This window comes from Terriglobus albidus (genome assembly GCF_008000815.1).
Taxonomy (GTDB): Bacteria; Acidobacteriota; Terriglobia; order Terriglobales; family Acidobacteriaceae; genus Terriglobus; species Terriglobus albidus_A.
Window position 1 is genome coordinate 3,571,257 of sequence record NZ_CP042806.1, and the last position, 115,343, is coordinate 3,686,599.

86 protein-coding genes and 2 tRNA genes (2 of these 88 cut by a window edge) are annotated in these 115,343 nt (G+C 58.1%); 47 read left to right on the forward strand and 41 right to left on the reverse strand.

Annotated features, from left to right (window positions below; translation table 11 throughout):
- Positions 1-294, forward strand: the final stretch of a protein-coding gene (locus tag FTW19_RS13980) for a galactosylceramidase (protein WP_187142985.1). It extends 1,677 nt beyond the left edge of the window; the window shows 294 of its 1,971 coding nt (coding positions 1,678-1,971); its start codon lies off the left edge, out of view; its stop codon occupies positions 292-294.
- A gap of 171 nt (positions 295-465) precedes the next feature.
- On the opposite strand, the gene FTW19_RS13985 is transcribed toward FTW19_RS13980, so the two are convergent.
- The 8 genes from FTW19_RS13985 to smc form a co-directional block, all read right to left on the reverse strand.
- Positions 466-540 (reverse strand) — tRNA-Cys (locus FTW19_RS13985).
- 38 nt (positions 541-578) lie between these two features.
- Positions 579-653 (reverse strand) — tRNA-Gly (locus FTW19_RS13990).
- Between the two features lie 56 nt (positions 654-709).
- Positions 710-2,563 carry a type II secretion system protein GspD gene (locus tag FTW19_RS13995; protein WP_147648209.1) on the reverse strand — a complete coding sequence of 618 codons (1,854 nt, stop codon included), beginning with the start codon at positions 2,561-2,563 and terminating at the stop codon, positions 710-712.
- Between the two features lie 141 nt (positions 2,564-2,704).
- The gene (locus FTW19_RS14000; protein ID WP_147648210.1) at positions 2,705-2,995 is read right to left on the reverse strand and encodes a helix-turn-helix domain-containing protein; all 291 of its coding nucleotides are present in this window, start codon (positions 2,993-2,995) and stop codon (positions 2,705-2,707) included.
- Between the two features lie 30 nt (positions 2,996-3,025).
- Positions 3,026-3,559: a CvpA family protein gene (locus tag FTW19_RS14005; RefSeq protein WP_147648211.1), complete on the reverse strand. Its 534-nt coding sequence runs from the start codon at positions 3,557-3,559 to the stop codon at positions 3,026-3,028.
- A 66-nt stretch (positions 3,560-3,625) separates the two neighbouring features.
- Positions 3,626-4,519, reverse strand: a complete 894-nt coding sequence (locus FTW19_RS14010) for a phosphoribosylaminoimidazolesuccinocarboxamide synthase (protein ID WP_147648212.1) — start codon at positions 4,517-4,519, stop codon at positions 3,626-3,628.
- 67 nt (positions 4,520-4,586) lie between these two features.
- Positions 4,587-5,579 carry a YihY/virulence factor BrkB family protein gene (locus FTW19_RS14015; protein WP_187142986.1) on the reverse strand — a complete coding sequence of 331 codons (993 nt, stop codon included), beginning with the start codon at positions 5,577-5,579 and terminating at the stop codon, positions 4,587-4,589.
- 106 nt (positions 5,580-5,685) lie between these two features.
- The gene (gene smc / locus FTW19_RS14020) at positions 5,686-9,564 is read right to left on the reverse strand and encodes a chromosome segregation protein SMC (RefSeq protein ID WP_147648213.1); all 3,879 of its coding nucleotides are present in this window, start codon (positions 9,562-9,564) and stop codon (positions 5,686-5,688) included.
- 534 nt (positions 9,565-10,098) lie between these two features.
- On the opposite strand from smc, the gene FTW19_RS14025 reads away from it, so the two are divergent.
- Positions 10,099-11,424, forward strand: a complete 1,326-nt coding sequence (locus FTW19_RS14025; protein ID WP_147648214.1) for a hypothetical protein — start codon at positions 10,099-10,101, stop codon at positions 11,422-11,424.
- 79 nt (positions 11,425-11,503) lie between these two features.
- Here the strand turns inward: FTW19_RS14025 and proC are convergent, their stop codons facing one another.
- The 3 genes from proC to cutA form a co-directional block, all read right to left on the reverse strand.
- Positions 11,504-12,367: a pyrroline-5-carboxylate reductase gene (proC, locus tag FTW19_RS14030; protein WP_147648215.1), complete on the reverse strand. Its 864-nt coding sequence runs from the start codon at positions 12,365-12,367 to the stop codon at positions 11,504-11,506.
- A 12-nt stretch (positions 12,368-12,379) separates the two neighbouring features.
- Entirely contained in the window at positions 12,380-13,231 is an 852-nt protein-coding gene (locus FTW19_RS14035) for an MqnA/MqnD/SBP family protein (RefSeq protein ID WP_147648216.1), read from the reverse strand.
- Between the two features lie 381 nt (positions 13,232-13,612).
- On the reverse strand, positions 13,613-13,981 hold the full coding sequence (gene cutA / locus FTW19_RS14040; RefSeq protein WP_147648217.1) for a divalent-cation tolerance protein CutA: 369 nt from the start codon (positions 13,979-13,981) through the stop codon (positions 13,613-13,615).
- 93 nt (positions 13,982-14,074) lie between these two features.
- Between cutA and FTW19_RS14045 the strand changes: the two genes are divergently transcribed.
- The 18 genes from FTW19_RS14045 to FTW19_RS14130 all read left to right on the forward strand — a co-directional run bounded on the left by FTW19_RS14045 (position 14,075) and on the right by FTW19_RS14130 (position 35,666).
- Positions 14,075-14,425: an FtsB family cell division protein gene (locus FTW19_RS14045; RefSeq protein ID WP_147648218.1), complete on the forward strand. Its 351-nt coding sequence runs from the start codon at positions 14,075-14,077 to the stop codon at positions 14,423-14,425.
- 142 nt (positions 14,426-14,567) lie between these two features.
- The gene (locus FTW19_RS14050; protein ID WP_432445174.1) at positions 14,568-15,287 is read left to right on the forward strand and encodes a (Fe-S)-binding protein; all 720 of its coding nucleotides are present in this window, start codon (positions 14,568-14,570) and stop codon (positions 15,285-15,287) included.
- On the forward strand, positions 15,284-16,735 hold the full coding sequence (locus FTW19_RS14055; RefSeq protein WP_147648220.1) for a LutB/LldF family L-lactate oxidation iron-sulfur protein: 1,452 nt from the start codon (positions 15,284-15,286) through the stop codon (positions 16,733-16,735). Before FTW19_RS14050 ends, FTW19_RS14055 begins: the two co-directional genes overlap by 4 nt.
- Positions 16,728-17,372, forward strand: a complete 645-nt coding sequence (locus FTW19_RS14060; protein WP_147648221.1) for a LutC/YkgG family protein — start codon at positions 16,728-16,730, stop codon at positions 17,370-17,372. Before FTW19_RS14055 ends, FTW19_RS14060 begins: the two co-directional genes overlap by 8 nt.
- Before the next feature lie 477 nt (positions 17,373-17,849).
- A complete protein-coding gene (locus FTW19_RS14065) occupies positions 17,850-20,048 on the forward strand; it encodes a bifunctional rhamnulose-1-phosphate aldolase/short-chain dehydrogenase (protein ID WP_147648222.1) in 2,199 nt (732 codons plus the stop codon).
- Entirely contained in the window at positions 20,045-21,514 is a 1,470-nt protein-coding gene (locus tag FTW19_RS14070; RefSeq protein ID WP_147648223.1) for a rhamnulokinase, read from the forward strand. Before FTW19_RS14065 ends, FTW19_RS14070 begins: the two co-directional genes overlap by 4 nt.
- 155 nt (positions 21,515-21,669) lie before the next feature.
- Complete coding sequence (locus FTW19_RS14075) at positions 21,670-22,599, forward strand: alpha/beta hydrolase (protein WP_147648224.1); 930 nt, start codon at positions 21,670-21,672, stop codon at positions 22,597-22,599.
- The gene (locus FTW19_RS14080; protein WP_147648225.1) at positions 22,596-22,868 is read left to right on the forward strand and encodes a hypothetical protein; all 273 of its coding nucleotides are present in this window, start codon (positions 22,596-22,598) and stop codon (positions 22,866-22,868) included. The genes FTW19_RS14075 and FTW19_RS14080 overlap by 4 nt, the downstream gene beginning before the upstream one ends.
- 144 nt (positions 22,869-23,012) lie before the next feature.
- Entirely contained in the window at positions 23,013-24,374 is a 1,362-nt protein-coding gene (locus tag FTW19_RS14085; RefSeq protein WP_147650640.1) for an ammonium transporter, read from the forward strand.
- Positions 24,375-24,405: 31 nt separating this feature from the next.
- Complete coding sequence (locus FTW19_RS14090; RefSeq protein WP_147648226.1) at positions 24,406-24,744, forward strand: P-II family nitrogen regulator; 339 nt, start codon at positions 24,406-24,408, stop codon at positions 24,742-24,744.
- A gap of 63 nt (positions 24,745-24,807) precedes the next feature.
- The gene (glnD, locus tag FTW19_RS14095) at positions 24,808-27,429 is read left to right on the forward strand and encodes a [protein-PII] uridylyltransferase (RefSeq protein WP_147648227.1); all 2,622 of its coding nucleotides are present in this window, start codon (positions 24,808-24,810) and stop codon (positions 27,427-27,429) included.
- A gap of 16 nt (positions 27,430-27,445) precedes the next feature.
- Complete coding sequence (locus FTW19_RS14100) at positions 27,446-28,099, forward strand: hypothetical protein (RefSeq protein ID WP_147648228.1); 654 nt, start codon at positions 27,446-27,448, stop codon at positions 28,097-28,099.
- Between the two features lie 96 nt (positions 28,100-28,195).
- On the forward strand, positions 28,196-28,813 hold the full coding sequence (locus FTW19_RS14105) for an NADH-quinone oxidoreductase subunit B (RefSeq protein WP_147648229.1): 618 nt from the start codon (positions 28,196-28,198) through the stop codon (positions 28,811-28,813).
- Between the two features lie 179 nt (positions 28,814-28,992).
- Positions 28,993-30,597 carry an OmpA family protein gene (locus FTW19_RS14110; RefSeq protein ID WP_147648230.1) on the forward strand — a complete coding sequence of 535 codons (1,605 nt, stop codon included), beginning with the start codon at positions 28,993-28,995 and terminating at the stop codon, positions 30,595-30,597.
- A gap of 76 nt (positions 30,598-30,673) precedes the next feature.
- On the forward strand, positions 30,674-32,677 hold the full coding sequence (locus FTW19_RS14115) for a WD40/YVTN/BNR-like repeat-containing protein (RefSeq protein WP_246153300.1): 2,004 nt from the start codon (positions 30,674-30,676) through the stop codon (positions 32,675-32,677).
- Positions 32,678-32,713: 36 nt separating this feature from the next.
- Positions 32,714-33,865: an aminofutalosine synthase MqnE gene (mqnE, locus tag FTW19_RS14120; RefSeq protein ID WP_147648231.1), complete on the forward strand. Its 1,152-nt coding sequence runs from the start codon at positions 32,714-32,716 to the stop codon at positions 33,863-33,865.
- Between the two features lie 59 nt (positions 33,866-33,924).
- On the forward strand, positions 33,925-34,716 hold the full coding sequence (locus FTW19_RS14125) for an ABC transporter ATP-binding protein (RefSeq protein ID WP_147648232.1): 792 nt from the start codon (positions 33,925-33,927) through the stop codon (positions 34,714-34,716).
- 80 nt (positions 34,717-34,796) lie between these two features.
- On the forward strand, positions 34,797-35,666 hold the full coding sequence (locus tag FTW19_RS14130) for a hypothetical protein (protein ID WP_147648233.1): 870 nt from the start codon (positions 34,797-34,799) through the stop codon (positions 35,664-35,666).
- Positions 35,667-35,731: 65 nt separating this feature from the next.
- On the opposite strand, the gene FTW19_RS14135 is transcribed toward FTW19_RS14130, so the two are convergent.
- The 7 genes from FTW19_RS14135 to FTW19_RS14165 all read right to left on the reverse strand — a co-directional run bounded on the left by FTW19_RS14135 (position 35,732) and on the right by FTW19_RS14165 (position 42,446).
- Positions 35,732-36,331 (reverse strand): GNAT family N-acetyltransferase, encoded by a 600-nt coding sequence (locus tag FTW19_RS14135; RefSeq protein ID WP_147648234.1) that lies wholly within the window; start codon positions 36,329-36,331, stop codon positions 35,732-35,734.
- Positions 36,324-37,724 (reverse strand): argininosuccinate lyase, encoded by a 1,401-nt coding sequence (gene argH / locus FTW19_RS14140; protein ID WP_147650642.1) that lies wholly within the window; start codon positions 37,722-37,724, stop codon positions 36,324-36,326. Before argH ends, FTW19_RS14135 begins: the two co-directional genes overlap by 8 nt.
- Before the next feature lie 75 nt (positions 37,725-37,799).
- Positions 37,800-38,864 carry an ornithine carbamoyltransferase gene (argF, locus tag FTW19_RS14145; protein ID WP_147648235.1) on the reverse strand — a complete coding sequence of 355 codons (1,065 nt, stop codon included), beginning with the start codon at positions 38,862-38,864 and terminating at the stop codon, positions 37,800-37,802.
- Positions 38,857-40,107, reverse strand: coding sequence for an aspartate aminotransferase family protein (locus FTW19_RS14150; protein WP_147648236.1), 1,251 nt, complete (start codon positions 40,105-40,107; stop codon positions 38,857-38,859). The genes argF and FTW19_RS14150 overlap by 8 nt, the downstream gene beginning before the upstream one ends.
- Before the next feature lie 29 nt (positions 40,108-40,136).
- Positions 40,137-40,919 (reverse strand): acetylglutamate kinase, encoded by a 783-nt coding sequence (gene argB, locus FTW19_RS14155; RefSeq protein WP_147648237.1) that lies wholly within the window; start codon positions 40,917-40,919, stop codon positions 40,137-40,139.
- Positions 40,916-42,001 carry an N-acetyl-gamma-glutamyl-phosphate reductase gene (argC, locus tag FTW19_RS14160; protein WP_147648238.1) on the reverse strand — a complete coding sequence of 362 codons (1,086 nt, stop codon included), beginning with the start codon at positions 41,999-42,001 and terminating at the stop codon, positions 40,916-40,918. Before argC ends, argB begins: the two co-directional genes overlap by 4 nt.
- A gap of 4 nt (positions 42,002-42,005) precedes the next feature.
- Positions 42,006-42,446, reverse strand: a complete 441-nt coding sequence (locus FTW19_RS14165) for an arginine repressor (protein ID WP_147648239.1) — start codon at positions 42,444-42,446, stop codon at positions 42,006-42,008.
- Between the two features lie 340 nt (positions 42,447-42,786).
- Between FTW19_RS14165 and FTW19_RS14170 the strand changes: the two genes are divergently transcribed.
- Positions 42,787-47,259: a glutamate synthase-related protein gene (locus FTW19_RS14170; RefSeq protein WP_246153757.1), complete on the forward strand. Its 4,473-nt coding sequence runs from the start codon at positions 42,787-42,789 to the stop codon at positions 47,257-47,259.
- Between the two features lie 59 nt (positions 47,260-47,318).
- On the opposite strand, the gene FTW19_RS14175 is transcribed toward FTW19_RS14170, so the two are convergent.
- Together FTW19_RS14175 and FTW19_RS14180 are read right to left on the reverse strand one after the other, a co-directional pair.
- Positions 47,319-47,945: a class I SAM-dependent methyltransferase gene (locus FTW19_RS14175; RefSeq protein ID WP_147648241.1), complete on the reverse strand. Its 627-nt coding sequence runs from the start codon at positions 47,943-47,945 to the stop codon at positions 47,319-47,321.
- Positions 47,946-47,986: 41 nt separating this feature from the next.
- Positions 47,987-48,562, reverse strand: a complete 576-nt coding sequence (locus FTW19_RS14180) for a TetR/AcrR family transcriptional regulator (protein ID WP_147648242.1) — start codon at positions 48,560-48,562, stop codon at positions 47,987-47,989.
- A 117-nt stretch (positions 48,563-48,679) separates the two neighbouring features.
- Here FTW19_RS14180 and FTW19_RS14185 point away from each other — a divergent pair, with 117 nt between their 5' ends.
- From FTW19_RS14185 to FTW19_RS14210, 6 genes are all read left to right on the forward strand, one after another.
- Positions 48,680-49,204, forward strand: coding sequence for a hypothetical protein (locus FTW19_RS14185; protein ID WP_147648243.1), 525 nt, complete (start codon positions 48,680-48,682; stop codon positions 49,202-49,204).
- 394 nt (positions 49,205-49,598) lie between these two features.
- Positions 49,599-51,581 (forward strand): DNRLRE domain-containing protein, encoded by a 1,983-nt coding sequence (locus tag FTW19_RS26280; protein ID WP_147648244.1) that lies wholly within the window; start codon positions 49,599-49,601, stop codon positions 51,579-51,581.
- Between the two features lie 183 nt (positions 51,582-51,764).
- Complete coding sequence (locus FTW19_RS14195; RefSeq protein ID WP_147648245.1) at positions 51,765-52,304, forward strand: phage tail protein; 540 nt, start codon at positions 51,765-51,767, stop codon at positions 52,302-52,304.
- 132 nt (positions 52,305-52,436) lie between these two features.
- The gene (locus FTW19_RS14200) at positions 52,437-54,857 is read left to right on the forward strand and encodes an Ig-like domain repeat protein (protein WP_187142987.1); all 2,421 of its coding nucleotides are present in this window, start codon (positions 52,437-52,439) and stop codon (positions 54,855-54,857) included.
- A gap of 21 nt (positions 54,858-54,878) precedes the next feature.
- Positions 54,879-55,451, forward strand: coding sequence for a hypothetical protein (locus FTW19_RS14205; RefSeq protein ID WP_147648247.1), 573 nt, complete (start codon positions 54,879-54,881; stop codon positions 55,449-55,451).
- A gap of 277 nt (positions 55,452-55,728) precedes the next feature.
- Complete coding sequence (locus FTW19_RS14210; protein ID WP_147648248.1) at positions 55,729-56,130, forward strand: PEGA domain-containing protein; 402 nt, start codon at positions 55,729-55,731, stop codon at positions 56,128-56,130.
- Between the two features lie 59 nt (positions 56,131-56,189).
- On the opposite strand, the gene FTW19_RS14215 is transcribed toward FTW19_RS14210, so the two are convergent.
- Together FTW19_RS14215 and FTW19_RS14220 are read right to left on the reverse strand one after the other, a co-directional pair.
- The gene (locus FTW19_RS14215) at positions 56,190-57,911 is read right to left on the reverse strand and encodes a hypothetical protein (protein ID WP_147648249.1); all 1,722 of its coding nucleotides are present in this window, start codon (positions 57,909-57,911) and stop codon (positions 56,190-56,192) included.
- Positions 57,904-58,671 (reverse strand): ABC transporter ATP-binding protein, encoded by a 768-nt coding sequence (locus FTW19_RS14220; RefSeq protein WP_147648250.1) that lies wholly within the window; start codon positions 58,669-58,671, stop codon positions 57,904-57,906. Before FTW19_RS14220 ends, FTW19_RS14215 begins: the two co-directional genes overlap by 8 nt.
- Positions 58,672-58,761: 90 nt before the next feature.
- Between FTW19_RS14220 and FTW19_RS14225 the strand changes: the two genes are divergently transcribed.
- The gene (locus tag FTW19_RS14225) at positions 58,762-59,082 is read left to right on the forward strand and encodes a PadR family transcriptional regulator (RefSeq protein ID WP_147648251.1); all 321 of its coding nucleotides are present in this window, start codon (positions 58,762-58,764) and stop codon (positions 59,080-59,082) included.
- Entirely contained in the window at positions 59,079-60,407 is a 1,329-nt protein-coding gene (locus FTW19_RS14230) for a hypothetical protein (RefSeq protein WP_147648252.1), read from the forward strand. The genes FTW19_RS14225 and FTW19_RS14230 overlap by 4 nt, the downstream gene beginning before the upstream one ends.
- 9 nt (positions 60,408-60,416) lie before the next feature.
- On the opposite strand, the gene FTW19_RS14235 is transcribed toward FTW19_RS14230, so the two are convergent.
- Positions 60,417-62,162 (reverse strand): alkaline phosphatase D family protein, encoded by a 1,746-nt coding sequence (locus FTW19_RS14235; RefSeq protein ID WP_147648253.1) that lies wholly within the window; start codon positions 62,160-62,162, stop codon positions 60,417-60,419.
- 244 nt (positions 62,163-62,406) lie between these two features.
- Here FTW19_RS14235 and FTW19_RS14240 point away from each other — a divergent pair, with 244 nt between their 5' ends.
- Together FTW19_RS14240 and FTW19_RS14245 are read left to right on the forward strand one after the other, a co-directional pair.
- Entirely contained in the window at positions 62,407-64,974 is a 2,568-nt protein-coding gene (locus tag FTW19_RS14240; protein WP_246153301.1) for an ABC transporter permease, read from the forward strand.
- 155 nt (positions 64,975-65,129) lie between these two features.
- A complete protein-coding gene (locus FTW19_RS14245; RefSeq protein WP_147648254.1) occupies positions 65,130-65,807 on the forward strand; it encodes a hypothetical protein in 678 nt (225 codons plus the stop codon).
- A 278-nt stretch (positions 65,808-66,085) separates the two neighbouring features.
- Here the strand turns inward: FTW19_RS14245 and FTW19_RS14250 are convergent, their stop codons facing one another.
- A complete protein-coding gene (locus tag FTW19_RS14250; RefSeq protein WP_187142988.1) occupies positions 66,086-70,570 on the reverse strand; it encodes a hypothetical protein in 4,485 nt (1,494 codons plus the stop codon).
- Positions 70,571-71,044: 474 nt separating this feature from the next.
- On the opposite strand from FTW19_RS14250, the gene FTW19_RS14255 reads away from it, so the two are divergent.
- Together FTW19_RS14255 and FTW19_RS14260 are read left to right on the forward strand one after the other, a co-directional pair.
- Entirely contained in the window at positions 71,045-72,832 is a 1,788-nt protein-coding gene (locus FTW19_RS14255; protein WP_246153302.1) for an AMP-dependent synthetase/ligase, read from the forward strand.
- A 212-nt stretch (positions 72,833-73,044) separates the two neighbouring features.
- Complete coding sequence (locus FTW19_RS14260; RefSeq protein ID WP_147648256.1) at positions 73,045-73,839, forward strand: HAD family acid phosphatase; 795 nt, start codon at positions 73,045-73,047, stop codon at positions 73,837-73,839.
- A 166-nt stretch (positions 73,840-74,005) separates the two neighbouring features.
- Here the strand turns inward: FTW19_RS14260 and deoC are convergent, their stop codons facing one another.
- Complete coding sequence (deoC, locus tag FTW19_RS14265) at positions 74,006-74,770, reverse strand: deoxyribose-phosphate aldolase (protein WP_147648258.1); 765 nt, start codon at positions 74,768-74,770, stop codon at positions 74,006-74,008.
- Positions 74,771-74,916: 146 nt separating this feature from the next.
- On the opposite strand from deoC, the gene FTW19_RS14270 reads away from it, so the two are divergent.
- Positions 74,917-76,218, forward strand: coding sequence for a sugar MFS transporter (locus FTW19_RS14270; RefSeq protein WP_147648259.1), 1,302 nt, complete (start codon positions 74,917-74,919; stop codon positions 76,216-76,218).
- 115 nt (positions 76,219-76,333) lie between these two features.
- Positions 76,334-77,524 (forward strand): MFS transporter, encoded by a 1,191-nt coding sequence (locus tag FTW19_RS14275; protein ID WP_246153303.1) that lies wholly within the window; start codon positions 76,334-76,336, stop codon positions 77,522-77,524.
- Positions 77,525-77,669: 145 nt separating this feature from the next.
- Here the strand turns inward: FTW19_RS14275 and hpt are convergent, their stop codons facing one another.
- On the reverse strand, positions 77,670-78,239 hold the full coding sequence (gene hpt / locus FTW19_RS14280) for a hypoxanthine phosphoribosyltransferase (RefSeq protein ID WP_147648260.1): 570 nt from the start codon (positions 78,237-78,239) through the stop codon (positions 77,670-77,672).
- 70 nt (positions 78,240-78,309) lie between these two features.
- Between hpt and FTW19_RS14285 the strand changes: the two genes are divergently transcribed.
- Entirely contained in the window at positions 78,310-79,167 is an 858-nt protein-coding gene (locus tag FTW19_RS14285; RefSeq protein WP_147648261.1) for a prolipoprotein diacylglyceryl transferase, read from the forward strand.
- On the opposite strand, the gene FTW19_RS26285 is transcribed toward FTW19_RS14285, so the two are convergent.
- The 3 genes from FTW19_RS26285 to FTW19_RS14295 form a co-directional block, all read right to left on the reverse strand.
- Positions 79,164-79,292 (reverse strand): hypothetical protein, encoded by a 129-nt coding sequence (locus FTW19_RS26285; RefSeq protein WP_281292299.1) that lies wholly within the window; start codon positions 79,290-79,292, stop codon positions 79,164-79,166. The two genes, FTW19_RS14285 and FTW19_RS26285, sit on opposite strands and share 4 nt — an antisense overlap.
- Positions 79,293-79,335: 43 nt before the next feature.
- Positions 79,336-80,022 carry a M48 family metallopeptidase gene (locus tag FTW19_RS14290; RefSeq protein ID WP_147648262.1) on the reverse strand — a complete coding sequence of 229 codons (687 nt, stop codon included), beginning with the start codon at positions 80,020-80,022 and terminating at the stop codon, positions 79,336-79,338.
- A 122-nt stretch (positions 80,023-80,144) separates the two neighbouring features.
- Positions 80,145-80,687, reverse strand: coding sequence for a hypothetical protein (locus tag FTW19_RS14295; RefSeq protein WP_147648263.1), 543 nt, complete (start codon positions 80,685-80,687; stop codon positions 80,145-80,147).
- Positions 80,688-80,832: 145 nt separating this feature from the next.
- Between FTW19_RS14295 and FTW19_RS14300 the strand changes: the two genes are divergently transcribed.
- The gene (locus FTW19_RS14300) at positions 80,833-82,857 is read left to right on the forward strand and encodes a beta-N-acetylhexosaminidase (RefSeq protein ID WP_147648264.1); all 2,025 of its coding nucleotides are present in this window, start codon (positions 80,833-80,835) and stop codon (positions 82,855-82,857) included.
- Between the two features lie 64 nt (positions 82,858-82,921).
- On the opposite strand, the gene FTW19_RS14305 is transcribed toward FTW19_RS14300, so the two are convergent.
- From FTW19_RS14305 to FTW19_RS14320, 4 genes are all read right to left on the reverse strand, one after another.
- Entirely contained in the window at positions 82,922-83,422 is a 501-nt protein-coding gene (locus FTW19_RS14305; RefSeq protein ID WP_147648265.1) for a hypothetical protein, read from the reverse strand.
- Between the two features lie 22 nt (positions 83,423-83,444).
- Positions 83,445-84,710 carry a tetratricopeptide repeat protein gene (locus FTW19_RS14310; RefSeq protein ID WP_147648266.1) on the reverse strand — a complete coding sequence of 422 codons (1,266 nt, stop codon included), beginning with the start codon at positions 84,708-84,710 and terminating at the stop codon, positions 83,445-83,447.
- 11 nt (positions 84,711-84,721) lie between these two features.
- Complete coding sequence (uvrA, locus tag FTW19_RS14315) at positions 84,722-87,688, reverse strand: excinuclease ABC subunit UvrA (protein ID WP_147648267.1); 2,967 nt, start codon at positions 87,686-87,688, stop codon at positions 84,722-84,724.
- Between the two features lie 84 nt (positions 87,689-87,772).
- Positions 87,773-89,074, reverse strand: a complete 1,302-nt coding sequence (locus FTW19_RS14320) for an acetamidase/formamidase family protein (protein ID WP_147648268.1) — start codon at positions 89,072-89,074, stop codon at positions 87,773-87,775.
- Positions 89,075-89,234: 160 nt separating this feature from the next.
- On the opposite strand from FTW19_RS14320, the gene FTW19_RS14325 reads away from it, so the two are divergent.
- From FTW19_RS14325 to FTW19_RS14335, 3 genes are all read left to right on the forward strand, one after another.
- Positions 89,235-90,785 carry an APC family permease gene (locus tag FTW19_RS14325; RefSeq protein WP_147648269.1) on the forward strand — a complete coding sequence of 517 codons (1,551 nt, stop codon included), beginning with the start codon at positions 89,235-89,237 and terminating at the stop codon, positions 90,783-90,785.
- A gap of 50 nt (positions 90,786-90,835) precedes the next feature.
- On the forward strand, positions 90,836-91,714 hold the full coding sequence (bla, locus tag FTW19_RS14330) for a class A beta-lactamase (RefSeq protein WP_147648270.1): 879 nt from the start codon (positions 90,836-90,838) through the stop codon (positions 91,712-91,714).
- Positions 91,715-91,839: 125 nt separating this feature from the next.
- Positions 91,840-93,453: an amino acid permease gene (locus tag FTW19_RS14335; RefSeq protein ID WP_147648271.1), complete on the forward strand. Its 1,614-nt coding sequence runs from the start codon at positions 91,840-91,842 to the stop codon at positions 93,451-93,453.
- A 68-nt stretch (positions 93,454-93,521) separates the two neighbouring features.
- On the opposite strand, the gene FTW19_RS14340 is transcribed toward FTW19_RS14335, so the two are convergent.
- The gene (locus FTW19_RS14340) at positions 93,522-94,061 is read right to left on the reverse strand and encodes a DUF6982 domain-containing protein (protein WP_147648272.1); all 540 of its coding nucleotides are present in this window, start codon (positions 94,059-94,061) and stop codon (positions 93,522-93,524) included.
- A 165-nt stretch (positions 94,062-94,226) separates the two neighbouring features.
- On the opposite strand from FTW19_RS14340, the gene FTW19_RS14345 reads away from it, so the two are divergent.
- Positions 94,227-96,104: a CCA tRNA nucleotidyltransferase gene (locus tag FTW19_RS14345; RefSeq protein WP_147648273.1), complete on the forward strand. Its 1,878-nt coding sequence runs from the start codon at positions 94,227-94,229 to the stop codon at positions 96,102-96,104.
- Positions 96,105-96,248: 144 nt separating this feature from the next.
- On the opposite strand, the gene lspA is transcribed toward FTW19_RS14345, so the two are convergent.
- Entirely contained in the window at positions 96,249-96,788 is a 540-nt protein-coding gene (gene lspA, locus FTW19_RS14350; protein WP_147648274.1) for a signal peptidase II, read from the reverse strand.
- The gene (gene ileS / locus FTW19_RS14355; protein ID WP_147648275.1) at positions 96,788-99,667 is read right to left on the reverse strand and encodes an isoleucine--tRNA ligase; all 2,880 of its coding nucleotides are present in this window, start codon (positions 99,665-99,667) and stop codon (positions 96,788-96,790) included. The genes lspA and ileS overlap by 1 nt, the downstream gene beginning before the upstream one ends.
- A gap of 272 nt (positions 99,668-99,939) precedes the next feature.
- Here ileS and FTW19_RS14360 point away from each other — a divergent pair, with 272 nt between their 5' ends.
- Positions 99,940-100,926 carry an energy transducer TonB gene (locus FTW19_RS14360; RefSeq protein WP_147648276.1) on the forward strand — a complete coding sequence of 329 codons (987 nt, stop codon included), beginning with the start codon at positions 99,940-99,942 and terminating at the stop codon, positions 100,924-100,926.
- Here the strand turns inward: FTW19_RS14360 and FTW19_RS14365 are convergent.
- From FTW19_RS14365 to FTW19_RS14380, 4 genes are all read right to left on the reverse strand, one after another.
- Positions 100,813-101,706: a UdgX family uracil-DNA binding protein gene (locus tag FTW19_RS14365; protein ID WP_147648277.1), complete on the reverse strand. Its 894-nt coding sequence runs from the start codon at positions 101,704-101,706 to the stop codon at positions 100,813-100,815. The two genes, FTW19_RS14360 and FTW19_RS14365, sit on opposite strands and share 114 nt — an antisense overlap.
- Positions 101,707-101,828: 122 nt before the next feature.
- Positions 101,829-103,094, reverse strand: a complete 1,266-nt coding sequence (locus FTW19_RS14370) for a Gfo/Idh/MocA family protein (RefSeq protein ID WP_246153304.1) — start codon at positions 103,092-103,094, stop codon at positions 101,829-101,831.
- 14 nt (positions 103,095-103,108) lie between these two features.
- Positions 103,109-104,101 (reverse strand): sugar phosphate isomerase/epimerase family protein, encoded by a 993-nt coding sequence (locus FTW19_RS14375; RefSeq protein WP_246153305.1) that lies wholly within the window; start codon positions 104,099-104,101, stop codon positions 103,109-103,111.
- 24 nt (positions 104,102-104,125) lie between these two features.
- Complete coding sequence (locus tag FTW19_RS14380) at positions 104,126-105,316, reverse strand: ROK family protein (RefSeq protein WP_246153306.1); 1,191 nt, start codon at positions 105,314-105,316, stop codon at positions 104,126-104,128.
- A 291-nt stretch (positions 105,317-105,607) separates the two neighbouring features.
- Here FTW19_RS14380 and FTW19_RS14385 point away from each other — a divergent pair, with 291 nt between their 5' ends.
- The 5 genes from FTW19_RS14385 to FTW19_RS14405 all read left to right on the forward strand — a co-directional run bounded on the left by FTW19_RS14385 (position 105,608) and on the right by FTW19_RS14405 (position 113,631).
- A complete protein-coding gene (locus tag FTW19_RS14385) occupies positions 105,608-108,985 on the forward strand; it encodes a TonB-dependent receptor (protein WP_147648278.1) in 3,378 nt (1,125 codons plus the stop codon).
- 77 nt (positions 108,986-109,062) lie between these two features.
- A complete protein-coding gene (locus tag FTW19_RS14390) occupies positions 109,063-110,595 on the forward strand; it encodes a M81 family metallopeptidase (RefSeq protein ID WP_147648279.1) in 1,533 nt (510 codons plus the stop codon).
- Positions 110,596-110,643: 48 nt separating this feature from the next.
- Positions 110,644-111,621, forward strand: a complete 978-nt coding sequence (locus FTW19_RS14395; protein ID WP_147648280.1) for a Gfo/Idh/MocA family protein — start codon at positions 110,644-110,646, stop codon at positions 111,619-111,621.
- The gene (locus FTW19_RS14400; protein WP_222705460.1) at positions 111,612-112,448 is read left to right on the forward strand and encodes a sugar phosphate isomerase/epimerase family protein; all 837 of its coding nucleotides are present in this window, start codon (positions 111,612-111,614) and stop codon (positions 112,446-112,448) included. Before FTW19_RS14395 ends, FTW19_RS14400 begins: the two co-directional genes overlap by 10 nt.
- A gap of 43 nt (positions 112,449-112,491) precedes the next feature.
- On the forward strand, positions 112,492-113,631 hold the full coding sequence (locus tag FTW19_RS14405) for a sugar phosphate isomerase/epimerase family protein (protein WP_147648281.1): 1,140 nt from the start codon (positions 112,492-112,494) through the stop codon (positions 113,629-113,631).
- A 68-nt stretch (positions 113,632-113,699) separates the two neighbouring features.
- Here the strand turns inward: FTW19_RS14405 and FTW19_RS14410 are convergent, their stop codons facing one another.
- Positions 113,700-115,343 carry the 3' portion of an acido-empty-quinoprotein group A gene (locus tag FTW19_RS14410; protein ID WP_147648282.1) on the reverse strand. Its footprint extends 24 nt past the window's final position, so the window shows 1,644 of its 1,668 coding nt (coding positions 25-1,668); its start codon lies beyond the right edge, outside the window — the gene reads right to left on this strand; the stop codon is at positions 113,700-113,702.

Sequence of the window (115,343 nt, forward strand, 5' to 3'; positions counted from 1 at the left end):
GACCACAAGGCTATGTACCCAAGCGCTTACGTCTTCAAGATTGAAGCGAGTGGAAAGTGGTCGCTGCTTTCAACGCGATTCAAGAACGCTCCGATGGCACTTGCTCAGGGCCATGTCGATATCGGACAAGAGTGGCACAGGATGGAGCTGCAGTTTCAGGGGGCCTCCATCACCGCGCTCTTAGACGGGAAGCAACTTTCGGTGGTTCAAGATACCGCGCATTCTTCAGGGATGGCCGGTTTCGGGAGCGATTGGTCGAAAGTGCAATTCGACAACCTCAGAATAGGCAAGTAGGACAAAGAAGCTATGTAGATGGGCGGGGCACGGTTCCGCCGAGGCATCCTGCAACGTGCGCGATCAGGCGACTGGATGGAAGGTTATCCAGCGGATGTACGAGGAATTTTCCTGTGGGACGCTTAGCGTTGGATGGAGGATTTTCGTAAGTCGCTAAGTTGTTGGGGAGTTTGGAGGCGCGGGTCGGAATCGAACCGACGCATAAAGGTTTTGCAGACCTCTCCCTTACCACTTGGGTACCGCGCCGAATGCTGTAGGGATTGACAGCAGTGGAGGGACTTTATTGGAGCGGGAGACGGGATTTGAACCCGCGACATCTTCCTTGGCAAGGAAGCACTCTACCACTGAGCTACTCCCGCCCGTTCCAAGAACAACTATATCGATTGGGGCGAAATCAATCAAGTCCGCCCATAACTTAGTTGTTGGAAACGGTGATCGGAACCAGGGGGCCGGTATTTCCTTTGCGGCGGCTGCGAACAATGTGGGGCGTCAGCAGGATGACCAGATCGCTCTTGCTGCGTGAGCTCTGCTTGTTCGTTGTGCTGCCAAAGCCAGGTAGCTCGCTCAGCCCCGGCAGGCCGCTGACCGCGTACGCCTCCTGCTCTGACATGGCCGAGACCAGCATGATAGTGTCTCCGTCATGTGTCGTGACATCTGATGCGTACTGGCGGCTTGCGAGTACAGGGATGCCGTTCAGCGAGCTTCCAGCCAGTGCCTCGATCTTGAAGTCCATCTTGACGTGAATGTCCCCGGTCTTCTGGATGGTTGGCTCGGCCTTGAAAGTCAGCCCCAGGTCCTCATATTGAATCTGCGGAATGGCATTGCTCAGCAGATTGGACGAAGAGGAATTGGTTCCCAGATACTGCGCCAGCAGGGATGAAGCTGACGATGATGCTGTCGAAGTGAGGTCCGAATAGAGAGACGTGGCGATCGGATACCGCGTTCCCGCGCGGAAGGTTGACTGCTCTCGGTCTCGGACACGCAGCATCACGTCATCCAGTGCACGCGAGTCGGATGACGTGAAACCCAGGTTCAGTATCGGTGTGAGTCCGGCAGAAAGAACAGTGGTTGTCAGGCCTCCGCCAACGGCGAGGAACGAATTCGACAACAGGCTGGAGCTCACAACGCCCGAAGCCAACAGGTACAGCGCAATCTGCGTCGGTGTTGTCGACGAAGTGAAGATGCCGGCAGCGTAAAGCTGATTGATCAGGCTCTGGTTGGACGAGATGATGCTCTGCGCCTGTGATGCAAGGTTGTAGGCGCTAAGCTGCGTCGGAAGAATTATGCCTACATTCCGCGTACGCGAGGTGTCCAGGGAATAGACCTTCAGGTCAAAGACAACTTCGCTTCCGCCATCCAGAAGGTCGCTGAGCACGGCATTCATGGCGTTGATGGACTGCTGCGGCGCTCGTACCACTAGGTTTCCTGAATTTACCTGGACTGTCGCCAGCTTGATATCGAAGACCTGACGCACAACATTACCCAGCTCGGTCATCTGAGTGTTATTCAGGCCCGCAAGGTACACCGTTTCCTGAAAGAGATGCTCGTACTGGTCGTGATTCTCCAGGGTGTCGCCGGCGACGATGATGGTGTGTTCGTCAATGGGAACGGCGAAGGCGTGGAAGAGCTGGCCGAGGATATCGAGACAACGCTGATAGGTCAGGCCGTCGAGATCAATCTTCGTCTGCTCGCCGCTGAGGCCGTTGCCAAAGATAACGCGCAGGCCGGCCTGGTTGGCGGCTGCCATATAGGCCTCGCGCGCCCCTCCCCGCAGATGCAGGCTGATCGGAGTGTTTTTGAGGGCCAGGGAGATCGGACCGGCAAGCTGTGGCGCCGCATCGGCAGGTAAGGTGGGCACGGCCTCAACGCGCGGCGTGGTATCGAGGTTGGCGAAATGCTGCGTCACGATCGGATTGTCCGGAGCGAGGGCACGTGCCTGTTCCAGAAGACGGGATGAGTCCGTCAGGTTCCCCGAGAGCCCGGCATTGGCTGATTGTTGTACTAGCTTCGTGACACGGTGTTCCCGGGCGGTTAGCGCGGCGGCGGCATATTCAGCCTTGGAGGGATCCAGTTTGAAAGCCTTGGCGAAGGCTTTTTCGGCGGCAACCAGATCGTTCCGGTCCAGTGCCCGCGCACCTTCCAGGTAAGCATCGGCAGCCTTCCTGGCCTGTTTTGCCGAGACTGGTTTGGCAGGAGTCTGCGCACCGACGTACGACCACGCGGCACCCGCAAGCAAGACTGCGGCCACGGCGATGCGAAGATGCTTCATCGAAGAGTTAGACGCGAAAGAATGGGATTAGAGCATTTTTCCTGTCGCTCGGTATCCCGGTAAAGGAGTGTCGCGGCGTTTTCATTGCGGAAAACGCCCATGAATGCAGAAGCCCTACGCTAGACCTACAGGAAAAACGCTCTAGCGTGCGCCGACAACAACATTGAATGCCGGCCGCTCCACGTTGCGCTCACTGCGCACGGGACGGCGGAGGCCATTGCGGATGGCGTTCGAGTCCATGTTCAGCTCGGCCAGCGTACGGGAGAGCGTATTGCGGTGCATGCCCAGCTCTTCCGCAGCCTTGCACTGGTTGCCGCGATGATGCGCGAGCACTTCGAGGATGTAGCGCTTCTTGAACTCGCGCACAGCGTCGGTATAGCTGATTCCTGCATTGTGCATCTGTGCGACTAGAGTCTCAAGTTCTCGCTTCATTTCTTCCTCTTCGAAGTTACAGTCGTTCTCTTACCGATGTCGGGAGACCGTAGCGGCCTCTTTTTTGAGTTGCGAGACACCGTTCATCACGCGCTGCTGAAAATCAGTTGGCACGATGAAGGATACCCCATGCGATGCGGTTAGGAAATAGGGAGCTAGGTACGACTGGCGAAACAGGGTCGATTTGGGCAAAAAAGCCGCAACGGACATGACAATTGCCGTAACGGCCAGACAACCCCGCAGAAATCCAAAACAAGCTCCTCCCAGGCGATCAGCCATGCCAAGTCCAACGGCCTCACAGCTTTTGCGGATGGCAAAGCCGGCCAGTGTTGCCAGCAGCATGACCGCAAAGGCGATGATCAGAAATGCCGCTGTCTCAGCGGCTGGCCGTGCCGTGATCCATCGGGCCAGAAGAGCCGCGACCTGCGGATAGTACATCCCCGCCAGCACGATGCCGAGTGCGATGCCTGCCAACGAAAACAATGACCGGATGAGGCCACGCAGAAAGGCGGCAATCACCGACCAGGCAAGCAGAGCGACGATGGCATAGTCCACCGGGGTCATCACTCTTTATTTTGAGTGATACCCGGCGGATTTAGCTGTTGACTCTTTGGCTACACCTCAATTTGGCTACGCCTCAAGAGGGTTGCCGGTGATGCGTTGATACGCCTCGAGGTACTTGGCGCGGGTATTAACGATGACCTCCTCCGGCAGAGCGGGCGCGGGAGCCTGTTTGTTCCAGTGGATTGATTCCAGATAATCGCGCACGTACTGCTTATCGAAGGAGGGCTGCGCTCCGCCGGGAGAGTACAGATCGGCCGGCCAGTAACGGGAGGAGTCCGGTGTCAACACCTCGTCCGCCAGCGTGATGGCTCCGTCGATTACGCCAAATTCGAACTTGGTATCCGCCAGGATTAGCCCCTTCGATTCGGCATGAGCGGAGGCTTTGGCATAGATGGCCAAGGTCAGGTCACGCAGTTGGTTGGCAGTGTCTCGCCCGACAACCTGGATCACGTCTTCGAAAGAGATGTTTTCGTCGTGCCCCACGTTGTTCTTAGCTGCGGGAGTGAAGATCGGTTCCGGCAGCCGGTCAGACTCGCGTAGACCTTTGGGCAGTGGAATGCCGCAGATCATGCCGGTCTTCTGGTAGTCCTTCCATCCGGAACCGGAGATGTATCCGCGAACGACACACTCAACAGGGAACATCTCCGCCCGCTTTACCAGCATCGAGCGCCCCTGGAGTTGCTTGGCATATTCCGGTAATGGAGACGGATACCTGGCAACATCGGAGGTAATCAGATGGTTAGGGACGATCTCCCTCAGGTGTTCAAACCAGAAGAGAGAGAGCTGCGTCAGCACCTTCCCCTTGTCCGGAATGCCTGAGCCGAGTACATGATCGAATGCCGAGATGCGGTCGGTTGCAACGAACAGAAGTTCGCGGTCGCTGACCGCCAGAATATCGCGCACCTTACCGCGAGCAGTGAGCGGCAGAGGCAGGTCGGTTTGAAGAAGTGCTTGATGCATATGGGGAAAACATGAGTGTATCAAGTGGTTACTTCGATGCGGGAAGATACAGCTGCGTCGATCTGTCCTAGGCGGCCTCATTCCTCGGCTTAGGCGGATGGGAGAGCTGTTCCTGCGCCAGCTTGCGTTCGGCAATGGCTGCTTCCAGCTCTGAATTGAACTCCGCTCCCAGCAGGATTGTGAAGGCTGTCAGGTAAAACCACGTCAGCAGGATGATGACAGCTCCCAGAGAACCGTAGGTCACCGAGTAGTTGTTGAAGAACTGCAGATAGGTTCTCAACCCAATGGAGGCTGTCAACCAGCAGGTAATGCCGAGTGCCCCTCCGGGTGTAAGCCATCGCCAGGCCCGAGCCTTGAAGTTTGGCGCGAAGTAGTAGAGCAAGGCGATCGTCAATGCCAGAAAGGAACCGCCAGCAGCATATCCGAGAACGCGCGCCATCCAGCCCACCACAGCGTGAAGGCCAATCGTTGCGGTAAGCCAGTGACCGAGCAGGTCGCCTCCCAGCATCGATGACAAAGAGAAAGTCAGCATGATGGAGATAACGACGGTCAGCACCATGGCGGAGAGACGAGCCCGCAAATAAGATCGCGATTCCCGGATGTTGTAGACCGAATTCAAAGCGTCCTGCATGGCTGAAACACCAACGGATGCGGACCACAGTGCTGCCAGCAAGCCAACGGTGACCTTTCCGGTGGTGGAATGTGCCGTCGTCTGATCGAAGGTGTGCAGCACCAGGTCGAATGCCTCCGGCGGAATCACCTTGGCGAGATATTGCAGGATCTCCATGTAAAACCCTGTTGCGGATTTGGCCGCAATGCCGAGCAGGGAACTGGTTGCGATGAGCGCGGGGAAGACTGCAAACAGGAAGTAATACGCGAGCTGTGCCGAACGGCCTAATAAGTCATCTTTCAGGAACGATCGCGCGGTTCGTCGCAGCACAACACGCAGGCTGATGCCTTCCAGGTTCCATAGAGATCGCAGCGGAGACCGGTTGACCATGTCCCATACGTACTGCGGCGCCGAAGGACTCCTCGGCTCGGGTTGGGCATCCAGCAACATGCATCTACGTTGGATGACTGGATCGCGGCAGGGTTTGGATGGGTATTCGACCGTGCAAAACAAAGGGCCTCGTGATGGAGGCCCTTTGTCATTCTATTGATTGTATTTAGGCTGCGTTCGTCGTCCGATCCGCCCGGTTCAGGTTCACACTGACGATGCGCGAGACGCCCGGCTCCTGCATGGTAACGCCGTAGATCACGTCGGCTTCTGACATTGTGCGCTTATGGTGCGTAATCACCACAAACTGTGTATTTGCCGACATCTCGCTTACCAGCTTGGCGAAGCGGCCAACGTTGGTTTCGTCCAGAGGCGCATCGACTTCGTCCAGGATACAGAACGGCGCCGGAGCGTAGAGGAAGATGCCGACCAGCAGGGAGAACGCGGTAAGGGCCTTTTCTCCACCGGAGAGCAGCAGAATGTTCTGCAGCTTCTTGCCCGGAGGCGAAGCGATGATGTCGATACCGCTCTCGGAGATGTTGTCCGGATCGGTCAGCTTCATCATGGCCTGGCCGCCATTGAATAGTTTGGTGAACGTCGTTGAGAAGTTCTCGTTGATCTGAGCAAAGGCCTCTTCGAACTTGGTGCGCGAGACCTCGTCGATTTCCTTAATTGACTGCTGGGTGTTCTCGATCGAATCCAACAGGTCCTTACGCTGGCTTTCGAGGAAGCCGTGGCGCTGCTCGGTCTCGGCGAACTCTTCCAGGGCCATCATGTTGACCGGTCCCATGTTCTCGAGCCTCTGCTTCAGGTTGCCTGTCTCTTCACCGGCGGCGGCAAGCTCATCGCCGCCAATACGCAGCGTCAGTTCATCAGCACGCAGCTCCGCTGCTTCAACGCCGAGGTCCGCCATCGTCTGCGCTTCGAGATGTTCAATGTCAGAGCTCAGACGTGCTGCCTGTGCGGTGAGTGCACTGCGCTTTTCCCGCAGAGCATCGGTTTCGACACGCAGCGTCTTTAGCTTTTGTTCAAGCTCAGTCAGCGATGCGCGTAGCGCTGTTGCTTCGGAGGTGAGTGTCTGCTGTTCGGAGATTGCCTGCTCCCGCTGCGCTGCCAGCACGGTCTGCTGCTCGGCCAGTTGCAGATTCTCTTCTTCACGGCGCTGCTTCTCCGTGGCTCCGGAGGCAAGCTGCTGCTCCATCTGGATGAGCCGCTGCTGCTGACCGTTGAACATGCGCTGGTTCTGCTCGAAGGCCGCTGTTGCATTTCGACGGCGTTCTTCCAGGCCGGCAAGTTGTGCCGAGGCTGCGGCGGCCTCAGACTGCAACACCTCGCGGCTTAGACGCAGCTCGTCCATGCGTGCTGTGAACTCGGCGATACGGCCTTCGGCAGTGGTGCGTTCTGCCTCATACTTTGACGCCTCTTCCTGCTTGCGGCTGATCAGATCCTGCTTGGCATTGCGGGCTTCGCGATTGCGCTCGACAGAGAGCTGCCAATCCGCCAGGCGACGCTCAATACGGGCAGCTTCTGACTCCATCTGGCGCAGCGCGGCGCCTTGATTCGCAGACTCACGCTCGGCTTCGCGCCGCTCAGCCTGCTTGTGCTCCAGAAGCTGTGTCAGCTCAGTGATCTGACGGGCGAGGGTAGCCGCGTGGATCTCGGTCTGTGACAGCTCCGCCTCAAGCGCTTCCAGCTTGGTCTGAATCTCGCGCAACTCACGCTTCAGAGCCAGAGGTCCTTCGCCGCGTGGACGTCCGCCTGTGACCGTAACGTTATGGAAGGTCTCGCCGGATGGCGACAGGAAGAAGGCATCCGGATTCTGCAGCGCAAGGTCACGCGCGCTGGAAGAGTCCGGAGTGACATATCCTTCACGCAGCTTCGGCAGAACTACTTCGAGCGATTTGCCGAAACCATTCAATACGCGGATGCAGTTCTTCAACGGCACAATGCCGGAGTGTCCGGTCGTGTTCGCCGTGGACTCCATGCCCGCGGTGAAAGGGAACCGAGCCTGTGAGTCCGGCGGGTGCACCAGGAAGGTCGCACGGCCTTCAACATCCGACCGCAGCATCTGCATGCCCTGGTCGGCTGCGTCCCAGCTCTTGACGACGATATAGTTCAACTCGTCACGCAGGAACTCGTCGACGACCTGCTCATACTGGCCTTCTACTTCCAGAAAGTCCGCAAGGGTTCCGATGGGTGCAACCGCGCCGGCCGCTGCATTGTGGCGGAAGATGTTGCGGACCGTGTCCGTCGAGTAGCTGTGCTCGCGGATCAGAGCTTCCAGTGAGTTACGGCGGCCCAAAAGGGTAGCGACCTCGGCGCGGAGCTGGTCGCCGCGGCGCTTGGTCTCAGATTCTTCCGACCGCTTGCTCTCAAGCTGAATGCGTAGATCGGCGATCTCGGCTTCAAGGCGCTGCAGACGATCAGTGGCCGACTCGAACTCGATCGAGACCTGTCCGCGGCGCTGCCCCAGCGCCTCAAGCTCCTGACGGGCTGTCTCCGATTCGGCCGTCAGGCGTTCGGCCTCGCGTTCCAGGCCGGCCAGCGATTCGGCGGCTTGCGCTTCTTCGCGGTGAGCCTGAGAAGTGCGCTGCATCCACTGGATGGCCTGCTGACGGTGCGCCTCGGCTTCACGCTCCGAGGAACCTACGGCGCGCACCGCTTCCTGCGCCTCAGCTTGCTTCTGCTGCGCCAGCTCGCGGGCCCCAGCGGCCTCAGCCGTTGCAGACTCCAGGAATGACTGTGTCTCGGCACGTTCGGCGGCCAGAATCTCCATCTGCTGGCGGATTTGAGCCAGCTCCGCATTACCTGTTTCCAAGCGGGTTTCCAATTCGGAGATGCGGTCGGCGTTCGAGGAGGTGCGAGCCACCACGCGCTCCAACTCGACAGAAGTCTGGTTGGAACGGACACCCGCTTCGCGAATGGCAGCATCCAGCTCGTAGCCGCGGGCGCGGCCGGTGCTGGCTTCGGCGTCCAGGGTCTCGACTTCCGTGGCCTGGCTATCGATCGTTTCCGTCAGAGATGCGATCTGCTGCGCCGTATTCGCCTGTTCCGCGTCCATCTGCGCCAGCTTGCTTGCCAGCACAACCCGCAGCTTGGTGCGCAGTTCATCGCGCAGGGCCACATAGCGTTCTGCCTTGGCCGCCTGGCGCTTCAGGCTGGCCATCTGGCGTGTGACTTCGTCAAAGATGTCGTTGACGCGGGCAAGGTTCTGCTTGGCGGCCTCAAGGCGGAGCTCAGCCAGCCGCTTCTTGGTCTTGAAGCGGGTAACGCCGGCGGCCTCTTCGAGAATGGCGCGGCGGTCCAGCGGCTTCGAGCTCAGCAGTTGGCCGATGCGCTCCTGACCGATGATCGCGTAGTTCTCGCCGGAGAGACCGGTTCCGAGGAAGACGTCCTGGATATCTCGCAGGCGGCAGATCTTGCCGTTCATCAGGTACTCGGACTCGCCGGAGCGGAACAAACGGCGGGTGACGGTAATCTCGCCGGCGCGTACCGGAGCACGATTGAACTTACGGCGGCGGATCTTCAGAACGACATTGTTGGCCGCATCACCCTCTGGAATGCCCTCGAGCTGCTGTTGCGGATGCGCTTCACCATCGATGACCTGACCGGGCTGCGCTTCCAGCACCGCGGCTTCGGTGTCGGCGGCACGCTCCGCGCGCAGCGCAGCTTCGTCCCAGTCGCCGTTGGGCTTGATCGCCGTGCTGTCTTCCGGGTGCTCGTCTTCGATCTCGATCTCGGGCGTCTCGCCCGGCGCCAGCAAATGGCCGTCATAGACCTCGGGGTCTACCAGCGTGAGAGAGACTTCGGCCATGCCTGTCGGCTTGCGGTCGCGGGTTCCAGCGAAGATGACATCTTCCATCTTCGTTCCGCGCAGGCTCTTGGCCGACTGTTCACCCAGCACCCACGTAATGGCGTCTGAAATATTCGACTTGCCGCAACCGTTCGGGCCTACGATGGCCGCAATGCCGTTGCCGGCGAGTTGAACCTCGGTACGATCACAGAAGGACTTGAAGCCGAGGATCTGAATGCGCTTCAACTTGAGCATGGAATGGGTGCCTCCAACCGAAACAGGCCGTGAGCTTCCTTGAACATTGGACGCTCCAAAGCCTCATATCAATTGTGTGCATGCCGGGCGGCCTGAATCAACAAGGGCAACCCAAGATTTTGTGGATAAAGCGCCCGTAACCCTACAAATGGGCGTGGGGTGCAGTCAAAAGGTCCTGTTGAGGGATGAGATGGGCCGGTTCGGCGGTTTCGCCGGCCCACTTGACGCAGTTTCAGTGACAGTTTGCCGACGAGAGCCGTCTATAGGTTGTCATGGTCCCGTTACAAGGTGGTCAAACCACTGTGACGGTGCAGGATATGCTGCAGTTCTTCGCTACGTCCGGCTCTTCTCGACCTCTTGCAAGAGAGCAACGGGCTTCTTATAATCCGCATCAACCCCCTATGGCAGGGCGAAGCGGCGCAGCGCGCAATCGCTGTCGTGCAGTGAACCTCTGGTCCATCGGGAAATTCTCCCTGCTGTACCTTCATAGACATCGCACAGTAGATTTTGAGAGTACTTAGGAGCCTTATCAAAATGAAGAAGGTTTTGTTCGCCTCGTTCCTGGCGGCCGCCGCAGTCGCGGTCTCCCCTATCGCCCTGGTGGCAGCAACGGCCAACGTGGGCCAAGCCCAGGGTGGCGGCGTGCAGATGTCGCAGGAAGAGTACAACGCTTACGATGCGGCTACGAAGACTGCCGATCCGAAAGCCAAGATTGCCGCGCTGCAGGCATACCTCGACAAGTATCCGCAGAGCAGCGTGAAGGAGGGCGTACTGGAGCTCATCATGGGCGCCTACGGTCAGCTTAACGACGCTGCCGGAATGCTCTCTGCTGCCGACAAGCTACTGCAGGTCAATCCGCAGAGCCTTCGCGCCCTTACCACCGAGATGAGCCTGCACAAGACCATGGCCGATTCGAAGACTGCTCCGGACGAAAAGCAGGCGGAGCTCGACAAGGCCGCTGACGCCGCCAAGAAGGCTCTGACCGCGACCAAGGGCAAGGACATCGACCAGGCAAACTGGGATGCGATGATCAAGCAGGCTACCCCGTACCTGTACAGCGCGATCGCCTCAGCCGCCCTTAACAAGAAGGACACCGCTACCGCGATCGACAACTACAAGAAGGAACTGGCTGCCGTTCCGGTCGAGCAGACCGCGACGCCCGGACCCTTCCTGCAGGACACCTTCTTCCTCGGCCTGGCTTATCTGCAATCCACCCCGCCTGATTACGTGAACTGCACCTGGTACACCACTCGTTTCGTCGAGATCGCTCCGGAGCCTTACAAGAGCCAGTACGCTCCTACCGCCAAGTACTGCTACACCAAGTACCACGGCAAGGCTGATGGTTATGAAACCGTGCAGGCTGCCGTGAAGTCCAGCCTGATTCCTCCGGCTGATTTCAAGATCGATCCGGCTCCTTCGCCGGCTGATATCGTTGCCCAGACCATTGCGGGAACCCCGGACCTCTCGACGCTGGCTCTCAGCGACCGCGAGTTCATCCTGGCTTACGGTAAGAAGGAAGATGCCGATAAGATGTGGGCTGTGCTGCAAGGTAAGGACGTAAAGATTCCTGATGTGGTGGTTGTTGAAGCGACGGAGTCGGTCATCAAGGGTTCTGTCTCCGATGACGCTGTCCAGTCGAAGGCTGCCGACTTCACCTTCAATCTGAAGGAGCCCCTGACGAAGGTCCCTGCTGTCGGCGACAAGGTCGTCGTCGCCGGTACCTATGACTCCTACACTCAGAGCCCCGGTCAGGCCGTTCCGGTCATGATCACGATGAAGGACGCTATGGTGGACGCGCCGAAGAAGACTCCTGCGAAGCCTAAGGCTCCGGTACATCACGCCCCTGCCCGCAAGAAGTAATTGCGGTTCAGAGAAACAGAAGGGCAGCCCCTCGGGGCTGCCCTTCTCTTGTTTGTTTGAAGATGTACCTAGGCTAGATCTATCCGGCAGCGAGTTGCTTAGCGCGCTCTGTGGCCCGTTTTACGGCCTTGATGAGGGTGACCCGGAGTCCGCCCTCTTCCAGCTCCAGAATGCCGTCCACGGTGCAGCCTGCGGGGGTTGTGACCTGGTCTTTGAGCAGGGCAGGGTGGTATCCCGTCTCCAGGACCATGCGCGCAGAGCCAAAGACCGTCTGCGCGGCCAGCAGTGTGGCAACGTCACGGGGCAGGCCGACGTTTACACCGGCCTCAGCCAGCGCCTCGATGATGATGTAGACATACGCCGGGCCGGAGCCGGAGAGGCCCGTCACTGCATCCATATGCTTTTCGTCGACGATGACGGAACGACCGACAGTGTTGAAGATCTTTTGTGCCGTCACCAGTTGATCGCCGGAGACGAAGCGCCCCGGGCAAAGTGCCGTAACACCTGCAGCCAGCATGGAAGGGGTGTTGGGCATCGCACGGATAACCGGAATATGCATTCCCGCAGCCTCTTCAATTGCGCTGGTCTTTACTGAGGCAGCAAACGAGACGATCAGTTTCTGCGGCGTCAGCACGGTTTTGATCTCTTCGATCAATGTCGGAACCTGAGTCGGCTTTACGCCGAGCAGGATGATGTCGGCTGCCTTGGCGGCAGCCAGGTTGTCGGTCGTGACCTCGACCTGGAACTGGACGGAGAGCGCTTGTGCACGCTCCGCGTGTGCCACCGTGGCAATAATCTGTTCGGGGTGCAGCAGGTTGTTCTTCAGGAAGGCCTGCAGCAGAATGCCGCCCATCTTGCCGGCGCCAAGGACAGCGACCTTGATGCCGGGCAAGGATGCGGGCCCGAGTGTAGGTATTTCGATTTTCAGATCGTCGTTGAACATAGGTATGTCGTGCTAGTCGATGAAATCAACCTTGGCTTGGTGCGGAATAATGCCGCGCTCGTAGCCGAGTTCGAGCAGCTTCTTGATCGCTTCCCGTCCATCGTCTCCGTAGTTGAGGGTGCGCTCGTTCACATACATGCCAACGAAGCGGTTCGCCAGGCTGGTATCCAGATCGCGTGCAAACTGCATGGCGTACTGCAGCGCCTCTTCGCGGTTGTCGAGGGCATGCTGAATGCTGTCGCGCAGCGCCTGGGTCGTGGTCTTCATGACATCCGAACCGAGCGAGCGGCGGATCGCGTTGCCGCCAAGAGGCAACGGCAGACCGTTGGTCTCTTCACGCCACCACTGGCCGAGATCCAGAATCTTATGCAGGCCGCTGTTTCCATAGGTGAGCTGTCCTTCGTGAATAATGAGGCCCGCTTCGAATTCGCCTGCGGCTACGCGGGGAATGATCTCATCGAAGGGAATCGTTGCAGTCTCAACTTCGGGAGCGAAGAGTTTGAGTGCCAGGTAGGCAGTCGTCAGCGTGCCCGGAACGGCGATCTTCACTTTCTTGACCTCATCGGTGGTCAGCTTTTTAGGCGCCACGATCATCGGCCCGTAGCCGTCACCAACAGAGCCGCCGCAGGCCATCAGCGCATAGTTGTCCTGCAGATAGGGATAGGCGTGGAAGCTGATGGCGGTCACATCGTAAAAGGCCTCGTTCATGGCCTTCCGGTTCAGGGTCTCGATGTCCGTCAGCGTATGGCTGAACTTGTAGCCCGGCACACGAATCTTGTTCGTCGCCAGGCCATAGAACATAAATGCGTCGTCGGAATCAGGAGAGTGCGCGATGGTGATCTCGCGAATGGCGGAACTACTCATACAATCGGATGACCTCTGGAAAGGATACAGCGGTTAGTGTCTGTGGACTTGCGGATGTCGTTCAGTGTGCGGCGCGACGCTGCACGGAGCGCGGTCGCTGGTACGGATCGCTCAGGTCGCCCGCGTCATTCGATGACCACGGTCGTCCGTGCGGCTGGCGGCGCATCGGTATAACACTCTCTTTGTGTTCGATGTTCGACACGTCGTGGTGCTGTCCAAAAATATTTTCTGCGGTCAGATTCCCAGGCTTTTGACCCGCCGAAGCGGCCTTGCGGACGTGACGCGCAATAGCCCAGGACGCCCCTAGAAGAGCGCAGACGGAAAGCACGGCGACTGCAAAAAGAATCTGCATCGGACAAAGGAAAGGATACCAAAGCGCGGCTAGCCGGGCTGTGCGTTCTCCCGTAACCACGCAAGATACGCCGCACTGCCTCCCGACAGTGGCACGACCAGTAACTCCGGCAAGGAATATCCATCCGGGCGTTCGGCATGGAAGCTGGTGATTCTCTCGTCGATCCGGCTGAGATTCGTGCTGAGCGATTTGATTGTGAGTTGATACTCTTCGCCGCGTTCAATGGCGCCCTGCCAGCGATAGACCGACCGTACCGGTCCAGTGATGCTGACGCATGCAGCCAGGTTTTCGTTCACCAGGGCGTCCGCCAGCGCCTCCGCGGTCTCCCGCGTGCCGACGGTTGTCAGAACTAGAACAGGCGAAACCGGAACAGGCGAAAACAGGACAGGCTCTGTCATGCATAGGAGTATTCCACGCCCCTGTATCTACCCGGGTTCCAGGGAGAGAGTTTTGCTTGACCACAGCGATGGCCACCGATACTTCTGGAACGTATGCGGAACTCTTCCAGCCTCTGGAGCAGATTGATTGGCGCTGGCGAGCGGCTCTATAGCGGCCGCCGCAAACTTGCGACCGTCGCTGCCGTGGGATTGGCAATTTCGCTCGGGTATCACGTTATCTTCGGTCAGAATGGTCTGACCATGTACGAGCAGAAGAAGCGTGAAGCCAGGGAGCTGGATGTAGAGCTGAAGCGTCTGCAAAAGGAGAACGAGCAGATGTCTGGCCACATTGGGCGTCTGCAGAACGATCCCAGTGCAATTGAACATCAGGCAAGGGAAGAACTGCACTACACCCGACCCGGGGAAGTCATCTACACGCTGCCTGCCGCGCCTGCCAAAAAATAGTTGCTGCAAGTAAGATTGACTCGTTCCGATTGACTGGTTCCAGGACAAGACAGTGTTGGCCATCGGTGTCATTTGCACTGCATGAACCCTTGGGGCATATACCGTTGGAACAAGGAGAGGCGTTCTGCGGGTCTCACTCTTTATCACTTGTTATAACGACACGCTCTTCCCGGGAACAGGGAAGGCGGTCGTACGCGTGCTCGAGCGATTGGGGCATACGGTCGAGTTTCCTGCCGGCCAGACATGCTGCGGGCAGATGCATTGGAATACGGGCTACCAGAAGGAAGCTCTTCCACTGGTGCAGCGTTTTGTCGATCAGTTTCGTGATGCGGAAGCTGTCGTGGTGCCTTCGAGCAGTTGCGTCGCGATGATGAAAGATCACTATCCGCTGATGGCGGAGCAGATGAAGGATGAGACGCTGAAGGCAGAGCTGAAGCGGTTACTGCCGAAGGTGTGGGAGTTCTCACAGTTCCTTACGGAGTGTCTCGGTCTAAAAGATGTGGGGGCCTACTATCCGCACAAGGTCACCTATCACGCAAGCTGCCATGGTCTCCGTAATCTCGGAATCAAGGACGGTCCGATGGACCTGCTTCGCAACGTGAAGGGCCTCGAGCTTGTCGAGATCGAGAATCTTGATCGCTGCTGCGGCTTTGGAGGGACCTTCGCCATAAAAAACCCGGAGACCTCCGCCGCCATGCTGGAAGAGAAGATCAGTTCCGTGCTGGAGACGGGCGCCGAGGTCTGCACCGCATGCGACAACTCCTGCCTGATGCACATGGAGGGCTCGCTGCATCGCAAAGATGTCGGCGTGCACACCATTCATCTGGCGGAGATTCTTGCCGGCGAGGAGGCAGGACAATGAGCCGTATCCCGCTCGATCCGGCAACGTCGCCGGCCTTCCCGAAAGCGGCAAAGAAGTCTCTTGGCGACCAGCAGTTGCGCCGTAATGTTCGTCACGCTACCGATGTAATCCAGGCGAAGCGCAAGCGGATGGTGGAAGAGCGCGATGACTGGCAGGACCTACGCGAGAGCGGGAGCCAGATTCGGCAGCACACGCTTCGCTATCTGGATCAGTATCTGGAAGAGTTTGAGCGAAACTGCACCAAAGCGGGCGGTCACGTGCATTGGGCGCGCGACGGCAAAGAGGCCTGCGAGATCGTAACCCGTCTTGCGCGGGAGGCCGGTGCGAAGGAGGTCATCAAGATCAAGACGATGACCTCGGAGGAGATTCACCTCAACAATGCGCTGGAAACCGCAGGCGTTATGGCAGTTGAGACCGATCTCGCCGAACTGATTATTCAACTCGGCGAAGATCAGCCGTCGCATATTGTTGTTCCGGCACTGCATAAAAACCGGCACCAGGTCCGCGAGATCTTCAAGCAGAAGATGGGACTCAAAGACCTCGGCGATACTCCTGCCGATCTTGCTGAGGCCGCACGCTCCTATCTGCGCCATAAGTTCCTTACGGTGCCCACAGCAGTGAGCGGAGCGAACTATCTCATCGCTGAAACCGGTGGTGTCTGCATCGTCGAGAGTGAAGGCAACGGCCGCATGTGCCTTACGCTGCCGAAGACGCTGATTACCATTGCCGGCATCGACAAGGTGATTCCGCGCTTCCAGGACCTCGAGGTCTTTCTGCAGACACTCCCGCGTTCCGCCACGGGCGAGCGTATGAACCCGTACAACTCGATCTGGACAGGTGTACATGCGGGCGATGGACCGAAGAACTTCCACGTCGTCATCATGGACAACGCGCGTACCGAAGTGCTTGCCGACGAAGAGGGACGCCAGACGCTGCATTGCATCCGCTGCGGAGCATGCCAGAATGCGTGCCCGGTCTATCGTCAGACCGGCGGCCACGCCTACGGCAGTGTGTATGCAGGTCCGATCGGCGCCATCCTGACTCCTCAGTTGCAGGAATTGCACCATGCCGAGAGCCTGCCTTATGCGTCGACTCTCTGCGGCGCCTGCTATGAGGTCTGCCCGGTCAAGATCAACATTCCCGAGGTGCTGATCCACCTGCGCCACAAGGTGGTGGAGAAGCAGACCAAAGGTCTTGGCAAGCTCAATCCTGAAGCGGTTGCGATGCGTGTAATGGCCAACATCTTCCGTAGCGAAGCCCGGTTCCGCGCGGCACAGAAGTTCGGCCGTACCGCCGAGAAGCCGCTGGTGAATCGAGAAGGCTGGATCGGTTGGCTGCCCGGCATGCTGGGTGGATGGACACAGGCGCGCGACCTGCAGGCCATGCCCGAGGAGACCTTCCGCGAGTGGTGGGAGAAGCGCGACAAGAAGGAGGTCCGCAATGGCTGATGCCCGCTCTGCAATTCTTGAGAAGATCCGTGCCGTGAAACCCGCGGGCTTCGGAGACAAGGCGACTGCCTGGCAGCAGATTCCGCGCAGCTTCCTTACAGGTTCAGCGCTGGGCCGTGAGGAGATTCTGCATCTTCTGGAAGATCGCCTGCTGGACTACGAGGCAACCGTTGAGCGCTGTACTCCCGGTGAGATCGCTAGTGTTGTCAAAGCTCTCCTCGAAAAGCGCGGTAAGTCGAGGATGGCGATTCCTGACGGGATGGAGCCAGCCTGGCTGCCTGCCGAGGGCGTTGACTTCGTTGTCGATCGCGAATTGCCCTACAGCGAACTGGATCTCGTAGACGGTGTGATGACCGGCTGTACTGTCGCCGTTGCCGATACCGGCAGCATCGTTGTCCGCAACACAGCAGGGCAGGGGCGTCGCGCCATCACGCTGGTGCCGGACTATCACCTTTGCGTTGTCTTCGCGAGCTCTGTCGTGAAGACCGTGCCTGAGGCGATGCGTCTGCTGCAGACCTGGAATACTGCTCCCATTACGTTCTTTTCCGGTCCATCTGCTACAGCAGACATCGAGATGACCCGCATCAAGGGGGTCCACGGCCCTCGCTTCCTGGATGTCGTCCTGGTGCTCGACTAACGCTATCGAATAAGTAGCCGATGCCCGCTCATGCACCAGCGTGAGCGGGCATTCAAGTTTTTGCGGATTTCTGCCGCGAAGACCGGATCACAGCGTCGCTTCGAGAATTTTTTCGAAAAATCTTTTCCTCACCACTGGTTGACCAGCCGCAGGCTCGCCTCAACAGTCCATCCGGGATTTCAGGAACAATTCCTCTGTCGAAGAAATCTGCGCGTTTATCGGTCTCCGCAGCACGGATACAGAACAAACCGAAAAATACCACCGCAGCCACACTGTCACATCTCTCCGTCAGTGGTTGGACCAATTTGGGGCATTTTCCAGGCGAGGGTCCGGCGATTGCAAACCACTGGCATGACATGCTGTCGGGGATGGGTGTAGAGTGGCCCATCGCAAGGATTTACCTGTATTTTCGCGTGTAGAATCACCGTGTCGCGCCAGGCGCGCAATCCACAAAAGCGAATCGAAACAGAGGGAAAGATGTCAGGTCTAAAGTTCTTGGAAGATCGTTGGGACGACTCAATCGCGTCGAAATTGGATGAACCGGAGCTGCTCCGTTACCGCTCCAACCTGTTGGGCTCGGACCTGCGCATCACCAACTTTGGCGGTGGCAATACCAGCTCGAAAATCGACCAGGTAGACCCGCTGACCGGCCAGACGGTTAAGGTGCTGTGGGTGAAGGGATCGGGCGGTGACCTGGGCAGCATCAAACGTGCCGGCTTCGCCACGCTCTACATGGATCGCCTGCTCAGTATGGAGAAGATCTATCCCGGCGTCGCGCGCGAAGACGAGATGGTTGCAATGTACCCGCTGATCACCTTTGGCAACAATCCTGTCGCGGCCTCCATCGACACCCCGTTGCATGGTTATCTGCCTTTCCCCCACGTCGACCACCTTCATCCCGACTGGGGAATTGCTCTTGCTGCCTCGTCCAACGGCAAGGAGAAGATGGAGCAGTTCAATAAGGAGTTCGGTCACAAGCTGGCGTGGGTGCCATGGCAGCGTCCTGGCTTTGAGCTGGCCATGATGCTGAAGCGCGCGGTGGAAGCAAATCCCGGCTGCGACGGCATCATCCTTGGCGGTCACGGCCTGTTCACCTGGGGCAACACGCAGCGTGAGAGCTACCTCAACACCATCACGATCATCGATCAGATCGGCCAGTTCATCGAGAAGCACGCTGCTGCGAAGAACGTTCCGGCCTTCGGCGGAGCAACGTTCCAGACCCGTGATGATCGCGCTGACATCGCGAAGAAGATCTTCCCGGTGATCCGCGGCGCCGTTTCGCGCAAGCAGCGCTGGATCGGGACTTACTTCGACGGCACGGATGTGCTGGAGTTTGTGAACTCCTCGCAAGCCAAGAAGCTGGCTCATCTGGGTACGAGCTGCCCCGACCACTTCATCCGTACCAAGATCCGTCCCATGTATCTTGAGTGGAACCCGGCAGGCGATCCGAAAGAACTGGAAGCCCTGGTCGACTCCACGCTCGCGACCTATCGCGATGAGTATGCCGAGTACTACAAGAAGCATGCTCTGCCTGACTCGCCTGCCATGCGCGACGCCAGCCCCACGGTGGTGCTGGTTCCCGGCGTCGGTATGTTTACCTTCGGCAAGAACAAGACCGAATCCCGCCTGACCGGTGAGTTCTATACCAATGCCATCCACGTGATGCAGGGTGCGGGAGCTCTCGGTTCGGGTGTCGACTGCATCGATGTTCCGCAGGCTGGCCCAGCTGCTGGCGCCGGCGAGTTCACGGTCTATGAAAACTACGTAGCTCTGCCGCCCAGTGAGGCCTTCCGCATCGAGTACTGGGCCTTGGAAGAAGCGAAGATTCGCCGCATGCCTCCTGAGAAGGAGCTCAGCCGCCGTGTTGCTCTGGTGGTCGGTGGCGGTTCGGGTATCGGCCGCGAGGTTGCCCTGCTGGCTGCCGAGCGTGGAGCACACATCGTCGTCGCGGACCGCGATGTCGTCGGAGCCGAGAAGGTCGCTGAAGAGTGCAAGGCCATCGCCGGTAAGGAAGTCGTCACCTTCGCTTCGATCGACATTCGCGACCGCAACGCCATTCGCGCAGCTCTCGATGCCACCATCGAGAAGTTCGGTGGACTCGATATCCTGATCAACACTGCGGCGATCTTCCCGTCTTCGCCCGATGGTGTCGTCAGCGACGCACAGTGGGCTCTGACGCTGGAGATCAACGTCACAGCGAACTATCTGCTCACCGATGAGGCGCAGAAGGTCCTGGCGAAGCAGGGACTGGACGGCAGCATGGTGCTGACCAGCTCTGCCAATGCGGTTGTTGCCAAGAAGGGAACGGAAGCGTACGACGTCTCCAAGGCGGCCCTGAGCCACCTGGTGCGTGAACTTGCTGTTACCTACTCGCCGAAGATCCGAGTCAACGGCATCAGCCCCGCAACGGTAGTGAAGGGATCGACCATGTTCCCGCGTGATCGCGTGAAGGCGTCGCTCGCCAAGTACAACATCGCTTTCGAAGAGAACGAGACGGATGACGGCCTGCGCAACAAGTTGGCCGGCTTCTATGCGAAGCGCACTCTGACTCACGTGCCGATCGATCCGAAGGACTGCGCCGAGGCGATCCTCTTCCTGGCCGGTCCAAAGACCCCGGTAACCACCGGGCATCTGATCCCGGTGGATGGCGGTCTGGTGGAGGCTTATCTCCGTTGAGACGCACCGCACCTAAAACCCTTCGCCCTTCAGATACCCGCGCCCTGGTCGCCGTTGACCTTGGCGCGGGTAGCTGCAGGGTTTCTTTGCTTCGGTGGGTTGAGAACAAGCCGCAGATCTTCCTGGTGCATCGCTTTGCCAACGCGCCACGTGAGGTTAACGGCGGCCTGTTCTGGGACCTGACGATGATCGCCGAGGGGCTTGAGACCGGTCTACGCAAGGCGGCCGAGATCGCGACCGAGGGCGTCCGCGCTATTGCCGTGGACGGCTGGGCCGTCGACTACGTGCGCGTAGACACGTCGGGTAATCCCCTTGGAGATCCATACTGCTATCGCGATGAGCGGACGATCAAGTCTGAGAAGTCTGTGCATCGCCGCTGCAGTCCCGACCGCATGCGGGAGCTGACGGGCATCCAGCTCATCCGCATCAACACTCTTTACCAGCTTCATGCCGATCAACTGGCCGGCCTTCCCGAAGGCGATCAGTGGATGAATCTGCCGGAGTACTTCCTCTCGCGATGGGGTGGAGCTCGCGTTGCCGAGCTGACCAACGCCACGCACACACAACTGGTGGAGCTATACCGTCCGCAGTGGTGTCATGAGATCTTTACCGCTGTTGGTCTCGATCTTGCTTCCGCACCGAAGATCGTTCCTCCGGGATCGGACCTCGGTGAAGTACGCGGCCCGCTCGCAGAGCTACCGGCTTTCAAGGGAACCAGGCTCATAGCTCCCGGCTGCCACGACACTGCTTCGGCGATCGCGGGCATTCCTGCCTCCGGCCGTGACTGGGCCTATATCAGCTCGGGTACATGGTCACTGGTTGGTACTCTGCTGGAGCAGCCGAGGAACAGCGACGCTGTTAAGACTGATAACTTCACTAACCTCGGAGCCGTGGGAAGCCGTATCTGCTTCCATAAGAACGTCAATGGTATGTGGCTTATCGAGCAATCCATGGCGTACTGGGCAGCAGAGGGTAAGCCATGGAGTATTGCGGACCTGGTGAAGGCTGCCGAGCAGATTGGCAAGCCGGACACTTTGCTAGACGTGGATGATGAAGATCTCCTTCTGCCTGAGCGGATGCCTGAGCGTATTAATGCACAGCGTGCGAAGAAGGGATTGGCGCCTCTCGATACTTCGTCAGCAGGGGCGCCGGTCATCGCGAATCTGATCTTCTACTCGCTCGCCGCGCGATATGCCAAGGTTCTGGACCGTATCTCGCTGCACAGCGGCAAGAAGTTCAAGCGGCTGTATATTGTCGGCGGCGCAAGCCAGAATGAGTTTCTTAACCGTCTCACCGCCGAGGCTACTGGCCTCGACGTGCATCGCGGTGCGGTCGAAAGCTCAACGATCGGTAACTTCGCTGTGCAAATGGCGTGCCTGGAAGGCATGGGAGACAAGGTCACTGGTGTGTTTGCCGAGAGCGTAGTCGACTGGGCCGGCATCTTCTGTAACGCAGTGATGAAATAACCATTTCCTTCAGTGAAGCGAAGGCTGCCGCGATGGCAGCCTTTTTCTTTACATGACATCTCGCAAGATGAGATAGCTCTCAACCGCACCAACCTTTCCAGTTGCAAGACATGCATCCAAACGGGCATGGTGTAGGCGAGAGGTGATCTTCGTCGATGCTCCGTTCCGCCCTTGTGAGTTTTGTCCTGTCTGCAGCGGCCGTCTCCATACATGCTCAAACCCCTCCTCCGGCGGTTGCCTATCCTCCGGGTGGACCCGCAACTTCCACAACGGCTCCTGCCCCGATGTTGCTTTGGCCGAATGGCGCTCCTGGAGCGCAGGGAGACGCCGATGATGACAAGCCGACGCTCACGGCCTTTATTCCGGCACAGAACCCGACTAAGGCCGCGGTCGTCGTTGCTCCCGGCGGGGGGTATACGCACCTGGCGACTGAAAAAGAGGGAACCATGTTTGCGCAGTGGCTCAATGCGCAGGGGGTAGCCGCATTTGTACTGAAGTACCGCCTGGGGCCGAAGTATCACCATCCCATTGAGATTGGTGATGCGCAGCGTGCGATCCGTACCGTGCGTGCGCGTGCGACAGAATGGGGCATCGACAAAGGAAAGGTCGGCATGATGGGATCGTCCGCCGGAGGCCACCTGGCAGCCTCTACCGGAGTCTTGTTTGACGATGGCCTTGCAACCGATGACGCGATTGACCACGAGAGCAGCCGTCCCGACTTCGTCATTCTGTGCTATCCCGTTATTCGTCTGGACGCGCCCTATATGCACTCAGGTTCACGCAAGATGCTTCTTGGAGAGACTCCTGACGATGCGCTGGTCGAGAAGATGTCGTTGACCGGTCTGGTGAACTCGAAGACGCCGCCAACCTTCCTTTACACCACGACTGACGATAAGACCGTGCCGGTCATGAATAGTGTCCTGTGGTACGAGGCACTGGTAAAGGCCGGGATTCCGGTAGAGATGCATGCCTTCCAGCACGGCTCGCATGGCAGCGGCCTTGCCCAGGCAGATCCGGCACTTCGGGAGTGGCCAAACCTGTTGCTGCACTGGCTCCAGGCCAATGGATGGGCGGCTAAGCCATGACTGTTGACGAGATGATGGCCGGCCGGCCTGAGGGCCTGCCGCGAGCTCTACGTGCCTTGTGGCACGACGCTCACGGCGACTGGAATGCGGCTCATGAGGCGGCCCAGGTGGAGGAGTTTGGTGACTGCGCCTGGGTCCACGCCTATCTGCACCGCAAGGAAGGCGACGTGGGGAACGCCGGTTACTGGTATGGCCGGGCAGGGAAGCCCGTCTTTCGGGGTTCCCTTGAGGACGAATGGCGGTTTATTGCCGAGTCTCTGCTCTCGTAACCGAGAAAGCTTTTGTGGCGTCTTCACAATTGTGTAAAGTAGAGCCATCCACGGAACATCTGCATGCTTTCGGTGGGCGTCAGCCTTCGTTTGCAGAGCTTTCGGTAGCCTTCGGGCCTTAGTAGAAGAACAGGTGATATGTCCATGCGTCTTCGTAGTGTGAAAGTGTATCTAGCGGTGCTTTTGGGGCTGGTTCTGGCGACCGCTCCTGCATTTGGACAGGCAGCAAGCACTCCCAAAGTCGACTCTGGCGACAATAGCTGGATGCTGGTCAGCTCCGCTTTGGTGCTGATGATGAGCGGTCCCGGCCTTGCGCTCTTTTACGGCGGTCTGGTGCGTAAGAAGAATGTACTTGGCACATTCATGCAGACCTTCGCCATGATGGCGGTGATCACGGTTCTTTGGGCCGTGGTGATGTACTCGCTTGCTTTCGGTCATGGAAATGCCTTTATTGGCGGCTTCCAACACCTCTTTCTCAAAAACGTGGGCCTCGCGCCGAATCCGACCTACGCTGCGACGATTCCCGAGCAGACCTTCATGGTCTATCAGCTCATGTTCGCCATCATTACCCCGGCGCTCATCACCGGCGCCTTTGCAGAGCGCATGAAGTTCTCTGCCATGGTGGTCTTCAGCATTCTCTGGGCGCTCTTTGTCTACTCGCCAATGGCCCATATGGTCTGGGGTGAGGGTGGTCTGCTGAACGCAGCTCTCGGCGGTAAGTTCCCATGCCTGGACTTTGCCGGCGGCACAGTGGTGCACGTGACATCCGGTGTCTCGGCGCTGGTGACAGCTATCTATCTTGGCAAGCGCATCGGCTTCCCCAAGGAGCCTATGCCGCCGCACTCGGTGGTCCTCAGCTTTATCGGCGCCTGTCTCCTGTGGGTGGGTTGGTTCGGCTTCAACGCCGGCTCCGCTCTGGCCTCCGGTACCCTGGCAACTTCCGCCTTTGTAGCGACGCACTTTGGCGCTGCGGCTGCCGCGCTGGGCTGGCTGGCCGCGGAGTGGTTCCGTAACGGTAAGCCTTCCGCTCTGGGCGGTATCTCCGGCGCCGTTGCCGGCCTGGTTGCCATTACTCCGGCAGCTGGCTTTGTAACCCCGATGAGCGCTCTGGCCATCGGCGCTATTGCCGGTGTCTTCTGCTTCTACATGGTGGTGAAGGTAAAGACCATCTTCGGTTACGACGACTCTCTCGACGCTTTCGGCGTCCACGGCGCTGGCGGAACGCTGGGCGCCATTCTGACCGGTATCTTCGCCAACAGCTCCATCAATCCGCTGCTCGGAGCAGGGAAGGCAACGGGCTTCTTTGAGGGCAACCACACGCAGGTCCTCAACCAGGCCATTGGTGTGGGGCTGGCGTGGGGTATCTCTATCGTCGGAACTCTCATCCTGCTCTTCATTGTTGATAAGCTGATTGGTCTGCGGGTTTCGCCGGAAGATGAGGCGATTGGCCTTGACCTGTCGCAGCACGGTGAAGAGGGCTACCACGCAGAGGCTTCGGCGCACTAAGCACGCGCCGCACGGAAAAAGGACTGAAACGATGCTGAAGATTGAAGCGGTGATTCAACCCGGAAAACTGGATGCAGTAAAAGACGCTCTGGTCGAGATTGGCGTGCAGGGAATGACTATCCTGGAAGCACGCGGCCACGGCCGTCAGAAGGGCCACACGGAGTTCTATCGCGGCCGCGAATACTCCGTGGACCTGCTCCCAAAGATCAAGATCGAAACCGTTGTTGCTGACGATATTGCCGAGAAGGCAATTAACGCCATCATCGCGGCCGCCCAGACCGGCAAGATCGGCGATGGAAAGATCTTCGTCTCTCGCGTGGAAGAGGTAATCCGGATTCGTAACGAAGAACGCGGTGAGATTGCCATCTAACTCCTTCCACAACATTCCCCTCTCTTCGCTGTATGCTGGAGCTTCATACACTGCATACAGCGAATGTCTTTAAAGTCACAGCCCGCAAGTAAGGTCACATCTCCGGTGCGCGAGATTTACGGCCACCAGATGGAGATGATCCGGCAGGTCTTTGAAAAGCTGCCTGACGGATCGCGGATGGTTGCCGCCCGGTCGATTGCCGTCGACGAAGTGGTACACGCGTTATGGCAATCCACCGGCCTGGGAGATGCTGCCGCGCTGATTGCGATTGGTGGCTATGGCCGGCAGGAGCTCTATCCATGTTCAGATGTGGATCTGCTGGTGCTGCTGAATGATGCCAGGCCAACCAAGGCCCTGACCGATGGCGTACGGACGCTCTCACAGCAGATGTGGGACTGCGGTATTCGCCTGGCCCCGGTGACGCGGTCTCTGCTGGAATGCGAACGGTTCGACCCGAATAATGTCGAGTTTGCCATTTCCATGCTCGATCATCGTTTTCTTGCGGGCAGCCAGGAACTCTACGCAGCGCTCAGTGAGAGGTTATTGCCGCGTCTTCTGGCAAAGGAAAGCGGGGTGCTTCTGGCCCAACTGCAGCATATGACCGCAGAGCGCCATACTCGTTATGGCAACACGCTCTTTCATCTGGAACCCAATATCAAGGAATGTCCGGGCGGCCTTCGTGATGCGCACGTCTGCGGCTGGCTGCCACAGATTCTCAAGCTGGCGGCGGACGGCAAAGGAAAGCCCGTTCCGGAGTTTCCCATCGCGGACGATGCCGAGTTTTCTGAAGCGGTCGACTTTCTGAAGACCGTGCGGGCGTTCCTGCACTACCGTCATGACCGGGATGACAACGTTTTGGATTGGCAGGCTCAGGATGGAGCCGCGTCCGCCCGCATCGGTCTCAGCGGACGAGGGAAGGCAGATGCTGCGTACTGGATGCGGAACTATTTCCGTCATGCGCGCAGTATTGAGCGCCGTACCTTGCAACTGCTCGATGAGATTCCGCAGAAGAAGAGCCTCGCTGCGCTCGCATTGGGTCTGAAGCCCGGCGGGAGGCAGACACCCAACGGTTTTCGTGTGGAGCGGGGAATTGTCCTCATCGAGAAGGCGGAAAAGGGGATGGATCCCGCTCATGAGATGGAGACGGTGCTTGCTATCTTTGAAGCGATCGCCGCCCAGGGGCTGCGCCTCAGCCGCAATGCGGAGATGCGCCTTGCGGATGCGCTTCCGATGCTCTCTGCCAGTCTTGAAGATGGGCCCGCGTTGTGGAGGCATCTAAGCGCCATCCTGACCGGGCCATTTGCAGGCCAGGCTCTGCGCACCATGCATGCCCTGGGCATCCTGGAGCTGATGTTGCCGGAGTTTCATGGCATCGACGCTCTGGTGATTCGTGACGCCTACCATCGGTACACCGTGGATGAGCACACCTTCCTGCTGATTGATACGCTGCACGGTCTGCCGCGGGTTGTGGAAGGCCCCCTTGCGGACTGGGCGAAGAAGTTCGGGATCATTCGCGATGAAATCGAGCACACCGCACTGCTGTACCTGGCAGCACTACTGCACGATACAGGCAAAGGACGCAGCGGCGACGACCATGCGGTCGAGAGTGCGCGCATGGCGCAAAGCGTCTGCTCGCGCCTGGAGTTCGATTTGCACGAGACCGGCCTGGTCCTATCGCTCATCCAGAATCACCTGGAGATGTCGAATGCACTCCGTCGCGACATTTTTGACCAGGAGACGGTACGCATCTTTGCCTCCAAGGTGCAGACACATGAGCAGCTTCGCATGTTGATGGTCTTCACCTACGCTGACATCAATGCCGTCCATCCTGATGCCTTGACTCCATGGAAGGCCGAGAACCTATGGCGGTTGTATATGGCAACCTCCAACTATTTGGATCGCAGCGTAGATGAAGACCGCGTGGACACGAAGATGGAGCGCGAGCTCGTCCGCCGTGTTACCGCACTGCAGCCCGCTAAGGCCGAATCTATCCGCGAGTTTCTTGATGGTTTTCCCCAGCGTTACCTGCACACAAGGACTCCGGACGAGATCCGCGTGCACTTTCAGATGGCTGAGAGAGCTCAGGACGGTTCGATTCAGCTCAGTCTTCAGCAGAGCAGCGCTGACTGGGAGATAACGCTGATTGCCAAAGACCGTCCTATGCTCTTTGCGGCCATGACCGGTGCTCTCACGGGTTGGGGCATGAACATCGTCACTGCGGACGCTTTCTCTGATGCCAGCGGTATCGTCGTCGACAGTTTTCACTTTACCGATAGCTTTCGGACCCTGGAGCTCAATCCCAGCGAGCGTGAGCCATTCCTGGAAAGTGTGCGGAAAGTAGCCGGCGGGGAGATTCCTCTGGCAAAGTTTCTTGCCGGCCGTCGCCGTACCAGAAGACGAGCGCCGCTGGTCACCGTAGAGACGGCTATCAGTTTCGATGACATCGCTTCCACCCACTGCACGCTGCTGCAGGTGGTAGCCCAGGATGTCCCAGGCCTGCTTCATGCGCTCAGTGAGGCTCTGGCTACGTTTGGCTGCAGCATTGAGGTCGCATTGATCGATACCGAAGGAGATACCGCCATCGACGTGTTTTATCTGACGCACGAAGGGAGCAAGCTCAGCCAGACCGACCAGGGCAGGCTGAAGGAAACACTGCTCAAGGCGGTCAGGGATAATGCGAGCTAGGAACTTCAGTATCCTTGTGGTGTTTTATATTTCGTTAACATCCTGGGGGCAGAACCAACAGTGCAAGGTATCTACCTTTGAGGGCGAGGTCTCGTATGGCCAGACCTATCGTCATGCGATCAACCGCAATCTGGAGCTCGTACTCGACCCGTTACCTTCCGGGTGGCTATTGCGTGTGTTGCCGATAGGAAAACCTCGTCCGCAGCTTGACTATGCCGAACTTGCGACGCCCCCGTATCAGTCTGTAACACCATTAGCCGTCTCGACGGACTTCAGCTTTCGTGCTCAGGATGCCATTGCTTGGAATCCACGCAACTTCCACTTTGTTGCAGCGTCTGATGCTTTCAACAGGCTCATGATGGCTTATAACAATTACATCGGGGCTCAGGATTCTGTTTCACGTCGTTCGGCAGAAGGGCGGTTGACGTCCCTGGTGCAGCAGACGCAGTCCGGAGAACTTCGTATTCTGGACGCCAGGATCGTTGCGGGCACGGCAGATCAGGCAGGCTTGGCGGCAATGGTCGCCTCGCATCTGAGTGAAACCGCCCATTCAGTGGTAGCTACACACGGTGAACCGATTTCTCCCCTGGGGCGTATTACATGGTTTCGATTCCGAATATCGCTCTGGTTGCCGGAAAAGGACACAGGAAATACGGTGTTCTGCAGATAAAACAGGCAACATCTCGGGTTTTGCAGGCATCATGACAGATAGGGGAAGATCGTGGCAGGTTCCACATCTGCGTAATCCGTTCTATATATTGAGAGTATGAGCACTCCGGCGCAGGAAACCACGAGCAATGGCCGCCCGATGAACGGGCCCGAAAAGAATGATCGCTATCTCTTTGGCAACTTGGACAGCTTTGGCAAGAATCGCGAAAAGCTGGAAGAGGTGTCCTGGGGCTACGATCAGCCAGAGGGCGTCGTTTTAGCCTCTATGGATGCGGCCATTAACTGGGTTCGAAAGAATTCAGTGTGGCCAATGACCTTCGGTCTGGCTTGCTGCGCGATCGAGATGATGTCCATGGGCGGCTCGCGGTACGACATCGCGCGTTTTGGTGCTGAGGTCTTCCGTCCTTCACCGCGGCAAAGCGATTTGATGGTAATCGCAGGCCGCGTCTCGCAGAAGATGGCTCCCGTGATTCGCCGCTTGTATGAGCAGATGCCGGAGCCGAAGTGGGTTATCTCGATGGGCGCGTGCGCAACCTCGGGAGGCGTGTTTAACAACTATGCACTGATGCAGGGCGTAAACCAGGTCATCCCGGTCGACGTCTACGTGCCAGGGTGTCCACCCCGTCCAGAACAGCTCCTCTATGCCATCACCTTATTGCAGGAAAAGATTCAAAAGGAGAGGGGAACGTTGAAGAAAGCGTTGAACCTTGCCTGAGAAACTCGTTTTATGGGGTAAAAAAACCGTAAAACGGGGTAGTAAGTTGAGTACCGCCCGGAATTTGTAGCTGAACCGAAACGCAGGTGCGCTACACTTTTGGGGGAATTCGTAAGCCACTGAGTCTGTAAGCATTTGAGCTCAGAGCCACAACATGTAAGTATTCGCGGAGGAAATAAATGTTCGAACGCCCAGTTCGCAGTATCGGTAGACTTCTACTCGCTGCCTGCGCCGTCAGCCTTGGGGTCACCGGGCTGCAAGCGCAGACGGCTCCGGCGGCCCCGTCGGAACCCAACCCGTCGCGCGCTGATATTTTCCTGGGATACTCGTACTTCGGTACGCATAGCCCCATCAAGCCTGCCAACATCCAGTACAGCTCCATCGACCTTGGTGCGATCGGTAGCGGCGCCTATTACTTCAATAAGTATGTTGGCGGCGAGGTTGTTTTCGCGGCCCATCCAGATGGTAAGAACGATTCTCTCTACACCATCTCAGCAGGTCCGATCTTCCGTTATCCTGCTCAGAACTTTACCGTCTTCGCACACGGCCTGGTTGGTGGCGCGAAACTCGGTGGTCCGAATGGTGCTGCGGGTTACAACCCGACAAAGTGGGGCACTGCTTTGACGGCTGGCGGCGGCATGGACTATGACACGCCGTTGTTCAACCATAAGCTGGGCATCCGTCTCTTCCAGGCGGATTATCAGTACATCCATGACAACTTTGGTCCCGCCAACCCCGGCGGCGGCGTCATTGGCGGACGCGCCAATATCAGCGCCGCTCAGTTGAGCAGCGGTCTTCTGTGGCACATTGGCAGCATCATTCCGCCGCCGCCTGTGACCTACTCCTGCGTCGCGTCGCCTGCAACTGTCTTCCCGGGTGACCCCGTCACGGTGACCGGCACTGCCGCAAACCTGAACCCGAAGAAGACGGCGACCTATAGCTGGACCTCCGATGCCGGTTCTGTTTCCGGTACTTCAAGCACCGCGAACGTTGACACCAAGTCGCTGAACCCTGGCAGCTATACCGTCAAGGGTCATGTGGAAGAGGGCAAGAAGGTCGGTCAGTTCGCCGACTGCTCGGCTCCGTTCACGGTCAAGGCTTTCGAGCCGCCGACCATCAGCTGCTCGGCCAGCCCGTCCAGCGTTCGTCCGGGTGAGTCTGCGACGATCACTGCGAATGGCGTCAGCCCGCAGAACCGTCCTCTGACCTACAGCTATAGCTCGACCTCCGGTTCGGTCTCCGGCAACGGAACCTCCGCGACCCTGAGCACCGCCGGCGCTGCGCCTGGCACCGTTACCGTCACCTGCAACGTGGTTGACGATAAGGGCCAGACTGCTTCGGCGACCACCTCGGTCAGCGTTGTTGCTCCGCCGCCGCCGCCGGCTCCGAAGACCTCGAGCCTCTGCACGGTCAACTTCGAGCGCGATAAGAAGCGTCCGTCCCGTGTTGACAACGAGGGCAAGGCTTGCCTCGACGACGTCGCTCTGAACCTGCAGCGCTCGTCCGATGCCAAGGTTGCTCTGGCCGGCTCCGCTGACAGCAAGGAGAAGCATGGCGATACGGTATCTTCTGAGCGTGCTCTGAACGCCAAGGAGTACCTGGTGAAGGACAAGGGTATCGACGCTTCCCGCGTTGCCACCTACACCTCCACCACCGAAGGCAAGACCGTCACCACCACTCTGATCCCTGCCGGCGCTACCTTCAGCACCAGCGGTCTGACGGAAGTGACTGAGCCGGTCAAGCCTGCCAAGCCGGTCCGCAAGCACGCTGCCAAGAAGAAGTAACACGAACCTATAAAGGCTCAGGGCCGACTGGCGATATGCCAGTCGGCCCTTGGTCTATTTAAGCGAAAATAAGTCAATGAGAAAGTCCCTTGGCGGAGCAATCCGCGTTGCTGCACTCGCCATTCCGTTTCTGGTGTCTTCCTGGCTGCATGCTGTGACATGGTTTCCCTTCGGGCCTGATGGCGGCTCCGCCCGCGCCTTTGCTGCAGATCCGCATGATCATAAGCACGTGTATCTTGGTACAGCCATTGGATGGATGTACGACAGTCATGACGGTGGTAGGACGTGGAAGCGTCTAGCGCGCCTTGGAAAGCGTGACGATCTGGTGATCGACAATATCGTAGTCGACGCCGCAGAGCCCAATGTGCTCTATGCCGGGACATGGGTGCTCGGCAACACCGACGGTGCTTTTTATATCAGCCGTGATGCCGGTATGACCTGGGTTGAATCACCCTCGATGCATGGTCAGTCGATTCGCTCTCTTTCAGCGTCGCCATCCTCTCCCAAGACGCTAGTCGCGGGAACGCTCGATGGCATTTTTCGGAGCTCCGATGGCGGACAGAACTGGAAATTGATTAGCCCGGCTGGCAGTACCGAGATTCATGAGGTTGAGTCGATTGCGATCGATCCGAAGGATTCGAATACGATCTATGCCGGAACCTGGCATCTGCCGTGGAAGACGACTGATGGCGGTGTCAATTGGAAGAACATCAAGGACGGAATCATCGATGATTCAGACGTGTTTTCCATCATCGTCCATCCCAAGACTCCTTCGATTGTCTATGCCAGTGCATGCTCGGGTATCTACAAGAGTGACAGCGCAGGTGATCGCTTCACGAAGGTACAGGGCATTCCTTCTTCGGCCCGCCGCACGCGAGTTCTGATGCAGGATCCGAAGCATCTCGATACCGTATTTGCCGGTACGACAGAAGGGCTCTGGCGCAGCTCCGATGCTGGAGCGACATGGCGCCGCACCACGGACCCGACCACGATCGTGAACGACGTCTTCGTCGATCCAGAGAATCCGGATCACGTTTTGCTGGCGACCGACTATAGCGGCGTTCTGATGAGTGATGACGGAGGTTTCTCATTCCGTTCCGCTAATTCAGGCTTCTCCTCACGTCAGATTACGGCGTATGCCGCCGACTACATCAATCCCGCAAAGCTTTATATCGGTGTAATCAATGACAAAGACTCCGGCGGTGTTTTCGCCAGTGCCAACGGTGGCTTAACCTGGGATCAACTCAGCTCCGGCCTGAACGGATTGGATGTCCTTGCGCTGGTGCAGGCTCCGGACGGCACCATTATCGCTGGGACCTCACACGGCATTTTCCGTCTGCAGGGAGCTGTCTGGGTTCCCAGCGGAATGATCGTCGGCAATGCAGCTACAAAGCCGGCCACGACGCCTGTGCGGGCAGTAGCGGGCGCGGCTAAGACGCGGCGTCCTACGCGTCCCGTGATGGCGCGTCCTTCACGACCGAGCCGTGTTCTGGATGCCCCGGCTTCTTCCATGGTTCGGTCCGGCAACATGCTCTATGCCACAACATCTCTTGGGATATTGCAAAGCAACGATTCCGGAACAACATGGCGGATCACGTCACTTACCAGTGATGATTTCCGTTACTCCGGAGCGGCTCCAGGTGGAAACGTTGTGGTTGCCGGTCTTCATCGGATTGCATTCCTGAACCCGTCGACGCAGCAGTGGACTGAGGCGTCGGTGCCTGCCGGGCTCGCCCAGATCACCTCCATTGGTGTCGATGACAAAGGGCGTCTGTGGGCCGGTGGCCGTGAGGGAGTATTCCGCTCCAACACCGGGACGAGCTGGCAGGGACTTCCAGAGCTCCACGTGGCAGACGTCAATAGTATCTTCTACGACGGTGCGGGGAAGCGGATGCTGATCTCGGCCAACAGCTCGACGACTCTGACGTATGCTGTGAACCTCGCGGATGACCATATCGCGTTCTGGGATACGGGATGGCACCTTCGCTTTGTCCGTCCGGTAGGAGATCACCTGATTGGGGCTACCCTCTATGACGGGATCGTGGTTCAGCCTCGGATGGTTGAATCGGCAGTGAGATAACAGGCCACTGCGAGGAGGATTAGAATGGAAAGTGCGATGACAGCTACCTCAATCTCCTCGCGGCCGCGCCATGCATTTCAGACAGACGACCCACGCCTTGAGCCCATTGCGGACAAGGTCCTCTCCGGCACGCGGCTGGACTATGAGGATGGTCTCGCTCTCTACCGCAGTCCGGACATCCTGGCGGTAGGCTGGCTGGCCAACTGGGTACGCGAAAAACTGCACGGAGATGTGGCGTACTTCAACGTCAACCGGCATATCAATCCGACGAACGTCTGTGTCGCAAGCTGCCGCCTTTGTGCCTTTGGCCGCAAGAAAGATACTCCCGGCACTTACACGATGGCTCTGGAAGAAGCCTGGCAGGCTGCGGGCGCGGGTTACACCGAAGCTGTAACCGAGTTTCATATTGTCGGTGGTCTCCATCCGGATCTGCCATTTCAGTACTTCATGGATCTGGTCAGCGGCTTGAAAGAGCGCTTCCCGAAGGTGCATATCAAAGCCTTCACCATGGTTGAGGTCGCATTCCTCGCCAAGCGCGCCAAGCTCACGATTCCTGAAGTGCTGGAGCGCATGAAGGCTGCTGGTGTTGATTCCTGCCCAGGAGGCGGAGCGGAGATCTTCGCTGACCGCGTTCGTCACATCATCTGCGACCACAAGATCGATGGCTCCGAGTGGCTGGAGACCGCGCGTCTGGCCCACAAGGCTGGCCTTCGTTCCAACGCCACCATGCTCTATGGGCATATCGAGAACGAAGAGGACCGCGTCGATCATCTGTTGAAGCTACGTGCCGTGCAGGATGAGACCGCAGGCTTCCAGACCTTTATCCCACTGGCTTTCCATCCCGACAACACGCCATTGGGGCATCTGCCGCGTACGACTGGAATGCTCGACGTCAAGCAGATTGCGGTTGGCCGTCTGATGCTGGATAACTTCCCGCATATCAAGAGCTACTGGCAGATGGTGACACCGAAGATGGCCCAGATCTCGCTGCGATTTGGCGCGGACGATATCGACGGCACCGTTGTTGAAGAGAAGATCTATCACGACGCCGGCGCTACTACTCCACAGGGCATGCGCCGCGCTGAGCTGGAACGCCTGATCCGGGAGGCGGGCCGGGTTCCGTTTGAGCGAGACACCATGTACCGCGCTGTCACTCGCAGCGAAGACAGCTTCACTATCGCGGTATAACGACTTCTTCAGGCCTTATAAGCCTTTTCAGGCCTTCAGAACGATATTCTGAATGTCTGATGTGCGAAGCAAGCGTTGAGCCATTTCTCCTGTTCGAACATGTGAATGTCGCACGCGGTTCCCAGCGGGTGCTGCATGACATCAACCTCAGCATTCGTCCGGGTGAGAACGTCGTGATTCTCGGACCGAACGGCTGCGGCAAGTCCACACTCATCAAGACGATGACCTGTGAGATCTATCCGCTGGTCGAGCCCGGAATGCGTGTCCGCATCTTTGGCCGCGAACGCTGGGACCTGCAGGAGCTGCGGCGCCGGTTAGGTGTGGTCTCTCCGGAGCTGCCAGGCAAGCCAACGCTCAAGACGACCGGCTTGGACGCCGTTGTCTCCGGCTTCTTTTCAAGTTCAACCCTTTGGCCCAATCTCACTATAACGGACGAGATGCGATCCAAAGCAGAAGATGCGTTGCGCCTGGTTGAAGGCGACGTGCTGGGTGAAAAGTTGGTCGGACAGATGTCTGCCGGTCAGCAGCGTCGCGTCATGATCGCGCGTGCTCTGGTGCGCAGCAACGAGATGCTGCTTCTGGATGAGCCATCGAACGCACTGGATATCGCTGCACAGCGCAGCCTGCGATTGACGCTGCGGCGCCTGGCGCAGCGGGGAACCGGCATTCTACTCATCACGCATCACATCGAAGACATTCTGCCGGAGATCGATCGCGTCATCATGATGCGCGATGGACGCATTGTTGCGGATGGCGCAAAACGCCATCTGCTAACCGGTGAACGGCTCTCCCAGCTCTTCGATACAGAAGTCGAACTCCAGGAGCGCAACGGCTTCTACTCCATGGCCTGAGTAATCTTCGTAGCCTGGCGTACGTCTATTCACGACGTATCGTCTCTGCGCAGGGGCAAACTACTCAGGAGTTTTTGGCCATGTGTGACATTGCCCCGGATCAACAGCTTCGTATGGGAGTACTGCCTCCCGAAATTGCAGCAATTGTGCGCGCCTCCTCTCGCAGGCGGGCTGTAAAACTGATGGGTTTAGCTGGGCTTGCGGCACTTGCGGGTTGCGGCTCCGGTGGAACCGCAGCTACCACAACCTCATCCTCATCCAGCAGCAGTTCGTCTTCGTCCAGCAGCAGTTCAACAAGTTCCAGTAGTAGCAGCACGGCGACGTGTTCCCAGGGCAGCAGTACGACCCAGGGACCCTACTGGGTAGACGGTGACACAGCGACCCCGCAGCGAAGTGACATCCGTCCCGATACAGTCGGTGCGGCATCGACGAGGGGACTATCAGGTGTGCCGTTCTATATGAACTTTGCGATCTACCAGTACTCATCGAGCGGATGCACACCACTGCAGAATGCTCGTGTCGACGTATGGCATGCGGATGCTGGTGGTGTGTATTCGCAGGAAGCTTCTCAGTCGGAGACCACCGAAGATACCTCGAACGATAACTTCCTTCGTGGATATCAGCTCACGGATTCCAGCGGCGTGGTCTCCTATACGTCGATCTTTCCGGGATGGTATGGCGGTCGAACGACGCACGTGCATTTGCGCATCCGGACCTACGATTCTTCGGGTAACGTCGCGACCAACGTCACGACGCAGGTCTTCGTCGACGATGCCATCTCCAGTCTCGTGTACAGCAACTCGTCCTACTACACACGGTCGAAAACTCGTGATACCTACAACACGAACGACTCGATCTACAAAGCGTCCTTATTACTCAGCTTGAGTGGTTCCGTCAGCGCCGGGTATACCAGCAGCGTCTACGGAATCGGTCTGCCGTTTTCCAGCTGAAGGTGCTGCAGGAAAGAAAAGAGGCAGAGCATTTGCTCTGCCTCTTTTCTTTCAGATGTATGGATCTAGTGCCGTTCGCCGCTAAATGGAATCTGGATGGGAACCAGTTCTGTGTCCTGCACCCGGCTGGGACCAAGGACAGCGACACGGGGAATCGGGCCGCGCACCATGGCTACCTCATCGCAGGCGTGCAGGCGAGGGCAGTTCTGGCAATCTTTGTAGATCTTGTCCGGCAGGGCCGCGCGATCCATCGTAATGCGGAAGCCGAAGTGGAAGAAGAAGTCGGGAATCCTGGTGAAGAGACACACCGACGGGACTCCGTGATCGTCGGCCTCTTCCAGAAGGGCGCGCAGGATTCTGCCGCCTGCTCCCTGGCCTTTGGCCTCAGGCTTCACCACGATGGAACGGACTTCGGCAAGATGCGGTCCGTACAAGTGCAAAGCGCCGCAGCCAAGAAAGACGCCACTTTCGGATTCGGCGACGGTAAAATCGCGAACGTTCTCGCAGATCTCGGCATAGCTGCGGCGAAGCAACGTGCCGTCGCCGGACAGGGAATTGACGATGTCGAAGATGTTATTCGCATCCTGCAGGCGCGCTTTACGCACCTGGGCGCCGTTGACGCGCGGACGCGTCGACACGGTCGATTCACTGATCACACTAGACATGGACCTGCTCCTGCTGCGGAGTCAGGGCCGCGACCTTCTCACGGGCCAGCGCCAGCGATGCTGCCACCTGCGCAGTCGCTGTGCCGCCGATGACGTCATGGCAGTCTACGGTTGCCCGCAGTGTAATGGCGTCGTGGAAGTCCGCGCCAAACTCGTCTCCGAATTGTTTCAGCTCGTCCAAAGTCAGTTCGTTCAGCTCGCAGCCCTTATCTAAAGAATAACGGACGGCGTTACCGATCTTCTCGTGTGCTTTGCGGAAAGGAACTCCCTTATGCACCAGATAGGTGGCGGCGGCCATGGCGTTCAGGTAGCCGGCAGAGGCAGCCGTCTCCATCCGATCCAGCCGGAACTGCAGGGCGGCGGTGAAGGGAGCCATCAGGGGCAGCATTCCGCCCAGGGTGGTAGCGACCTCGAAGGTAGCCTCCTGGGTCTCCTGCATGTCCTTGTTGTAGGCCAGAGGAAGCCCCTTGATGATGGTCGCGAAAGTCGTTGCAGCGCCCAGCAGACGGCCGCTCTTGCCACGCACCAGCTCCGTCAGGTCCGGATTCTTCTTCTGTGGCATAGCCGACGATCCGGTCGAGAATGCCTCCGGCAGCTCGATGAACCCAAACTCCTGGGTGGCATAGAGCGTGATCTCCTCGGCGAAACGAGACAGATGCAAGCCCAGTGCGGCAGCGCACTGGGAGAACTCCAGGGCGAAGTCCCGGTCGCTGGTGGCGTCCATGCTGTTCGCCGTCGGCGCATCGAAGCCGAGTGCTTCGGACGCGATGGTGCGATCGAGCGCGAGCGTTGCACCGGCGATGGCGCCTGAACCCAGCGGACACAGATTCATCCGCTTGCGGGCATCGGTAAAGCGTGAGGCATCCCGCAGGATCATCTGCACATAGGCCTGCAGCCAGTGAGCCAGCAGAACCGGCTCGGCGCGCTGCAGATGCGTGTAGCCAGGCATCACGGCATCGCCGGCTCTAACAGCCTGGTCCAGCAGGGCATCTGCCCACGCGGCCAGATCGGCCAACACCTGGTCGATGGCATCGCGGACGAAGAGGCGCAGATCGGTCGCGATTTGCTCGTTACGGGAACGTCCGGTATGCAGCTTCAGCGCCAGCGTGCCGATGTGCTTCGTCAGCTCCAACTCGACGAAGTGATGGACATCTTCGGGCGTCTCAGAAGCGAGATCCAGCGTATCCGCGGTAAAGTCCGCGCCAATGCGGTCCAGCCCGGCGAGAATCTCCGCCAAGTCGGTGTCGGTCAAAATGCCGGCAGCCGCGATCATCCTCGCGTGGGCCTTTGACGCACGGATCTCCTGGGGGATCAGCCGCCAGTCAAAGGGGAACGACCGCTGCCACAGCTCGAATTTGCGATTGAGCGGTTCCCGGAACCGCCCAGACCACATTTTCACGTCACAACCTCTTTCCTTGCGTCCGGCCACCTGGTTGCAGGTGACCGGACAGAGTGCGGTGGATCCTAGTTAGACGAACCGCTTCTTCGCCTTCGGAATGCGCTTGGCGCCTCCGAGCAGCATCAGCAGGATGGCCTTCTGCGCATGCATACGGTTCTCCGCCTGGTCGAAGACGATCGACTGCGGACCATCCAGCACGGCGTCGGTCACCTCAGCGTTGCGATGTGCCGGCAGGCAGTGCATGAAGACGGCCTGGTCATTGGCATGCGACATAAGCTCGTCGTTGACCTGGTAGGGCTTGAAGATCGGAGCGCGCTTGGTCGCCTCGTGCTCGAAGCCCATGGAGGTGCAGACGTCGGTATAGATCGCATCAGCGCCGGTTACGGCCTTGATGGGGTCCTGTGTCAGCGTAATGCTTCCGCCGGTCTGCTCCGCGATCTCAATGGCCTTGTGAATCACGTCCAGCTTCGGCCCGTAGTTCTTCGGCGTCGCGATGGTGCAATGCGCTCCGAGCTGCGCCGCAACCAGCATCAGAGAGTGGCATACGTTGTTGCCGTCACCGACGTAGGTGAACTTCAGACCTTCGCAGGTGGAGAACTTCTCTTCCAGCGTCAGGAAGTCGGCAATCGCCTGGCACGGATGCTCATAGTCCGACAGGGCATTCACTACAGGCACCTTTGCCGAAGCAGCCATCTCGGTGATGGTGTCGTGCGAATAAGTGCGCAGCACAATCACGCTCATCCAGCGCTCGAGGTTATGCGCCATATCCGCCAGGCTCTCGCGCTCGCCCAGAGGACTCTGTGTCTGGTCCACGAAGATGGCATTGCCGCCCATGGTATTGATGGCGGCCTCGAAGGTCAGGCGCGTACGCAACGATGCCTTCTCGAAGAACATCACCATCTGCTTGCCATCGAGGGCTGTCTTGAAATCTTCCGGATGGTTTTTGACGGCGTGCGCCAGCTCCATAATGGCTGCCATCTCTTCCACAGTCAGATCGGCGATCGAACACAGATCGCGGCCTTTCAAGCGCTTTGCGGCCTCGCTGAATGCGCTATCGCTTTGAATTCCCAATGATACTTTCGGCACTGCTACTCCCTCATTCCTCGGACTCATGACGATGGTTTTGTTATCCATGGGCTGCCTCACCGGCAAGCGCTGGAGTCGTTGCCTCCTTAGCCTGCCTCAAAATCTCGTCCAGAGCGCTTACTGCAATGTTTACATGTTTCTTTTCGATCAGGTAAGGCGGAAGGAACCGCAATACCGTCTCGCTGGTGCGGTTGATCAGAATGCGACGGTCCGTCATCTGCTTGGCAACCTGCTTTGCCAGCTCCGCATCGTTGATCTCCGCGCCGATCATCATACCGATACCACGTACCGAGATGATTTCAGGATGCTTTACGGCAAGGCCCTTCAACTGCCCCATGAAGTAGTTGCCGACCTCGGTCACATGCGCCAGAAGGCCTGAGTTCTCGATCTCATCGATTACTGCCGTAGCCACCGCGCAGGCCAGTGGACCACCGCCAAAAGTGGTTCCGTGCAGACCAGGCTTCATGGCACGGGCGGCTTCTTCGTTGCAAAGCATGGCGCCCATTGGCAGGCCGCCTGCCAGCGGTTTTGCCAGGGTCGTAATGTCAGGCTGAATACCGAAGTGCTGGTATGCCGTCCACTTGCCGGTCCGGCCCATGCCGCTCTGAATCTCGTCGGCCAGCAGCAGAGCGCCGGTCGAGTCGCACAGCGCGCGCGCCGCCGCGAAGAACTCCTTCGAGACGGGGTGAATGCCACCCTCGCCCTGCAGCACCTCAATGCAGATGCCGCAGACATCGTTGGAGAACTTTGCCTTCAGATCCTCAATGTCGTTAAAGCGCACGAACTCAACATCGGGCATCACCGGAGCGAAAGGCTCGCGGTACTTGTCCTTATGCGTTGTGGCGACCGATCCCATCGTCCGGCCATGGAAGCTGTGCTCCAGGGCGAGGAACTTCGTTCCGATCGTCTTGCCCTCTTCGCGCAGTACGCCGGCGTGGGCGCGGGCGAGCTTCAGCGCCGCCTCCCAGGCTTCAGTGCCGGAGTTGCAGAAGAAGACCCGGTCCATACCGGTCAGCTCCGTCAGTTTGAGCGCGAGTGTGGCGGTGCCTTCATGAAAGAACAGGTTCGAGGTGTGCAGCAGCTTCTTCGACTGCTCTGCGATCGCATTTTCAATCGCCGGATGCCCATATCCCAGGGCCGAAACGCCGATACCGCTCAACAGGTCCAGGTAGTCGTTGCCTTCGCTGTCGCGCAGATAGACGCCCTTGCCGCTTACAAACATCACCGGGTTGCGTTCGTAGGTCTCAAGCAGGAACTTCTTCTCCGCTGCCTGAATCGATGCAAGGTCCATTTTCTTCACCCTTTCTTGGTTGTTCATCTCTACGCCACCATCACTTCTGTACCGTCGTTGACTCGTGTATGGACGAGGTCCGGCAACACGAATGCTGCCTCCGCCGGCAAAATTCGAACTCGCTTTACACCGCCCAGAAGCGCATCCTTGCACGCCTTCAGCTTGGGCAGCATCCCACCGGAGATCACCTGGCTCTTCTCGAGCTGGGGAATCTCCTTCAACGAGAGCCATCGCATCACAGCTCCGTCCGCTCCCTTCACTCCGGGAACGTCGGTCAGGAAAACCAGGGCATCAGCCCGAGTGGCAACGGCGGCAGCCGAGGCCATCTCATCTGCATTTACGTTGTAGTACTCACCGTCAAAACCTAAAGCAATGGATGAGATAACTGGGATGGCTCCCATCTTCCAGATCGCATCCAGCCACGTTGGATCGGTCGCGGCGATCTCGCCGACAAAACCCAGATCCGGGTTGGTCTTCTTCTTCCGTGCACGGAAGACATTGCCATCACCGCCGGCGAGGCCGACGGCTTGTTGGCCGAGTTGGCCCAGAGCCGCCACCAGCGACTTGTTGACGCGGCCCGCCAGCACCATCAGGGCAGCATCGCGGGTCTCCGCGTCGGTAACGCGCAGTCCATGGATAAACTCACTCTTCTTGCCCAGAGCCGCCAGCGTCTTGGTTAGCTGTACACCGCCGCCATGCACTACGGCCACCTGGTGGCCATCCTTGGCCAGCTCCACGATGGCGCGCGCGCAATCCATCCGCAATTTCTCGTTCTCCAGGCCCGCACCGCCCAATTTCACGACGTACTTCACAGCAGGCCCTCCTCTTCCTTCCATCCACACATCACGTTCATGTTTTCCACGGCTTGTCCGGCCGCGCCCTTCAGCAAATTGTCGAGACAGCTCACCAGCACCATGCGCCGGCCGTCTGCCGCAAGTTCAAATCCCAGATCGCAGTAGTTCGTCCGTACTATGTACTGGATCTGTGGCAGGCTCCCGGCCTTGAAGATCCGCACCAGGGGATGGCCGGCATAGAACTCCCGGAAGACCTGTTCCACGGCAGCCTTGTCCATCCGGGACTTCAGCCGCAGATAGATCGTCGACAGAATGCCGCGGGGAATCGGCAGCAGGTGCGGCGTGAACTGCAGCGCCTCTGCCGGCAGGCCTACCTGCTCCAGAACCTCGCCCGTGTGGCGGTGTCCGAAGACGGCATAAGCACTCAGGTTGTCGGCGGCATGCATAAAGTGTGTCTTTGCTGTCGGAGCTTTGCCGGCGCCGCTCACGCCACTCTTGGCGTCGCAGACGATGCCATGTTCGATATCCACCAGCCCCGCGGCAACCAGCGGCCGCAGCGCCAAAATAATGCTGGTGGCATAACAGCCAGGGTTGGCGACCAGCCGCGCATTGCGGATGGCGTCATGATGCAGCTCCGGACAGCCGAAGACTGCTTCGGCATCCAGCTTCGCCGCCAGCTCCGCATCGGCATCGTGCAGCTTATAGACCGCCCGGTTGGAGGCCGACTTCAGCCGCCAGGCGCCGCTCAGATCCACCACGCGAAGACCGGCATTCAGAATCTGCGGTACCCACTCCCGCGACTGCTCATGCGGAGTCGCCAGAAAGATGATCTCCACGCCGGCGGCCTTCAGCTCGCTCCAGGTGGGGTAGGGAACTACAGGCAATTCCTGCTCGTCAATGGCGTAAAGATGCGGCTGAAGCTCGCTCAGTGTGGTGGCCTCGCGGCCAATAAAAATGGGCCTGGTCTCCTGTAACCGGGGGTGCTTCAGTAGCAGCCTTGCCAGCTCTCCGCCGGCATAGCCGCTAACGCCCGCAAGTGCTGTGCGTACGCCGCCCGTCGTTGCCGTCAACTCCGTCTTTACCTCTGTCGCCGTCGTCATCTTCTTATCTAATCAGCTCCGCAATCCGCGCGGTTATGGTTTTGGCCTGCTCGATATCGCCGCAAATCACCAGCACCGTATCGTCCCCGGCAATGGTTCCTACAATTTCGTCCCAGTCTTCATAATCCAGGCCGGCAGCTACGGGCTGGGCTCCACCAGTCGTCGTGATGATGACGACCTGGTTCATCGCCTGTCGTACCTCCAGACCGAAGCTCTTCAACAGGTCATTGATCTCTGGAGAGCGGTCATCTTCGGCTACTGCGGAATTGGCGAGCGTATACCCGTTCGGGCCCTTGTAGAGGTTCAACTCGCGCATGTCCCGGGACAAGGTCGCCTGCGTGACGTTGAAACCGCGCTTGGCCAGCTTTCTGCGCAGCTCATCCTGGCTGGTGACTGTCGCCGTCACCAGGAGCTCTCGAATTGCACTGTGCCGTTGTTGTTTCATACTGAATTTCTATTCACCCGTCCTGCATCCTCTGCCGCTTTGAACAGCAGAAAAACGCAGCACCTGCTTTTGACGGCCGGCACTACGTTGGTGATGCATAAAAATACAAGATCATGTATAAATATTCACAGCCGCTATGTCAAGTGCCTGGCGGTGTCGCTCTCAGGTCGAGATCCATGCCTCTGGATGATGTTTCGAGGCGGTGAAATCGGCGTAGAATAAAGACTGGACTCCCAGTAGTACCGCTTTTCAAGGCGAATGTATACGCGCCATCGCGAGCGTCTACCTGCAGGTGTCCCCGAATGACAGGAAGGCTTTACCCAGGTTCATCGCTATGAAGATGTCAGTGCCCTCGCTTCTCGACTCTCGCTTTGACCATGACTCCTGCGGCGTTGGTTTCGTCGCTCAGGTGTCTGCCACGCCGTCGTATGACATTCTGGCCAAAGCCCTGACCGCCCTTGCCCGTCTCGCCCATCGCGGCGCGGTTGCGGCCGACGGCAAATCGTCGGATGGCGTAGGCATTATGGCGGCGGTACCGCGCGCGCTGCTGCTGGAAGAGCTGAAACTGGACCTTCCGGCGGACAAGCCTCTGGCCGTTGGCATGTGCTTCCTGCCGGTGGATTCGGCCAAAACGGAGGCCGCCATTGTCCGCTCGTTGGAGCTTCAGTCGTTTAAGGTCCTGGCGTGGCGTACGGTGCCGACCCGTCCGGAGACGCTGGGTGAGATCGCCCTCTCCACCATGCCTGTCATCAAGCAGGTAATCGCCACCACCGACGACACCTCCACGGACGTGGAGCGTCGCCTGTACCTGGCGCGCAAGAAGTTTGACGGCTTCCTGGCTTCGGGTGAGGCCGATGGATATCTTTGTTCGCTCTCGACCCAGACCATCGTCTACAAGTCGATGTGCGCCGGCCGTCTGCTGCCCGAATTCTTTCCCGATCTGGCCAATCAGGCCTTTGTGACGTCCTTCGCGCTCTTCCATCAGCGCTACGCCACCAACACCACGCCGACCTGGCACCGCGCACAGCCTTGTCGCGCCCTGGCGCATAACGGCGAGATCAACACCGTCTGGGGCAACCGTGCCCGCATGGCTGCGCGGGATGCCACACTGCCTGATGAGTGCAAGCCGATTCTGACGCAGGGCGGTTCCGATTCCACGTCTCTTGACGAGACCGTCGAGCTGCTTCGCTACAACGGCCGTACGCTGCCTGAGTCCCTTCGCATGCTGGTGCCGCCGGCCTACACCGCGAAGCCCTCTTCCTTCCTGCAGTACCACGTCGATATGGCTGAGCCCTGGGACGGCCCTGCTGCGCTCGGCTTTGCCGATGGCAAGGTCGTTGGTGCGGCCCTTGACCGTAACGGTCTTCGCCCCTCGCGCTATGCCGTCACTAATACCGGTGTCGTCGTGGCTGGATCGGAGGCAGGCCTGGTCGATCTCGATCCCAACACGGTGATCGAGTCCGGACGTCTAGGGCCTGGTGAGATGTTCGTTGTCGATCTGATCGAGCACAAGGTGCTGCACAACGACGAGCTCTTCGATCTGTTCGATGCAGATCCGACCTACCAGCAGCTTCTCGCCGAGCAGACCCCCCTGGTCAAGGCCGACATCTCCGATACACCCGACCTGAAGTCGTTGCTGCCGATTCACCTTGCCTTTGGCTACACCAAGGAAGAGGTCCGCATGATCCTCGCGCCGATGGCGACCGAGGGTAAGGATCCGGTATGGTCGATGGGCGACGATACGCCGCTCGCGTTTCTGGCAAAGGCTCCGCGTCCTCTCTACGCTTACTTCCGCCAGCGTTTCGCCCAGGTAACCAACCCGGCGATCGATCCGCTGCGCGAGGCCTGCGTGGTTTCGCTGCATACGCGTCTCGGTCCGTGGTCACATATGCTGGACAAACATGCTCCGCTGCCGGGTATCTCGCTGTTCTCGCCCTTCCTCTCGCTGGGACAGGCCGCTGCGCTGCGTGAGCACAAGTACGATCATGCCGCCAATCTGAAGACGGTTGAGCTGCCGTGTCGCTTCGATGTAACTACGACCCTCGAAGCCGGCCTCGAAGCCGTCGGTAAGCAGGCTGTGAGCCTGGTGCGCAACGGCGCCGGCATTCTGCTGCTGACCGACCGCGGGGCTTCGGCCGCCTCGCTGCCGATCCCCATGGCGATGGCTACCGCCTACGTCAATGAGGTTCTGGTCAAAGCTGGTCTGCGAGCCAGCGTGGGTATCGCTGTAGAAGCAGGAGACTGTCGCGACATTCACCACGCCGCCGTCCTTATCGGCTACGGCGCAGGTGCAGTCTGTCCGTGGCTGGCCCTCGAAAGCGGCCGGGCTCTTACTCCCGCCGGAACCGACCCCTACGAGTCCGAGAAGAAGATGCTCAAGGCGCTCGATACGGGACTGGCCAAGATCATGTCGAAGATGGGTGTCTCTGTCGTCGACTCCTACCGCTCGGCCCACCTCTTCGACATCCTCGGTCTGCACAACAGTGTCGTCGACAAGTGCTTCCCGGAGACGCCGGCTCCTATTTCGGGTATCGGCTTTGCCGAGATCGAGCAGCAGCTTCGCAAGCTTTGGGGTGCAGAGCTGGCGACGGATCTTACCGATCCGGGCTGGGTTAAGTTCCGCCGCGCCGACGGTACTGAGCCGCACGGCTGGGCTCCTCCGCTGGTGAAGGAGTTGCAGACGGTTGTAGGTTCGGCCCGTAACGTTCCCGCCGCTGCCGACCCCGCTGCCGCCTTCCAGATGTATACGCAGAACGTCGCCAACCGCGAACCCGCCTTCCTCCGTGATCTGCTGGAGATTCGTCCTGCAGGACCGGAGCTTCCGGTAAGTGCGGTAGAGGCGCCGGAAAAGATGTACCGCCGCTTCATCGCGTCGGCCATGTCGCTCGGTTCGCTGAGCCCCGAGGCCCACTCGACCATCACGCTGGCCATGAATACCCTCGGCGGTAAGTCCAACACGGGTGAGGGTGGAGAAGACCCCGGCGTCTACAAGCCGAGCCCGGCTGTCTCCAGCTTCCGCACGCCCGGCGGTGGTGTCGTTACCATGGCCCGCAACGAGAGCGAGGGCAGCGTCGCCGTCGCCGAGCCGATCGTTGCGGCTCCAGCGATCCACGGTCTGCTGAATAACAAGATCAAGCAGGTTGCCAGCGGACGCTTTGGCGTTACGGCCGAGTATCTGGCTAACGCTGAGGAGATCGAGATCAAGGTCGCCCAGGGCGCCAAGCCCGGTGAGGGCGGACAGTTGCCCGGACACAAGGTCTCGGGCCTGATCGCTCGTCTGCGCCATGCGCAGCCGGGTGTGCCGCTGATCTCTCCGCCTCCGCACCACGACATCTACTCGATTGAGGACCTGGCACAGCTCATTCACGACCTGAAGCACGTCAATCCGCGTGCGGCTGTCGGAGTGAAGCTGGTCTCCTCCTGTGGAGTTGGAACGGTAGCCGCGGGTGTGGCCAAAGCATATGCCGATTACATCGTGATCGCCGGCAATACCGGCGGTACCGGTGCAGCGGCGCTATCGTCGATCAAGTATGCGGGTAATCCGTGGGAGCTTGGTCTGGCCGAAGCCCAGCAGGTGCTGATCGAAAACGGTATGCGTGGACGCGTCCGTCTGCGTACCGACGGTGGTCTCTCGACGGCTCGCGACATCCTGGTCGCTGCGCTTCTCGGAGCGGACGAGTTTGCCTTCGGAACGGCAGTGCTGGTGACTCTGGGCTGCGATATGGCGCGCCAGTGCCACCTGAACTCCTGCCCGACCGGCATTGCTACGCAGAAGCCTGAACTCCGCGCGAAGTTCCGCGGTAAGCCTGAGCACGTCGTCCAGTTCTTCCAGCAGCTCGCTTCGGAAGTCCAACAGCTTCTCGCCCGTTACGGTCTGCCTTCGCTGGAAGCCGCAACCGGACGTGCCGATCTTCTGGAGCAGGTCCGCTTCGATGGCGGTCTGGATCTGAAGCCGATGCTGGCCGTACCTACCGAAGGGGGCGCAGTTCGCTGGCAGGGAGGCCGCAATGATCGTCCGGTCTCGCGGCCTGCTGTCGACGAGGCTTGGGTTGCTCCGGCTATCGACGCCGCAAAGCAGGGGATGCCGTATCGTGTGCACTCCGACGTGGCGAACCGTGACCGCGCCATCGGTGCCCGCATCGCAGGCGAGCTGGCGCTGCTGAAGTCCCGCTCTGAGTCGCCGCTGCCTCGTCCGGACATCACGCTGAACCTGAACGGCACTGCCGGTCAGTCCTTCGGTTGCTTCGCGGTCGACGGTATGAAGCTCATCCTGGAAGGTCAGGCCAACGACTTCGTCGGCAAAGGGCTTGCAGGCGGTGAGATCATCCTGCGCGCCCGCGGTCTGGCGGCACAGGACTCCGGTCATCACGTCATCCTCGGCAACGTGGCTCTCTACGGCGCTACCAGTGGCACACTCTTCGCCGCCGGCCGCGCAGGCGAACGCTTTGCGGTCCGTAACTCCGGCGCCACTGCTGTGGTGGAAGGTATCGGCGACCACGGCTGCGAGTACATGACGGGCGGCATGGCTGTCATTCTCGGTAAGACCGGCATCAACTTCGGCGCCGGCATGACCGGCGGTATCGCCTGGGTGTACGACGCTGACGGTAGCTTCATGGCAACGAAGCGTTGCCATGAAGAGTTCCTGGCTCCTGAGACCTTCGAGCAGGCAGGCGAGCATGCGCAGATGCAGCTCCACGAACTGATCGAAGCACACGTGGAAAGGTCGAACAGCTCGCTGGCGAAAACTCTGCTGGCCGACTGGGCGAATGCATCGCAGAAGTTCATCCGCCTGGTGCCCAAGCCGCAGGCGTAAGAGGAGAACCTAACAGTAGGAACCGGCTGACAGCCTACGCTGCCAGCCGGTTTTGTCTTTCAAGGTCGACGACCAGAGAAGGTGAATCGAGCACAGAGGAACTGCTGCAGCTTGCCTGTGGGAGTCTCATGCATCAGAAGCTCCGAGTCTTCGAGCGTGAAGCCCTCACCAAAGGCAGCAACAAGAGAGTCCTTGTCGTAGCGATGTACTTCGAGGCCGCTGCAGCGAGTGGGACCTTCCGGGCCGAAGGTTGAAATCAAAATTCGGCCTCCTGCTTTAAGTGCGCGTTTCACCTCGTTGACGTAGCGCTCCCGGCGCACCTGTTCTACCAGGAAGTGGAAGACAGCACGATCGTGCCAGAGATCGTAGTGGTGTTCCGGCAGTGTAATCTCCGTCACATCGCCTGCGACCCATGTCACAGACTGCGCGCCTGCGCCAAGCCGGTGACGGACTTCCGCCAGCGCGGACGCAGATAGATCGAGCGCTGTGAGATGAGTGAATCCATCTGCGAGCAGGTCGTCTATGAGCGTGGATTCACCGGCGCCAACGTCGATGATCTCGGCTGTCTTTTGCAGGCCTTCTCCGCGTATCCAGCGAAGAGAATGCTCAAGATGAGGTGTGTACCAGCTCACCTCGGATGGACGTTTCGTCTTGAATACATTTTCCCAATGTTCTTTGAGGTCCATAACCAACTGTATCGTCGATCCGAAAGCCAGCCCGCCGGGGATCAGAAAGTGCCCAGTAGAAAATCCCTCGTGTTTGCCAGTATCTTCTCTCGCAACGCGGGGTCCGGCAGCAAGCGGGCAATCTGAATTGCCCCGATCATCGTAGAAAAGATCACAAAAAACGCGCGTTCTTTGTCGACAGTTCTACGGCCCGGCATGAATGGCTGCATGAGGTCCTTATAGTTCCTAAGCTCGTCGAAGATCCGGCTCTTCATCTCCTTGCTGGTACGCACCATCTCGGGCGCGAGGGCGGTCAGAGGGCACCAGTTCTCAGCCTGGGAGCAGTGTTCTGGCTGGAGATAGGTTGTTACGATCGCCTTCCACGCAACCTCAGGACGAGATTCTTTCGCGGCCTTCAAAAGACGGTCGGTGATCTCGCGGAAAGCCTCGTTTAACGATTCGAGGAGTAGTTCATCCTTGCTCTCGAAATGTTTATAGAAGCCGCCATGGGTCAGACCCGTGTCTTGCATCACTGTGGAAACGGCAGCGCCAGTCAGGCCTTCCGTGCGAATTCGCCGTGAGGCGTCTTTCACGATCTTCTGATGGGTTGCAGCTTTGTGCTCCGGCGGGTATCGCATCGCCTCATTATAGGATTTCGCGCATCATCTAACTTCGGTGACAGCCCGAGGCGGACTGTAGAAAAACTGCATCTATAGGATGATATGAATAATCCTATAGCGCATAGGGAGGTCTCTATGCCATCAGAAGTTCTGTTCCTCGCACATCTCGGCCTCGGATATGTCGCTTGTCTGCTGTGGTTTCGGACCTACGCACTACCGAAGCTGCAGTCAATGGAAAGATTCCAGGCACAACGGATTATCGCCACGATTCACAGCTTTCGTTTCTTCGGACTCGTCTTTATCCTTCCTGGAGTCGTGGGCATCAATCTTCCCGCGGGCTTTGCCACGTTCGCTGCCTATGGAGATCTGGCAACAGGGCTATTGGCTATAGCAGCACTCTTAGCGGTGAGGATACGTCCTCTCTTCTGGTCGCTGGTTGTGGCTTTTAATCTTGTCGGCGCAACAGACATCGTTCTGGACTACTACCACGCAACTCGAGTTGGGCTCCCTGCTCTTGCGGGACAATTGGGCGCTACTTATGTGATTCCGATTATCTATGTGCCCGTGTTGATGATCACTCATGTGACTGCGCTCTATTGGCTTCTACGTCCTCAGCAGAAGGTGGTGCATGCGCTTACCGGGAGCGCATTCGCGGAATAGATACGAAGCGGGTGCATGCGAAAAGCTCTCCTCGATAGGAGAGCTTTTCGCACGCAGTCTGGTCACATCACTGCACAAAAGATGATGCTGGCGCGTGTAGTGAGTAGGATCTCCGGGGGCGACAAAGGCTTGTTCCATAGCAGATCATCGGCCCGCTCAGCATGCGATCGTCAATCTCCAAGTCCTCATGTCGCCCCCTAACGCTTCTGAAGAAATGAATAATTAAAAATTCTTTTGACAAGATGGGGATGATAGCGGTAACGTCTCCGGTGTCCGTTTCCAGTTGTGTGAGCAACCTCGCACAGGTCTCTGCTCGAAGCGTTTGCTGAGTTAGATTTTGCTTTGGTTCTCGAGATGAGTTCGTAACGATCTTGTCCGAGGAGGAGAGTGCGTTTTGAAGAGTGTCCCCCTTGTCCGCCTGCTTGCAGGCTTGGCTGCCTTTATTTGTGTCTCCGCCGCTCATGGACAATTGACCGTCTCCGGCGACACAACCCTGAACAGTAATCACCCGACATTCAACTATGGTTCGCTCTCCAATCTTTACGTGAGCGCCAGCCAGAAAACGCTGGTGCAGTTCGATCTTTCCGCGCTTCCTGCCGGAACAACAGCCAGCCAGCTCGCGCGTGCGACGGTTAGCCTGTATGTGAACCGCGTCAATACTCCTGGGCTGATCAGCGTGGCGCCAGTGAATGCGTCATGGAATGAATACTCGGTTACCAACGCAACTGCGCCTGCCATCGGTACCGCATTTACCAGCTTTACAGCTACGATACCTGGTCAGTATGTCGTAATCGACGTGACCAGCCAGGTGCAGTCTTGGCTTTCAAGTCCGGGAACGAACTTTGGTATTGCGCTTACTACCAACGCGGCGAACGTGCTGTTGGATGCAAAAGAGAATGATCAGACATCCCATGCGAGTTCGTTGGATGTTGTTATAACTTCCATGGGCGCCACTGGAGCGACCGGCGCCATCGGGCCGCAAGGGCCGCAAGGTATTCAAGGCATTCAAGGTGTAACTGGCGCCGTAGGCCCGCAGGGTGTTGCAGGTGCGGCTGGGGCCACAGGAGCAATCGGAGCCACAGGCGCTACAGGAGCGACCGGCGCCCCCATTGCCTTCAAGAATACCTGGAGCAGTTCGACCATCTATGCGATTGGAGATGCTGTGTTCTACAACGGCAGCTCCTGGATCGCTTTGACGAGCAACCTCAATGTGACGCCTGGTTCTGACGGAACGGTTTGGGCGTTGTTGGCCCAGCAAGGCGCAACCGGGGCAACCGGAGCGACGGGGGCTCAAGGCATACAGGGTATTCAAGGTATCGTGGGTGCCACAGGCGCAACAGGCGCCCAGGGCGCCGCCGGTGTGACAGGAGCAACCGGTGCGACGGGAGCAACTGGAGCGACCGGGTCACCCGTGAGCTTCCAGGGTACCTGGAGCAGTACGACCGCCTACAACATTGGAGATGCTGTGTTCTATAACGGCAGCTCCTGGATTGCTCTGTCGGGAAACTTCAACATAACGCCTGGTTCTGATGGCACGGTGTGGGCATTGTTGGCACAACAAGGTGCAACCGGAGCGACGGGTGCAACGGGAGCCACTGGCGCAACCGGAGCGCAGGGCATTCAAGGTATTCAGGGTGTAACTGGATCCCAGGGCACTGCCGGAGCGGCAGGCGCCACTGGAGCTACAGGTGCGACGGGGGCTACTGGAGCGTCGGGTACCGTAGCGTATCAGAGTGTCTACTCTGCTGGTACGACCTATTCGCTGGGCGATGTCGTCTCTGACTCCAACTACTACAACAGCTATATTTCGTTGGCGAACAACAACGTTGGAAACGCGCTTCCAGTCGGAAATACGCCTACTGCTTTCTGGGCTCGTCTGGCCTCTCAGGGTGCGCAGGGATTGCAGGGTAATGTGGGGCCTGCGGGCGCAACCGGAGCTCAGGGCGCCACTGGCGCAACGGGAGCGACCGGACCGGCGGGGACGGCCGGCGATGGTCAGACATTGACAAGCCTTCCGCTTGTTGTTGTCGGTCACGGTGCCGCTTCGACCCAGGCGAATTTCTCGCTTACCTCCAGCGCGGCGACAACATCTTCGACGAGTAATTACTACATCGTTGCAACGCTGGCGCCGAGTTCCTGCCATGCGTATGTAACCATCTACTCTCCTTCGAACGCGATCACCTGGAATCTCTTCGAAGCGACTTACAGCGGTGGCTCCACTTTCGGTACACCGTCATCCTCGTCGTGTGCGACCAGTAGCGGCAATAGTTACAGTTGCACGATCGATGGCGGAACAGTCAGCGCTGGTACTGCGCTCTGGCTGAATGAAACAAATGCAACTCTCGCAAACTTTACGACAGCGTTTTCTTGTCAGTAACAGGTACGGCATCGCCGCTTCCCGAAGTTCGGGCAGCGGCGATGGATCGTTTTGTTTTCATCGAATCCCACGAGCAAGTTGGATGGGATAACGCAACACAAATCAACGGTTGGAAAGCTGATCTAGTACGCAATTAATCCCGGGTTCGTGTGTGGAGTCATACCTCAGGAAGGAAATTACGTTATGGATCCATATCTTGGTGAAATTCGAATGTTCGCCGGAAATTTTGCTCCAACCGGTTGGGCTTTGTGCAATGGCCAGATCCTGTCCATCGCACAAAACAGTGCATTATTCAGCCTTCTCGGAACCTACTATGGCGGTGACGGCATAAGCACCTTTGCTCTGCCGAATCTTCAGGGGCGAATGCCGCTTCACTGGGGCACCTCGAATTCGGGAGGTACCTACGTTCTGGGAGAGTTCAGCGGCAGCCCAAATGTAAACATACTTCCCAGCAACCTTCCCGCGCATAGTCATACGATTGCGATTCCGGTGTGCAATGCGGCGGCGGATCTTTCGGATCCAACCGGAGCGATCGAGGCCCTGCCGAACGATCCTTCCAGCGGAAACACCATCTCGTCGTATACCAAGACTGCAGGTACCGGGGTTGCTTTGCCTTTTCCATCGGGAGCTACCGGACAGTCTCTTCCGCTCTCGACCATGTCACCTTATCTGGCAGTAACGTTCATCATCGCACTGCAGGGAATCTTCCCATCGCGGAGCTAACGTAAGGGAATGCCGGTCATGTCAACGATGCGAAATGTTATGGCAGGGCCGGCATTTCAATGGAGTCAAGGCGGAATCATGATGTTCCATCCCGGTAGGATCGTTCGAAAACTGGCCTGTGCCGTTGCATGCATGGCAGCAGCTATCGGGGCGGCAGCGCAGACTCCTGCTCAACTAAAGTCGCTGGACAAGGCAGGGATACATATAAGCGCCGTTCAGGCTGCGCAAACGAATGGTCAGCAGGCTGTCGCGGCTCCACTGAATTCTCCTGCAGCAGTTTGTTATGACTCTGCTGGCAATTTCTATATCGCGGACCAGAACAACAACATCATCCGTAAGGTCGATACGGCCGGGTTGCTCACCACCGCTGCCGGCACAGGAGAACAGGGCTTCGATGGTGATGGTGGAGCCGCGACCCAGGCGACGCTGGACTCACCGGCGGGAGTTGCTATCGATGCTTCGGGAAATCTCTATATCTCTGACACAAAGAATCAGCGTATTCGCAAGGTGAGTTCTAATGGCATCATCAGCACGATCGCCGGCACAGGTACGGCTGGTTTCTCGGGCGATGGAGGCACCGCAACCCTGGCGATGATCTCTCTGCCGACCGCCATTGCTGTCGATAGCAATGGAAATGTCTTCTTTGCGGACTCGACGAATAACCGCGTGCGTGAGGTTCTGGTCGTTTCAGGGACGATCCAGACTGTGGCTGGAAATGGCGAACAGGGATACTCCGGCGATGGAGGCCCGGCAACCGGCGCCTCTCTCGATACGCCGCAGGGGATCTCGGTCGATGCCTCAGGCAATCTTTACCTAAGCGACACGCACAATAATCGCATCCGTAAGGTCTCCGGTGGTGTGATCACGACGATCGCAGGAGACGGTTCCTTTAGCTTCGCAGGCGACGGAGGCACCGCGACCTCTGGTTCTTTCGCGTCTCCGCACGGTATTGCCGTCAACGCCAGTGGAACGGCGCTCTTCATTGCTGATACGGACAACCAACGGATTCGGCAGATCAATAGTTCTAACCTCCTCTCGACCATCGCCGGGAATGGACAAGAAGGAAAAGATCAGTTGAATGGGAGTGCAACTGCTGCTTCGTTGGATTCGCCCCTCGGTGTGGCCATTGGACCGCAGGGAACGGTAGCTATTGCAGATACAGACAATGATCTTGTCCGTGCCATTTTCAATGGAACAGTTGTGACGACCGCAGGTGGAGACCAGCCGACCAGCGTGTTGGCGCTCTCCATTCCTTCACAGGCCATCACCTATGGCCAGGGAGTACTTACCGCTACTCTCACCACTTCCACATCCCCCACCGGAAGTATTGTCTTCTATGACTCTGGCACGCCAGTCTCGACCGTGATTCTGTCCAGTGGCGTCGCTTCTCTGAACCTTGGTTCACTCAAAGCTGGCACGCATAACCTTAGTGCCTCCTACGCAGGTGACGGTACGAATCCAGCCGCAGTGAGTGGTGTTATGGTCGTGGCGGTTAATCCTTTGGCGATTACCGCTTCGATTACGCCCATCTTAGTACAGTACGGTCAGACGATTCCTGCAATTACAGGATCGCTCACGGGCGTGCTTGCGCAGGATAGCGGCAATGTTCAGGTAGCATTCAGCACGGGCGCCACCTCTACATCTTCTCCGGGATCATATGCTGTGACGGGCGCTCTCTCAGGCAATGCATCCGCGAATTACATGCTGTCGTCCGTGACGGGCGGTATCACGATATCGAAGGCTACTTCGCTCACCAGTTTGATATCCAGTGTCGCGAATACGCTGGTCGGTTCTCCCGTGACCCTGAGGGCGACGGTAGCTACAACGACTTCAGGGCAGCCGACGGGTACAGTTACCTTCCTGGATGGGACAACCGTTCTCGGAACCGCTCAGACTCTGAGCTCTGGCATCGCGTCCGTTACGATCTCTTCTCTAGCTGCCGGCTCTCACAATCTAACGGCGGCGTACAGTGGGGATACGAACTTCAACGCGAGTATTTCTTCTGCGCTTGTACAGCAGGCAAGTGATTTCAGTTTCTCTCTGAGTTCAACGGGAGGCGCAACCCAGACCGTGGTTCCGGGGCGCTCCGTCACGTACAACATGGTCGCGTCTCCTCTCAATGGCTCTTTCAGTTTCCCTGTGTCTCTGTCCGCTTCCGGCCTGCCGGCGGGAGCGACGGCTGCCTTTTCGCCATCAACGCTCTCCTTGGGTTCGGGCAACGCCAGCTTTACGTTGACGATTCAGACGGTGGCCACTACAGCAATGACCCATCCGATCAAGGGAGCGGGAGGCGGCGCTGCCGTACTGGCGCTCCTCCTGCTGCCATTCTCCTCACGTTTGCGGCGCACGGTGCGCAGATGGAAACCGGGAATATTGATCGTGGTACTCGGCCTGAGTCTGGCGGCCGTGGGCGGATTAGCTGGATGCGGCACGGGTACCGGATATTTTGGACAGAATCCGCAAACGTATTCCGTCACTATTACCGGAACCGCAAGTGGTACGAATGGAACCACCCTGCAACATTCCTCCACCGTCGTATTGACGGTGCAGTAAGGAGTTGAAAGTCACCTTGTGATGAGACGATCTCGTACGCTTTTTACTCTTGCAGCTTTTGCGTCTGCGATGATGGTGTCTGCACAGCAGCGGAATGCGCAACCCGCTCGAACCGATATCGTTGCCACTTACACCACTGAGAGGGCGCTGCGCACGAGCTCCGGACAGAGCTTTTGGAAGCAGGGTGGCTCTGTCAGCTACGGCACTGATCTATGGAGAGGCTTTGGCCCGGCGGCAGATCTGAGCGTTGGTCACGCAGGGTCTATCGGCTCCAGCGGAGCCTCACTGACAACCACCGCGCTGACGTTTGGCCCACGGTATCGCTGGCATACGCAATCAAAGTTCTCGCCCTTCGGTGAAGCTTTGTTCGGATTTGTACATGGCTCGAATAGTGCCTTTCCATCCGCAACGGGAACGAACTATCGGGCAACGAGCTTTTCTATGTTGATCGATGGCGGGCTCGATATCCGTTTGGATCACCACATTGATGTACGCGCGCTACAACTTGGCTGGGTGCATTCCACACTGCCCAATGGCGCAGACAATGTGCAGAATAACTTTCGTCTGAGTTTCGGAGCGGGATTTCACTTTTAGGCCGCTTTGCGCTGCATAAGCTTTCCTATATCCAGTTGTGAGCGGATATGGAGGTCCTTCACCACGGACTCGACCCCACACGCGGAACGTCGCTGCAGATATAGCCCCACTGCGCAGTGAATACTCCAGCACTCGTCTGTGAGGCTACAAAAATGCCTGAAATGTCTCAGTTATGTCAGTATCGCTTCGCCATGCCGAGGGAAGTAACCTTCTTGCTCCCGGAGCCTCGTCTACTGCTATAACCGAGCTTCGGCTCGGGTGGTGAAAGGCGGTATTCATGAAACGTTTCGTCCTTTTCGCAATCTCCCTCGTCGTTCTTGCAGCTCCCGTCCTTGCAGCACCTCCTGGGAGGTTTGTTGGGCCGAGAGTAGGTGTCGTTTATGGCGGACGCGTCGGCCCCTGGGGTTGGTACGATCCGTATTACGGCTTCTATTCCTATTACGGGGCAGGCTTAACCCCCACAGCAGGCACCGTGAAATTAGATACATCCGTAAAGGATGCAGAAGTGTTTATCAATGGAAGTTATGCAGGTACGGTGAGCAAGCTGAAGACCATGACGATGCTTCCCGGCAACTACACCGTCGAGCTTCGTGCTTTTGGAAGAGAATCGTACAAACGAGACATCTTTGTTATTCCGGGTAAGACCATCAAACTAACAGCGGAGATGCGAGTTCTGTAAGACTTGCAATTGCAATATGGAGGGATGCGAGCGCGTCTCGCATCCTCCACCGCTTGAAACTATTCGCGAAGCCCAAGGCTCGTAGGGAACTCGTCGGGATCGCTGTCGTCAAGGTTTCCGTCGAAGTCATTGGCTCGCCATTCTTCGGCTACACGGACGAGATAGCGGTGAAGGATATACATATCGAGCAGAAGGAATGACAGCCAGATAAGGTTCATCTGCATCCAGCGCACCTCCCATTTCATAAGAAAGGGAAAGACCACCAGATAACGAACTGCGGCCAGAGGGCGTTCGTGCTGCGTCGTCTTCATCGCCTGCGTGAATGGAATAGCGCTGGCATGGCGTCCGTAGAAGTCGGTCGTAAGGATGGCGACGGCTGTGCAGATCAGAACGGCCAGGGGGAACTGGGAGATGGAGATAGCGCCACAGGCTAAGAATGTAGCTGAGAGCGCAGTCGAAACGAAAAGGACAGCATAGACGGTCCAGTGCTTTTGGACATCGAGAACGAGAGATTTTTCCCGGCCGAGGATGGAGCGAAAGATCCAGCTCCCGCGCTGATCGACGGGGGAAGCAAACGCCGCACGCAGAGCGAATGTGAGCCAGAAAGCGACGACGGCAATCGAGACGAGGGCTCCGCCGTAGCGGAACGCAATGCCGGACGGCTCGATTGTGATCATGCTGGCGAACGCTAGCGCGATGCCGATGCTCAGGAAGATAGCAATCATCGCTCTCGGACGGCGCGATCGCCATAGTGTCTGTCCGATAAACCGGAAGACGCCGCGCTGGATAGGGTTACGCACGATAAAAGGGACAATGGTGTCCGTGATGGTGTTGAAGAAGCCTCTGCGCTGTGCTGTAGCGGCAGATCCTTCCATGACGAGACGCACCTTACGGCGATAGGCGATTGGATATGTAACGCAGGTGATGGTGATCGTAGTAAGAGTTGCTATGATGCCGCGCATCGCAAGGAGATCGAACGGCGGAGCAGCGCCGTACATGATGCGCTGATAGATGCCAAGGAACCAGAAAGGTGGAAACCACAGGGACCAGTGGGAGGAACTTGTAAGCAGAGTTTTCAGGGCGCCCACCACCAATGGAAAGGTTGACAGTAAGGCGAAGAGAATCAGCATCCCCAGTGTCTGCAAGACAGGCGTGATCTTTTGGAAGAGACGTTCTGATAGGAACGTGAGCAGGATGCCCTGAAGAGAGAGCACCAGTGTGCAGGCAAAGACTCCCGCGAAAAGGACGGAGGCGAAATGCGCGAAGATGTGATGCACAATCTGCGGTTGACCAGCGGCAAGCGGGAAGAAGATGATCCCGAGTGCGTTGGTGCCAAGCAAGGTAGCGGCCAGGAAGATAGCAACAGCGAGGATACGGGAACTGAGGAGTTGCTGCGCCGGTAGAGGTAACGGTACCAGGACAAAGACATCGATCGCATCGGGGAAGAGGACGTCCCAGCTATAGACGGCAATTGCCCCCATTACAAAGAGTGCGTAAGCAATGAAAAAGTAGTGATCACCTGCCTGTGGCCAATAGCCTCGTGTCGCAGACCCATGGGGTTGGTGATAGACAGGGAAGCTGATGAGTGAGGCGAGAAGTTGTGGCAATGCCATTGCCCATGCTGTTTGTAGCGCACGGCTCATATCGCCATCGATCGAAAGCATCTCGTTTTGGCACAGACGGGCTAGAAGATGGCGGACGAGTCTTTCCGTTTGGCCGGGTATGCGTGGTGGGCGGAGGATGGGGTCGTGCCGCAGACCGAGAACATTGCTCTTAGGCATGAGAGATAGCCTCCGCGAGTTCGCGTGCTGTGGTGCGGGTATCGTGCTGGCGCACGAGTTCGGCGAAGACCTCTTCGAGCGATCCGCGCTGCATGGCAAGCTTCAGACCGGCGGGCGTTTCGTCTGCGATGACTTTGCCTTTTCCAAGGACAATCACGCGGCTACAAACCTGCTCCACGACTTCAAGGACGTGTGAGATGTACAGGATCGCCTTTCCGCGGGCTGCGAGTTCCTCAAGCAGGTCTTTGAAGATGCGGGCAGAGACGACGTCGAGGCCGCTGAGGGGCTCATCAAAGATAAGAAGTGACGGATTATGCAGCAGGGCGGCGGAGAGCAGGATGCGCTGTTTCATCCCCTTGGAGTAGAGCGCAATCGGGCTGTGACGCCAGCTTTCGAGTCCCCAGAGGCGAAGCAGCACATGAGCGCGGACGTCAATCAGGGATTCGGACATCCCGCGCAGGCGGCCAACAAGCTGTAGATACTCAAGCCCGGTCAGGTGGGTGTAGACGTGGGCCTCTTCGGGGACGTATCCAAGCGTGGCCCGGTATCGCTCCAACTGATGCCGAATATTTCCGCCCTGGAAGAAGACGCCGCCTTCCGTAGGCTGTACCAGGCCGGTAATGATCTTTACAGTGGTGGACTTGCCGGAGCCGTTGGGGCCGAGATAACCAACCACCTCACCCGGGCGGATGGTGAAATTGATGGATTCAATGGCGGGAAGACCCCGGTAGATCTTCGTCAGATTTCTGACCTCAAGCATGTCGGTACCCCTATGTAGCAAACTGCATAACATGTAAGGGGAAGTCTACCCTCTTGTCAAGTAGATCGCTACATAGGTATTCTTTTGCGCATGGCTGAGACCGGAAAGCTTTCGCACACCGCCGCCCTGATTCTGCATGCGATTGCGGTCGGCTACCGTTATGGCTTCTCCATCATGGAGAGCACTGGGTTGCCCTCGGGTACGGTCTATCCGGCGTTGCGGCGGCTCGAAGCAGAGGGGCTGATCCGGTCACAGTGGGAAGCGGAGGCGATTGCCGAAAAGGAGCAGCGTCCGCCTCGCAAGTATTACAAGACGACCGCGGCCGCGCGTCCTGTCCTGGAGGCTTCGCGCAGCCGCTATCCCTTGTTGGCGGCACTCACCGCGCCGGCTGAGGAGAAGGAGCGCGTATGAATGCCTATCTGAGTTTGCTTTCTCTGTTCCTGCCCGTCCAGCGAAGAGACACCTGGTTGTCCGAATGGAATGCTGAACTCTGGCATGTACGGAGTGAGTGCGGGTGGGTTGCGGCTCTCCACCTGCTCCGCGGTGCCTTGGCGGACGCCCGGGAACTCCGCGCCTTGGCGCAGAAAGACGTATCAGCCGACCGGGCCGCGGTCAGGCCCTGGAAGCAATCCTGGATACAGCCTCTTGCTCTTCCGCTGGCGTCGCTCCTGATCATGGCGTGTGCCGCTATGTGCGTCCCAGGAGCCCGGGATGTGTTGTTAAGCCAGAGCTACAACGCACCGTCATCCATTGTGCTGCTGAAGGATGCGGAACAGCCAACGATTGCCTATGCGACATATTCCGAATGGACGCGGCGGCCGCAGTTACTCTTCGACGAGTTCGCGTTCTATGCGGTCCAGAAGCGATATGTGAATGGTGAGCGCTTGCGTGTCGCGACCGCTTCATCCAACCTGCTACGGATGCTCGGTTTGGGTGGCCCTGCCGGGGATGGAATGTATCTCAGTTACGCGGCTGCGAAACAATTAGGGTATCCGTCACAGGTGCGTCTCGGTGCGAGCATGGTGCGCGTCCGGGGTGTACTTCCACGTACGACGCTGAAGTTATGGGACGATCCGGAGGTGATTGTCCTGGCAGACAGGCTCCCCGCTGGGATGCATGGGCATGTGTTGGGCGCGGTCGCTCAAGGGGCACCCAATATCAATTGGGGCTTTGTCGTGACTTATAGCAAACAGCCTCCACTGCATATTCACGTTACTCCTCTGGAAGAGCGTGTCTTTATGCCGGGCAGGGCATTTCTGTTTGCGTGTGTGATTCTGCTATTCGCTTTGCCCGGAACGCGCCCTCTCTCGCGCGAAGATGGTCCGCGGATGCCAATGCGCCTGCGCTGGCGTCCAACCATATTTGTTGGAGTGCAGGTGCTTTTATTGCTCGCCGCTGCCTATCTCGGTTCACTGGCGATTGCGATGAGTATGGCTCTGGCCCGTCCGGAAGATGTAGGTGGGCCGCAGGCATTTGCAGCCTTCGTGCTTTTGCTTCCAACGATACGGCTGACACTGCGCAGCAACCGGCATCGCTGCCCCTGCTGCCTGAGAAAGCTGGGACATCCGGCGCGCGTTGGGCAGCCATCCGCTGCTTTTCTGAACTGGTATGGCACCGAACTGCTCTGTGCGCAGGGCCATGGCATGATGCATATTCCCGATATGCCGACGACCTGGTTTTCGGAGCCACGCTGGATGCCACTCGATTCGTCGTGGGCCGTTTTGTTTTCTCAGTAATTCGTATTGCTACACAAATCTCGCCCTGCCCGCCTCGACCGTGAAGGTTTTAAGCGGTACCAGATTCGCATCCGGCGCTTGAATTGTGGTTACCGCTTTGAACTCACACGTGAGCCGCTCAGGCGTGAGTGTCAGAATGCCGTAGCCGTGGGTGGATGAGTCCCAGTACTGGATATGTGGATTCGCCGCACGAATCACTGGATCGAGCAGATTCGGCGGCACGCCCATCTGCTTCGCGGGAACTGGACGGCTGGGAAGATCAATTGCTGACGAGATCTCCTCTGCGAAGTTTGCTGACGTGAGGGAACCTACCATCAACTCAACTCCCATCGGTGGCTCGAGAAGGTTGGCGAAGTTTGTTTTGAGATATCCCGCCAGAAATGTGTGAAGGTCGCCGGTCAGAGCGACGAAGTTGCTCACGCCCGCCTGACGGATTGCAGACAAAATCTGCCGCCGCTCTGCTGGATAACCGTCCCATTGGTCGAGGTTGATATAGATCGCTGTCAACCGCAACGGCATGAGCATGACTTCGTTCGCCCAGAGTTTCCATGTCGCCTGTGAACCGGTGATCTGGCGGAGGAACCAATCCTTTTGGGTCGATCCCAGCATGGAGCGGTTGGAATCGAGAAGCGCCGGGCAGCCAAGTGTGAAATAGCGTTGGCCATATTCCTGGTTGCCACATGGCGGCCCATCGCGATACAGGCGTTCATCCGTAATTACAAGGTCTGCAAGGCCGCCGAATGAGATCTTGCGATACACCTGCACGGAACTGTCCCAGTCCTTCGCCGAATCGAAGACTACATCGGCCAGACTGTATTCGGCCCACGCCTGATTTGCTGCTTGCCGTAGCTGCGGTTGCGGCGTATCGGCTGTATTCGGAGCGGTATTGTCGTCGGGATGAAAATCCTGATGCGAGTCGTTTGCAAACTCATGGTCGTCCCAAAGCTGGATCATCGCGAAGCGCTCATGGACGGCCTGGAGGTTCATATCGCTGCGATAGGTTTTATAGAGATGACGGTAATCGTTGACGTCGACCGGAATGGTTGTACTGCCACTGGGAAAGGGCGGTACCACGCGCGCCGGATTCTGCTGGAACCCTGCCCCGATCGTCTCGTAGATGTAGTCACCGAGATGGACGACAAAGTCGACATCCTCGCTCGCCAGGTGTTGATAGGCCGTGTAATAACCGTTGCCGAAGTCCTGGCAGACAACATAGCCCAGGCGTAGCTGCTGGAGCGCCACGCCTTCCAAAGGAAGCGTTTTGAACTGTCCAGTGCGGCTGACAATGCCACGGTGAAGAAAACGATAGAAGTATGCCGTAAATGGCTGCAGGACAGCATGCGACACCGGCAGCTTCACCGTGTTGTCCCGGTTGGGATCGATGGTTGCAACCCCTTCCAGAAGAACAGAGGAGAATGCCGCATCTGCGGCAACCTGGAATGCTGCCAGCGAAGGAAAAGAACCACCTTGCAGCGACGGTTCCAGTCGTGTCCATAAAACAACGCCATCGACACGTGGATCGCCCGCGGCTACTGACTGTGGATACAGCAAACTGGCGTACTGCGCGGTTGCGACGCTGTCCACCTGAAAGAGGTAGGTACGGTCTGCGTCCGTCAGACCGGCAATCGATGGATCGGAGAGGAAAGGTACCGCCGCGCTATATCCGGAGGTCTGTTGAGCAAATGTTGTGCGGGTGGTAAGCCAGGCCAGGGCGCCGGTGAGCCCTAGCGAAGACACAAAACGACGACGGTTCATGGAGGCGGTCTCCTGGGGAAGAGAGTTGCCGTACCTGGCGTAACGCCTGCCCTGTATTCCATCTCCCTTTGGGGGAAAGACGCATCAACGGGAGATAAAAGAAGCTGATTGTGCGTGTCGCGAAAAATGTCCGGTCTGCCAATCTGCCCCGAAGGTCCTTCACGTTTATGGAACCGGAAGGCAATTCCTTCCGTATAGCCCCTGCAAAGAGACTTTTAGAGACTCCGGAAGCTGTTTGGAGGGGATGATGCTGGCAGACCTGCGGGACGCGTTTCGGCAGTTAAAGAAAGCACCGGCGTTTGCGGTTACGGCCGTGGTGACTCTGGCCCTGGGCATCGGTGCGACCACCGCAATCTTCACCCTGGTGCACCAGGTGATGTTGAAGTCGCTGCCTGTCGCCAAGCCCGAGGAACTCTGGAGGATCGGCGACAAGATCCGCTGCTGCAACTGGGGCGGATATACGCAGGGCAACGACGGGGATTTCTCTCTCTTCTCCTGGGAGGCATACAAGAACTTTCGTGCGCATACGCCGGAGTTCAGTGATCTGGCGGCGCTGCAGGCCGGGAATGCTGCGCTCGGGGTGCGCAGAGCGGGCTCGCAGGCGCAGGCGGATACGCGCAACGGGGAGTATGTCTCCGGGAACTTCTTCCGGACCCTGGGCATCCAGCCATGGATCGGCCGGCTGATGACAGATGCGGACGATCAGGAGTCCGCATCGCCAGTCGCAGTAATGAGCTATCACGTCTGGCAGGAGAAGTATGGTTCCGATCCTTCAGTGGTCGGAGCCAGCTATCAGATCAACGGCCACTCCTTTACGGTGATCGGGGTAGCGCCACCCGGATTTTATGGCGCGAAGCTCGCGGGCGGAGGCATGCCGGACTTCTGGCTTCCCCTGACGACTGAGATCATGATCGACGGCGCCACGTCGCGGTTGAAACGGCCCAATGGCAATTTCCTCGATCTGATCGGAAGAGTTCGGCCCGGTGTCGATTCGAGGACGCTCGAAGCGAAGCTGCGTGTGGAGTTTCATGACTGGCTGGCAAGTCATGTACCCGATATGGAGCCGGGCGAAAAACAGCTTTGGCAGCAACAGACACTGCACCTGATCCCGGGCGGGTCGGGAGTCGCTGCCATGCGGGATCAGTACAAGGCTGGGTTGAGGCTGCTATTGATCGCAGCCGGATGTGTCCTGCTGGTCGCCTGCGGAAACATCGCAAACTTAATGCTCGCCCGCGGCCTTAAGGATCGGGCACAGATGTCTATCCGGACAGCGCTGGGAGCATCCCGCCGCCGCCTGGTGCGCCGAGCGATGGTCGAGGCGGTTACGCTGGCCCTGATCGGAGGTGTCTCTGGAGTCGCAGTAGCTTACGCCGGCACCAGGCTAATTTTGTATCTGGCTCTGGAGCGTGGAAACTCCAACAACTTCGTGCCCATCAGTGCGACCCCATCGATTCCGGCTCTGTTGTTTACGTTGGGCATCTCCGTACTGACGGGAATCCTCTTCGGAATTGCACCTGCGTGGATGACCTCGCACGCCAACCCTGTAGACGCTTTGCGCGGAGCGAATCGTTCTGTTGGTGGGAGAAGCTCCTGGACGCAGAAGTCATTGGTGATCGGTCAGGCGGCGATGTCCCTGGTTCTGCTGTCGACGGCGGCTCTGCTGGGCCGAAGCCTGCGAAATCTCGAACACCAGAACTTCGGGTTTGAGACAGAGGGCCGGTACATTGCGTGGATCAACCCGATGCTGGGCAACTACAAGCCCGAGCAGTTGGAGCCGATGTTCCGGAAGATCGACTCCCGGCTGATGCAGATTCCTGGCGTGCGCATGGCGGCTCCGGCTCTTTACGCTCCAATGACGGGCGATAGCTGGAATGACGGCATTCGTGTTCAGGGCAGGCCGGAACCCGCACCGAAAGAAGACACGGGGGCGGGCTGGTCCCGGGTCATGCCCGGATTCTTTGAGACGATTGGTTCACAGATGGTTCTCGGCCGCTCGATCGGCGAAGAAGATACATCGACGACACGTAAGGTTGCCGTGATCAACGAAGCCTTCGCCAAGCGGTTCTTCAAGAACCAGAATCCCCTCGGCCAGCACTTCGGTATCGACAAGATCAAGTATGCGGGAACGTTTGAGATCGTGGGCGTTGTTCGCGACATGCGCTATATGACCTACGATTACAAGGATCCGGTACGTCCGATGTTCTGGGTGCCGGAGACGCAGACGGTGCAGTACGACGATGCGGCGTTCACGGCCGGCGAAACCTGGTCGCACTATCTCTATAACATCGTGATCTGGGCTCCAAATGCGCCCTCGGGAATGGAAGAGCAGGTGCGGAAGGCGCTGGTCAGTATCGATCCTGACCTGGTGCTCTATGGCGTCGATCCGTACAAGAAGGTCGTGAGTGCCGACTTCCAGCAAGAGAACATGATTGCCACTCTCACCACGCTCTTCGGCGTCCTCGGTCTCACGTTAGCGGCCGTGGGCCTGTATGGAGTGATGGCGTATATGGTGGAGCAGCGGACAAGCGAGATCGGCGTGCGGATGGCTTTGGGCGCGAACCGCGGTGACGTGGTGCGCATGGTGCTGCACAACGCCTTCCTACAGATTGCAGTGGGACTGGCACTCGGGATTCCAGCGGCCATTGGAGCAGGGAAGTTGATGACCGACCAGCTCTTCGGTGTAAAGCCGTGGGACCCGGTAATGATTACAGCGGCGGTTCTCCTGCTCGCCCTGGCGGCACTGCTGGCATCGCTGATTCCAGCACGTCGCGCAGCCGGGGTGGATCCGATGGTGGCGCTCAGAAGTGAGTGAGAGTAAGAGCAGCCTGATATAGATAAATTTCGTTGGACTGTATCCGGAGACGTGATACAGTCGCCATCGCAGTTCAAAATTTGATCTGGACGTACGTTCGACGTCCATTAACAGCAAACAGTCACAATGCTTCCGACGCTGAGGAGATATTCAGGATGCGAGTTCTGTTCACTGCTTTTTTCACGCTTATTTCGGCCAGTTGGGTAGGCAGCCTACCCCATGCTCAAGTTAACGCAGCAACGCAGCCGCCGGCAGCCCAGACAGGCTGGACGTGGCCGGCGATTCCGGGATGCCTCTCGGATCCTTCTATCTCGACTCCGGGAGCAACCGATTTCAGTTCGCCCGTCTGTCCTCTCTACGATCAATTGCTGACCAGCGGCGTCACCAGGATCGAGCTTGTTTCGGCACGGCGGCTCAATGGAGAGATGGACGGTGTTTTGTATCCCGCATTTCTGCCGGGTACAGAGGTCGTGACCTTCCTGACCGAGGACAAGTTCAATCAGTCGTTCCACGGCGCGACGGGACTTGTGCGTGTCTCCGGAAGGGCAGTGTCGGCACGCAATGGGTCCTGGTGGACGACTCTGTCCACCGTTACTACCAATGGAAAACTGCTCGATGCCGCGTCGATCCGGCAGAAGCTCGCACTGCCGAATGAGCCTTCCTGTCTCGCGTATGCCGACAATGTGCGAAGCGGAATCATCGCGTATATGGGTGTCGTCGCTCCGGCGTTCGACCAACCAGGTGGAGGCGTAGAGTTCTGGCTTCCTCCTGGAGCGGTCGTCGCTAAGAAGACAGTTGATCTCCCCGGAAGCCCGGGCTGCGGCACAAACTAACTGAGAGAAACGTAAGAGGGGCAAGGCATAACCTTGCCCCTCTTACGTTTCTTAGAGCTGATACTTAACCGACATCTCCAGAATGCGGCGGCCCTGTCCGGATCTTTGTGCTTCCGAAGCCTGTCGCCTGATTGGTTGCATTGGCCAATGCCTGGTTCATATCAGCCGACGATATGGTCTGATTGAAATTGATCGAGTACGACCCAGGATACTTTCAACACAAATGGTCCGGCGATGGATGCCTGTCCTGATGCAGGCATCCATCGCCGGGTTAAGGGTCATTGAACAGTAAGGGTTAGGTTCGTGGAACTTTGTGTCCCCGTGGTGGCATCCGTCGCAGTGACTACCATGGTGTAGCTTTTCGGTGTCTGCGTCTGGCTGGACGACGAGCTATTTCCACCGCAACCAGTCAAACTTGTCCACGCGCCTATTGAAAGAGCGGTAATGGCAAAGACTGCCAGGAGACGAGGTATCTTGCGAGTTGATTTCATTCCGGCCCATGGCAAAATCAGCAGTGCAACGGCGACCGGCAGGATTGGCCATCCCGGCGAGGGGTGCTCATTGTGTGCTGTCTGGGAGCTGATTTGAATGGTTAGCGTGACCGTGGTGGCCCCGCTACCTGCCGGCAGACCTGTTGGCGAAAAAGTCGCCGTTGCTCCCGAAGGCAATCCTGTTACAGAAAAGCTGATTGCATTGGGGAATATTGTTCCGGAGCTTGGCGCCAGGCTAAAGGTGTAGGTTGCGGTGCCTCCACGGCTTGTTGTCGCGCTGCTGGATCCGGAGCCAGGCGTTACTGAAAACACCTGTGCGGCAACAGTGAAGTTTGCACTGGCGGTAGCTGCGGTGTAGTTGGTCGTTGCAGCCTGGTTGGCCCTTAGAACAACTGTTCCCGCTCCCGTCAGAGTAACGGTAGCTCCGGAGATTGTGGCAGGTCCGCTGACAACGGCATATGTCACTGCTCCACTGGAAGCCGATGTAGCGCTAACCACAAAGGGCGTGTTGCCGTATGTCTGTGATGCGATGGCAGCGAAGCTCAACGATGGTACCGCTTGAGCGACGGTGAAGCTTGTGCTGGCAGTGGCCGCCTTGTAGTTGCCGTTTGCAGTCTGGCTGGCGCTAAGGACAACTGTTCCGGCTCCGGTCAGAGTGACTGTGGCGCCGGAGATCGTGGCGGGTCCGCTGACAACGGCATATGTCACTGCTCCACTGGAGGCCGATGTGGCGCTAACCGTGAATGGAGTGTTGCCGTATGTCTGTGATGCGATAGCAGCGAAGCTCAATGATGGTACTGCTTGAGCGACGGTGAAGCTCGTAGTGGCGGTTGCCGCCTTATAGTTGCCGTCCGCAGCCTGGCTGGCGCTGAGGACTACTGTCCCTACGCCCGTCAGAGTGACGGTGGAGCCGGAGATTGTGGCAGGTCCGCTGACAACGGAGTAAGTAACGGCTCCGCTTGAAGCCGATGTGGCGCTCACTGCGAAGGGAGCGTTGCCATATGTCTGTGATGCAATGGAGGCGAAGCTGAGTGATGGCGTTCCTTGAGTGGCATTGAAGCTTGTAGTGGCCGTTGCTGCAGTGTAATTGGTGGTTGTGGCTTGGCTGGCGCTCAGGACAACTGTTCCTGTGCCGGTCAGAGTGACGGTGGAGCCGGAGATTGTCGCAGGTCCGCTAACAACGGAGTAGGTAACGGCTCCGTTGGAAGCCGATGTGGCGCTAACCGTGAATGGAGCGTTCCCGTATGTCTGTGATGCGATAGCAGCGAAGCTCAACGATGGTACTGCTTGCGCGACGGCAAAGCTGGTCGTGGCGGTTGCTGACCCGTAGTTGCCTGTTGGAGCCTGGCTGGCGTTCAAGATTACCGTTCCAGCTCCGGTCAGGGTGACAGTGGAGCCGGAGACCGTAGCAGGTCCGCTGCCAACCGAGTAGGTCACCGTTCCATTGGAAGCTGACGTAGCGCTAACCGTGAAAGGTGGATTGCCAAACGTTTTTGGTGCGATAGCAGTGAAGCTCAACGTTGGCACGATTGGAGCGACGATGAAGCTTGTGCTCGCGGTAGCCGCCTTGTAGCGATTTGTCGCGGCCTGGCTGGCACTCAGGTAGACCGTTCCAGCTCCGGTCAGGGTGACTGTGGAACCGGAGATTGTGGCAGGTCCGCTGACAACGGTATAGGTAACCGCTCCATCGGAAGCTGACGTAGCACTAATCGTGAATGGTGGATTGCCATACGTTTGTAATGCGATGGGGGTGAAGCTCAACGTTGGTGTTGCTTGAGCAACGGCGAAGCTTTCGGTGGTGGTTGCCGGCGCATAGGTGCTGGTCCCTGCCTGGCTCGCACTGAGCACAACGATTCCAGATCCGGTCAGGGTGACTGTGGTGCCGGAGATGGTGGCAGGTCCGCTGACAACGGCGTAGGTAATGACTCCATCGGAAGGCGATGTGGCATTAATCGTGAAGGGGACACGGCCGTACGTCTGTGTCGCAACATGCATCAAGTTGAGTGTTGGGATGGGCAGGGTTGATCCAAGCAGAGAAATGCTTTGCGCTGCGTAGTTCGGCGCTCCGGCATTCAGATGGGTATCGGTCAAAACCAGAGACCCCGTGAATGTTCCGTCGGTTGGCGGCGCAAAGCTGATGGGAAGTTGGCAGAAAGCTCCTGCCGCCAGCGTACCGGCCGTCAAGCCGTTATAGGAAACGAGAGGGCATGCAGTGCTTCCTACGCTGTTCAGACTAAAGTTTGCTGAAATACTTGGATTGTTTCCGGACGCGGGAATAGGAAAGTCGAGCGCAACATTTCCGTTGTTCTGGATGGTTATCGTTTGCGCGCTGCTTTGGGTGCCTGCGTTCGTGGCGGGGAAGGTCAGACTCGGAGGGCTTGTGACATCCAGCTCAAGGAGCGCGTTCGCACTAGCGCTTGATATAAACAGATTTCCGTCAGGAGCAATTGCCAGTCCGAGAGGACTATTGCCTGGATAAGCAAGAAGAGTTTCTGTGTAGGTACTTCCAGAAAGAGTTTCTTTGACAACCCGGGAAGCAAAGGTGTCCGCAATGTAAACGTTTCCGTTGCCATCAACTGCGAGGCCATGTGGACCACTCAGACCACTCGCGACGATACTTTGGGTATAGCTGCCGTTGGCCAGCGTTTCTTTTAGAACCTGGTCTCCTGTAGCGAGATACAGATTTCCCTGCAAATCAGTGGCGATTCCAAATGCATAGATATTGTTGAAAAGGACACTCTTCGTGTAGCCGCCGTTGCTATTGAGAGTCTCTTTTACGACGCCGGCGGCAAGGCTTGCAATATAGACATTCCCACTCCCGTCCACAGCGACAGCCTCTACATTTCCCATGCCGGAGAACGCAGCGGTAAGGACGTATCCGCCACCAACGACCGGTGACATTTTGGTCACCTGGGTAGCATTTTGATCGACAATATAGACATTTCCGGCACCGTCGACAGCTACACCGACAGGATAGGACTGTCCGCTTGCTACTGTTTCCGCGGTATAGCTATTTCCTGTCCACGACCTTTTGATAACCGAATTCTGCGGGCTGTTATTGCTTACCGCTTGAGCAATATAGAGACTGCCAGCACCATCAGTGGCAACGGCGAATGGACTCACTACGTCGTCAAACGGCAATGCAACTTTGGTTGCCGGTGAAAAAGTGATTTGTGGGCCTGAACCAAGGCCCTGGAGATAACCAGTAGTGATGATGCTTTTAGCAGCGTTTCGTAAAACTACCGAACCATATCGAGTGCCGATGGATCTGGGCGTAAGCGTTACGTCCACCGAGCAGCTCGTACCAGCCGTATAAATGAATGAGGTTCCTTGAGTTGTACAAGTGCCAGTCCCTGCATCTGCGAAGTCGAGCCCGGCAGTTCCCTGGGTTAGTGTGGCAGAAGAACTGATGGAACCCGACGAGTCGAAGGTGAAGACGATCGAAAGGACAGAGCTGGAGCCTCCAACGGCGACGCTGCCGAAATCTCCGATAGAACTCAACTTTGACAGGCCATCAAAGGCAGACGACATAAGAATGCTGCCTTGCTGATCTGCTGTGATATAGACCGGACCAACCTTGAAATAAGTGGTTCTACCGAACAGTGTCTGAACATAGCTGCCATTCGAAGGCGTCAGCTTATACACTTGGCTTCCTTGAGGAGAGGCAGCGTTTCCATAGGTGGCGAAGTACACATTGCCGTTACCATCGACTGTGACGCTGCTTGGATAGCTCAGGCCACTGGCGAGTGTGCTTTGAACGTAGGCGCCACCGGAAAGGGTTTCCTTGTACACCTGATTGGTGCCTGTGTCGGCAATATAGACATTTCCAGTGCCATCGGTGGCTACGGAACTGGGTTGCGAAAGGCCGGTACCGATTGTGCTTTGGATGTAGCTGCTGCCGGATGGCGCCTCTTTTAGCAGGCGACCGGTTTGATGGTCAGCGGCAAAGACGTTCCCGCTTGCGTCAACAGCGATACTCCAGGGTACGCCTGCACTGCTGCTGATCGTGCTTTGGGTATAGCTTGCCCCTGAAAGAGTCTCCTTGAGAAGCGCCCCGTGCCCCGAATCAGCGATATAGACATTCCCGCTCGCATCGACGGCAACGCCGAGAGGGCCACTCAGTCCACTGCCGACCGTGCTCTCCGTATAACTTCCATTCGATAGGGTTTCTTTTATCACACGGTCGTGGGAGGAATCAGCAATATAGATATTGCCGCTCGCATCGATCGCTGTCTGACGTGGATTCGACAATCCCGAGATTGGCAGCTTCATTTCTGTACCGCTGAAATGCGCAGTCTGAGCATCGGCGACGGCAGGCGCTATCGCTAGCGAAGCAAAAAAGGCGAACGCGACCGTTTTTCTAAGCCGGTAAAGAATGGAATGGGCAGTAGTATTGCGACCAGGCAGTAGAGAGGGCAGTCGATTCAAGAAAAGCTCCATGGTTAAGCTTGAAGATTGCAAGCGGCCGTACGAGCCGCGCCCGGTGTACTTCCAGAGAATCGGAAGGCATAAACGGCCACTCGTTCGACAGCTGTTATTTATGTAGTGAACGGCAGTGATAATAACATGGACGCGGCAGTTTTATCCCACCGTACTAAACTTCTGGAGTGCACCTGTTTCCGGGGCATTGCGGTCAATGGGCTTTTCTTTTCATAGGCATCCTGCCAGGTTAGTTTGCGAAAATTTAACCGATGCTGCTCCAGTAGTGAATTCCAGACATCGTCCTTCTGTATCATTCATTCGGCGATGATCCTCGACCTCTGTACCTTAAACGACCTCTTCCTCCGCGCCGCCTCCAAGGGCGACACCACGGTTGTTCTTACCCAGGCAGCCGATCATTCGTGGCACCCTATCAGCTCCGCCCAGCTCTATGCCCGCGTACGCGCCTTTGCTAAGGCGCTGGAGTCGTGGGGTATCAAGAAGGGCGACCGCGTAGCTCTCATCAGTGAAAACCGTTGGGAGTGGGCGGTGACGGACTTTGCCGCGCTCGCCATTGGAGCAGTCGGCGTTCCGTTGTTCCCGACGCTGACCGCTGAGCAGACCACCTATATGCTCAACGATTCCGGAGCGCGGATCGCGGTCGTCTCCACGAAGGATCAGTATGAGAAATTGGCGTCGATTCACGAGAAGACCCCCGGCATTGAGAGGGTCATCGTAATGGACGCCGGGGAGTTTCCAGGCGCCGAAAGCTTTAGCCGCCTGCTGGCCGACGCGGACAAAGATCTGGCTCGTGATGCTGCTTTCGACGCCAAACTGGCCGAAGCAAAGCCTGAGGACCTCGCCACCATCGTCTACACCTCAGGTACGACAGGTGAGCCGAAAGGCGTGATGCTGACGCACAACAACATCGCCCAGAACATCAACTACACGGTCGAATTCATCGATTTCAATCCGTCCGACTCCTGTATCAGCTTCCTTCCGCTCTCGCACATCACTGCCCGCATCCTGGACTACGAGATGTACGCCAATGGCTGCGTACTGGCATACGTGTCTCGTCTGGACCGATTGCCACCTGCGATGCAGACGGTTAAGCCAACGATCCTGGTGGCCGTGCCACGTGTCTTTGAGCGCATCCGGCATTCGGCAGAGACCAAGTCGCTGGCCTCTCCGGTGAAGGCGAAGATCTTTGCCTGGGCCATCGGCCAAGGGACGAAGCACCGGGAGGCGGTGCTGGCGGGGAAGACACCCGCGAGCCCTCTCTGGAAGCTCGCCAACAAGCTGGTTTTTTCGAAGATCAAAGAGGCCTTCGGCGGACGTGTACGCCTGTATATCGCAGGTGGCGCTCCGCTTGGCCTGGACAATGCCAACTGGTTTGCCGCAGCGAATATCAGGATTTTGGAGGGGTATGGTCTGACGGAGACATCTCCGGTGATTGGACTGAACCACCCCACCTACAACCGCGTTGGCTCTATTGGCAAGGCACTTACCAATATTGTGGTGCGATTCGCCGACGATGGTGAACTGGAAGTGAAGGGGCCGTCGGTCTTCCAGGGCTACTGGAATAAGCCGGAGGCAACCAAAGAGGTCTTTACGGAAGACGGCTTCTTCAAGACCGGGGATATCGGCCACTGCGATGATGATGGGTTCATCTTTATCACCGACCGCAAGAAGGAACTCATCAAGCTCTCGGCTGGCAAATTCATTGCTCCGTCGTTCGTAGAAGGCAAGTTGAAGGCATCGAACCTGGTGGGCAACGTAGCCCTGTTGGGTGATAAGCGAAAGTTTGTCTCGGCGCTCATCTCGCCGAACTTTGCCAACCTGGCGCTGGCGGCCAAGCAGCAGGGAACGGAGCTTCCTTCCGACCGCAAGGCCGTGTTGGAAAGCCCGGCGGTGCAGTCGCTGTACAAGGCCGTAATTGCCGACGTGAACAGCACTCTGGCACCATTCGAGAAGATCAAGAAGTACCGTGTGGTTGTCGATGAGTGGACACCAGAGTCAGGGGAGCTGACGCCGAGCATGAAGCTCAAGCGGCGAGTGATCAACGACAAGTACAAGGACGTCATCAACGATATCTACTCTGTCGATGCAGAGTAAGGAGTCGTTGCGTCCGAGCCCTTAATTGCTGTCATCCTGAGCGTTCGGGGTCCCCAGCGAACCTGTTCGCTGGGGTGATTAGCGAAGGACCTGCTTCATTGGCGCCAAGAGATCGTCCGAGAGCCCTATTCTTCCCCTTTCTATTGCGAAGAATAGGGCTCAACGTATGTGAGCAAGGAAATGAATGCACGAGCGGGAATTAGAATCCCTGCATGCGATTCCGCACCGTTCTGCCTCTTCTTTTGGCTGCCTCGCTGTTGGCACAGCGTCCTACGCAATCTGATCCACTGAAGCCTCCTGCCTGCCCGGGACGTAGTCCGTTTACCCATCCGACAGCGCAGCAGCTTATCGAGACGCAGCAACAGGCAGCGCACGATCCGCACTATGTTCTCTCCACGGAGCCGGTGCCGAACTTTGCGCAGGAGCGGTACAAACTCGCGGACTACTACGACTGTGTTCCCGGAGCGGGCTGCTACTGGGCCGATATCGATGCACAGTACGACCGTGCGATTGCGATCCTGGAGCATGCCACTGCATCGCGGAAGCAGGGAGAGAGACTCGCTATCGTTTTGGATATCGATGAGACAACCCTTTCGGCCTATTGCGAAGAGAATCGCGAGGACTTTGGCTACATCGGAAGCATGTTCAACCAGTGGATAGTCTCTCCGGAAGCCTCGCTGCCGATCCCGGGAACGCTGCGTCTGGTGTCAAAAGCGCAGGCCGCAGGTATCGATATTTTCTTCATTACCGGCCGTCCGGAAGAACAACGCGAGGCTACGGCTCGTAATCTGCAGACAGCGGGCTTCCATGGGTGGAAGCAGCTTTATCTGCGGGAACCGGGGAAGTATCCCTCAACGATCGCCTACAAATCAGCGCAGAGGGCGAAGATTGTGGCAGCCGGATATCGGCTGATCCTCAATATCGGAGATCAGTACAGCGATCTGTTCGGAGAGCCGCAGGCTGAGACGAGTGTAAAGCTGCCAAACCCGTTCTATTACCTGCCTTAGAGCGTTTTTCCTGTAGGTGTAGAGTAGGGCTTCCGCATTTATGGGCGTTTTCCGCAATGAAAACGCCGCTGCACACCTCTTCCGGGATACCTAGCAACAGGGAAAATGCTCTAAATGTCATATCCCGCCCTCACAGGTAAGGGCGGGATATGCGGGAGTGCCTTTCTCAATATCCAGCAGTAGGAACGGCAGCCGCATCTGTAGGATTGGCCAGCTCGTTCACGATGCGCACCGACGCGGAGGCCCCGATTCGGGTGGCTCCAGCAAAAAGCATTGCCTGGGCGTCGGCCAGGCTGCGAATGCCGCCGGAGGCCTTGACGCCACAGCGGATTCCGGCGACGCCCCGCATGAGTTGGATATCGTCGACCGTCGCTCCGCCTGTCGAGAAGCCGGTCGAGGTCTTGATGAAGTCGGCGCCGGCTTCGATAGCAAGCTCACTGGCGCGCATCTTGTCTTCAAAGCTCAGAAGGCAGGTCTCCAGAATGACCTTCAGAATGCCGCCGTGGGCGTGGACAACCTCGGCGACGATGTGGATGTCGTGCTTGACGGCGTCGAATTCGCCGGACTTAAGAAGACCAATATTCAGCACCATATCGACGTCATGCGCGCCCAGGGCGAGGACGCGCCCCGCCTCTTCCTTTTTGCTGGCGGTCAGAGTGGCGCCCAGTGGGAACCCGATGACGACGCCGACTGGTACTCCCGTGCCCTTCAATGCCGCCGCGGCTGTTCCTGTCCAGAAGGGATTCACCATGGCGCACGCGAACTTGTACTTCGCAGCCTCCTCGCAGATAGCCAGTACCTGGGTGCGTGTGGCGTCCGGCTTCAACAGTGTGTGATCCAGTACCGCAGCCAGGGCTGCGGGAGAAGAGAGTGCCTGCGCAGCAAAGCTGGCGGCGTCGAAGGTGGTCGGGTCAGGGACCGAGATACTCATATTGCTCCTGCGTACGGCCCATGTTGGGCCCAAGAGCATATTCTATGCCCGAAAAATACAGGCAGAGACAAAAGTGGATGGACCAATCGATGATTTTCGCTGGCTTACAATCACCCTTGTTGGTTTGTTAACACGAAGAGGTTGGGATGGAGCTTACAACAACGCAGTCGATCTCGGGTGGACCAGAGACGACAAACATGAAGGCCCTTTCGACAGCGACCGTGCTGTTCTTTATGTGGGGTTTTCTAACTTGTCTGAATGACATTCTGATTCCTCACCTGAAGATGGTCTTCGAACTGAGCTATGCCCAGGCCATGCTGATACAGTTTGCCTTCTTCTCCTCCTACTTCGTCTTCGCTATTCCGTCCGGCAAGCTGGTGGACTTCATCGGATACAAACGCACCATGATTGCCGGCCTGCTGACGATGGCCGTAGGTGCTCTGTTGTTTCTTCCCGCGGCTTCGCTGGCGGCTTTTCCGCTCTTTCTCGCTGCCCTGGTCGTACTTGCCGCGGGTATCACGGCCTTGCAGGTTGCAGCGAATCCGTATGTAGCCAACCTTGGACCGCAGCGTACAGCCAGCAGCCGCTTGAACCTGGCACAGGCCTTCAACTCGCTGGGAACGACGGTGGCTCCGTACGTGGGCAGCGCTCTGATTCTCGGCGCCGCCACAGTCGAAGCGCCGAGGCTCGGCAGCCTTACCCAGGCAGCGTTGCAGCAGTTCCGTGCGCAACAGGCTTCGACTGTGCGCCTGCCATATCTCGGGATCGCTGGTTTGTTAATTCTGCTTGCGGTAGCGCTGGCGGTCATCAAGCTTCCGCCTATGGGCGGGTTGACGCAGGACTTCCGTCCCGATGAGCGCGGTTCCTCATGGGGAGCGCTGTTGGGGCATCCGCAGCTTCTGCTGGGAGCGGTCGGCATCTTCCTCTATGTCGGTGCAGAGGTGACGATAGGAAGCTTTTTGGTGAACTATATGCACCTGCCCGAGATCAGCGGATTCACCGAAGCAGTGGCAGCGAGGTATGTATCGATCTATTGGCTGGGCGCGATGATCGGACGGTTCGTCGGTTCAGCGGTGCTGCAGAAGGTGAAGACCTCCAAGCTGCTTGCGTTGGCAGCGACGGCAGCATGCCTGTTGGTATTGCTGAGCATGTTGAGCACGGGTCATACGGCGATGTGGTCGATTCTGGCGGTAGGTCTGTTCAATTCCATCATGTTTCCGAGCATCTTCACGCTCGGTATCGCTAATCTGGGCGAATTGACGAGCAAGGGATCGAGCCTGATGGTCTGCGCCATCGTCGGTGGGGCGGTGATCCCGCTCTTCTCAGGCTTCGTGGCCGATAAGATCGGTGTGCAGCACGCTCTGATGGTGGCGGCTGCCTGCTACGTATACATCGTGATCTTCGGGTTGCGAGGCGATCACAGTGCCACGGAGCACCGCGCAGCCTAAGCATTTCTCCTGTAGGTGTAGTGCAGGGCTTATGCATCTATGGGCGTTTTCCGCAATGAAAACGCCGCTGCACGCTCCTCCCGGGATGCCCAGCAACAGGAGAAACGCTCTAGATATGGCAATACGCAAGTCGCTGCTGGCTCTGGCTGTCTCGGCCTTCGGAATCGGGACGACTGAGTACGTCATTATGGGTCTGTTGCCGGAACTGGCGGCGGACTTCCATGTCTCGATTCCGCGCGCGGGCATCCTGGTCTCTGGCTACGCCCTGAGTGTGACCGTCGGTTCGCCGATCCTGGCGGTTCTGATGGCCCGCATGGATCGCAAGCTGGCGCTGCTGTGGCTGATGGCGTTATTTTTGCTGGGGAATGTCGGCTGCGCTCTTGCGCCGAACTTCCAGCTTCTGCTGATCGCTCGCATCATTACTGCTCTCTGCCACGGAACCTTCTTCGGTATCGGTAGCGTGGTGGCGTCCACAATGGTTCACCGCAGCGAACGAGCACAGGCCATCGCACTGATGTTCAGCGGCCTGACACTGGCGAACGTGCTGGGTGTGCCGGCGGGAACCGCGCTGGGGCAGGCCTTCGGCTGGCGGTCGACCTTCTGGGCTCTTATCCCGATCGGGCTTGTAGCAGGCGCGGGCCTGTGGAGCCTGGTGCCATCGCAGATGCCGGATCGCGTACATGTGAAAGACGAGGTCCGGACCCTGCTGAAGCCGCAGGTCCTGATGGTCCTGGTACTCAGCACCATCTCTTCGACCTCATTGTTTGCTGTCTTTACTTACATTGCGCCGATCCTGCGGGACGTGACGGGGCTGTCGCCTCACTCGGTGGCGATCGTCCTGGTGCTCTTCGGCGTCGGGATCACGGTCGGCAATCTGATCGGGGCGAAATTGAGCGACTGGAAGCAGTTGCCGAGCTTTCTCGGATGCTGCGCTGTGCTGATCTGCCTGTTGCTGGTGATGCCGATGGCGCAGCGGTATCCGCTGACCTCGATTGCGATGGTGCCCCTGTGGGGTATGGTGCACTTCGCCATGGGAAGCCCGTTGCAATCGCGCGTTGTGGATCAGGCGAGGGGAGCTCCAAACCTGGCTGCGACGATGAACCAGGGGGCCTACAACCTCGGCAATGCGCTGGGCGCAAGCGTTGGTGGTGTTGCTCTAACGATGGGCCTCGGCTACGGGCAGCTTGGATATCTGGCAGCAGCGATCGCCGGCGTGGTGCTCGTGCTGGGCTTTATTGAATTGAAGGCCGACCGGAAGAGGCCGAAGCACACGACGAATTCGATGTTTGTGCCGATGGGCCACTAAACCGCTTTTTTGTTTGTCATTTCGTAGCGCAGCGCAGAAATCTGCTTTTCTGCCCACACTTCGATAGCCGTACACAGGGCAGCGAAAACGGGTTCGAGCTTCGCTCGAACGGCCCATGTCCCCCTGAGGGACATGGGCCACCAGATCAGTGACCTGCGTCTTCGGGGTAAAGGCGGATATCGGGAACACCGCGGTAGCGTTCGGCGAAGTCCATGCCATAGCCGATGATGAAGTGATTGGGGATCTTGAAGCAGACGTAGTCCGCTTCGATCTGAGCGACGCGGCGGGCCGGTTTGTCGATACAGGTCGCAATCTTCAGACTGGCCGGTTTGTGCTGCAGCATAAGCTTGTGCAGGTAGCTCAGCGTAAGGCCGGTGTCGAGAATGTCTTCGACGATGATGACGTGCTTGCCTTCGATGGGGTTGTCGATGTCTTTGATCAGCTTCACGGCGCCGGAGGAGACGCGGGCGCGCCCGTAGCTCGATACGGCGACGAAGTCGAAGGTGTTGTCGACGGTGATCGAGCGGGCGAGATCGGCAAGGAACATGGCCGCGCCTTTGAGCACGCCGATCAGAACGACCGACTTGCCTGCATACTCCTCTGAAATCTGTTGGCCGACTTCGGCGATACGGTCTTTGATCTGCTGTTCTGAGATCAGGACCTCCATCTGGTCAGGAGGAATGAATGCGGGCTCGACGGGATTGGATGTGGACATAGATGAATCCGAGCTTATCGAGCCTCGGGGCGGGGAATCAAGCGGCTGGAACCGTATACTTGAAGGAAACATGTATCCGTACCTGCATCTTGGTCCGTTCACGCTGGGCACCTTCGGAGTCCTCCTCTGGCTTGGCGCCGTCGCCGCCACGATCATCCTCCATAAGAACTTTCAGCGCTTTTCTATCGACGCCGACGCCCTGAATGTCGTCGCGTTCGTCACCATCGCCGGTGTGCTGGGCGCCAAGGCGTATCACGAGCTGCAGGATCCCGCGGAACTGGCGGATTCCATGCGCCGCATCATGCTGCCGGGCTGGCATCACCCCGGTGAGGTCCTCCTCTACCTGTTGAAGTGGTTCCAGGCAGGCTTTGCGTGGTTCGGAGGCCTCTGTGCCGGCATCGCCATGCTGCTGTGGCAGGGACGTCAGGCGAAGTTCCAGAACGGGGCAAGAGTGGGCGGTCTGCGTATGCTGGATCTTGCTGCTCCTGCTGCGGCCATCGGTTACGGTGTTGGCCGCCTGGGATGCCTGCTCTCGGGAGACGGCGACTACGGCAAGAGCACTACGCTGCCCTGGGGCGTGCACATCCGCAATGACGCACTCGATCCGCCGGTACCGAATCCCCCCGATCTGAAGGTCCACCCCACGCCAGTCTATGAGCTCGGCTACTCGCTGGTCTTTGGTCTCTGGCTCTGGCATCGCGCGAAGAAGAACCTGCCCATCGGACAGCTTACGGGCGAGTATCTTGTGCTGACAGGTATTGCCCGCTGGTTCGTCGAGCTCATCCGCATCAACCCCCGTATCCACTTGGGCATGAGCAACGCTCAGGTGGCTGCACTTGGCTCGATCCTTGCCGGTATCGTGCTGATTCTTTGGTCGAAGGCGCGTTCAAAGAAATGGGTTGCGGAGACTGAGGCGGTCGCCGGCTAGCCAGTTGCCAGTTGCCAGTTGCCAGTTGCCAGTTGCCAGTTGCCAGTTGCCAGTTGCCAGTTGGACTGCGAGGGTGCAATGAGTTGCCTGGCTTTGGTGTGTTGTGCGTGCCCGGTTGCGCCCATACCGTACCTCGTCAACTGGAAACTGTTAACCGGCAACTGCTTCTCAGAGTCTCTTGAGGTAGGCTTTGGCTTCTTCCAATTCAGGGAAGAGGCGTTCTTCTGCGTGGAACTCGCGTGAGTGCACGCAGCGGCGGCCTGACTTCACACGGACGGGGTGCTTAAGGTGGAGCATCTCGTGGTAGAGCAGGTATTCGATGGCGCAGCGCGGTGTGTCTGGCCGGTCGAAGACTCGGCTGATCATGATGGTATTGTGGGCGGCGTCGTAGTGACCCAGAAGGCGGCGTGCGTTATGTCCGCTCCAGGTGAGCACCGGGCGTCCCATCAGCCCGTGGAAGAACCTGCGGTTCAGCGTCTCGAAGACCTCGTCGAGGTCATAATGACGCCCCTTTGCCGTAAGAATGCGTTTCCTGCCACGGGTCTGGCGGATGTGCTCGGCCATCTTTGAGACCGGCTCCGACTGGGTGTAGCGGCGGTAGCGGTCAGCGTGCAGGCGAAGGATCGGTTTACGGTACAGCTTTGCGATCAGGATGTGGGCAATGGCCCGAAGCACGCTCTCGGGGGCGGCCTCCAGCAGATCGGAGAGCGAGACATAGAGCTTGCCGTCGCGCAGGCGGATCGTCGTGTTCAGCGACGTAAACCGCCGGAACCGGACATGGAACTCCGGCATGGGGGCACGCGGCCTCAACTCGCGGTATTCCTCGTGAAACAGTTGGCGAAGCTCGGGAGACACTACATCCAACTTAAAGCATTTTCCCTGTTGCTGGGTATCCCGGAAGGATCGTGCATGGGCGTTTTCATTGCGGAAAACGCCCATAGATGCGGAAGCCTAGCGCAAATTGGCGTTGAAATCTGCTACCGGGGCATCGTAATGGGTTCAGGCGCTTCGCCTTTCTTCTGAGGCGGCTTGTGGGTCTTCCACCACTCGGTCTGGTCGTCAATCATTTCTTTAGCGGAATCGTGAAGATCCTGTGCGGCTTCGAGCGCCAGCTTGCGGGCGAGCGTGTAGGCGGCGTTGTCCTGTGGAGTCTTCAGAACCGTCATCCAGCGTTCGGTTGCTGCCAGCAGTTTCGGAAGAGTCTTACGTAGATCGGGGTGCTTTGGCTGATAGTCGTCCAGGTTGTCGTCGAGTTCATCGGCAATCGCTCGGAACTGTTCCATGTAGTCGTGGATGTCCTCGGTTGCTCCTGGCGCTTTCGGCTTTTTCAGAATCTCCTCGATCCGGTTGATTCTGGCCTCCAGAGCTTTCTGGAAAATGCTGATCCGCGCGGCGGGATCGATGGCGGCTTCGCGGATTTCTTCCACCTCGGCGTCAGAAAGAGCAGTCTCGTCATGCTTCTGCGCAAAAGCGCAAAAGGCAGAGCCGAGCAGCAGAAGGCAGATCAGGCGGCGAAGCATGACGGGATTGTAGGAGCAAACTGGAGAATTTGTCAGCAATTTCAGAAGAGAGGCAGGAGGCTGTCTTCTAGGTCATATAGCCGTGATCCCGTTTGGCTCGGAAACCTATACTGTCAGTTCCCAGCCCCACGGGACCCTACAACTCATGAACATCGATCGTTTTCGTCCGGTTCTCTTTGCCGCCCTCGCCTTCACTCTTCCTGCTGCCGCAAAGGCCCAGACCGGGTTGATGCCTTTACCGGCGGAACTGACGAAAGGTTCAGGTGTATTGGCGCTGCAGTCCACGTTCAAAGTCTCCACACCTCGCTCGCATGATGCCCGCCTGGAAGCGGCGATTGCCCGCGCCATCCGGCGGATCGAGGTCGCGGCTGATCTTCGCCATGAAGGAAGAGGTGTCTTTGGAACGACGCCCCTGGAGGTAAGTGTCGCCTCGCCCGGCCAGGCGGTTCAGAGCCTCCGCGAGGATGAGAGCTATTCACTGACGGTGACGGGTGAGAAGGCCGTCATTGAGGCCAACACCGACGTAGGCGCGATGTATGGCTTGGAGACGTTGATCCAGCTTGTACAGCCGACGCCGCAGGGCTATGTGATTCCGGCAGTCACGGTGCATGATTCACCGCGCTTCCCTTGGCGAGGTTTGATGATCGACTGCGGCCGCCATTTCCAGCCGGTATCGGTGTTGAAGCGCAATATCGATGCCATGGCGGCAGTGAAGATGAACGTCTTTCACTGGCACATGACTGAGGACCAGGGATTCCGTCTGGAGAGCAAGCTGTTCCCGAAACTCACCGGCAAGGGATCGGATGGCCTGTATTACTCCCAGGAGGATGTGAAGGAGCTCGTCGCCTATGCCCGGGCGCGCGGCATCCGGGTCGTGCCTGAGATTGAGATGCCAGGCCATTCGGCTGCCTGGCTGTATGCCTATCCGGAACTGGCCAGCGGCACTGTGCCTGATGACATCCGCCGCGAGTTCGGCGTGAGCGATGTCGCTATCGATCCCACGCGTGAAGAGACCTATGTCTTCCTGCGGAAGTTCCTCACCGAGGTAACGGCGTTGTTCCCAGACGCATACGTCCACATCGGTGGTGATGAAACGCCTGCACCTGATTGGAAGAACAATCCGCGAATCCTGAAGTTCAAAGAAGCGCACTATCTCAAGGACAACGAGGCGCTGCAGGCTTACTTCAATACACGGGTGCTGGCGATTCTAACCTCGCTGCACAAGCGGATGATGGGGTGGGACGAGATTCTGACGCCCGAGCTTCCGAAGGACATCGTGGTGCAGTCCTGGCGTGGCGTAGCCTCGCTGGCCAAGGGCGCGCAGATGGGCTATGAAGGCATTCTCTCCGCGCCGTACTACCTTGACGGCATGAAGACAGCAGCCGATCACTACCTTGCTGATCCCATTCCGCAGAACACGACGCTCACCGCGGAAGAGCAGAAGCGCATCCTTGGCGGCGAAACACCCATGTGGGGCGAGCATCTGAACGAGGTCGATATCGACTCCCGCATTTGGCCTCGCGCCGCCGCCATTGCAGAGCGTCTGTGGTCGCCGCAGAGCGTTACCGACGTCAACAGCATGTATGACCGGCTGGAGGTTGTTTCTCTTGAATTGGAATCGCTGGGACTCAACCATCTGCAAAGCGTTGACGCCCGGCTGCGCGCGATGGCGCATACGGAACAGATCGACGACCTCCGCACCATTGCATCCGTGTTTGAGCCGGTCAGCTTCGGTGAACGTTACAAGGCTCAACACACCGACCAACTGACGCCATTCGACCGTTTCGTCGATGCTGTGCGGCCTGATCCGTGGTCACGTCACTGGAGCAATCTCATGGTCGATCGCTGCCTGCAGAAGGACACGGATGCCTGCGGCAAGCTTCGCTCCTGGTACGCAGAGATCGCGCGGGCGATCCCACACGCAAAACAGCAGATGCGGGCCTCACCCCAGATGCAGGATGTGCTGCCGAAACTCGATCAGTTGAGCGTTTTGACGGAGCTTGGAGAGAAGGCCGCGGAGTCGTTGGAGAAGGGAACAGTCGTATCCAGCGATACGGCCTGGCAATCGCGGAAGAACACCATTGAGGAAGCCAAAAAGGCTACTGCCATGGTGCGCTTTACTTTTCTCGATTCGCTGACAAAGCTGACAGACGCGGCGACTGCGCGCTGAATTCCTTGAACCCGGCGGCGTCCTATGTCCGCCATGGGGCATAGGACACGCGGGTATGGTTGTTTTAGTGTCGGAAGATGACGGCCAGCAGTTCCGTGTGAACGGTCTGCAGCCGCTTCAGGGTGGCCTGAACCAGGCCACGATCATCGCCGGAGGAGGCATGCATGATGTCGTTCAACCGGTGGTCGGTCTCGCGGAGCAGGATCTCTGCCTTCTTCAGTTTTTTGGAATCGTCGGCTACGCCCATGTGGATGCGCTCGGCGTACTCGGAGATCTTCTTCATCGTGTTTGCGGCTTTGTCGGTGTCACCCAATGCCAACTGACGGCTGGCCAGCTCCGTCATACGGCCCACCAGCTCCGTGTAGAGGAAGCACTGTTCTCGTGGAGCTGCGAGTAAGGCTTTGGTTTCGAGTTGTTGAATAACAGCCAGGTCTACGTCTGCGGTGCCTGCTGCCCGCACTACTGGAGGCAGCAGCAGGACGCCCACCGCGAAAAAGGAAAAAGCGGCGTGGCGGAAACCAGGGCGAAGTAAAGCGTTACATGCACTGCGTACTGCGAACGGCATACCGCACCCCTTTCGGAAGTGCTCACCTGTGTTCGAGAGCGGCAAGTCGGTGGCGAGCCTGCCACTCTTGGTCCGGATACTTTCCTGCAGCGGCTGATAAGAACTGGTGATACAGCAGAACAGCTCGTTCCGTCTGATGCAGGCTATCGTTCGCCGTTGCCTCCAGAAATAGAGTTGACGGCGAATTTGGAAGGAGTGTAGCTCTCTGTGTCAGCGCCTGCAACACAATTCTGGGCTGATGATTCTCTGACGCTGCAAAAGCGAGATGACCGAGCGTTTCACCTAGGTCTTTCGGGTTTTCCCAGCGATCCGAAGGTAATGTTACGGCCTTGGTAAACACCTGCTGCGCTTCATCGAACTTCTTCTCCAGCACCAGCGCAGAACCGAGATCGTCCAGGAGTGATGGATCGTCCGGCGTTGCGGCAAGCGCAGCACGCAACATCGGTTCGGCCTTCGCCGGATCGTTTGCCTGGGTATAGAGGTGCGCAAGCAGCCGCTTTAGATTGGCATCATCGGGGTTCGCCGCCAGCAATTGCTCCAGGAGCGGAGTCGCCTCGTTTGCCTGGCCATGGCGCAGGAGATAACGGGCGTAACTTACCGCGACCTCGGGGCTGGTAGCGCCTTTCACCATCAGCTTCTTGTACTGGGCTGCGGCATCAGCGGTATCTCCGGCGGCATCGGCAAGCTCGGCGACCATGAGGGTATCTTCGGGCGTCTCCGGCGTAAGCTTTAGCGCTGCTACCAACCAGTCGCGTGCGGCTGCCGGATTTGCGTTCTGGTCGATCTGCGCGAGCGCCCGAAAAACCCGCGCTTTCAAAGCCTTTGCCTGTGCAGCGTCTCCCGGCTGTAGGGCGACCGCCCGCTGCAACGTCTCCCTTGCGTTATCCAGATGACCTTTCCGAGCCTGTAGAAGGCCAAGCGCCAGGGTGGACTCGAACTGCTTCGGATCAGCAGCGATCGCGGCTTTATAGCTGCCCTCGGCCGCGTCGTCTTTCTCCTGCGCCTCCTGGGAGAAGGCGAGTTGGTAGAGCATCCCGGCATTCTTCGGATCAGCTTTGACAAGCCCGGTAAGCAGACGTTCGGCTTCGGCGTAATTCTGCTGGTCAAGAGCAGTCTGGGCCTTCTTGTACTGGTCAGCCCTGTCCTGGTCTTCATCGGCGACAGAGCGTGTCCCGGACGGCAGTTGCTGGCCGGCAGCCGGGAGCACCCATGGGCCGGAGGTGGCGGCCAGAAGGGCTCCGCCGAAGGTGAAAAGGCGCAGAGACGCCGGAAAGATCTTCGATGCCATGGATGTTCCTCTTAATGTTTGACGTCGAGCACCGGCGCAAGCCACTTCCCGGTAAGGCTGTCTGGGTTGGAAGCGATCTCTTCCGGAGTTCCGATGGCGACAATCTGCCCGCCACGGAAGCCTCCTTCAGGGCCCAGATCGATGACCCAATCGGCGCTCTTGATCACGTCAAGATTGTGCTCGATTACCAGCAGAGAGCCGCCGCCTTCGATCAGCTTGCGGAAGGCTGCAAGCAGCTTCGCCACATCGTCGAAGTGCAGGCCCGTCGTAGGTTCGTCGAGGATGTAGAGAGTACGGGACGATGCCTTCTTGTTGGCACCCTCGCCGCGCTGCGCCGTAATCGCTGCGCGCGCCGTTGCCAGGTGCGCGGCCAGCTTCACACGCTGTGCCTCGCCGCCGCTGAGGGTCGTTGCCGATTGACCGAGACGCACGTAGCCGAGGCCGACCTCATCCAGGACAGCAAGCCGGTCGACGATCTTCGGATGTCCGGCGAAGTAGCTCAAGGCATCGCGGACGGTCATATTCAACACGTCGTGGATGTTCTTGCCCTTGTACTTGATCTCGAGGATGCCGGCCTTATAGCGGGTTCCATGGCACTCATCGCAGGGCAGCTCAACATCGGCGAGGAACTGCATCTCGACCGTGACCGTGCCGTCGCCTTCGCAAACATCGCATCGTCCGCCGGGGACGTTGAAGCTGAAGCTTCCAGGGGTGTAGCCCTTACGTTTGGAGTCGGGCTGCGCGGCGAAGAGATCACGGATGGCGTCGAAGGCCTTGATATAGGTAACGGGATTGGAGCGCGGTGTACGGCCGATGGGCGACTGGTCGACGAGCACCACTTCGCTCAGGTTCTGTGCGCCCGTGAGTTCACGGTAAAGTCCCGTCGGATCGCCGCCTTCGGTCTGTCCCATCTGCTGCATGAGGGCACGGTACAGAACCTGGTGGATCAGAGTTGACTTACCCGATCCGCTGACACCGGTGACGACGCAGAGCAGGTTGAGCGGGATTTCGACGTCCACACCGCGAAGATTGTGAATGCGGGCGCCCGTCAGCTTCAGCTTGGTGCGGCCAGGTTCACGGCGGGTGGAGGGAACTGGGATATGAGCTCGGCCAGAGAGATAGCGTCCAGTGGTGGAATCCGGATGCTTTGCGACTTCGGCGACCGTCCCGGAGGCCAGCAATTTGCCACCGAGTTCCCCAGCGCCCGGACCCATGTCAATGAGGTGGTCGGCAGAGCGGATGACATCGGGGTCATGCTCGACAACAAGGATGGTATTCCCCAGGTCACGAAGCTCTTCGAGGATGTGGATGAGTTTTGCCGTGTCTCGCGTATGCAGACCGATTGACGGTTCGTCCAGGACGTAAAGCGCGCCAACCAGCCGTGATCCCAGAGAAGTGGCAAGCTGAATGCGCTGGGCTTCGCCGCCGGAGAGTGTGGAGGAGAGCCGGTCGAGGGTGAGGTAGTCGAGGCCGACCTGTTCCAGGAAGCCGATACGCTGGCGGACCTCCTCCAGGATCTTTCCGGCGATCTCGGTCTGTGCCGGAGTGAGACTCAGGCTGTCGAAGAACTCGCGCGCGGCGGTGATCGTGAGTGACGAGGCCTCGCAGATGTTCTTTTCGTTCAACAGAACAGCGCGCGCTTCAGCGCGGAGCCGTTGGCCATGGCAGACCGGGCAGGGAGCGTAACCCCGGTACTTTGCCAGGAAGACACGCACGTGGAGCTTGTACTTCTTCTTCTCAAGCTGATCGAAGAATCCGCGGATACCCGGGAAACCGCTTCCACCCTGCCGCACCATCTCCTGCTGCGCCGGAGTCAAGTCATACCAGGGAACGTCGATCGGAATGTCATTGGCTTTGGCGAAGCGCTTCAGCTCGCCGTGGAAGGCGCGGTACTTGGGACGCTCCCACGGATCGACTGCGCCTCCGGCGAGCGTCTTCGACGGATCAGGGATGATAAGGCCGGGATCGAAGTCGATAGTGTTTCCGAATCCCTGGCAGCGAGGGCAGGCGCCGAAGGGGTTATTGAAGCTGAAGAGACGCGGCTCTGGCTCGCGGTAGGCACGACGGCAGTTCACGCACTCGAAGGCGGCAGAGAAGTGCAAGATCTGCGGGGCAGAGTGGTCACGCGGAGCGGTCTGGAAGTAGATCTCGTTGGATTCGCGATAGCCGGTCTCAATGGCATCGACGATACGTGCTCGGACTTCAGAGGAGACGGAGAGCCGGTCGACCAGCACATAGATCGGCTTGGTGAAGTCGAGCTCCAGCAACGACTCGGGGGTTGAGAACTCAACGATATTGCCGTTCTGGAAGAGCCGGTTGTAGCCCCGCTTGCGGAGCTCGGAGAGGCGTTCCTTCTGGGCATCGGTAGGATCAACCAGGGTTGGCGCCTCGACTGGTTTCGCAGCCTTTGCACTCTTCTTCGCAGCCTTTTTCGCGGGCTTGGGAGGGGTGGCCTCTTCTTCCGTAGAAGGCGCAAACTCCTGCATCGGTTCCAGCAGGACGTCGCGTCGCTGGATAGGGAAGAGTGCGTACAGGCGAGTACCGTCGCCCAGGCCGAGGACGGCGGCGGCAATCTCATCAACCGTATCGCGGCGAACAATGCCACCGCAATGCAGGCAGGTTACCGTGCCGCAGCGGGCATACAGAAGCCGCATGTAGTCATAGATTTCCGTCGCGGTCGCAACCGTGGAACGCGGATTCCGGGTGGTGTTCTTCTGCTTGATGGCAATCGCGGGAGCGAGACCCTCCATGTGGTCGACATCGGGCTTCTCGATCCGCTCCAGAAACTGACGGGCGTACGCCGAGAGCGACTCGACATAGCGGCGCTGCCCCTCGGCATAAACCGTATCGAAGGCAAGCGACGACTTTCCCGAGCCTGAAACGCCGGAGACAACCGTCAGGGCGTTGTGGGGGATGTCGACATCGATGTTTTTCAGGTTGTGGGTGCGCGCTCCGCGAATGACGATCTGCTCGTTCATGGCCAGTCTTCTATTGTCGCCGGAGCGGGCGGTTGAGGGAAACTCCCCCTGCAGCCCGTTCAGGCGGTAGCGACCGGATCGGCCTTATTGCGATAGCCCTTTCAGCCTTTCTTTGTTGATCTTGAGCACAACGCCTGCATTGCGGTCTGCCACTTCACTGATGCGATATTCGGCCGCCGTACCGATGACCATGCCGATCTCGCTCGGGGTGAGGTGGTACTCGTCCTTGAGCCAGTTCGCCATGTTTTCTGTGGCTTCCTTCAGCGCGTCGTCAAGCGATCCGTTTTCGCCCATCGCCATGATGTGCGTTGCATTCTCGATCCGAGGCTCCATCGGACGTTTGCCGGGAATAACGTCGACAGTCACGGTCACATCCATGGAGGTCTCCAGGGCATCGCCTGTGGTTTCGCCGTCGCCCTGAACGGCATGGCCGTCGCCGAAGTAGAGTAGAGCTCCCGGAGCCATCACCGGCAGGTAAACGGTGGCGCCTTCGGTGATCTCGTTGAAATCCATATTTCCGCCATAACTTCCGTCGTCTCCTGTTCCCGGGGCGGCCTGCTGCGGCCGCGTTGCCACGGCGATGCACCCAAGCATGGGGCGGACTGGGACGCTGTAGTTCTTCATGTGCTGACCGGGGTTTGCCGGGGTCGCAATACCTTTGGCCAGGTCGAGTTTCCACTTCGCCCCTTTGCCCGTGTCCTTCATCATCACAGCCATGCCCTGGCTTTGCGCTCGGGGCACGATGCCGTCGGTGCTGATGGCGTAGTCACGGTTGAGCTTGAGCGACTTGATATGGACAACCAGGGTGTCGCCGGGCATGGCGCTGTTTACATAGAACGGGCCGGTCTCGGGATTGCCGCCAAGCGAGCGTCTTACGCCGGTAGCATCGGCGCCTCCGGCATCGACAGTGGTGGTATGGATGGTGTCGCCTGGGTTGATCGTCAGCACAGGCTTGTTCAGGGCAGAGAACTGACGATGGAAGACGGTGGGGACAAACTCATGTGTCTTTACCGGGCCCTGCGGACGGACTGGTATCCGATCCGCCAGGAAGGTGCGCGTCGCTGGATGTTCCTTGTCGGAGCCGTCGATCCAGATTACTGTACCGGTGATCTGGCCATTCACTACGGTCGCTGTCAGCTCTTCTGAGCCACCCTGAGTATCCTTCGCCAGGAAGTGGAGTTTGCCGCCGGCATAGGTTCCCTCGACGTTATCGCCGGAGAAGTCTCCGGTGAGCTTCTCTCCGTCCTGTTTGAGCTCCATCTTCCAGAAAAGAGGCGAGCCGTAAAAATCAACCGTTGCCATCCATTTGCCCGTCAGACTCTGTTCCTGCGCCGTCCCTGACGCAGCGCATCCCAACAAGCACACCACGACTGCCAGACCCTTCATATGACTGCTCTCCTTGTGAAGACTGAAAACCGGTTACGGAGGGCTACGTTATCCCGGTCAGGGAAGTTCCCGTATCGACGAACCTTTTCGTATTTCACGGGAGCCCCCGTCAGATTCTGAACTGGCAACCTTTCACCTCAACTGGTAAAACAGTGCCAACGTGTCCACCCAAGAAACCTCGCAGCCTAAATTTGTTCAGGGCCTCGGCCTCTTCTCTGCCACTGCCATCGTCATGGGGTCCATGATTGGCTCCGGCATCTTTATCGTCGCAGCGGATATCGCTCGCGGTACCAGTTCGCCGGCGCTTTTGATCGGCGCATGGCTGGTAACCGCGGCGATGACCATCATCGGCGCGCTCAGCTATGGCGAACTTGCTGCCATGATGCCGAAGGCCGGCGGACAGTATGTCTATCTCCGCGAAGCGATTGGCCCGCTCTGGGGCTTCCTGTATGGGTGGACGCTGTTCCTGGTGATTCAGACAGGCACCATCGCCGCCGTGGGCGTCGCCTTCGGCAAGTTTCTCGGGGTCTTCTTCCCATCCGTTGCTGCCGATCACTGGCTGCTCCATCTCGCGCATGTTCCGCCGATCGCGGTTGGTCCGATGGTCCTGGGCAACATGGATATTGGTTTATCCACGGCCAATCTGGCAGCGATCGTCATCATCGTTCTGCTCACTGCGCTCAACTCGATGGGCGTGCGGCTGGGAGCCCTGGTACAAAACATCTTCACCTCCGCCAAGATCTTCGCTCTCGCGATGGTGGTTCTACTAGGCCTGCTGGCTCGTAATGCGACGGCGATCGCTGCCAACTTCTCCAACGGCAACTTCTGGAAGGGTGCCAGTTGGAGCGATCTGCATCCGGTGCAGCAGGGTGCAGGCGGCCCCACCGTGATGATTGGTCTTCTGACCGTGCTGGCGGTGGTGCAGGTGGGTTCGCTGTTTTCGGCCGATGCCTGGAACAACGTCACCTTCACCGCAGGTGAGGTTCGGAACCCCAAGCGCAACCTGCCGCTTTCGCTCGTGCTGGGCACGGGGACCGTGCTGCTGCTCTATATCCTTTGCAACTTCATCTACCTGGCGGTGCTTCCGCTGCATGGTGATCCGCAGGGAACGACAATCGTTGCCCGTGGCATTCAGTACGCGAGTCAGGACCGCGTGGCGACCGCGGTGATGGAGCAAGCGTTTTCGGGATATGGATCGCGCATCATGGCGCTCGCCATCCTGATCTCGACCTTTGGTTGTGCCAACGGCATGCTGCTCGCCGGAGCGCGCGTGTACTACGCCATGAGCCAGGACGGCCTCTTCTTCAAGTCGGTAGGCAGGCTCTCGCACAAGACGAATACACCGACGGTGTCGCTCTGGGTGCAGTGCCTGTGGACGTGCCTGCTGTGTCTCTCAGGATCGTACGGACAGTTGCTGGACTACGTGATCTTTGCCGCGCTGGTCTTCTACATTCTGACCATTGCCGGCATCTTCATCTTGCGGCGGAAACAGCCGGATGCGCCTCGTCCCTATAAGGCGATCGGATATCCGGTGCTGCCGGCAATCTATATCGTGATGGCGGCTTGGGTAAGCTACGTCCTGCTGCGGTATAAGCCACAGTACACCTGGCCGGGCCTGATCCTGGTGCTGCTGGGTGTGCCGGTGTACATGGTCTGGAAGAGCCGAAGCGAGAAGTCTGAGGGTCTGGACGGCGTGGGCGTTACTGATTGAATTCCTGTGGTGCTGTCCACAGGAAGATCTCCATCTACCCTGAACGCACCATGCCGACACGCCGCGCTTTTCTCGCTTCCACTGCCGCTGTTCTTGCTTCCAGCAACAGACTGTTTGCTGCTTCATCTACGCCCGACCTGAAATTACTGGAACCCTTTCTCGCGCAACTGGAGAAAGAGAAAGGCGGACGTCTCGGCGTGTCTGTTCTTGATACGCAGACCGGAGCTCATGCTGGCCACCGCGCTGGTGAAGCCTTTCCGATGTGCAGCACCTTCAAGCTGTCGCTGGCCGCTCAGGTACTTGCCCGCGTCGACCATGGGGAAGAGAAGCTTGATCGCTTGGTGACGTACACGCAGGCAGATCTCCTTTCCTACGCCCCTGTCACGAAGGAACATGTTGCGACGGGAATGACGGTAGGCGCGCTATGTGAGGCAGCAATTACGCTTTCGGACAATACGGCGGCGAACCTGTTGCTGGTGACAGTCGGCGGCCCGGCCGGATTCACGAGGTGGCTACGGAGCCTCGGCGATACCGCAACGAGACTCGATCGTAACGAGCCCACACTGAATTCTGCGGAGCCCGGGGACCAGCGGGATACCACGACTCCGTCGGCCATGCTGGCGACGCTGCAGAAGCTAACTTTAGGCAATGTTCTCAGCCCTGCATCTCGTAAACAATTGAATGACTGGATGTTGGCGACCCAGACCGGTTTGAAGAAGATCAAGGCCGGACTGCCTGCCGACTGGAAAGAAGGCGACAAGACCGGATCGGGCGACAACAGCACGACCAACGATATTGCTGTTTTGTACCCGCCGGACCGGAAACCGGTGCTGATTACGGTCTATTACACCGGCAGCAAGTTGGAGACTGACCAGAGCAATTTGGTCTTTCAGGAGATTGGCAGAAAGCTCGGGTCGTTGTACGTTTAGCAGGGCATGTAAAAGGATTTAACCGCGAAGGCAGGTTGCGGAGAGTTTTCCCCGCAACCGCCCGCCTTCGGGTATTCTCTTCACATCCCAGCAATACTGAGGCACTAAGGAGCTGTCGCCGCTACATGGCCAAACTACTCGCCACGAAATCAATGGAATCTCTCCTCAATGAGGCACACGAGGAAGGTTCCGAAACACTCGTCCGAGCGCTCGGACCGTTTCAACTCACCGCGCTCGGCATTGGCGCAGTCATCGGCGCCGGCATCTTTGTTCTCGCCGGTATAGGCGCACACTCTGCAGGGCCAGCTCTTACGCTGGCCTATATACTTTCCGGCCTCGGTTGCGTTTTTGCCGGTCTCTGCTATGCAGAGTTCGCCGCCATGATTCCGCTGGCCGGTTCTGCCTATACCTATGCGTATGCCACGCTGGGCGAGATCTTCGCGTGGATCATTGGCTGGGATCTCACGCTTGAGTACGCCATGGGCGCCAGTACCGTCTCCTCCGGCTGGTCAAATCACTTTGTCGAGTTTCTCTCCATCTTCGGGCTGAAGTTTCCTCTCTGGCTCTCCTATGACCACTGGACCGGTCTGCGTACGGCGACCGATGTCGTCGCCCGCAAGATGCTTGCGGTGCAGCATCCAGAACTGCTTCCAGGAACGCAGGCGTTTTCGGCCGCTCTGGATGCACTGAAAGCCGCTGCTCCCGCTGATCTAACGGCCCAGGCGCACGCGCTGCTAGGAGCTCCGCATCTCTTTGGGATTGAGATCGGGTTCAACCTTCCGGCCTTCATCATCGCCCTGATCATCACGACGATCCTGGTGATCGGTATCTCGGAGTCGGCCAAGTTCAACTCCGGCATCGTCATGATGAAGGTGGCCGTGGTGCTCTTCGTCATCACGCTCGGCATCAAGTATGTAGACAAGGCGAACTGGGGTCATGACTGGTCGACCTTCGCTCCCTTTGGTGGGGGCGGTATCGGTCTGGCCGCCGGTCTGGTGTTTTTCAGCTATATCGGTTTTGACGCTGTCTCCACGACCGCGCAGGAGGCCAAGAACCCGCAGCGCGATCTGCCGATCGGCATCATTCTCTCGCTCTTGATCTGCACCGTGCTCTATATCGGCGTCGCTGGCGTCCTCACCGGCATGGTCTATTGGAAGGACATCAACATCGAGGCTCCGGTGGCTCGAGCCTTCCTCTCTCATAACCTGGGATGGGCGGCGGACATCATCACGGTTGGAGCGCTGGCGGGGCTCACCTCAGTCATGCTGGTGATGTTGCTTGGTCAGTCCCGTGTGCTATACGCCATGGCTAAGGATGGACTGCTGCCGCAGAAGTTCTTCGGCGCGATTCATCCGAAGTTCCGCACCCCGTGGAAGGGAACCATTCTGGCTGGCTTTCTGGCTGCCATCGTCGGCTCCATTACGCCGATCGACGATATCGGTAAGATGGTGAACATCGGCACGCTGCTGGCCTTCGTAATTGTCTGCATCGCCGTTGTGGTGCTGCGCAAGACCGATCCGAGCCGCGAGCGTCCCTTCCGTGCACCCTTGGTATGGCCCGTCCCGGTTGTTCCGGTCCTCGGCGTGCTCTTCAACGGCTACATGATGTACAAGCTGGGCTGGCAGAACTGGGCCCGGCTGATTGGTTGGCTCATCATTGGCCTGATCGTTTACTTCACCTACTCCCGCTTCCACTCAAAGGTGCAGGCTAAGGTCGAGAGCGAGGTTGCAGCCGACTAGTCTAGCTTCAGCCATAAAGACAAAGGGCGGCCACGTGCCGCCCTTTGTCTTTGGAGAAGATTCTTAGCTTAGTTTGGCCGTGAGTTCGGCGGCAGCTCGGTAGCGAAGAGCTGTTCCTGGAGGGATTTGTCTGCGGAGGTCGAGGCGACGGGTTTCTTCTTGGACGGCGTGGTGATCACCGCCAGAAGGTCCATGCTCTCAATGGCCCGCCGAGGGACGAAGATCCGCTGTACGTTGGACCGGACATCGGGAGGTGTGAACTGGATCCCCTTGTCCTCCAGCGCTGAATCCATCAGGCTGATGTCTAGCGGTGCAAGACCTTCCAGCACATCTTCGTCGCGGAGCTTCAGACGGATAAAAAGACCCTCCGTCCGTGGCTTGGAAAGAAAGGTCTTCCGCAGTGTCCGCTCCGGATCCTTTTCCGTAAGGTTGAAGTCACGGACATAGAGCACCATCTTGATCTCGGAGAGGGGAATAGGCATCACCCGTCCGGAGAGATCAAGGAGCTCCAGCGCATCGTCCTGGACAAAGCCCGCAGCCGGCAGGTAGCCGGCTATGGTGTCGCGGCTGAATCTTCGGATGAGAACTTTTTTTCGTCCTGCCGGCATACAGGGCATTGTCTCATCGGGTTCTTAAAAAGCAGCAGGAATGTAGCAAAAGCGGTACCTATATGTTACATTTGGCTTTTGTGTCGTCTTGCTTGCCGGTGCTAAGCGATTGATACGGCGAGAGTTAGCGACGAATCCGAAGCCCGGAGCGCTGCCCGCCTATCTATGGCCGACTACATCTACCTGCTCGAAAATCGACTATCTGCTAACCAGAAGGATGCGCTGGAGAAGATCAAGGCCGTCGTCCGGGAACGCGGGATGACGCTGTTTCTGGTCGGAGGAGCCGTGCGCGACCTCACGGCAGGCACCTCCGTACGCGATCTTGATGTGGCAGTTCAGGGAAATGCTCTCAAGTTGAAGAAAGATATACAGAAAGCCGGCGGCACCTTCTCCGGGGAGTATGAGCCGACACAGTCGCTTTTCTTCGACTTTCCTGGCTCTGTGCGGGTGGAGATCAGCAGCACTTTGGGCGTGACCTATCCCAAGCCGGCAAAACCGGTCTACAAGCCGGCGAACATTCTGGAAGATCTGCGCCGTCGTGACTTCACGGCTAATGCCATGGCGCTGTCGCTCAATGAGGGCTCCTGGGGCCTCCTGATGGATCCGCTAAACGGCGTTGCCGATATCGAGAACCGGGAGCTTCGGCTGGTCTCCAACTATGGATTCATTGAGGATCCGTCCCGTCTGGTTCGCGCCGCTCGGCTGTCTTCGCGTCTTGGCTGGCAGTTGGAAGAGCGCACCCGCGCCCGCTACGAGACGGCAAAGGAAGAGGACTATATCGCCAATCTTCCGGCCTGGTATCGCGGTTACGAACTGGAAGAGATCGCCTATGAGGAAGACGGTCTGCGCGTCCTCCGCCACCTGGAGAACGAGGGCTGGATGAAGGCCCTTATGCCTGCCTGGGGACCGAAGGTCGTGAATGCAACCGCTCTCGACGATCTGCGCGACAAAGTAGGCGTGCTGCAGTTGCAGGGAATCTTCCCGGACGCATCCGCCATTGCCTTTCCGCTCCTGACGGCCAAGCTGACGCCAAAGGATGTCGCCACGCTGAAGCATGGTTTCCCGCGTCAGGCATTCGTGGAAGCGATTGACGGCATGGAAGCTCAGGGCAAAGCGCTTGCCACGGAATTTACCGGCAAGTCGGCAGCGGCGCCCTCCGCTGCGTGGAAGCTGCTGCATGCAGCGAAGCCCGAGGCTGTACTGCAGATGGTCTTCGCGGTAAAGTCCGGTTCAGTCCAGAACAAGTTCAAGGCCTTTACTGCGGAGTGGCCGCAGGCCCGCCTTAAGATCCCCTATGCGTTGATGCTGGAGATGCGCATCACGCCGGATCTTCCGGGCTATGACGAACTGGTCGAGAAGCTCTTCTTTGAGCTGATGGACGGCAAGTTGTCGACCGTTGAGGAGATGAAGGCGTACCTCGAGCCTTACTCGCCGCCGGCACCGCCTCCGCCTGTTAACCTGCGCCGTCCGCGGGCCGCCAAGAAAGAGTCGAAGCGGGCGAAAAAGGCTGCTCCTATCGTCGAGGAAGTCGCAGATGAGCTGATCGCCTCGGGTGATGCGGGTATCGAGATTGGAGACGAGGATCTGATCGATGCAGAGGCCGCTCTAGAGCCGGTGAAGGCGGCTCCTGCGAAGAAGGCTGCCCCTGCGGAAGTGAAGGCTGCGGAACATGCTCCAGCCAAGAAGGCTGCTGCCGCGCCTGCGCCACCGAAAAAGCCCGCGGCAGCTCCGGCTGCCCCTGCCAAAAAGGCAGCCCCGGCTCCTCCGGTGAAGGCTGCGGCCAAGAAGCCGGCGCCTCTTCCTGCGAAGAAGGCTCCGGCGAAGCCCGAGGTCAGGAAGCCGGCCCCGGCGCCCGCGAAGAAAGCCGCGGTTCCGGCAAAGAAAACGGCTCCGGTCAAGCATGCTGCTGGTGCCAAAAAGCCGGCTCCTCCGGCGAAGAAGACGGTTCCGGCAAAGAAGCCCGTTGCCCACAAACCAGCTAAACCCGCCGCGAAGCCTGCCAAGAAGGCTGCTGCGAAAAAGGCCCCCGCGAAGAAGCGGTGAAGGTGACAGCAAGGGACAAAGAGGAGTAAGGTTTTCGTCAACGTAGACTCTGTGCCGCCGTCGGGGCCGGAGCCACTGATACGTGGAAAGGGCTGCCCGGTCTGGCAGCCCTTTTCTCATCCCTCGATGTTTCTTTTCTCATTCCTAGATATCTGCTGATTCCTTTGGCTGCGGCCGGAATATCTCGAGCAACAGCAGACATGCACCAACACAGATAGCAGAGTCGGCCAGGTTGAAGTCAGGCCAGTGATAGGTGCCAATGTGGACTTCCAGGAAGTCCACCACATGATCGAAGCGAATGCGGTCGTACAGATTGCCGAGCGCTCCGCCAAGAATCAGCGCCAGTCCGAAGCTGGTAAGTGACAGCGTGCGGCCAACTCTGTAGATCATTGCGGCAATCACCACCGTAACACAGACCGAAAACGCGATCAGCACAATGCGTACACGTTCAGGTGAGGTGGAGTCAGCGAACATGGAGAACGCTGCACCCGTGTTCAAAACATGACTCAACCGAAAAACTCGCGGGATGATGGTGATGGCCGAACCCAGGTCGATATGCGCTTCAATCCATAGCTTCGACAGGCGGTCTGCAGCCACTACCAGTGCGGTAATGAGAAGCAGCCACAGGCGAAGATCGCGTGTACGACTGGCGTTGGTGACCGGAGAAACAACGGTGTCGGACATTAGACAGGCTGCTCCTGAGTCACGGTATACGGTTCGTAGCCGATCTCGTCGAGTGCCGTTGCGCAGCGAGCGCAGACGGTCGGATAACGGCTATCGGATGCAACATCATTGGTGTAGCGCCAGCAACGCTCGCACTTTGTGATGTCGGAGAGCGTTTCGCATGGTGTTACTTCTACCGACGGTGTTTGATCGCCATTCACCGAGAACCGGAATGCCGACACATTGCACAGCTCAGCGAAGTGAGAACCGAAGCTATCGAAGCTTTCTTTCAACGCTGCCGGAATGGTTACGGCAACGCTGGCATCGAGCGCTTTACCAATCTGCTTGTTCTTTCTTGCCTCTTCGAGCGACAGCAGAACCGTGTCACGAACGGCAAGCAACTTCTCCCAGTTCGCAACCAGGCTCTCAGTATTGGCTGGAGCGAGGTCTTCCGGAGCGGGGAAATGCGCGATGTGGACGCTGGCTTCGCGGCCCTCGACCTTCGGCAGGTACTCCCACACCTCATCCGCGGTGAACGAGAGGACCGGAGCGACCAGGCGAACCAGGGCCTCCGTGATCTTCCAGATCGCGGTCTGGGCGCTGCGGCGTCCTGGGGCGTTGGGCGCGAAGGTGTAGAGACGGTCCTTCAGAACATCGATATAGAACGCGCTCAGGTCAGAGTTACAGAACTCGTTGATGGCGTGATAGGCACGATGGAACTCGAATTCGTCGTAGGCTTTGCGCACCTTGGCGACGATCTCGGCTCCCTTGGCCAACATGTACCGGTCGAGTGGTTCGAGGGCGCTGAACTCCTTCACCGCATGTTCCGCGGGGTTGAAGTCATACAGATTCGCCAGCAGGATGCGGAAGGTGTTGCGCAGCTTGCGGTAGATCTCTTCCGCGAGGCGCTTCATCAGTGGGACCGAGGCGATGACGTCTTCGCGGAAGTCGACCGAGGCGACCCAGAGGCGGACGATGTCGCCGCCGAGCTGATCCATCACAAGGACAGGATCGACACCGTTGCCGAGCGACTTGGAGAAGGCGCGGCGCTGCTCGTCCAGTGTCCAGCCGCTGGTAGCGACGTACTTGTAGGGTGCGGCGTTGCGGATGCCGACAGAAGCCAGCAGCGACGAGTGGAACCAGCCACGATGCTGGTCGCCGCCCTCGGTGTACATATCGGCAGGGAAGCGGAGCTCCGGCTCAGTCTCCAGCACGGCATGCCACGACGAGCCGGACTCGAACCAGACATCGAGGATGTCCATCTCCTTGCGGAAGGCCGCGTGTCCGCACTTGATACAGGTCGTTCCAGCCGACAGCAGTTGTTCGGCCGGGTACTCGTACCAGGCATCAGCGCCTTCTTTCTCGAAGAGCTTCACGATGCTTTGATTGAGTGCCTTATCGCTGATGGGGTGGTCGCAGCTCTGGCACAGGAAGACGGCGATGGGCACACCCCAGATGCGCTGGCGCGAGATGCACCAGTCGGGGCGGGTGGCGATCATGTTCGAGATACGCTCTTCGCCCCAGGAGGGGTCCCAGGTCACCTTCTTGATCTCATCCAGCGCGCGCTGGCGGAAGGTGGTCTCGTTACCGTGCTGGTCCTTGACCGGCGTCTCCATGCCGATAAACCACTGTTCCGTGGCGCGATAGATTACCGGCCTGTGGCAGCGCCAGCAGTGCGGGTAGCTGTGCTTGACCTCGGTTTCGGAGAGCAATGCTCCGTTCTTGCGGATGATGTCCAGAATGATGGGGTTGGCTTTATAGATGTGCAGGCCGTCATACTCCGGCAGGCCGTTGCGTATCCGTCCCGCATCGTCGACATTCGTGGTCTGCGGCAGGCCGTACTTTGCGCCGGTGTAGAAGTCGTCGGGACCATGCGCCGGGGCGGTGTGGACCGCACCCGTACCCTGTTCGGCCGTGACGTGATCGCCCAGCACTCCCAGGATCGTGCGTCCATGCAGGAAAGGGTGCGCAAAGGTGATGTTCTCCAGCGCCGTGCCTTTCATATGGGTGAGCACCTTTGCTTCCGGCATCTTGCAGGACTCCCGGACGGCGTCGGCGAGCGCTTCCGCAACCAGGTAGACGGCGCCATCGGTGTTTTCAAGGGCGACGTAGTCGAACTCCGGATTGAAGGCCACCGCCAGCGAGGAGGGAAGCGTCCACGGCGTGGTGGTGTAGATGATGGTGTACACCTCGCGGCCGGCAAGCTCCGGCGCCAGATCGGCAGGGTCGCTGAGGAGCCGGTAGCGGACATAGATCGAGGGAGAGGTGTGCTGCTCATACTCCACCTCGGCCTCGGCCAGGGCTGTCTTGTCATGCCAGCACCAGTAGACCGGCTTCAGGCCCTTGTAAACGTAGCCGTGCTCGAAGAACTCGTAGAAGGTCTCGACGATACGGGCTTCGTAGGGGAAGCTCATCGTCAGGTAAGGATCATCCCAGCGGCCCAGGACTCCCATGCGGCGGAACTGCGAGCGCTGCAGATCCACATACTTCTGCGCGTAGTCGCGGCACTGCTGGCGAACGGTAACAGCGTCCATTTCCAGCTTCTTGCGGCCAAGCTGCTCGTCGACCTTGATCTCGATCGGCAGGCCGTGGCAGTCCCAGCCGGGCACATAGGGGGAGTCGAAACCGGTCATCGTCTTGGATTTGACGACGAAGTCCTTGATGCACTTGTTCAGCGCATGGCCAAGGTGGATAGCGCCATTGGCGTATGGCGGGCCGTCATGCAGAATGTACTTCGGCGCGCCGGCGCGGGCGGCACGAATCTGTCCGTAGAGGTCGTTTTCGATCCACTTCTGGAGGCGTGCTGGTTCGTTCTGCGGAAGGCCGGCCTTCATGGGAAAGGCGGTCTGCGGCAGGTTCAGGGTAGACTTCAACGGCTTCTGCGCGGGCGAATCTGACATGCTTTTTCCTGAGTTGGTACGCGAGGTCACCAAAAGATCATTTTACTTTGTCAGGGCATTGCAGCCGTATACCCGGATGTGGTTCCATGCGTCAAAGAAAGTGACTGCGCGCCTAGGAAAACCTCTGTAAACTAGGAGCGGAGCCAGACGCTGAACGCGACGTGGCAGGAACCGGCAAAAGACCGGGAGATGTAAGTCCACCAACGGCGCGAGAATTTGGAAGAAGGGTGTGGGCGCAGTACGGCCCGCAGGCCAGGTTTGCGAAGCAGCTTATGGCGAATACTGTTTTGACGCCACCGGGACTCGATCCTAAGAACGATGGTCAGTTCGACGCCCGTAAGAGCGCCGAGCCTATTTTCGGGACAGAACTCCAGACTACGGAAGAAAACGTGTTTACCTCGCTATGGGCGAGCCTGAAGGACGTCTTTTTCCCGGAGAAGCTGCCTCCGCTCCAATTGCAATCAAAACCGATTGCGGTCGTCGACCGCATGAAGGTCAAACGTGATCCCAAGTCTACGGCCATAGCAGCGGTGGTGCATGTGCTGGTGATCCTTGCCATCGTCTGGATTGTGAAGAACAAGGTCGTCCAGATCATGGCGAAGCCCATCGTCAGCAACGTCGACATGTCGAAGGTGCCCCCGCCCGTCTCGCTGAAGGCAGCGGAACGTATGGGCGGCGGCGGCGGCCAGCGTGGTCCGACGCCAGTCACCAAAGGCAGACTTCCGGAGTTCGCTGATAAGCAGATTGTTCCTCCGAACAAGCCTCCCATCGAAGAGCCGAAGATCCATATTCAGCCGACAATTGAGGTCCAGAAAGACCTGAAGATGTCGAATGTGAATATGCCGAACTTCGGTATGCCGAATGCTCCCGCGGTCGGAGTCTCCTCTATGGGTAATGGCGAGGGAACTGGTATCGGTTCTGGCAAAGGATCGGGTCTCGGACCGGGATCGGGCGGGAACTATGGTGGCGGCGTCAGAAAGATCGGCAATGGTGTTCTCGCGCCGCAGTTGATCTACGGCCCGGAGCCTGAGTTCAGCGAAGAAGCCCGTAAGGCTAAGTTCCAGGGCGAAGTCATTGTCAGCCTGATCGTTGATACCCAGGGACGCCCGCAACGCGTTCGTGTCCCGCGCCCGGTCGGCATGGGACTAGACGACAAGGCCATTGAAGCTGTGAAGCAATACCGCTTCAAGCCTGCCACTGAAAATGGCGTTCCCGTAGCGGTAGAACTCGCGGTCGCCGTGAACTTCCAGATCTTCTAAACCGAACTTTTTTGTGACCATTGCCCGGGGATTATCCCCGGGCAATGCTGTTTGTGGAGCTGCCAGCATTGCAGGCAGCTGCTGTCGCGGTGCCTTGATCATGCTGCATTTGTTGTACCGTTGGGGATGCTTCAAATAATCTGCGGCCCGTTTGAGGTCCGCAACGAGGATCTCCCGGCTGCGATGCCGGTCTTCATCCGTTCGCGCTCGAAGGACTGCCGAGGGATGTAAGGTCGCGATAATCGGAGGTAGCCCCTTTACCTCTTCAATCTCTCCATGCGCCTGTGTGAGCCTGAACTTTGAGCCGAGTAACGACTGTGCGGCAACGGCCCCCAGGCAGACAATCAATCGCGGTCGCACCGTCTCCAGTTCGGCCTGTAGCCACGGCCGGCAGGCTCGGATCTCCTGCATGCCGGGCTTCTTGTGGATGCGGAGCTTTCCGCGAGGCTCCCATTTGAAATGCTTGACGGTATTGGTGACGTATACGGCGTCGCGATCGATCCGTGCTTCATCAAGACACTGATCGAGCAATTTGCCGGCAGGACCAACAAATGGTCGTCCCTGCCTATCCTCCTGGTCGCCTGGCTGTTCACCGATCATCATCATCGCAACCTTCGGGCGTGTGGCGTCCTCATGAGTTTCAAGCTCGCCGAATACGGCCTGAGTCGCATGGCGGTAGAGATCGCATCCGTGACATTGTTGTACCGCCTTACGAAGTACAGGCAAGCTGCGATCTCCAGGGACGAACGCAGCAGCACCGTTGGTTGCAGTTTTCGGCATCGGACATCTCTCCTGGGCGGAATTAGATGTCGTGTGCCTGGCGGCTGTTGTCATCGGCATCCTTGAGAGTAGATACACGAATGCCCGGCGATGTGCCGGGCATTCGTGGGTTGGATCCGTACTTAGACGTACTTTCGAAGATCAAGGCCCAGCTTGTACTCTTCCTTGTCAGCTTCGATCTCTTCCCAGGTCACAATGCGTCCTGTTTCGGCAGCTTTGCGAGCCAACATGCAACTACGGGCGCTTTCGACGCCGGCAGCGATCTGGTTCTGGAACTTGTTTTCGGTGATGCTTTCAATGAAGCTCTGGTCTTTCTTCTTGTCTGCTTCAGCCAGGTTGTCGCTGAAGGCGCCATCGGCTGCGAACTTGGCGTTCGTTGTCTGGTCGCTGCCGGCCCAGGTCCACGGCTTCAATCCCTGAATACCGAGCGCGCCCTTATATGGCATCTCAGCAAGTCCCTCAGAGCCGAAGATCGTCTCCTTCACATCGAAGTACCCGGCGGAGTTGAACTGCGTCGAGCTGAAGACAAACTCGGCTCCATTGGGATAGGTGAAGATCACCTCATAGTTGTCATTGATATTGCCGAAGTTCTGAAGGACCTTGCGGCTGGCTCGTGCCGTGGCCTTTACGGGATGAGCCTGCATCACCCAGTTGCAGACGTCGATGACGTGAATGTTCTGCTCGAGCAGGATATCGCCGGAGAGTGTCTTATCCCACAGCCAGTTCCGCAGGCGTTGCTCGTCCTGCGGCATTGAACCGCGGTCAGGATAAGTGGCGGTCGGAGCGTTGTAATGACCGCTGAGTGAAGCGATCTTTCCGATCTGCCCGTCGTGGATTCGCTTTACAACCTCGACAAAGGGAGGAGCTGAGCGAATCTGGAAGCCGACGGAGACGCTCACTTTGTTGCCGACCCGTTTCGCGATCTCAAGGGCACGCCGTGTCTGGGGAATATCGACGCCGACAGGCTTTTCGCAGTAGACGTGCTTGCCGCCGGCGGTGAGAGCATCCATGTGTTCGACATGGAAGAAGGGAGGCGTGGAGATCTGGACCGCGTCGACGTTCGGATTAGCCGCCAGCGCCTTGTAAGCCTCCCACCCGTGGAAGGTCATCTTATCGTCGATTGGTGCGAAACCGAGCGATGCATTGACCTGGTCAAAGTGCTGCTTACCCTTGGCAAGCTGATCAGGGAAGATGTCGCCCAGCGCGACGATGCGCGCCTGAGTATTCTTCGCAAACGAGGTCGCGACCGACGTGCCGCGTTTGCCGCAGCCCAGCAGGGCATACTGCACGGTCGAATTTGCTGCGTAACTGAAAGCGACACTGGGTTTCACGATCATCAGACCGCCCAGAGCTCCTGCACCCTGCAAAAACTTTCTGCGATTCATCATCTTCCTCCGTCTGGCTATGCCTTCTTGATCTTGTTGAGGATGCCTTCGAGATACAGCTTTTCGGCTTTTACGTCCTCGACCTGCTGCGGTCCGGAGGTCTCACGTTCGATGCTGACCGCGCCTTTATAGCCAAGGTCATGCAGCATCGATAGAACCTTCGGGAAATCAACCTCGCCTTCGCCGATGCGCACCTCTTTGCCAAGCTGGTCTGGATCAGTCGGCCATTTGCCGTCCTTGGCATGCATGGCACGAACATAGGGCCCAAGGACCTTGAGTGCGTCTACAGGATTGGCCTTACCGTAAAGAATCAGATTCGCGGTATCAAGCCCAACACCAAGCGCGGGATTGTTTACGTCCTTCAGCATGCGCAACATGGTTGTGGGCGTCTCCTGCCCAGTCTCCATCAGAAAGCTTTGGCCATTGGCAGCGCAGTGCTCGGTGATCTCGCGAATGGCGGCAACAGTCTCCGGATAAAGCGCGTCCTTGGGGTCCTCAGGAATAAACCCACAGTGTGTCTGAACCTTGTCGATGCCAAGTGTCTTGGCAAAGTCGGAGCACTGTTTCAGCGCATCGAGTCTGGCCTTACGGTAGGCTCGCGGTACCAGACCAATGGTGGCGGGGCCTTCCGTGAAGTTCCATTTGAGCGGTTGGGGATTCACGACTTCGGCTGTCGTCGCAATCACCTGATACTTATCCAGGAGATCTGCCATCTGCTTTGTCAGTGCGGGCGTGAAGTTGTTCAGATAGCCGTCGAGCGAGAGGAAGCAGGTTTTGAAACCGAGATCGCGGACCAGGCGAATCTTCGCTTCGGGATCCGGAGATGGCTTGATAAGCAGGCCAAGCTCCATGGGTGCATACCCGGGTTGTTTCCGCGTAGTGCTCTGTGCGAAGAGCGTTGTAGGGGCCATTCCACCGGCGGCTACACCGACGGCAGCCGCAGTGGCCTGCTTGAGAAAGGTACGGCGTTCAGTCGACATCTCTTCCCGTTTCTGCTGCGTTGCAAACATCTCAGGACCTCCGTATGCGAAGTTCTATAACGACATCAGGTAGTTAAAAGCTGCGATGGAAGCCGCGCTTCGCGGCAACGACACCGGATCTGCGGTGGTGAAACGAATCTCGGTAGAACCGAGATAGCGGGGAAGGATACTGTTTTCGATTCCCTGGCGGATGGCTGTGCGGAAGACACCATTCTCAAACCCTTCCAGGTCTGTGAAGAGCACTGCTTGCGGATTATTGATGTGGACCAGCGATGCAATGGCTGAACCGAGAGCTTTGCCTGCGCAGCGCAGCAGTTGCACGGCGTTGCGGTCACCATGCATGGCCAGGTCTTCCAGGTCACGCATGCTCTCAATCACCAGGCCTTTCTCATGAGCGGCCTGCCGCAGCGCAGAACCGCCGGCAATGGTATCGAGACATCCATTACGGCCACAGCGGCAGAGTGTTCCATGTGGATCGACCGAGATATGCCCAATCTCGCCGGCGCTGCCGTCGTGTCCGCGGTACAGAATGCCGTGCATATAGTGGGCGGAGCCAATGGTACGTCCCAGCACGATCGAAGAGAAGTGATCGTACTCCCGAGCATCGCCGAAGATATGTTCTCCAATGGCAATTGCGTTAGCATCGTTGTCAGCCCATGCCTGCAGTTCCAGAGCCTCTCCGATGATGCGGGCGATGGGAACATCACGCCAGTCCAATGCGGCGGAGTAACGGCACACGCCTTGGTCGGCATCGACGATTCCTGCCACGGCGATGCCAGTGCCACGCACTCTGGTGCGCGGAATCGAGGCATGGCGTAGCGCGGCGAGGAACGTCGCACGAACTGCTTCGGGAATCTCTGAGAGGGAATCAACCGCCGGAACGTGGCGTTGTTCCAGAACCGCTCCCTTCAGGTCCGTAATCGCGAGCACCATCTCGCCTTCGCCAATATTGATGCCGGCAAAGCAGGAATGCCCAGGTTGAAGGGAGAGCTGAACCGGTGGACGGCCACGACGTTTTTCGCGGCCAGGCGGATCGATGGACGGAGTCTCCGCCAGAAGTTCCTGCTGAAGAAGCTTCTGGGTGACCTCGGTGATGCCGGCTGGACTGACGCCCGTAAGCTCACTCAGCTCGAGCCTTGAGAGACGATCGTATTGCAGCAAGGCTGCGATGATTGAGGTCTTCGCGGATTGAAACGGCACCTTCAACGACAGCTTCTCCGGACGGCAGGCGGAACAAAACGGCACGGGATGTCGTACTCCATCATGCGGTTACAGGACGACCAAACCAGGGTTACAAATCGCCTTGACCGCTTGACGGTGCATGGATATCATCCAGTCACCGAAACATTGCATTCCTGCTTTCCTGTAGATCGTACAACGAATGACGCTAATCCTGGCGCCGAATAATTTCGGTTACTGAAAGAATAAGAAGACAACATAAAACACAGCGCATTCCTACTCCGCGGGTCTTTTCCTGGCGTTATGGTGGGCAGCCCCGCATCACACACAACCAATCGAGATTGTGGGAGGCCGCAAATGAAGTTTGGTTTTAGGAGTACCAGTCAACGGAGGCCGGGGGGATGGTTCCCGGCGAGTTCTCTTTGTTTCACGCGTTCCGTCCTTGGCGGAGCCCTGCTTGCCGGCTCTGTCTTGTTGTTTACCGGGTCGCCGCTCCTGGCGCAGAACACTACTGCTGATGTTGTCGGTACGGTGACGGACGAAAGCGGCGCCGTTATCCCTAAGGCAAAAGTTGAGCTGACCAACGTCGAAACGCACGAGACGCGCACCCTCACCTCAGGTGATGGTGGCGAGTACGTCTTCACCCTGCTGAAGCCAAGCCGCTACTCGCTTGTAGTAACGGCTGCAGGATTCAAGGTCTTCAGGATCGATTCGTTCAGCATCGCAGCAGGTGATCGCGCCCGCGAAGACTCACACATGATCGTGGGTTCCCAGGGCGAGATTGTGAACGTCGAGGCTACCCCTCCGGCACTGCATACGGACTCCTCAGCGCTGATTACAACCGTTACGGAAAAGGCGACTCAGGAACTGCCGCTGAATGGCCGTAACTTCATCAACCTTGTCCAGGTGACCCCGGGAGCAACAGAGGGCCTGAACAACGGTCTCGCCAGCGGCAACCGGCCCGACGATCGCCGCCAGACGTCATCTGTCTCGATGAACGGTCAGGCGGATATGATGAACAACCAGACCATCGATGGCATTGACAATAACGAGCGCGTGATCGGCTCGATCGGTGTTCGTCCTTCGGTCGATTCGATTCAGGAAGTCAGCGTTCAGGCGAACGTCTTTACGGCAGAGGTAGGTCGTGCGGCGGGTGCGATTGTGAACGTGATCACGAAGTCTGGCACGAATACGCTTCACGGAACGGTGTATGAGTTCCTCCGTAACGATGTGCTGAATGCGAACCCGTACAAGTTCGGCGCTAGCATTCCTAAGCCTAAGTTTCGCCAGAACCAGTACGGTGGCAGCATTGGTGGCCCCATCATCAAAAACCGCACCTTCTTCTTTGCGGACTACGAGGGCCTGGACCTCGTCAGGAATCAGAACCCGACCACCACGACAGTCCCCACATTGTTCGAGCGTCAGAACCCGGGTAACTTCACTGACAATTCAGGGATCAACAAAGTAGTTCCAAGCTCATCCTTCGACAAGATCGGTCAGCAGTACTTCAATCTGTTCCCGTTGCCGACGAACAACCTTCTGTCCGGCAATTACGTAGGAGCTCGCGCCGATAACCAGTTCGCGAAGGTTGGCGATGGACGCGTTGATCACCGTTTTCAGAATGGTGATTGGGCCTATCTACGGTACACCTATAACCGCGTTGATACCAAGATCGGTACGCTGTACCCGGCGGTGAACTCTGCGGCCGGTGTCATCGACCCCGGCGGCAACCTTGGAAGCTATCCTGGACCGGCGCAGACGCGTGCGCATCAGGCCCATCTCAACTACGTCCATACCTTCACCCCCACCCTGTTGTTAGAGCTGAAGGCTGGTTATACGCTTCTCGATAATGCCCAGTTTCCGCTGAACTTTGGGAAGGCGATCAACTCGGCAATGGGGCAGCCTAATATCAACGTCGATGGTCGAACAGCAGAGCTCTCTGCCGTCACTGTCAATCAGGGAACCGCTCCGACGCTCGGCAATCGCCCGCCGATCATCTATCACGAGAACACCTGGCAGTATGCGGGTATCGTTAATTACATTCGGCATAAGCAGACCATCAAGATCGGTGGTGGCGTGATCCGCCGGCAGGACTCCACAACGCAGACTGACACGGCGAACGGCAACTGGTCGTTTACGGATTTCTCCACCCTGTTGAGTGGCGACTATCTCAGCGGCGGCCGTAACTGGATCCTGTACACGCCACACAATCGTACCTGGGAGCCGCACGTATTTGTGCAGGATGACATTCATCTGCTTCCAAACCTGACGTTGAATGTGGGTGTCCGTTACGACCTGTTCACACCGTATACGGAAATCAACAATGTTCTGTCTAACTTCGATATCAATCAAGGGCGGATCCTGGTCGCGGGACGCAATGCCGGCTCGCATGGCGGTGTGCAGACCGACTACAGCAACTTCGCGCCGCGCTTTGGTTTTGCCTATACGCCCATGCCTCGAACGGTGATCCGTGGCGGCTTTGGTTTGACCTTTGCTCCTGAGAACACGACCTCTGGTTCGGCGCTGGTCAATCAGCCCTTCATCGCAACCTGGGGTGCCTATACTCCGGCGCAGGCAGTTGCGCAGGCAACCAGCCTGGGCCTGCAGAACCCCGGACAATATGCGAAGTTTGCCGCTGGCCTGCCTACGCCCACGCCTAACGACTACATTAGTCCTAGCGGCAGCATTACCGCAGCTCTGGATCCGAACTTCCGCTCAACCTACATCGAACAGTTCAACCTGACGGTGGAGCGCGAAGTCGCTGGTTTTGTAGGAACGCTGTCCTACGTAGGTGAATTGGGTCGCCATAATGCCTACTACCTTTCGGACTACAACACTGTTCCTATAGCACTAAGCGCTCAGTCGTTCACTCCGGCAGCGCGGGGCGATACAACAACAAATTCTCCTGCAACCGCAACCGACTTCAACACTCGTCGTCGGTTCAACGCCACCGTGCCAAATGTCACATCCATTCCGCTTTATCGCAGTAATGGGGCAAGCAGCTATCATGCGATGCAGGCCGTACTGAAGCGGCGCTTCAGCAAGGGATTGGATCTGCAGGTTGGCTATACGTGGGCACGTCTGCTGGATAACTCAGAGTCGATCAGCAACAACGGTGGCAATGGCTTCGGATCTTCGGCGGACCTGATTCCTACGCTTGAATATGGCAACGGCAATCTGGATGTCCGTCAGCGTGTGACCGGTACATTCAACTACGCTCTGCCATTTGGTCAGGGTCTGCACGGTTTCACTGGCGTGCTCGCCCGGGGTTGGCAGGCAAATGGCATCGTAGTGTGGAATACCGGTATGCCATTTTCGGTCACGAACGTGACAAATCGTAGCGGTACACGCCCGACGGCGGGCAATAGTGACCGTTCGAACATGACGGGAAGCGGTAAAGTCAGCCATCCGACCGTTGGTAAGTGGTTCGATACCAGCGCCTTCTCCTTCCAACCTGCTGGAACGGTGAGCAATCAGCGTCGTAACCAGCTTTACGGTCCTGGACTCCAGCGCGTGGACTTATCCTTGTTCAAGAATTTTGATCTGACCGAACGTGTGAAGCTTGAGTTCCGCACCGAGGCCTTCAACGTCTTGAACACAGCGCAGTTTGTGAACCCGCTCTCATCGCTGTCGCTCTCGGCAGGTGCTCCAGTAGCAACCTTCGGCACGATCGCTTCAACCGCGAATGCCTACAACCCGCGTCTCATTCAGTTCGCGGCGCGCGTAAAGTTCTAACCAATAACCCACGGGGCGGCCTTCATGGCCGCCCCAATTTCCTGAATCGTTTCAACTTTCCAGGAGCATCTGCACCCATGCAACGTAGAGAGTTTTTGAAGACCGCTTCGGCGTCTGCCTTTGCCCTTGCAGCCTCAAGCCGCGGATGGTCGGCGGGAACCACGCCGCGTATCGCGTACGGTGGCATCGGGATTGAGAGCAGCACCTACGGCCACATCCGTGCACGGATGGAAGACTTCACCATTCTGCGGGGGAAAGAAGCGGATGAGAATGCCCGCTTCGCTTTTCTGAAAACCCGTTACCCCGCTGTTCCATTTATGCCGACACTCGTCGCTACCGCTGTCCCTGGAGGGCCGATAGCACGAGATACTTACGACAAGATCAAAGCTGAGTTTCTGGAGCGCCTGAAGGCACTGTTGCCACTGGATGGCCTCTACCTTCCCATGCACGGAGCCATGTTCGTCGAGGGGATGCAGGATGCAGAAGCTGACTGGTATGAGTCGGCTCGTAACGTCGTTGGCCCGAAGTGCAGAATGTCGGCCAGCTACGACCTGCATGGCAATATCAGCAAGCGCATTATCGACACGCTGGACATGATGTCTGCCTTCCGGACGGCACCCCATATCGATCGCGAAGAGACCATGAGCCGCGCCTGCGACATGCTGGTGAAGTGCATTCAGGAAAATATTCGGACGACATTGATGTGGGCCAGCATCCCGGTGTTGATGCCAGGTGAGCGGAGCTCAACGGAATGGAATCCCGGCAAGCGTCTGTGGTCCCAGTTACCGGAGTTGAATAAGACGCCTGGAGTGCTCGATGTCTCCATGCTTGTGGGATATGTCTGGGCAGACGAGCCGCGTGGCGCCGCTTCGGTAGTCGTGACCGGAACCAATCCTGCAGCAGAAGAAAAGGTCGCGAAGAATCTGGCGCAACAGTATTGGGATGCTCGCCGCGAGTTCGACTTCGGTACCGAGGTCTGTTCGCTCGACGCCTGCGTTCAAAAAGCACTGGCATCCAAGACCTCTCCCGTCGTCCTTGCTGACTCCGGCGATAACCCAACCGGCGGAGGCAATGGCGACCAGGCCACCGTACTGGAAGCGCTCCTGAAGGCAGGCGCCAAAGATGTAGTCTTCGGTGGCATTGCGGACCGGCCGGCTGTAGAAGCCTGTTATCAGGCGGGTGTCGGTAAAACGGTCTCGCTGTCGATCGGTGCTACGCTCGACCCTTATGCCAGCAAACCGGTGAAGGTGCAGGCTACGGTAAAGTCGCTGCTTGATATCGCCGATCCAGCGAAACGGGAAGCAGCTGTTCAAATCCAGGGCATTACGCTGATTTTGAGCGCCTACCGCCGCCCGTATCACGAGATTGTCGACTTCACGAAGATGGGCATCGACCCAAAATCAGCGAAGATCGTCGTCGTGAAGTCCGGCTATCTCGAACCGCAGATCAAAGCCATCGCTAATCCTAATCTGATGGCTCTGACGGATGGCTCTATCAATCAGGACATCGTTCATCTACCAACCAATAAGTACCGCAAACCGACCTTCCCATTTGTGGATGACCTGACGTTCACACCCACGGTTTACACTTCGGCCCGAAGCCATTCCTGAGCCGTGCCTGATACATCCCTCACTGGAATAATGAATGCGGAGTTGTAAATGAAGATCGGTCTTATCGGATACGGTTTCATGGGTGGTGCCCATGCGGCCGCCATTCAAAGTCTCCCGGGCATGACCTTATATGCCCTTGCATCCAACACACGTCCCTCAGCCGATAGCCCAACACGCGGTAACCTGGCGCTGAAGACAGCCACAATTGACGAGTCTGTAAAGTGGACTCCGAACTGGCGTGACGTCATCGATGATCCGGACGTCGATGCAGTCGATATCTGCCTGCCGACCCACCTTCACCAGGAGGTCATTACGGCAGCGTTGCAGGCAGGGAAGCACGTGCTCTGCGAGAAGCCGATGTCATTGCACGTAGCTGAGTGCGAAGAGTTGATGGCTGCGGCCGACAAAGCAGGCAAAGTTTTCATGGTCGCGCAGGTGCTTCGCTTCATGCAGCCTTACGTCTATGCCATGGAGTATGTGCGGAGATTTGGCGTGGACAAGCTTCGTTCCTGCCGGCTGCAGCGCAGCACCGGATATCCGCAGTGGAGCACATGGCTCTCTGATGAAGCCCGCAGTGGTGGAGCGATTCTCGATCTGCTGAGCCACGATCTCGATCAAGTGCTGCTCTGGTTTGGAGCTCCTGTGTCAGTATCTGCAGTCAGCATTGGCGAGGTCGATACCGCTGAGATCACATTGACTTACCCGAACGGTCTCAAGGTAAATGTCACTGGAGGGTGGTTGGCGCCGGAGACGCCGTTCTCGGCGAGTTTTCAGGTAGGTGCAGCGGAAAGCGAGCTGCACTACGATGGCAGCGTGCTCAAGCAGTTGCACGGCGGTGTTGCGAAAGAGATCGCCATCCCTGAGCACGACGCTTACGCTGATGAGATCGCTTACTTTGTCGATTGCGCAACGCGCGGTGTGGCTCCCCTCCGCTGTCCTCCGGCGGACTCCGCCCGCGTGGTGCGCCTGTCTGAACTTGTAAAACGCTCCCGTGAGGAGCAGGGAAGAGAGATGCAATGGCAGTAACACCGATGCAGCTAGGGCTTGTTTTCTGGGCAGAGAAGGAACCGGCAGTTCACCTTGCGGAATTGAAAGAGTTTGGCCTGAGTGCCGGACAGCTTGGTGTGCCGCCGAGCCTGGATACAACAGCAGCGCTTGCCGGCTGGAAGGAAGCCCTGGCAAACGGTGATGTCTATTTCTCCAGCGCCGTGGCTGCATACGCAGGAGAAGACTATGCCGACCTGGAGCGCGTTCATCAGACCGTTGGATTCACAGCCCCGGGCTATGCCGCCGAGCGCATCGAACGCACACGTCAGGTCTCTGACTTTGCCGCGCAGCTTGGCTTGAGGGCGCTCTCCTGCCACATCGGCTTTATCCCTGAAGATGCCTCCGAGCCCTTGTATCAAAAGCTGATCGGTATTGCCCGGGAGCTCTGCGATATCTGCGCTGCCAACGACCAGAACTTTGTGCTCGAGACCGGCCAGGAGAGCGCGCCGGCGCTGCTTCGCTTCCTGGGCGACGTGCAGCGGCCGAACATCAAGGTGAACTTCGATCCTGCCAACATTGTGCTCTACGGTTCTGGCGATCCCTTGGAAGCGCTTGCCCTGCTGCAGGATCATGTCCTCTCAGTGCACTGCAAAGACGGCCGCTCGCCGGCAGGCCCTGGCCAGCTAGGACACGAAGTTGCGCTGGGCGAGGGTGAAGTCGACTTTCCTGGATTTCTCAAACTCCTGAAGCAGATCAACTACACCGGCTTGCTGACGATCGAACGTGAAGAGCCCGATGCGGCGCAGCGGACTGCGGATATTAAGCTTGCCGTGCAGCGGCTCAATGATTGGAAACAGGCCCTCTGATTACACGAGCATCATAGAAATTCCCTTGAAGGAGATTTGGACGATGAGTAATACGGCATCTGGCCTCACGAAGCAGTACAACCGCCGCAGCTTTCTTCGCGGTGCAGGCACGGGGCTGGCTGCCGGTTTGCTTGCTCCATCAGCACTCGAAGCACAACAGGCCACGGCTCCAGAGCCCATTACGCATGCCGGTGTGAAGCGCGACCTTACCGATAAGGAGAAGGTTGCGCGCATCGCCTCCAACAGCTATCCCATCCGCTGGATCTTCAAGAACCGTGGCAATGTCGGCGACAAGAAGACCGTTGCCGATATGAAGAAGAAATACGGCGAGATTACGCTGCTGGACTTCCCGGCATTCACTAAGGCGACTTTTCCCGGCGTGACGAAGATGGATATCTGGTCCAGTCTCTTCGGTGATGTGGACGATCAAAGTCAGTACGAGCCGATGACCATCACCGGCTACGACGGGAAGCCTCGCCAGATCACCGAGTTCAACCCGGCAAGCGACAACGGCAAAAAGTGGCTCGAAAAGATGGCCGCCAAGCAGCATGCCGAAGGCGTTGCCTGTCACCACATCTCCAACAATGCTCCGCGCGATATCTGTGATCTGGATGAAGCGAAGCGCCGTGCAGGAATCGATGTAGCGAAGAAGTGGCTGGACGGCGCCGCGATTCTTGGCGCGAAGAGCATGCGCGTCAACAGCGGAGGTCCTCGCATCGCTCCGTCACCGCAGCCGAATGAGACCAGCTATCCCAAGAATCCTGATCTCGAAAAGTACATGGACAAGTGCATCGAGTCATTCAAGGAGATGGCTGAGTATGGCGCGCAGGTAGGCGTGAAGGTAACCCTGGAGAACCATTGGGGACTTACCGCTAACCCCATCAATATCCGGACGATCATCGAAGAGGTCAACAACACCTACTGCGAGGCATCACCTGACTTCTGCAACTGGGAGCACAAGTATCTGCTCTATCACGCACTGGAAGATCTGGCGCCCTACGCCCACACCACCTGCCATGCCAAGTTCTGGGACCGCTGGGGGCAACCCGATGTGCAGCGGAACGTGCGCATTATGCTGAACAACAATTACATCGGTGTCTTTGCCCTGGAGTACGAAGATGGTCCTTGGGACGGCATCGAAGGCGCGAAGTACCTCTATCGTGAGGTCATGGCTGCGCTCTAGCAAACGCTCAGCAAATAAGAAGGCGCGTCCAGATCGGGCGCGCCTTCTTATTTGCTATAACAGCTCAGCTACTTGAGTTCAAAAGCATACACCGTGTCACCCACAGCGGAGATCACGTACTGATGTCCATCGAGCTCGAAGGTCTGCGGAGCGTTGGATACGGAGCCGATGCGTGTGCTCCACAACGGATTGCCATTGGCGGCATCGAAGGCGACCAGGCTGCCCGAGCCGTCTCCGGTGAAGACCAGACCTCCGGCCGTAGCCAGCAGACCGCCGCCGCCAAAGCCCGTTCCATAGAGCTTGCGACGCCAGCGAGGCGTACCTGTTTTGTAGTCGATACCGAGCACGTAGCTGCCGGTGGTGCCCATGCCAACCTCTTCCTTACCACCAAGGCCCATAGCGCCACGCGGATCGGGATCGGTGAGATAGGCCATCGAGTAGCTATCAACGTGGTATTGATAGAGAAGACCTGTCTGCGGCGAGAAGGCCGGCGGCTGCCAGTTGACCGTGCCTCCTGAGGCTGGCGAGATCAGCGTTCCGCCGATCGAGGCGTCCTTCGCGGGATTTGTCTTTGGGCCACCCTTATCGGTATAGCCTTCCGCCCAGTTGGTTGCATCACTCAACTTGCTGGTCAGCAGATGCTCTCCGGTCACACGATCAAGTACGAAGAAGTAGCCGTTGCGGGAAGCAGTCATTACCAGTTTGCGCTGCCGTCCCTTGAACTTACCATCTACCAGTACCGGAACCTGGGCCGAGTCGTAGTCATGCGTGTCGTGCGGTGAGGTGGAGTAGTACCACTTCAGCTTGCCGGTATCCACGTCCAAGGCGACCAGCGAGCAGGTGTAGAGGTTATCGCCATCTCCACGAAGGCCGGTCTGCCAGGAAGGAGTGGGATTGCCGGTTCCGAGGATATAGAGGTTGGTCTCCGGATCGTAGGCTCCGGCGACCCATGTTCCTCCGCCGCCATGACGCGCCGCATCAAGGTTCTTCCATGTATCGAGTCCGGGATCGCCGGGGTTCTGGGGCGTGACGTACCACGTCCACTGCAGATCTCCGGTCTCGGGATCGTAGGACTTCAGGAACATGGGAGCATCGATGTCATTGCCCACGCCTGCGAGCACATGGTTTTTGATGATGGTGGGTGCGGGGGTAGAGAAGTAGCCGCCTTCGACATTCGCGATCTTGCGATGCCAGCGCTCTTTTCCGGTCTTGGCTTCCAGAGAGACGAGATAGTTGTCCGGCGTCTCGAAGAAGACGTAGTCATGCCACAGGGCAACACCGCGATTGCCGATGTGCGTGCCGCCGCGAGTCTTCCAGAAGTAGTGCCACAGTACTTCGCCGCTGCGTGCGTCGACAGCCCACACATTGTCGGGCATGGTGACATAGAGCACTCCGTTGTTCTCGAGGAAGGTACCCTTGATCGAACCGCCGCGAGCACTGCGCTGCTCTGTACCTTCTCCGCCCACAATGACCGGTGCGTTGACGCGACTGTAGCCGGTCAATGGCGCCGGCTCATTCCCGGGCACCATCTTGGCGACCCAGGCAAGGCCGAGGTTCTTCACGGTATTGCGGTTAACAGCGGTCAGTGAGCTATAGCGCTTCGAGGTGTAGTCACCGTTATAGGTGAGCCATGAGTCCTTGAGTGGACGCATCAGGTCCTCATGCGAGACGGCTTGTGCATGCGATAGAGGTCCAAGCAGGAGCGCCGCAGT

Bases quoted from the DNA above. Each gene is read 5' to 3' on its own strand.
- FTW19_RS14400 (WP_222705460.1), top strand. From the start codon at position 111,612: ATGGCAGTAACACCGATGCAGCTAGGGCTTGTTTTCTGGGCAGAGAAG.
- FTW19_RS14220 (WP_147648250.1), bottom strand. From the start codon at position 58,671: ATGCTTGAGGTCAGAAATCTGACGAAGATCTACCGGGGTCTTCCCGCC.
- uvrA (WP_147648267.1), bottom strand. From the start codon at position 87,688: ATGAACGAGCAGATCGTCATTCGCGGAGCGCGCACCCACAACCTGAAA.
- FTW19_RS14260 (WP_147648256.1), top strand. From the start codon at position 73,045: ATGCGATTCCGCACCGTTCTGCCTCTTCTTTTGGCTGCCTCGCTGTTG.
- FTW19_RS14000 (WP_147648210.1), bottom strand. From the start codon at position 2,995: ATGAAGCGAGAACTTGAGACTCTAGTCGCACAGATGCACAATGCAGGA.
- FTW19_RS14200 (WP_187142987.1), top strand. From the start codon at position 52,437: ATGGCAGCAGCTATCGGGGCGGCAGCGCAGACTCCTGCTCAACTAAAG.
- FTW19_RS14365 (WP_147648277.1), bottom strand. From the start codon at position 101,706: ATGCCGAAAACTGCAACCAACGGTGCTGCTGCGTTCGTCCCTGGAGAT.
- FTW19_RS14170 (WP_246153757.1), top strand. From the start codon at position 42,787: ATGTCAGTGCCCTCGCTTCTCGACTCTCGCTTTGACCATGACTCCTGC.
- FTW19_RS14025 (WP_147648214.1), top strand. From the start codon at position 10,099: ATGAAGAAGGTTTTGTTCGCCTCGTTCCTGGCGGCCGCCGCAGTCGCG.
- FTW19_RS14065 (WP_147648222.1), top strand. From the start codon at position 17,850: ATGTCAGGTCTAAAGTTCTTGGAAGATCGTTGGGACGACTCAATCGCG.
- FTW19_RS14245 (WP_147648254.1), top strand. From the start codon at position 65,130: ATGCGAGTTCTGTTCACTGCTTTTTTCACGCTTATTTCGGCCAGTTGG.
- FTW19_RS14275 (WP_246153303.1), top strand. From the start codon at position 76,334: ATGGCAATACGCAAGTCGCTGCTGGCTCTGGCTGTCTCGGCCTTCGGA.
- FTW19_RS14375 (WP_246153305.1), bottom strand. From the start codon at position 104,101: ATGTTTGCAACGCAGCAGAAACGGGAAGAGATGTCGACTGAACGCCGT.
- FTW19_RS14235 (WP_147648253.1), bottom strand. From the start codon at position 62,162: ATGAACCGTCGTCGTTTTGTGTCTTCGCTAGGGCTCACCGGCGCCCTG.
- FTW19_RS14185 (WP_147648243.1), top strand. From the start codon at position 48,680: ATGCCATCAGAAGTTCTGTTCCTCGCACATCTCGGCCTCGGATATGTC.
- FTW19_RS26285 (WP_281292299.1), bottom strand. From the start codon at position 79,292: ATGGGCGCAACCGGGCACGCACAACACACCAAAGCCAGGCAACTCATT.
- proC (WP_147648215.1), bottom strand. From the start codon at position 12,367: ATGTTCAACGACGATCTGAAAATCGAAATACCTACACTCGGGCCCGCA.
- bla (WP_147648270.1), top strand. From the start codon at position 90,836: ATGCCGACACGCCGCGCTTTTCTCGCTTCCACTGCCGCTGTTCTTGCT.
- FTW19_RS14240 (WP_246153301.1), top strand. From the start codon at position 62,407: ATGATGCTGGCAGACCTGCGGGACGCGTTTCGGCAGTTAAAGAAAGCA.
- FTW19_RS14405 (WP_147648281.1), top strand. From the start codon at position 112,492: ATGAGTAATACGGCATCTGGCCTCACGAAGCAGTACAACCGCCGCAGC.
- FTW19_RS14285 (WP_147648261.1), top strand. From the start codon at position 78,310: ATGTATCCGTACCTGCATCTTGGTCCGTTCACGCTGGGCACCTTCGGA.
- FTW19_RS14340 (WP_147648272.1), bottom strand. From the start codon at position 94,061: ATGCCGGCAGGACGAAAAAAAGTTCTCATCCGAAGATTCAGCCGCGAC.
- lspA (WP_147648274.1), bottom strand. From the start codon at position 96,788: ATGTCCGACACCGTTGTTTCTCCGGTCACCAACGCCAGTCGTACACGC.
- FTW19_RS14015 (WP_187142986.1), bottom strand. From the start codon at position 5,579: ATGTTGCTGGATGCCCAACCCGAGCCGAGGAGTCCTTCGGCGCCGCAG.
- FTW19_RS14205 (WP_147648247.1), top strand. From the start codon at position 54,879: ATGAGACGATCTCGTACGCTTTTTACTCTTGCAGCTTTTGCGTCTGCG.
- FTW19_RS14110 (WP_147648230.1), top strand. From the start codon at position 28,993: ATGTTCGAACGCCCAGTTCGCAGTATCGGTAGACTTCTACTCGCTGCC.
- FTW19_RS14360 (WP_147648276.1), top strand. From the start codon at position 99,940: ATGGCGAATACTGTTTTGACGCCACCGGGACTCGATCCTAAGAACGAT.
- smc (WP_147648213.1), bottom strand. From the start codon at position 9,564: ATGCTCAAGTTGAAGCGCATTCAGATCCTCGGCTTCAAGTCCTTCTGT.
- FTW19_RS14215 (WP_147648249.1), bottom strand. From the start codon at position 57,911: ATGCCTAAGAGCAATGTTCTCGGTCTGCGGCACGACCCCATCCTCCGC.
- FTW19_RS14105 (WP_147648229.1), top strand. From the start codon at position 28,196: ATGAGCACTCCGGCGCAGGAAACCACGAGCAATGGCCGCCCGATGAAC.
- FTW19_RS14305 (WP_147648265.1), bottom strand. From the start codon at position 83,422: ATGCCGTTCGCAGTACGCAGTGCATGTAACGCTTTACTTCGCCCTGGT.
- FTW19_RS14320 (WP_147648268.1), bottom strand. From the start codon at position 89,074: ATGAAGGGTCTGGCAGTCGTGGTGTGCTTGTTGGGATGCGCTGCGTCA.
- argC (WP_147648238.1), bottom strand. From the start codon at position 42,001: ATGACGACGGCGACAGAGGTAAAGACGGAGTTGACGGCAACGACGGGC.
- FTW19_RS14115 (WP_246153300.1), top strand. From the start codon at position 30,674: ATGAGAAAGTCCCTTGGCGGAGCAATCCGCGTTGCTGCACTCGCCATT.
- hpt (WP_147648260.1), bottom strand. From the start codon at position 78,239: ATGTCCACATCCAATCCCGTCGAGCCCGCATTCATTCCTCCTGACCAG.
- deoC (WP_147648258.1), bottom strand. From the start codon at position 74,770: ATGAGTATCTCGGTCCCTGACCCGACCACCTTCGACGCCGCCAGCTTT.
- FTW19_RS14210 (WP_147648248.1), top strand. From the start codon at position 55,729: ATGAAACGTTTCGTCCTTTTCGCAATCTCCCTCGTCGTTCTTGCAGCT.
- argH (WP_147650642.1), bottom strand. From the start codon at position 37,724: ATGTGGTCTGGGCGGTTCCGGGAACCGCTCAATCGCAAATTCGAGCTG.
- FTW19_RS14035 (WP_147648216.1), bottom strand. From the start codon at position 13,231: ATGAGTAGTTCCGCCATTCGCGAGATCACCATCGCGCACTCTCCTGAT.
- FTW19_RS14130 (WP_147648233.1), top strand. From the start codon at position 34,797: ATGTGTGACATTGCCCCGGATCAACAGCTTCGTATGGGAGTACTGCCT.
- FTW19_RS14250 (WP_187142988.1), bottom strand. From the start codon at position 70,570: ATGAAGCTGCCAATCTCGGGATTGTCGAATCCACGTCAGACAGCGATC.
- ileS (WP_147648275.1), bottom strand. From the start codon at position 99,667: ATGTCAGATTCGCCCGCGCAGAAGCCGTTGAAGTCTACCCTGAACCTG.
- cutA (WP_147648217.1), bottom strand. From the start codon at position 13,981: ATGACAGAGCCTGTCCTGTTTTCGCCTGTTCCGGTTTCGCCTGTTCTA.
- FTW19_RS14385 (WP_147648278.1), top strand. From the start codon at position 105,608: ATGAAGTTTGGTTTTAGGAGTACCAGTCAACGGAGGCCGGGGGGATGG.
- mqnE (WP_147648231.1), top strand. From the start codon at position 32,714: ATGACAGCTACCTCAATCTCCTCGCGGCCGCGCCATGCATTTCAGACA.
- argF (WP_147648235.1), bottom strand. From the start codon at position 38,864: ATGGATAACAAAACCATCGTCATGAGTCCGAGGAATGAGGGAGTAGCA.
- FTW19_RS14370 (WP_246153304.1), bottom strand. From the start codon at position 103,094: ATGATGAATCGCAGAAAGTTTTTGCAGGGTGCAGGAGCTCTGGGCGGT.
- FTW19_RS14295 (WP_147648263.1), bottom strand. From the start codon at position 80,687: ATGCTTCGCCGCCTGATCTGCCTTCTGCTGCTCGGCTCTGCCTTTTGC.
- FTW19_RS14125 (WP_147648232.1), top strand. From the start codon at position 33,925: ATGTGCGAAGCAAGCGTTGAGCCATTTCTCCTGTTCGAACATGTGAAT.
- FTW19_RS14300 (WP_147648264.1), top strand. From the start codon at position 80,833: ATGAACATCGATCGTTTTCGTCCGGTTCTCTTTGCCGCCCTCGCCTTC.
- FTW19_RS14195 (WP_147648245.1), top strand. From the start codon at position 51,765: ATGGATCCATATCTTGGTGAAATTCGAATGTTCGCCGGAAATTTTGCT.
- FTW19_RS14310 (WP_147648266.1), bottom strand. From the start codon at position 84,710: ATGGCATCGAAGATCTTTCCGGCGTCTCTGCGCCTTTTCACCTTCGGC.
- FTW19_RS14090 (WP_147648226.1), top strand. From the start codon at position 24,406: ATGCTGAAGATTGAAGCGGTGATTCAACCCGGAAAACTGGATGCAGTA.
- FTW19_RS14005 (WP_147648211.1), bottom strand. From the start codon at position 3,559: ATGACCCCGGTGGACTATGCCATCGTCGCTCTGCTTGCCTGGTCGGTG.
- FTW19_RS14055 (WP_147648220.1), top strand. From the start codon at position 15,284: ATGAGCCGTATCCCGCTCGATCCGGCAACGTCGCCGGCCTTCCCGAAA.
- FTW19_RS14180 (WP_147648242.1), bottom strand. From the start codon at position 48,562: ATGCGATACCCGCCGGAGCACAAAGCTGCAACCCATCAGAAGATCGTG.
- FTW19_RS14135 (WP_147648234.1), bottom strand. From the start codon at position 36,331: ATGTCTAGTGTGATCAGTGAATCGACCGTGTCGACGCGTCCGCGCGTC.
- glnD (WP_147648227.1), top strand. From the start codon at position 24,808: ATGTCTTTAAAGTCACAGCCCGCAAGTAAGGTCACATCTCCGGTGCGC.
- FTW19_RS14335 (WP_147648271.1), top strand. From the start codon at position 91,840: ATGGCCAAACTACTCGCCACGAAATCAATGGAATCTCTCCTCAATGAG.
- FTW19_RS14225 (WP_147648251.1), top strand. From the start codon at position 58,762: ATGGCTGAGACCGGAAAGCTTTCGCACACCGCCGCCCTGATTCTGCAT.
- FTW19_RS14080 (WP_147648225.1), top strand. From the start codon at position 22,596: ATGACTGTTGACGAGATGATGGCCGGCCGGCCTGAGGGCCTGCCGCGA.
- FTW19_RS14075 (WP_147648224.1), top strand. From the start codon at position 21,670: ATGCTCCGTTCCGCCCTTGTGAGTTTTGTCCTGTCTGCAGCGGCCGTC.
- FTW19_RS14165 (WP_147648239.1), bottom strand. From the start codon at position 42,446: ATGAAACAACAACGGCACAGTGCAATTCGAGAGCTCCTGGTGACGGCG.
- FTW19_RS14255 (WP_246153302.1), top strand. From the start codon at position 71,045: ATGATCCTCGACCTCTGTACCTTAAACGACCTCTTCCTCCGCGCCGCC.
- FTW19_RS14060 (WP_147648221.1), top strand. From the start codon at position 16,728: ATGGCTGATGCCCGCTCTGCAATTCTTGAGAAGATCCGTGCCGTGAAA.
- FTW19_RS14045 (WP_147648218.1), top strand. From the start codon at position 14,075: ATGCGGAACTCTTCCAGCCTCTGGAGCAGATTGATTGGCGCTGGCGAG.
- FTW19_RS14175 (WP_147648241.1), bottom strand. From the start codon at position 47,945: ATGGACCTCAAAGAACATTGGGAAAATGTATTCAAGACGAAACGTCCA.
- FTW19_RS14085 (WP_147650640.1), top strand. From the start codon at position 23,013: ATGCGTCTTCGTAGTGTGAAAGTGTATCTAGCGGTGCTTTTGGGGCTG.
- FTW19_RS14345 (WP_147648273.1), top strand. From the start codon at position 94,227: ATGGCCGACTACATCTACCTGCTCGAAAATCGACTATCTGCTAACCAG.
- FTW19_RS14230 (WP_147648252.1), top strand. From the start codon at position 59,079: ATGAATGCCTATCTGAGTTTGCTTTCTCTGTTCCTGCCCGTCCAGCGA.
- FTW19_RS14150 (WP_147648236.1), bottom strand. From the start codon at position 40,107: ATGGACCTTGCATCGATTCAGGCAGCGGAGAAGAAGTTCCTGCTTGAG.
- FTW19_RS14395 (WP_147648280.1), top strand. From the start codon at position 110,644: ATGAAGATCGGTCTTATCGGATACGGTTTCATGGGTGGTGCCCATGCG.
- FTW19_RS14390 (WP_147648279.1), top strand. From the start codon at position 109,063: ATGCAACGTAGAGAGTTTTTGAAGACCGCTTCGGCGTCTGCCTTTGCC.
- FTW19_RS14270 (WP_147648259.1), top strand. From the start codon at position 74,917: ATGGAGCTTACAACAACGCAGTCGATCTCGGGTGGACCAGAGACGACA.
- FTW19_RS13995 (WP_147648209.1), bottom strand. From the start codon at position 2,563: ATGAAGCATCTTCGCATCGCCGTGGCCGCAGTCTTGCTTGCGGGTGCC.
- FTW19_RS14010 (WP_147648212.1), bottom strand. From the start codon at position 4,519: ATGCATCAAGCACTTCTTCAAACCGACCTGCCTCTGCCGCTCACTGCT.